Source organism: Rosenbergiella collisarenosi, from assembly GCF_018494085.1.
Lineage (GTDB): Bacteria > Pseudomonadota > Gammaproteobacteria > Enterobacterales > Enterobacteriaceae > Rosenbergiella > Rosenbergiella collisarenosi.
Genome location: NZ_JABBFP010000004.1, coordinates 230,687 through 317,856, shown reverse-complemented (window position 1 = coordinate 317,856; position 87,170 = coordinate 230,687). Strand labels below are relative to the sequence as shown.

At 49.7% G+C, this 87,170-nt stretch carries 75 protein-coding genes, 1 rRNA gene, 2 pseudogenes and 1 riboswitch (1 of these 79 cut by a window edge); of the genes and pseudogenes, 50 read left to right on the top strand and 28 right to left on the bottom strand.

Annotated features, from left to right (window positions below; all coding sequences use genetic code 11):
* From rrf to HGT70_RS09365, 3 genes are all read left to right on the top strand, one after another.
* Positions 1-78, top strand: a 5S ribosomal RNA gene (gene rrf, locus HGT70_RS16860); the annotation flags it as partial.
* Between the two features lie 166 nt (positions 79-244).
* The gene (gene metA, locus HGT70_RS09370) at positions 245-1,174 is read left to right on the top strand and encodes a homoserine O-acetyltransferase MetA (RefSeq protein ID WP_071432428.1); all 930 of its coding nucleotides are present in this window, start codon (positions 245-247) and stop codon (positions 1,172-1,174) included.
* A gap of 89 nt (positions 1,175-1,263) precedes the next feature.
* Positions 1,264-2,883: a Na/Pi cotransporter family protein gene (locus HGT70_RS09365; protein ID WP_071432426.1), complete on the top strand. Its 1,620-nt coding sequence runs from the start codon at positions 1,264-1,266 to the stop codon at positions 2,881-2,883.
* A 42-nt stretch (positions 2,884-2,925) separates the two neighbouring features.
* Here the strand turns inward: HGT70_RS09365 and panS are convergent, their stop codons facing one another.
* Together panS and lysC are read right to left on the bottom strand one after the other, a co-directional pair.
* On the bottom strand, positions 2,926-3,837 hold the full coding sequence (gene panS / locus HGT70_RS09360) for a ketopantoate/pantoate/pantothenate transporter PanS (RefSeq protein WP_214195691.1): 912 nt from the start codon (positions 3,835-3,837) through the stop codon (positions 2,926-2,928).
* Positions 3,838-3,849: 12 nt separating this feature from the next.
* A complete protein-coding gene (gene lysC, locus HGT70_RS09355) occupies positions 3,850-5,205 on the bottom strand; it encodes a lysine-sensitive aspartokinase 3 (protein WP_071432424.1) in 1,356 nt (451 codons plus the stop codon).
* A 79-nt stretch (positions 5,206-5,284) separates the two neighbouring features.
* Positions 5,285-5,461, bottom strand: a riboswitch (Lysine riboswitch).
* Positions 5,462-5,812: 351 nt separating this feature from the next.
* Here lysC and pgi point away from each other — a divergent pair.
* From pgi to ubiA, 4 genes are all read left to right on the top strand, one after another.
* On the top strand, positions 5,813-7,459 hold the full coding sequence (pgi, locus tag HGT70_RS09350; protein WP_071432422.1) for a glucose-6-phosphate isomerase: 1,647 nt from the start codon (positions 5,813-5,815) through the stop codon (positions 7,457-7,459).
* A gap of 168 nt (positions 7,460-7,627) precedes the next feature.
* Complete coding sequence (gene psiE, locus HGT70_RS09345; protein WP_071432420.1) at positions 7,628-8,047, top strand: phosphate-starvation-inducible protein PsiE; 420 nt, start codon at positions 7,628-7,630, stop codon at positions 8,045-8,047.
* 85 nt (positions 8,048-8,132) lie between these two features.
* Complete coding sequence (gene ubiC / locus HGT70_RS09340) at positions 8,133-8,696, top strand: chorismate lyase (RefSeq protein WP_071432418.1); 564 nt, start codon at positions 8,133-8,135, stop codon at positions 8,694-8,696.
* Positions 8,669-9,550, top strand: a complete 882-nt coding sequence (gene ubiA, locus HGT70_RS09335; protein ID WP_198363466.1) for a 4-hydroxybenzoate octaprenyltransferase — start codon at positions 8,669-8,671, stop codon at positions 9,548-9,550. The genes ubiC and ubiA overlap by 28 nt, the downstream gene beginning before the upstream one ends.
* 46 nt (positions 9,551-9,596) lie before the next feature.
* On the opposite strand, the gene plsB is transcribed toward ubiA, so the two are convergent.
* On the bottom strand, positions 9,597-12,041 hold the full coding sequence (gene plsB, locus HGT70_RS09330) for a glycerol-3-phosphate 1-O-acyltransferase PlsB (RefSeq protein ID WP_214195674.1): 2,445 nt from the start codon (positions 12,039-12,041) through the stop codon (positions 9,597-9,599).
* A gap of 124 nt (positions 12,042-12,165) precedes the next feature.
* Between plsB and HGT70_RS09325 the strand changes: the two genes are divergently transcribed.
* From HGT70_RS09325 to dinF, 3 genes are all read left to right on the top strand, one after another.
* Positions 12,166-12,546 (top strand): diacylglycerol kinase, encoded by a 381-nt coding sequence (locus HGT70_RS09325; protein WP_214195673.1) that lies wholly within the window; start codon positions 12,166-12,168, stop codon positions 12,544-12,546.
* Between the two features lie 88 nt (positions 12,547-12,634).
* Positions 12,635-13,249, top strand: coding sequence for a transcriptional repressor LexA (gene lexA, locus HGT70_RS09320; protein ID WP_071432414.1), 615 nt, complete (start codon positions 12,635-12,637; stop codon positions 13,247-13,249).
* The gene (gene dinF / locus HGT70_RS09315; protein ID WP_244968883.1) at positions 13,233-14,591 is read left to right on the top strand and encodes an MATE family efflux transporter DinF; all 1,359 of its coding nucleotides are present in this window, start codon (positions 13,233-13,235) and stop codon (positions 14,589-14,591) included. Before lexA ends, dinF begins: the two co-directional genes overlap by 17 nt.
* Before the next feature lies 1 nt (position 14,592).
* On the opposite strand, the gene zur is transcribed toward dinF, so the two are convergent.
* The gene (gene zur, locus HGT70_RS09310; RefSeq protein WP_071432412.1) at positions 14,593-15,120 is read right to left on the bottom strand and encodes a zinc uptake transcriptional repressor Zur; all 528 of its coding nucleotides are present in this window, start codon (positions 15,118-15,120) and stop codon (positions 14,593-14,595) included.
* 605 nt (positions 15,121-15,725) lie between these two features.
* Between zur and dusA the strand changes: the two genes are divergently transcribed.
* Positions 15,726-16,766 carry a tRNA dihydrouridine(20/20a) synthase DusA gene (gene dusA, locus HGT70_RS09305; protein WP_214195672.1) on the top strand — a complete coding sequence of 347 codons (1,041 nt, stop codon included), beginning with the start codon at positions 15,726-15,728 and terminating at the stop codon, positions 16,764-16,766.
* Positions 16,767-16,880: 114 nt separating this feature from the next.
* Here the strand turns inward: dusA and HGT70_RS09300 are convergent, their stop codons facing one another.
* Entirely contained in the window at positions 16,881-17,864 is a 984-nt protein-coding gene (locus HGT70_RS09300; RefSeq protein WP_214195671.1) for an NADPH:quinone reductase, read from the bottom strand.
* 107 nt (positions 17,865-17,971) lie between these two features.
* On the opposite strand from HGT70_RS09300, the gene dnaB reads away from it, so the two are divergent.
* Positions 17,972-19,375: a replicative DNA helicase gene (gene dnaB, locus HGT70_RS09295; protein ID WP_071432406.1), complete on the top strand. Its 1,404-nt coding sequence runs from the start codon at positions 17,972-17,974 to the stop codon at positions 19,373-19,375.
* Positions 19,376-19,504: 129 nt separating this feature from the next.
* Positions 19,505-20,689 (top strand): amino acid aminotransferase, encoded by a 1,185-nt coding sequence (locus HGT70_RS09290; protein ID WP_071432404.1) that lies wholly within the window; start codon positions 19,505-19,507, stop codon positions 20,687-20,689.
* A 140-nt stretch (positions 20,690-20,829) separates the two neighbouring features.
* Here HGT70_RS09290 and HGT70_RS09285 read toward each other — a convergent pair whose 3' ends face one another.
* Entirely contained in the window at positions 20,830-21,291 is a 462-nt protein-coding gene (locus HGT70_RS09285; RefSeq protein ID WP_214195670.1) for a lysozyme inhibitor LprI family protein, read from the bottom strand.
* Positions 21,288-22,211: a peptidoglycan-binding protein gene (locus tag HGT70_RS09280; RefSeq protein WP_214195669.1), complete on the bottom strand. Its 924-nt coding sequence runs from the start codon at positions 22,209-22,211 to the stop codon at positions 21,288-21,290. The genes HGT70_RS09285 and HGT70_RS09280 overlap by 4 nt, the downstream gene beginning before the upstream one ends.
* Before the next feature lie 65 nt (positions 22,212-22,276).
* Between HGT70_RS09280 and HGT70_RS09275 the strand changes: the two are divergent.
* Positions 22,277-22,450, top strand: a pseudogene (locus HGT70_RS09275) (aminotransferase class I/II-fold pyridoxal phosphate-dependent enzyme); the annotation flags it as partial.
* A gap of 36 nt (positions 22,451-22,486) precedes the next feature.
* Here the strand turns inward: HGT70_RS09275 and HGT70_RS09270 are convergent.
* Positions 22,487-23,593 carry a YncE family protein gene (locus tag HGT70_RS09270; protein WP_214195667.1) on the bottom strand — a complete coding sequence of 369 codons (1,107 nt, stop codon included), beginning with the start codon at positions 23,591-23,593 and terminating at the stop codon, positions 22,487-22,489.
* Between the two features lie 76 nt (positions 23,594-23,669).
* Positions 23,670-25,841 carry a ferric-rhodotorulic acid/ferric-coprogen receptor FhuE gene (gene fhuE / locus HGT70_RS09265; protein ID WP_214195666.1) on the bottom strand — a complete coding sequence of 724 codons (2,172 nt, stop codon included), beginning with the start codon at positions 25,839-25,841 and terminating at the stop codon, positions 23,670-23,672.
* Positions 25,842-26,122: 281 nt separating this feature from the next.
* Between fhuE and HGT70_RS09260 the strand changes: the two genes are divergently transcribed.
* Positions 26,123-26,542, top strand: a complete 420-nt coding sequence (locus tag HGT70_RS09260; RefSeq protein ID WP_071432400.1) for a secondary thiamine-phosphate synthase enzyme YjbQ — start codon at positions 26,123-26,125, stop codon at positions 26,540-26,542.
* 41 nt (positions 26,543-26,583) lie between these two features.
* Here the strand turns inward: HGT70_RS09260 and HGT70_RS09255 are convergent, their stop codons facing one another.
* Together HGT70_RS09255 and uvrA are read right to left on the bottom strand one after the other, a co-directional pair.
* The gene (locus HGT70_RS09255; RefSeq protein ID WP_071432398.1) at positions 26,584-27,636 is read right to left on the bottom strand and encodes an NAD(P)-dependent alcohol dehydrogenase; all 1,053 of its coding nucleotides are present in this window, start codon (positions 27,634-27,636) and stop codon (positions 26,584-26,586) included.
* 52 nt (positions 27,637-27,688) lie between these two features.
* Positions 27,689-30,517, bottom strand: coding sequence for an excinuclease ABC subunit UvrA (uvrA, locus tag HGT70_RS09250; protein ID WP_071432396.1), 2,829 nt, complete (start codon positions 30,515-30,517; stop codon positions 27,689-27,691).
* Positions 30,518-30,741: 224 nt separating this feature from the next.
* On the opposite strand from uvrA, the gene HGT70_RS09245 reads away from it, so the two are divergent.
* The 6 genes from HGT70_RS09245 to HGT70_RS09220 all read left to right on the top strand — a co-directional run bounded on the left by HGT70_RS09245 (position 30,742) and on the right by HGT70_RS09220 (position 39,292).
* A complete protein-coding gene (locus HGT70_RS09245; RefSeq protein WP_071432395.1) occupies positions 30,742-31,275 on the top strand; it encodes a single-stranded DNA-binding protein in 534 nt (177 codons plus the stop codon).
* Between the two features lie 380 nt (positions 31,276-31,655).
* Positions 31,656-34,286: a type VI secretion system ATPase TssH gene (gene tssH / locus HGT70_RS09240; RefSeq protein WP_214195665.1), complete on the top strand. Its 2,631-nt coding sequence runs from the start codon at positions 31,656-31,658 to the stop codon at positions 34,284-34,286.
* Between the two features lie 317 nt (positions 34,287-34,603).
* Positions 34,604-34,876 carry a YtcA family lipoprotein gene (locus HGT70_RS09235; RefSeq protein ID WP_214195664.1) on the top strand — a complete coding sequence of 91 codons (273 nt, stop codon included), beginning with the start codon at positions 34,604-34,606 and terminating at the stop codon, positions 34,874-34,876.
* A gap of 6 nt (positions 34,877-34,882) precedes the next feature.
* Positions 34,883-35,923 (top strand): multidrug transporter subunit MdtN, encoded by a 1,041-nt coding sequence (mdtN, locus tag HGT70_RS09230; RefSeq protein WP_214195663.1) that lies wholly within the window; start codon positions 34,883-34,885, stop codon positions 35,921-35,923.
* A complete protein-coding gene (locus HGT70_RS09225; protein ID WP_214195662.1) occupies positions 35,920-37,845 on the top strand; it encodes an FUSC family protein in 1,926 nt (641 codons plus the stop codon). Before mdtN ends, HGT70_RS09225 begins: the two co-directional genes overlap by 4 nt.
* Positions 37,835-39,292, top strand: a complete 1,458-nt coding sequence (locus tag HGT70_RS09220) for an MdtP family multidrug efflux transporter outer membrane subunit (protein ID WP_214195661.1) — start codon at positions 37,835-37,837, stop codon at positions 39,290-39,292. The genes HGT70_RS09225 and HGT70_RS09220 overlap by 11 nt, the downstream gene beginning before the upstream one ends.
* Before the next feature lie 31 nt (positions 39,293-39,323).
* Here HGT70_RS09220 and HGT70_RS09215 read toward each other — a convergent pair whose 3' ends face one another.
* Positions 39,324-40,784 (bottom strand): peptide MFS transporter, encoded by a 1,461-nt coding sequence (locus tag HGT70_RS09215; protein WP_244968882.1) that lies wholly within the window; start codon positions 40,782-40,784, stop codon positions 39,324-39,326.
* Positions 40,785-40,963: 179 nt separating this feature from the next.
* Here HGT70_RS09215 and HGT70_RS09210 point away from each other — a divergent pair, with 179 nt between their 5' ends.
* Positions 40,964-41,386, top strand: a complete 423-nt coding sequence (locus tag HGT70_RS09210) for a GNAT family N-acetyltransferase (protein WP_214195660.1) — start codon at positions 40,964-40,966, stop codon at positions 41,384-41,386.
* Here the strand turns inward: HGT70_RS09210 and HGT70_RS09205 are convergent.
* On the bottom strand, positions 41,383-42,024 hold the full coding sequence (locus HGT70_RS09205) for a glutathione S-transferase family protein (protein WP_214195659.1): 642 nt from the start codon (positions 42,022-42,024) through the stop codon (positions 41,383-41,385). The two genes, HGT70_RS09210 and HGT70_RS09205, sit on opposite strands and share 4 nt — an antisense overlap.
* Positions 42,025-42,103: 79 nt before the next feature.
* On the opposite strand from HGT70_RS09205, the gene HGT70_RS16615 reads away from it, so the two are divergent.
* From HGT70_RS16615 to HGT70_RS09175, 6 genes are all read left to right on the top strand, one after another.
* A complete protein-coding gene (locus HGT70_RS16615) occupies positions 42,104-42,376 on the top strand; it encodes a putative quinol monooxygenase (RefSeq protein ID WP_071432378.1) in 273 nt (90 codons plus the stop codon).
* 3 nt (positions 42,377-42,379) lie between these two features.
* Entirely contained in the window at positions 42,380-42,934 is a 555-nt protein-coding gene (locus HGT70_RS09195) for an isochorismatase family protein (protein WP_214195658.1), read from the top strand.
* Complete coding sequence (locus HGT70_RS09190) at positions 42,918-43,229, top strand: cupin domain-containing protein (protein WP_214195657.1); 312 nt, start codon at positions 42,918-42,920, stop codon at positions 43,227-43,229. The genes HGT70_RS09195 and HGT70_RS09190 overlap by 17 nt, the downstream gene beginning before the upstream one ends.
* 336 nt (positions 43,230-43,565) lie before the next feature.
* Entirely contained in the window at positions 43,566-43,916 is a 351-nt protein-coding gene (gene mdtJ / locus HGT70_RS09185) for a multidrug/spermidine efflux SMR transporter subunit MdtJ (RefSeq protein ID WP_214195656.1), read from the top strand.
* Positions 43,916-44,251 carry a multidrug/spermidine efflux SMR transporter subunit MdtI gene (gene mdtI / locus HGT70_RS09180; protein WP_071432372.1) on the top strand — a complete coding sequence of 112 codons (336 nt, stop codon included), beginning with the start codon at positions 43,916-43,918 and terminating at the stop codon, positions 44,249-44,251. Before mdtJ ends, mdtI begins: the two co-directional genes overlap by 1 nt.
* 85 nt (positions 44,252-44,336) lie before the next feature.
* Positions 44,337-45,761, top strand: coding sequence for an MFS transporter (locus HGT70_RS09175; protein ID WP_244968881.1), 1,425 nt, complete (start codon positions 44,337-44,339; stop codon positions 45,759-45,761).
* A 37-nt stretch (positions 45,762-45,798) separates the two neighbouring features.
* Here HGT70_RS09175 and HGT70_RS09170 read toward each other — a convergent pair whose 3' ends face one another.
* Both HGT70_RS09170 and HGT70_RS09165 read right to left on the bottom strand, forming a co-directional pair.
* On the bottom strand, positions 45,799-46,083 hold the full coding sequence (locus tag HGT70_RS09170; protein ID WP_071432367.1) for a YdgH/BhsA/McbA family protein: 285 nt from the start codon (positions 46,081-46,083) through the stop codon (positions 45,799-45,801).
* 184 nt (positions 46,084-46,267) lie between these two features.
* Complete coding sequence (locus HGT70_RS09165) at positions 46,268-47,131, bottom strand: helix-turn-helix domain-containing protein (RefSeq protein ID WP_071432365.1); 864 nt, start codon at positions 47,129-47,131, stop codon at positions 46,268-46,270.
* Between the two features lie 178 nt (positions 47,132-47,309).
* On the opposite strand from HGT70_RS09165, the gene HGT70_RS09160 reads away from it, so the two are divergent.
* The 5 genes from HGT70_RS09160 (at position 47,310) to HGT70_RS09140 (ending at position 54,270) form a co-directional block, all read left to right on the top strand.
* A complete protein-coding gene (locus tag HGT70_RS09160; protein WP_214195654.1) occupies positions 47,310-48,224 on the top strand; it encodes a DMT family transporter in 915 nt (304 codons plus the stop codon).
* A gap of 295 nt (positions 48,225-48,519) precedes the next feature.
* Positions 48,520-49,440, top strand: a complete 921-nt coding sequence (locus HGT70_RS09155) for a 2-hydroxyacid dehydrogenase (RefSeq protein ID WP_071432361.1) — start codon at positions 48,520-48,522, stop codon at positions 49,438-49,440.
* A 146-nt stretch (positions 49,441-49,586) separates the two neighbouring features.
* Positions 49,587-51,986: a membrane-bound PQQ-dependent dehydrogenase, glucose/quinate/shikimate family gene (locus HGT70_RS09150; RefSeq protein WP_214195653.1), complete on the top strand. Its 2,400-nt coding sequence runs from the start codon at positions 49,587-49,589 to the stop codon at positions 51,984-51,986.
* A 126-nt stretch (positions 51,987-52,112) separates the two neighbouring features.
* A complete protein-coding gene (locus tag HGT70_RS09145; RefSeq protein WP_071432357.1) occupies positions 52,113-52,988 on the top strand; it encodes an SDR family oxidoreductase in 876 nt (291 codons plus the stop codon).
* A 28-nt stretch (positions 52,989-53,016) separates the two neighbouring features.
* Complete coding sequence (locus HGT70_RS09140; protein WP_071432355.1) at positions 53,017-54,270, top strand: AGE family epimerase/isomerase; 1,254 nt, start codon at positions 53,017-53,019, stop codon at positions 54,268-54,270.
* Positions 54,271-54,311: 41 nt separating this feature from the next.
* Here HGT70_RS09140 and HGT70_RS09135 read toward each other — a convergent pair whose 3' ends face one another.
* The gene (locus HGT70_RS09135; RefSeq protein WP_214195652.1) at positions 54,312-56,564 is read right to left on the bottom strand and encodes a heavy metal translocating P-type ATPase; all 2,253 of its coding nucleotides are present in this window, start codon (positions 56,562-56,564) and stop codon (positions 54,312-54,314) included.
* 139 nt (positions 56,565-56,703) lie between these two features.
* Between HGT70_RS09135 and HGT70_RS09130 the strand changes: the two genes are divergently transcribed.
* Positions 56,704-57,057: an ArsR/SmtB family transcription factor gene (locus HGT70_RS09130; protein WP_071432351.1), complete on the top strand. Its 354-nt coding sequence runs from the start codon at positions 56,704-56,706 to the stop codon at positions 57,055-57,057.
* Here the strand turns inward: HGT70_RS09130 and HGT70_RS09125 are convergent.
* The 4 genes from HGT70_RS09125 to dalD all read right to left on the bottom strand — a co-directional run bounded on the left by HGT70_RS09125 (position 57,054) and on the right by dalD (position 60,828).
* Positions 57,054-58,043 (bottom strand): cation diffusion facilitator family transporter, encoded by a 990-nt coding sequence (locus HGT70_RS09125; RefSeq protein ID WP_071432349.1) that lies wholly within the window; start codon positions 58,041-58,043, stop codon positions 57,054-57,056. The two genes, HGT70_RS09130 and HGT70_RS09125, sit on opposite strands and share 4 nt — an antisense overlap.
* A gap of 80 nt (positions 58,044-58,123) precedes the next feature.
* The gene (locus HGT70_RS09120; RefSeq protein ID WP_071432347.1) at positions 58,124-58,876 is read right to left on the bottom strand and encodes a YoaK family protein; all 753 of its coding nucleotides are present in this window, start codon (positions 58,874-58,876) and stop codon (positions 58,124-58,126) included.
* Between the two features lie 67 nt (positions 58,877-58,943).
* On the bottom strand, positions 58,944-59,417 hold the full coding sequence (locus HGT70_RS09115; protein ID WP_157725386.1) for a SemiSWEET family sugar transporter: 474 nt from the start codon (positions 59,415-59,417) through the stop codon (positions 58,944-58,946).
* A gap of 4 nt (positions 59,418-59,421) precedes the next feature.
* A complete protein-coding gene (dalD, locus tag HGT70_RS09110) occupies positions 59,422-60,828 on the bottom strand; it encodes a D-arabinitol 4-dehydrogenase (protein WP_241576326.1) in 1,407 nt (468 codons plus the stop codon).
* 206 nt (positions 60,829-61,034) lie between these two features.
* On the opposite strand from dalD, the gene HGT70_RS09105 reads away from it, so the two are divergent.
* A complete protein-coding gene (locus tag HGT70_RS09105; protein ID WP_071432345.1) occupies positions 61,035-61,715 on the top strand; it encodes a YjbE family putative metal transport protein in 681 nt (226 codons plus the stop codon).
* 58 nt (positions 61,716-61,773) lie between these two features.
* On the opposite strand, the gene HGT70_RS09100 is transcribed toward HGT70_RS09105, so the two are convergent.
* Entirely contained in the window at positions 61,774-62,649 is an 876-nt protein-coding gene (locus tag HGT70_RS09100) for an SDR family oxidoreductase (RefSeq protein WP_214195651.1), read from the bottom strand.
* Between the two features lie 185 nt (positions 62,650-62,834).
* Here HGT70_RS09100 and HGT70_RS09095 point away from each other — a divergent pair, with 185 nt between their 5' ends.
* Positions 62,835-64,475, top strand: a complete 1,641-nt coding sequence (locus HGT70_RS09095) for a dihydroxyacetone kinase subunit DhaK (RefSeq protein ID WP_214195650.1) — start codon at positions 62,835-62,837, stop codon at positions 64,473-64,475.
* An 89-nt stretch (positions 64,476-64,564) separates the two neighbouring features.
* Here HGT70_RS09095 and HGT70_RS09090 read toward each other — a convergent pair whose 3' ends face one another.
* Positions 64,565-64,702: a hypothetical protein gene (locus tag HGT70_RS09090; protein ID WP_214195649.1), complete on the bottom strand. Its 138-nt coding sequence runs from the start codon at positions 64,700-64,702 to the stop codon at positions 64,565-64,567.
* A gap of 275 nt (positions 64,703-64,977) precedes the next feature.
* Here HGT70_RS09090 and HGT70_RS09085 point away from each other — a divergent pair, with 275 nt between their 5' ends.
* On the top strand, positions 64,978-66,099 hold the full coding sequence (locus HGT70_RS09085; protein ID WP_241576325.1) for an alkene reductase: 1,122 nt from the start codon (positions 64,978-64,980) through the stop codon (positions 66,097-66,099).
* 13 nt (positions 66,100-66,112) lie between these two features.
* Positions 66,113-66,427, top strand: a complete 315-nt coding sequence (locus HGT70_RS09080; RefSeq protein ID WP_071432336.1) for an ArsR/SmtB family transcription factor — start codon at positions 66,113-66,115, stop codon at positions 66,425-66,427.
* A gap of 32 nt (positions 66,428-66,459) precedes the next feature.
* Here the strand turns inward: HGT70_RS09080 and HGT70_RS09075 are convergent, their stop codons facing one another.
* Positions 66,460-67,230, bottom strand: a complete 771-nt coding sequence (locus HGT70_RS09075; RefSeq protein ID WP_071432334.1) for a class I SAM-dependent methyltransferase — start codon at positions 67,228-67,230, stop codon at positions 66,460-66,462.
* A 100-nt stretch (positions 67,231-67,330) separates the two neighbouring features.
* On the opposite strand from HGT70_RS09075, the gene HGT70_RS09070 reads away from it, so the two are divergent.
* Positions 67,331-68,137, top strand: a complete 807-nt coding sequence (locus HGT70_RS09070; RefSeq protein ID WP_071432332.1) for a helix-turn-helix transcriptional regulator — start codon at positions 67,331-67,333, stop codon at positions 68,135-68,137.
* Between the two features lie 19 nt (positions 68,138-68,156).
* On the opposite strand, the gene HGT70_RS09065 is transcribed toward HGT70_RS09070, so the two are convergent.
* On the bottom strand, positions 68,157-70,361 hold the full coding sequence (locus HGT70_RS09065; RefSeq protein WP_214195647.1) for a catecholate siderophore receptor Fiu: 2,205 nt from the start codon (positions 70,359-70,361) through the stop codon (positions 68,157-68,159).
* 346 nt (positions 70,362-70,707) lie between these two features.
* Positions 70,708-71,835, bottom strand: a complete 1,128-nt coding sequence (locus tag HGT70_RS16610; protein WP_214195646.1) for a metallophosphoesterase — start codon at positions 71,833-71,835, stop codon at positions 70,708-70,710.
* Between the two features lie 217 nt (positions 71,836-72,052).
* On the opposite strand from HGT70_RS16610, the gene HGT70_RS09055 reads away from it, so the two are divergent.
* The 5 genes from HGT70_RS09055 to HGT70_RS09035 are packed head-to-tail and all read left to right on the top strand — an operon-like array spanning position 72,053 to position 78,065.
* Positions 72,053-74,407, top strand: a complete 2,355-nt coding sequence (locus HGT70_RS09055) for a TonB-dependent hemoglobin/transferrin/lactoferrin family receptor (RefSeq protein ID WP_214195645.1) — start codon at positions 72,053-72,055, stop codon at positions 74,405-74,407.
* A gap of 45 nt (positions 74,408-74,452) precedes the next feature.
* Positions 74,453-75,475, top strand: a complete 1,023-nt coding sequence (locus HGT70_RS09050; RefSeq protein WP_214195644.1) for a hemin-degrading factor — start codon at positions 74,453-74,455, stop codon at positions 75,473-75,475.
* Positions 75,472-76,305, top strand: a complete 834-nt coding sequence (locus tag HGT70_RS09045; protein ID WP_422047378.1) for a heme/hemin ABC transporter substrate-binding protein — start codon at positions 75,472-75,474, stop codon at positions 76,303-76,305. The genes HGT70_RS09050 and HGT70_RS09045 overlap by 4 nt, the downstream gene beginning before the upstream one ends.
* The gene (locus HGT70_RS09040) at positions 76,289-77,293 is read left to right on the top strand and encodes a FecCD family ABC transporter permease (RefSeq protein ID WP_071432322.1); all 1,005 of its coding nucleotides are present in this window, start codon (positions 76,289-76,291) and stop codon (positions 77,291-77,293) included. The genes HGT70_RS09045 and HGT70_RS09040 overlap by 17 nt, the downstream gene beginning before the upstream one ends.
* Entirely contained in the window at positions 77,286-78,065 is a 780-nt protein-coding gene (locus tag HGT70_RS09035) for a heme ABC transporter ATP-binding protein (RefSeq protein WP_214195643.1), read from the top strand. The genes HGT70_RS09040 and HGT70_RS09035 overlap by 8 nt, the downstream gene beginning before the upstream one ends.
* A 4-nt stretch (positions 78,066-78,069) precedes the next feature.
* Here HGT70_RS09035 and HGT70_RS09030 read toward each other — a convergent pair whose 3' ends face one another.
* Positions 78,070-78,210: a hypothetical protein gene (locus HGT70_RS09030; protein WP_157725384.1), complete on the bottom strand. Its 141-nt coding sequence runs from the start codon at positions 78,208-78,210 to the stop codon at positions 78,070-78,072.
* Between the two features lie 696 nt (positions 78,211-78,906).
* On the opposite strand from HGT70_RS09030, the gene HGT70_RS09025 reads away from it, so the two are divergent.
* On the top strand, positions 78,907-79,221 hold the full coding sequence (locus tag HGT70_RS09025) for a HipA N-terminal domain-containing protein (protein ID WP_214195642.1): 315 nt from the start codon (positions 78,907-78,909) through the stop codon (positions 79,219-79,221).
* Between the two features lie 52 nt (positions 79,222-79,273).
* Complete coding sequence (locus HGT70_RS09020) at positions 79,274-80,233, top strand: type II toxin-antitoxin system HipA family toxin (protein ID WP_232526890.1); 960 nt, start codon at positions 79,274-79,276, stop codon at positions 80,231-80,233.
* A 157-nt stretch (positions 80,234-80,390) separates the two neighbouring features.
* On the opposite strand, the gene HGT70_RS09015 is transcribed toward HGT70_RS09020, so the two are convergent.
* Positions 80,391-82,550 carry a beta-glucosidase family protein gene (locus HGT70_RS09015; protein WP_214195641.1) on the bottom strand — a complete coding sequence of 720 codons (2,160 nt, stop codon included), beginning with the start codon at positions 82,548-82,550 and terminating at the stop codon, positions 80,391-80,393.
* Positions 82,551-82,627: 77 nt separating this feature from the next.
* A complete protein-coding gene (locus HGT70_RS09010) occupies positions 82,628-83,584 on the bottom strand; it encodes a LysR substrate-binding domain-containing protein (RefSeq protein WP_214195640.1) in 957 nt (318 codons plus the stop codon).
* Positions 83,585-83,851: 267 nt separating this feature from the next.
* Between HGT70_RS09010 and HGT70_RS09005 the strand changes: the two genes are divergently transcribed.
* From HGT70_RS09005 to HGT70_RS08990, 4 genes and pseudogenes are all read left to right on the top strand, one after another.
* A complete protein-coding gene (locus tag HGT70_RS09005; protein ID WP_214195639.1) occupies positions 83,852-84,187 on the top strand; it encodes a cupin domain-containing protein in 336 nt (111 codons plus the stop codon).
* A 147-nt stretch (positions 84,188-84,334) separates the two neighbouring features.
* The gene (locus HGT70_RS09000; RefSeq protein ID WP_071432307.1) at positions 84,335-85,351 is read left to right on the top strand and encodes an MsnO8 family LLM class oxidoreductase; all 1,017 of its coding nucleotides are present in this window, start codon (positions 84,335-84,337) and stop codon (positions 85,349-85,351) included.
* A gap of 169 nt (positions 85,352-85,520) precedes the next feature.
* A pseudogene (locus HGT70_RS08995) lies at positions 85,521-86,820 on the top strand (LLM class flavin-dependent oxidoreductase); the annotation flags it as partial.
* A gap of 43 nt (positions 86,821-86,863) precedes the next feature.
* A protein-coding gene (locus HGT70_RS08990) for an ABC transporter substrate-binding protein (RefSeq protein ID WP_425328685.1) crosses the window boundary here: on the top strand, positions 86,864-87,170 show its 5' end (the start). 626 nt of this gene lie beyond the right edge of the window; only the first 307 of its 933 coding nucleotides appear in the window; its start codon is at positions 86,864-86,866; the stop codon falls past the right edge of the window.

Here is an 87,170-nt window from a genome sequence, read left to right as displayed (position 1 = left end):
GCCGAACTCAGAAGTGAAACGCCGTAGCGCCGATGGTAGTGTGGGGTCTCCCCATGCGAGAGTAGGGAACTGCCAGGATCCTTTTAAAAGAGGCCACCTTAACCGGTGGCCTTTTTGCTTTGCAATTTTTAAACTAACTAAAGCTGAAATTATTTCACCTAACCCTTCCATTACTCGACACCCTATCTTCCCCGCGATATATTGGCTATCTGGACGTCTAAAAAGAGATTGAGGAATAAAGGCTATGCCGATTAAAGTACCCGATGAACTACCTGCGGTGAATTTTTTGCGTAATGAAAACGTTTTCGTCATGACCGATACGCGTGCGCATCTCCAAAATATTCGCCCATTGAAGGTACTGATCCTTAACCTGATGCCCAAAAAGATTGAAACGGAAAACCAATTCTTACGCTTATTATCCAATTCTCCTCTGCAACTGGATATCCAGCTTCTACGCATTGATAATCGAGAGTCGCGTAATACGCCAACGGAACATCTCAATGCCTTTTACCGTAATTTCGATGATATCAAAGATGAAAATTACGATGGCTTAATTGTGACCGGTGCTCCGCTCGGTCTCGTCGATTTCGATGATGTCGCCTATTGGCCACAGATCAGTGAAGTCTTAAGCTGGGCAAAAAAGCATGTTACATCAACACTTTGTGTATGTTGGGCGGTACAAGCAGCGTTAAACATTCTTTATGATGTGCCTAAACAAACGTTGGAAGAGAAGATATCTGGGGTTTATGATCATCAGAATTTAGAGCCTCATGCTTTGCTGACTCGCGGTTTCGATGAAACTTTTCTTGCCCCACACTCTCGCTATGCCGCCTTTCCAGTCGAGATGATTGAAGCGCATACTGATTTAGATATCTTAGCCAGCTCTGAGCAAGCAGGGGCTTATCTCATGGCCTCACGGGATAAAAGATTAGTATTAGTTACCGGCCATCCTGAATATGATGCGCATACCTTGGCCGCAGAATTTATTCGTGACACTGAAGCGGGATTATCCCCTATCTTACCTGATAACTATTTCCCAGATAATAACCCGGCGAATAAGCCTAAAGCGACGTGGAGAAGTCATGGACACTTACTCTTCGCTAACTGGCTCAATTATTATGTCTACCAAATCACGCCATTTGACCTACGAGAAATGAATCCCACTTTAGAATAACGGGATGATATGTGTCGTTCTAAAAGGTTGTTTGATTATAATTTTCGTCTAGGCTGTTACGCATAATAGTAACGATAAAGTGGGACGAAATGCTTATATTACTCAATCTATTGGCGGCAATAGCCCTGTTAGTATGGGGCACTCAGATTGTACGCTCGGGAATAATGCGTGTATTTGGTGCAGACTTACGACGTGTACTAAGCCGCAGCGTAGAAAAAAAGCCCTTCGCCTTCTTGGCGGGGATAGGGGTTACCGCTCTAGTACAGAGCAGTAATGCGACAACGTTGTTGGTGACGTCCTTTGTTGCCCAGAATCTGATGACGCTAACGCCCGCGCTAACGGTGATCCTGGGTGCGGATGTTGGTACCGCGCTAATGGCTCGCGTATTAACCTACGACCTCTCCTGGTTATCGCCATTATTTATCTTTATCGGTGTTATGCTGTTTATTAGCCGTAAACAGACTCGAGTGGGGCAAATTGGCCACACGTGTATTGGCCTTGGTTTGATCCTTCTTGCTCTACAGTTGATTGTTGAAGCCTCTCGTCCTATTACTCACGCCGCCGGAGTTCAGGTTCTATTCTCATCACTGACCGGGGATATAGTGTTGGATGCACTGGTTGGTGCATTCTTTGCGATGGTCAGTTACTCCAGCCTAGCTGCGGTCCTGATTACTGCAACGCTTACCGCGACAGATGTTATTGCGCTAAAAGTTGCTCTGTGTTTGGTTGTTGGCGCAAATATTGGTAGTGGCATTCTAGCGCTATTAAATAGTGGCAAGGCAAGTGTTGAAAGTAAGCAAGTTGCGCTGGGAAGCTTACTCTTCAAGCTAATGGGCGCTGCAGTGGTATTGCCTTTTATTGGTGTTTTTGCACATCAACTTGATAAGTTAACCGTGTCGAGCGCGGATTTAGTCATATTATTCCACGTTTTTTATAACCTGGTACGATGCCTGCTATTACTCCCCCTAACAGAGAAAATGGCATATTTATGTCAGCGCTGGATCCCGGCGGCCAATAACGAATCAGAAAAATTCACAACAAGGTATTTGGATCGTGCCGCACTCGATACGCCTTCCTTAGCGCTGGTCAATGCCGCCAGAGAAACCCTGCGTATGGGGGATATCATTGAAAAGATGATGGTAAGCCTGAAACGGGCTTTTCAGGGACAGCAAGGCGAAGAGAAAGTGGTTACCCGCTATGACGACCAAGTCGATGCCTTATATACCGGGATTAAACTCTATCTCGCGCAAATTCCCAGAGAAGAGCTTCAAGAGCAAGAATCTGAACGTTGGGCGGAAATTTTTAATACGGCGGTTAACTTGGAGCAAGCAGGGGATATTCTTGAGACGATGACGGTGGATATCGCAGCAAAATCATTGGCTAAGCAAAAACCCTTTTCCACCGAAGGTTTAGAAGAGCTAAAAACCTTATACGATAATCTACTGGAGAATTTACACCTTAGTCTCTCAGTTTTTATCGCTCGTGATCTGGATGCAGCACGGCGGTTGCGCCGTTCTAAGCATCGTTTCCGTCGGCTAACACAGCGTTATTCATTGACCCATGTTGAGCGATTGTCGCATCAAAATAAACAGAGTCTCGAAACCAGTTCTCTACATTTGGGATTGTTGGGCGAGATGAAAAGACTAAATTCTCTATATTGCTCCGTGGCGTACGGTGTACTGGATCAGCGTGAGGTGGAAGAGGAATAAAGTGCAGGCTCGACAGCAAAAGTGGTCGAGCCTACACAGTACTTAAGACGTTTTCTTGCCTGACCAATAACCGGACAATAATGAGCCGGAAATATTATGCCAGACCGAGAAAAGCGCGCCAGGAAGTGCAGCCAAAGGTGAGAAATAAAGCTTACCTAAGGTTGCGGCGAGTCCAGAGTTTTGCATCCCTACTTCGAGCGCAAGCGTGCGGCAAACCGACTCCTCAAAGCCAAACAGTTTCCCTCCCCAATAGCCCGCCATCAGACCGATTGCATTATGTAGTATTACGGCAACAATTACGGTTACTCCTACACTCGCGATAAAGCTTTGGCTGCCGGCCACTACCGCACCAATAATCAATAAAATAGCGACCATTGAAAGGGTGGGTAAATAAGGCTCAATCCGGTCAACGAATTTTTTACAGCAATGATGCACAATTAATCCGAGGCTGATAGGGATCAGCACGATCTTTACGATACTCCACAACATGCCGACAATATCGACTTGAATCTGGGTGTCGACATAAAACCGTGTTAATAGTGGGGTTGCTACCACCCCGACTAATGCCGAGACAGAAGATATCGTCACCGAAAGGGCCACATCCCCCTTTGCTAGATAAATCATCACATTTGACGCAGTACCGCTGGCTACACTACCGACCAATATCATTCCTGCCGCTAGATCGGCGGGCATATGCATTATTTTAGCGAGCCCGTATGCGGCCGCGGGCATAACAAGGTAGTGTAGAAAGGTTCCAGCCAAAACGGGTGCAGGCCGCGTCAATACCCGACGGAAGTCGTCGAAACTTAACGTTACACCCATCCCAAACATAATCAGCATTAAAAGTTCGCTGACCCAAGGGCCTATTTCGGTAAAACCTGACGGTCGCCAATAGGCGACCGCAGATAATGCGATTGCCCATAACGGAAACAACCGAGTCACCATGGCTAATATCACTGATAATCCTTATTCGAACAGATGTCGATGTAACGTTTGTACAGCGGCTTCGGCGTCTTTACTTGGTAATAAGAAACAAAGATTATGCTCACTCGCCCCGTAGCAGATTAACCGCAGATTAAAGGGTGATAACACGCCAAACACCTCTTTTCCGACCCCTGGTGATTGTGAGAGCTGATTACCAATCAAAGCAACGAGCGATAAATCCTCTTCCACTTCTACCCGACATAACGCTGACAGTTCTGTCAGTAAGGCTTGAGTTAATAATCCTCGAGCCTGACCACTAGTATCTGTCGTATCTAAGGTGAGGGCGATACTGACTTCCGATGTGGTAATCAAGTCTACAGAAATATTATGACGGGCGAGCACAGCAAAAACTTCTGCCAAGAATCCGCGCGCATGTAACATTTTCAGACTGTGAAGCGTTAACAGGGTTTGGCGTCGACGTAAAGTTAAGGCTCTGAATAAGGGTTTCTCGTTAGTTTCTGGATAAACAAAGGTCCCACCATCGTCAGGTGCTTTACTCGACCCCACGAATACCGGAATATTATTGCGTACTGCGGGCAGAAGCGTTGCGGGATGGAGGACTTTAGCGCCGAAAGTCGCCATTTCAGCCGCCTCTTCAAATGAAATTTCAGCAATACGTTTTGCTGTCGCCACGACTCTAGGGTCGGTAGAGAAAATACCCGGGACATCCGTCCAAATATCAATACGGCTCGCCTGCAAGGACTCACCCAATAACGCTGCAGTATAATCACTGCCGCCACGACCGAGTGTCGTCGTTCTTCCCTTACCCTCACAGCCAATGAACCCTTGGGTGATCACTAAGTTATCGTTCAATAGCGGAGCGAGATATTGGGTCGAGAGCTCGCCTAATCGTTGTAAGTCCGGTTCTGCACTCCCGAAACGGTCACTGGTACGCATAACTTTACGTATATCAAACCACTGCACGGCGACGTTTCTTTCACGGATAAGCTCAGTGAACAGAAGTGTCGACATTAGCTCGCCATGGCTCACGAGTTCGTCAGTGAGTGCTAAAGAGGTCGCTAACGAGGCTGCTTCAGATAATGTGGTAATACTTTCGAGGATGCGGTCTATCTCATCGCGGACCACAGCAGCGCTACGTAATTTATCAACGATGGCATACTGAATACGGCGTACTTCGTCGAGCAGATAGGCACGTCGAGCAGTTTCTTGACCTGAAGAAAGCTCAACAAGAAGGTTAGTAATACCGGCAGAGGCTGATAAGACCACGAGTTTGACGTCAGGATGACGAAGAACAATATCGGCACTGCGGGACATTGCGTCGAAATCAGCAACACTCGTACCACCGAACTTTGCCACAATGAATGTGGATTGGGACATACTTAACACCCTCGATTCAAAAAATAATAAAAGATAATTCATTTTTAAGTGAGGGGTGACGATATAGCATGCCTGCTTTCGACTCAGAAGCCCCCCACCTTACGTCATATTGGTGACAGCTCAAGGGATTCAGCCCCTGTAGCCGACAGATAAACATACCGTATGTTTAACGTCTCGGCATCACTCCCCCTGATATGCCGTCGTCGAACACGGATTCTCTGACATACTGCCTGGGTGATGCGCCTCTTCTGATACAGCGTTAATACGCTGTTAAGTAGAAATATCGTGGAATACCGGTACTGTCAACGCTAAATCGTTTATCGGCGAGATTTATTAGTAAAGTTTTAGTATAACCTCGAGGATAAGGTATCCATCCGCAATCAAATAGCATCTCCTAGCAAATCTCATTGCGACGGAAGTTCTAGAGTAGATGATCATTAGCAAGTCTTAACGGGACAAGAGTATGGTCAACCTGTGCATTTTCGGTCAAGATGGGAACAGGTTGCACTAGAGTATTAAATCACAGCCTATTTATCGGTTAAGGACTACTCCTCACAGCTACCCTGTGAGTCTGTCGACAGTTTATTCACTAACTAAGAGTGTTGTTATGAAAAATATTAACCCTACACAAACAGCCGCATGGAAAGCCTTAGAACAGCATTTTCAAACTATTAATGAAACGGATATTGCTACGCTTTTTGCTCAAGACCCGCAACGTTTTTCACGTTTTTCAACTACCTTCGAAGACAAAATCTTAGTCGACTACTCTAAAAACCGTATTACTCAAGAGACTTTAGACAAACTACTGGCCTTAGCGGAAGAGTGCGATCTCTCTGGTGCCATCAACGCTATGTTTGCCGGTGAAAAAATCAACCGTACCGAAGATCGTGCTGTCCTCCACACCGCGCTGCGTAATCGCAGCAATACGCCAATCAAGGTTGATGGCAAAGATGTGATGCCGGAAGTTAATGCAGTATTAGAGAAAATGAAACAGTTCTCTACGCGCATCATCAGTGGAGAATGGAAGGGCTACACCGGTAAGGCGATTACAGATGTCGTTAATATTGGCATCGGTGGTTCAGACTTGGGGCCTTACATGGTTACCGAAGCGCTGAAGCCTTATAAAAACCACCTTGCTATGCACTTTGTTTCCAATGTTGATGGCACCCACATCGCTGAGACACTCAAGCCACTCAACCCTGAGACGACGCTCTTTTTGGTCGCTTCGAAGACATTTACCACCCAGGAGACCATGACCAATGCCCATAGTGCACGTGATTGGTTCCTAGCCACTGCCGGTGATGAGCAACATGTTGCCAAACACTTCGCGGCACTCTCGACTAACGGTTCTGCAGTAAGTGAGTTCGGAATCGATACCGAAAATATGTTCGAATTTTGGGATTGGGTGGGCGGACGTTATTCTTTATGGTCCGCTATCGGTCTTTCAATCGCGCTTTCGATTGGGTTTGAAAACTTCGAACAACTGTTATCTGGCGCTCATGCGATGGATAATTATTTCGTTAAGACGCCAGCCAAAGATAACTTACCGGTGACCTTAGCGTTAATTGGCTTATGGTATAACAACTTTTTTGGTGCAGAAACAGAAGCTATTCTCCCTTACGACCAATATATGCACCGTTTCGCCGCCTATTTCCAACAAGGCAACATGGAATCGAATGGCAAATATGTTGATCGCAACGGGCAGCCAGTTGACTATCAGACGGGTCCCATCATTTGGGGAGAGCCAGGCACTAATGGGCAACACGCCTTTTACCAGCTGATCCACCAAGGGACTAAGATGATCCCGTGCGACTTTATCGCGCCAGCGGTTACCCATAATCCACTTAGCGATCATCACGACAAATTATTATCTAATTTCTTCGCACAGACTGAGGCATTAGCCTTTGGGAAATCGAAAGAGGCGGTGGAGAAAGAATTTACCGAGGCAGGAAAATCAGCTCAAGAGGTCGCTCATATCGTCCCATTCAAAGTATTTGAAGGGAATCGTCCGACTAACTCCATCCTATTGAAGGAAATTACGCCATACAGCCTCGGTGCCCTAATTGCGATGTATGAGCATAAGATTTTCACTCAAGGGGCAATACTTAATATCTTCACCTTCGATCAGTGGGGCGTTGAGTTAGGTAAACAGCTAGCAAATCGAATTTTACCTGAGTTAAAAGCTGACGATAAAATTGCGTCACACGATAGCTCGACCAACGGATTGATCAATCAATATAAATCCTGGCGCTAAGAGTTAAACTCGTAACAAGAATGGCGAGTAATGAAGCGACCCCCGATAGTTGCAAAACCGACTATCGGGGGTTTTTTATGATGATAAAAAAGAGTATTCATTGAGATCTTTGTCACATTAAAGCATTATTATTCTGAGATCCTACCCCTAGTATACTGAGAAAAAATAATGAACGATCAAGCCGTTACCCCTAAGATCCCGCGAATGATTGCTAACATCTTGCAATGGGTACTCAATATCGGGCTAATTGTCCTAGCCGCTATTCTTGCGGTCTTCTTAGGCAAAGAAACCTATAATCTTGTCACGGTACTTTTTCATCGGGGCGAGGAGCAATCTGCTTTTCTATTGATTGAAGGTATTGTGATCTATTTTCTCTACTTTGAATTTATTGCTTTAATTATCAAATATTTCCAATCTGGCTATCACTTCCCACTACGTTATTTTATCTACATTGGTATTACTGCGATTGTGCGACTAATCATTGTTGATCATAAAGACCCTTTAGATACCTTAATCTATTCGGCGGCCATCTTGGTTTTAGTGGTCACGCTCTGGTTAGCCAATAGTCGTCGGTTAAAGCGTGAATAGCACGAAGACCCCATACCCTTGCAGAAGATTGCAAGGCACTCTGTTATGATTGGGCTTATCTCCTAGGTTAATACGGAATCGTATCATGCATCACCCTCTGGTTGAGACATTACTAACCCAACGATTTCGCTCCCTAGCGGCAGTAGACTGCCCGGTGGACGTCTATTCGTGGCTGGTGGATGAGACGTCGATGACGGCGCGATTAGAGGCACATTGTCAGCAATTAAAGGTGACTTTGGTGGATGAAGGATTTGTTACGGCACAACGCCTTTCCATCGATGAGCGCAATGCATTAGGCGATAGCGAAGGGACGCAACGCTTTTGGTTAAGAGAAGTCCAGCTGATCGCTGATGGCGAGCCTTGGTTAGCCGGAAGGACCCTCATTCCCGAGGCAAGTCTACAGGGGCCGGAAGCAGCACTAATGACCCTAGGAACTCGACCTCTTGGGCACTATCTCTTTCAATCGTCATCCTTAAGCCGCGACTATCTATTACCAGGCATCATGGACGGTTTATGGGCAAGGCGGTCTTTACTTCGCTTGGCCGAAAAGCCGTTATTACTTACAGAAATATTTTTACCTGCATCACCACTTTATCCGCCACTGGCAGAAGGATCTTCACCGTGCACCCTGCAAACACATCAAAAATAAACGCTTATCTGCAATTAATGCGCTTAGATAAGCCGATTGGTACACTTCTTTTACTTTGGCCGACTTTTTGGGCTTTGTGGCTGTCAGGTATGGCATTTCCGCCGTTGTCTGTGCTTATCGTCTTCACCTTAGGGGTGATTTTTATGCGTGCGGCGGGCTGCGTCATCAATGACTACGCCGATCGGAATATCGATGGACATGTTGAAAGAACTAAAAATCGCCCGTTAGCCAGTGGCCGAGTCAGTGCGAAAGAGGCGAAAATTCTTTTTCTAGCCTTAGTTATCTGTTCTTTTCTCTTAGTATTAACCATGAATCGTATGACGATTCTACTCTCTGTCGTAGCGGTACTGCTTGCATCAATCTACCCATTTATGAAGCGCTACACGCATCTACCGCAGGTAGTGCTGGGGGCAGCTTTTGGTTGGGCGATACCGATGTCTTGGGCGGCGGTCACTGAAACGCTTCCCGGTGTTTGTTGGTTACTCTTCTTCGCTAATATATGCTGGACCGTGGCCTACGATACCCAATATGCGATGGTGGATCGGAATGATGATCTGAAAATCGGTGTAAAGTCGACGGCAATTCTCTTTGGCCAACACGACCGCACGATCATTGGTTTCTTACAGTTCTTAACCTTATTTCTACTGGTATTAGTCGGCAGAACGCTACACTTAAATACGTTCTATTATGGCAGTTTGGTGGTGGCGGCAATTCTTTTTGTATGGCAACAGAAACTGACCTATCAGCGTGAGCGAGGAGCTTGCTTTCAGGCTTTCCTTAATAATAACTATGTGGGATTGGTTATCTTCGCGGGCGTGATTTTGAATAGCTTGCCGTTTATTAACCTGATGTAACATAACGATAAGAAAAAGGCGACCACAGGGTCGCCTTTTTTATACTCTAGTTTTCGCTTTTATCTGGCAGCAAGTTATCAGCATTTTCGATGGTTTGTCTGACATCTCGATTCATCAAGTTCAGGAGCAGATTACGCATAGTCGACGATTTCTCGCTATTCGCATCATCGCGATCACTGATATAGCCTTCATCACGTAGCGTTAATACTAATCCAGTGAAGACAGCTTTATCGAAGAACTCAGGGGCATTAATCCCGTGTAATACCGATAATCGCTGAGCGAGAGTACGGCTCTCTTTTTCGAGAGTCCCACGGTTAATCGTCGGTTTGGCGCTGAGGATCGTGAAGGTTATGGCATAACGCTGTAAGGTTTCTCGAACACCGGCCGCAAGCAATTGTAGCGTTCGGTACTGCTGGGTAGCGGTTGCCGTGAGTACGCCTTGATTCTCGGTAATAAGCTCTTGGCGACAAAGTTCTTCGAGTAGTAACTTGATCGTTGGCTCAAGCTGGTCTTTATCCCAATGTAGGAATAGCTCACGCTTTAGCATCGGATAAATAAGCTGTACCTGCTTGATAAGCTCACCGTACTCCAGCGATTTATGCTGCAGGATGATGCTTGCCAACAATGAAGGCAGTACCAGCAAGTGATGGATATTATTACGATAATACGTCATCAATACCGCTTGCTCACGCGGCAACACCACGATCTCACCAAGTGTATCTTGCTCTAACGAGAACTTGTTCATATCGATAGCGTGATCCAATAACGCCTGAGGCGTCATATCCGGCAGCGTCGACTCGGTAGAATAAGGAACGTTACGAAGTAGCTCGCTGTAACAGGTGAGCTGAGTCAGTAGCTGCTCACGAGTTAGAGAGCGTTGGCGAGAGGCTAATAAGGCCGTTACGCACAGGTTCATCGCATTCGCAGCCCCCGCATTATTAATACGTGTCATTACCTTCTCTGCAATATCATTGACTGCAGGGGTGAGCCAAGTTGGACGTTGTACTTCAATCGGATCGATATCGTTACGCCACTCAGGGACATGTTGATTAAGATAAGCGTTGAGCGGTAGTGGCTCACCAAAGTTAACGAAGCCTTCACCAAGATTACGCAGTTTACGTAGCCCGCGAATCATCTGTACGAAGCCTTCTTTCTCTTTGGCCGCGCCTCTCAGCTCTTTAGCGTAGGTGGCGACTTCCATCACGTGTTCGTAACCGATGTAGATCGGCACTAAGGTGATTGGACGGTTGGTCCCACGCAACATCGCCTGTAGCGTCATGGTCAAGGTGCCGGTTTTCGGATCAAGCAAGCGGCCTGTCCGCGAACGGCCACCTTCGACAAAATATTCGACCGAATAGCCGCGACTAAATAACTCTCCTAAGTATTCACGGAATACGGTGGAATAGAGTTTATTTCCCTTAAACGTTCGACGAATAAAGAAGGCGCCGAGGTGGCGGAAGATGGGGCCTGCTGGCCAAAAATTAAGGTTAATACCTGCTGCGATATGCGGCGGTACTAAGCCTTGATGATAGAGCACGTAGGACAGGAGCAGGTAATCCATATGACTTCGATGACAAGGGACATACACTAACTCGTGACCATCCTGAGCAAGTTGGCGAACGCGTTCACCACCGTTGACGGTGATCCCTTTGTAGAGGCGACTCCACAGCCAGCTCATTACGCGATCGGTGATACGGATCGCTTCATAAGTAAAGTCGGCAGCGATCTCCTCCATCATCTCAACGGCATTTTTTTGCGCTTCATCATGGGAGATTTTTTTAGCGCGTGCTTCATCTTCGACCGCTTTTGCGATGGCTGGAGACTGTAGAAGCTTAGTAAAGAGTTGCTGGCGAGCGGGCAGACTTGGCCCGACTGCAGCAAGACGTTGCCGAGAAAAATGAATATGGGCAACCCGAGCGAGCTTCTGCGCAATCGACTTATCAGTACCATGTTCGTCGGCCATCTGGCGCATCGACACTTTCGCTGAGAAGCGTACAAAACTATCCCGGCCTAACCACAACACCGCAAATAGTTTTTGTAACCCATTCAATTCGCGCAAAGAAGGCCCTGGCTCTCCATTAATCTCACGCGCAGGCGCACGGCCAAACATGACTGATACTGGGACTAGTTGTACGTCTAGTGCAGGGTTATTTTTGTGTAAATCAAGATAGTCATGAAAGATTTTTACTGATTCTTGATTTGGCGTAAAAGAAGGGAAAACACGTGGCCCATCATGCATAAAAACATAACGCGGCAATACGGCGCCATCAATTTCGACAGGGATCAACGGATCGGGAAGGTCATGCTTCAAACACTGGGTGCGCAGCGCGAGCAGATCCGTTTTGGAATCATAGGGGAAAACGTACATAATAGGACGCGTTGAATCGAGACCCAATTCTGTGACGGGATCTCCAGGAATTACCCGGCTTTTCACAACAAAAGAAAGGGGTAAGTTTAATACTTTATAAAGTAAATCACGCCAACCTGACATAAATAAATTCATAGCCTCTTAAATGAGCAAAGCGCAATCATCATAACAGAAACGGATAGGAAGATCTGTCCAGTAAAAATGTAATATCGGGCAGTCTCGTAGTAATAAAAGGAGAAGAGGATTAATGTCTAACCAAGTTACCGGATGGCGTCGTATCGTGAATGCAGCGGGTTATTCATGGAAGGGATATAAAGCGGCTTGGCTAAATGAGGCGGCTTTTCGACAAGAAACGTTGCTAGCTCTACTGGGTACTATCATTGCGCTATTCCTGCCAGTGTCTCTGCTCGCAAAACTGGTTCTCATCGGGTCGATGATTACGGTCATCGTTGTTGAACTGCTTAATAGTGCCATCGAGGCTGTGGTAGATCGTTTTGGCGGCGAGTGGCATACGCTCTCTGGCCGTGCCAAGGATATGGGCTCGGCAGCGGTGCTGCTCGCACTGTTATGGTCGTTAGTCGTGTGGATAGCGCTATTAGTCGAGAGTTGGCACCACTATTTCCCATAACCTCGAGCAAATTATCGTTATAGTCGGTTTCTATTTATAAAATACCTGTATATACTCACAGAGACTGTATAAACAACCAGGGGGTCGGATGAAAGCGTTAACAACTAGGCAGCAGCAGGTTTATGACCTGATTCGTGATCATATTAATCAGACTGGCATGCCGCCGACCCGCGCCGAAATTGCCGCGCAACTCGGTTTCCGCTCGCCTAATGCGGCAGAAGAGCACTTAAAAGCCTTGGCCCGTAAAGGGGTTATCGAAATTGTCTCGGGGGCTTCCCGGGGGCTACGTTTGTTGCTTGAAGAGCCACAGGTAGAAGGCTTACCATTGATCGGCCGCGTCGCCGCCGGCGAACCGATCCTTGCGCAAGAGCATATCGAAAGTCATTTCCAGGTTGATCCCTCGCTGTTTAAGCCTAATGCCGATTTTTTGTTACGTGTTAGCGGAATGTCGATGAAAGATATCGGTATTATGGATGGCGATCTCCTCGCGGTACATAAAACACAGGAAGTACGCAATGGGCAAGTCGTCGTCGCGCGTATTGATGACGAAGTCACCGTTAAGCGTTGGAAAAAAGATGGCAATACCGTGCAGCTCCTTCCAGAAAATAGCGATTTTGACCCAATCATCGTGGATACACGTCAACAAAGCCTAATGGTTGAAGGCTTGGCCGTCGGGATCATCCGTAATGGCGAGTGGCTATAGCTGGGGAACTATGTGGCAAGTATTGACGGCAACGGATAAAAAACTCTGGCGCCTCGCGGTTCCGATGATCCTCTCGAATATCTCGGTGCCTCTACTTGGACTCGTTGATACCGCGGTTATCGGCCATTTGAGTCACGAAGTTTTTTTGGCCGGTGTGGCGATAGGTAGCAGCGTAACCAGCTTTGTCTTTATGTTGTTCCTATTTTTGCGGATGGGAACGACAGGCCTTACTGCACAGGCGTGGGGTGCAAAGAACGCTAATCAATTAATCGAGGCACTATTCCAGCCGTTACTGCTTTCTCTTGTCATCGGAACACTTTTTGCGTTATTCCACCTTCCCATCACCGAACTGATTCTTAAACTTATGGGTAGCGCCAATGAGGCGCGACAACAGGCCCATCTCTTCCTCTCAATACGTTGGTTAAGTGCACCGGCGACCTTGGCTAATATGGTGCTCCTAGGTTGGCTGTTAGGCATACAGTACGCTAAAGCGCCACTAATCCTGCTTATCGGCGGCAACGTCGTTAATATCGTTTTGGAATTACTGTTCGTATTGCATTGGCACTATGCGGTGAGCGGAGCCGCTTGGGCGACCGTTATTTCAGAATACTTCAGTCTCTGCTTAGGTCTCTATTTGGTATGGCGAGCAGCGCAGCAGCGTAATCTTAGCCTGATGCCGAAGGGTATCCAGTTAGGCCAAGGACTGATGCGGGTTTTCCGACTTAATCGCGATATCCTTTTGCGTTCGTTATTCCTGCAACTCTGTCTAATCAGCTTCACGATTATCGGGGCACGGTTAGGGACACATATCGTTGCCGTTAACGCGCTTCTCCTCATGTTCATGACATTCACCTCGTATGCCTTAGACGGGTTCGCTTATGCGGTCGAATCGGTATCGGGAGAGGCTTTTGGCGCGAGGAATATGGCGTCATTACGCGCTATCTGGTACGCGGCCTGTAAGCAAGCCGCGGTGGTTGCTCTGTTGTTTAGTGGTATTTATGCCTGCTTAGGCAATACTATTATCGATCTTTTGACCTCACTACCTTCTCTACAACAGGAGTCCGGTCACTACCTAATCTGGCAAGTAATTTGTCCGCTCGTCGGGGTGGGGTGTTATCTACTCGATGGCCTATTTGTCGGGGCGACGCGTGGTAGGGAGATGAGGAACAGTATGTTAATTGCAGCCATCGGTTTTGGGCTAACGCTGTTCACCGTACCAGTACTTGGTAACCATGGCCTATGGTTAGCGTTAATGGTTTTCTTAACCTTACGCGGGATAACATTAGGTTATAGATGGTTGATGCACCTGCGTAACGATAGCTGGTTTGATCTAAGCCGCTAAGTTAGGCGCGGCCAGCTTTACGTTTAGGTTCAACAACGTTCTGATGATCGTGATGGCAATGATCTTGATCGTCACACGCTAATATTGCTGTGCATTGCTGACACAAGCCATGAGCTTCGATAATGCTGTGGCGCAGCGTAAATCCAGAAGCCGTCGACTGCTCAACAATCCATTTCTCCATACCTTCCGCAGGTCTTTCTGTCACGGACGCACACTGGTCACAGACTAAAAGCATTGACGTATGTGAGGGGTGGTCAAAGTGAGGGCAAACGACATAACTATTATTCGATTCGACACGATGGATAAAGGCCTGTTCCAGCAGAAAGTCTAGCGCTCGGTAAACGGTCGGGGGCTTGGCTTGAGGTTCGCTGATACGTAACTTATCGAGTAGATCGTAAGCGCTAATGGCGTGTGGATGCTCGATCATGAGTCGTAGGACTTCCGCACGTTGTGCGGTTAAACGAACCCCGCGCTGAATACACAATTTTTCAGCATCAGCGATTATTTTCTTAGCAGAGTCTGGCTGCATAAAACGCCTCAATCATTTAATTTATTGAGTAGATTCTAACACATTTCTCTTACGAAGCGCAGAACATGCACTGTGAACTCGGCTAAGCAATATATTGCGTAGGCAATTTGAGGAGACTTTGTTTGTGACGACAGAGATGACTAAAGTCTTCTCATACAAAATTGTTGCGAATACAAATTGGTCCCCGTTGAGGGGAATCGATAAGACCTGATAGGGCGGGCGTCTATTGTGCATCGAAACATGCTCTGACAGTCGCTAAAGGTAAATCATATCAGTCATGCCGATCTTACCTTCGATCTATTTCAGGTCGAGGCGTAGCAGGATATTACCGGAATGTGCGAGGTGATTATCGATAATGACGCTAAGTTCAGCAATGTATTCCCAGCGGAATTCATCGAAATTATTAAAGCGCAGCAGAACAAAGACTGGAGAAAATAACTCCTCTTACTTGCCGTTCATACCCTACAGGGAAGTGGGGTGTTCGGCTTAACCGGAGTAATTATGTGTTATAGTGATGAGGTTTTCATGTATATCCATATCGCACCTCATCAAGCATCGGCATTGCTGGGGAACTCACCAGTAATACGACGGTTCTAAAGAAAAAAATGTTAGATAATCATAGCCCCCAAGTTCTACCTTCAAGCAAGACTACTGTTCCCCACATCGCCAATCGCTTCTCTGTTGCGCCGATGTTGGATTGGACCGATCGGCACTGTCGCTATTTTTTACGTCAACTTACGCAACATACGTTGCTGTATACAGAGATGGTCACGACGGGCGCCATTATCCATGGAAAAGGCGATTACTTAGCTTATAGCGAACAAGAACATCCCGTCAGCTTACAGCTTGGCGGAAGCGATCCCCACGACCTGGCTCATGCGGCGCGTCTCGCTCAAGCACGTGGATACGACGAAATTAACCTGAACGTAGGTTGTCCTTCTGACCGTGTACAGAATGGACGCTTCGGCGCCTGTTTAATGGCCGATGCGGCACTGGTCGCCGACTGTATAAAAGCAATGAAGGATGTTGTCTCAATCCCCGTCACGGTAAAAACGCGCATCGGTATTGATGAACAAGACAGTTACGAGTTTCTCTGCGATTTTATTGGCACGGTTGCTGAACGGGGAGGGTGCGATACCTTCGTGATCCATGCTCGTAAAGCATGGTTATCCGGATTAAGCCCGAAACAGAACCGCGAAATCCCGCCGCTCGATTATCCGCGAGTCTATCAGTTAAAGCAGGATTTTCCGCAGCTGACGCTAGCGCTAAACGGCGGCATCAAGACTCTTGAACAGGCCGAACAGCATTTGACTCATCTTGACGGCGTAATGATAGGACGTGAAGCCTATCAGAACCCAGGAATGCTGGTGGACGTTGACCGTCAATTATTTGGTAGCACTGCGCCGGCCGTTGATTGTGTTGCGGCAGTTGAGGCCATGTACCCCTATATCGACAGTGAACTCGCCCGGGGCACGTACCTCGGACATATCACGCGCCATATGCTAGGCCTCTTTCAAGGCATCCCAGGCTCGCGGCAATGGCGACGTCATCTTAGCGAGAATGCGCACAAGCCAGGGGCTGATGTGACGGTACTGGAAGCAGCATTAGCAAAAGTTTCGCAACAATACCGAGAAAGTGTGAGCTAAGTTAAGTTTTTCTACACATTCTTCTGCGATTATCTGCACTAAGCGCTTGAGTATTCATGTGCCCTCTGTACCTACATTTTTACAGTAAAATCGCCTCCCTTTCGGGAGGCTTTTTTATGGAATTAATAAGCAAGCCCCGCTAGTTTTACGGTTCTCCAGTGCCCGGTGAGCATGCTCCGCATCACGTAGCGCAAAGCGCTGTGTAGGCGGAACGTCGACGTTAATTTTTCCTGCCGCAATCATCGCGAAAAGAGCCGCGCTAGCGTCGTCAAGCTGCTGCGGGGTAGTGATATATCCGTTGAGTGAAGGGCGAGTCACGAACAGCGAGCCTTTCTGGTTGAGTATCGCTAAATCAATCCCCGTGACTGGGCCGGATGCATTACCAAAGCTCACCATTAGTCCTCGCGGTTGTAAGCTATCCAGTGAAGCTTGCCAAGTGGCTTTACCCACCGAATCGTAAACCACCGGAACTTTCTTTCCGTCCGTAAGCTCGGCGACACGTTGAGCGATGTCGTCTGACTGAGTATTAATCGTGGCCCAAGCCCCGGCTGTACGTGCCCGCTCTGCTTTACTTTCTGACCCGACGCTGGCGATAAGCTTGGCACCTAATGCCTGTGCCCATTGGCAGGCGATTAATCCAACACCGCCTGCGGCGGCATGAAATAACAGGGTCTCATCGCGTTGTACCGGGTGGGTAAGGTGCAGTAAGTAATAAACGGTTAACCCTTTTAGGAAAGAGGCTGCCGCCATTTCATAACTAATCGCCTCTGGCAGCACGACCGCTTTGGTTTGATCGACCTGATGGTATTCGCTGTAAGCGCCGAGACTCGATTGACAATAGACCGCCCGATCACCGACTTTAAAGCGTGTTACTTGCGATCCAACCGCGACCACTTCACCGGCTGCCTCGGTCCCTACTCCCGAAGGGAACTGATTAACTGGGTACAGGCCGCTGCGTACATAAGTATCGATATAGTTGAGGCCAATAGCATGGTGGCGGACGATAATCTCATTATCTTGTGGGGCGGCTTGGGTATAAGGCGTCCAACGTAAGACTTCTGGCCCGCCATGTTGGCGAAATTCGATGCGGTGTGCCATAGAAAGGTTCTCCGAGAGGGTAAGGTTTTTCCCCAAGACTTGGGGCGACAATTAGCGCGAAAACCGTATAATGGGCGCGCCCCTTTTCGACGACTGGTATCAATACTATGGCAGGAAATAAACCCTCTAACAAACCGACCCCTCAAGATAAACAGCTGGCAGGGATTAAAATGCCCCCACACTCAGTGGAAGCAGAACAGTCGGTGTTAGGCGGACTGATGCTCGATAACGAGCGCTGGGATAACGTCTCAGAGCGCGTTGTTGCGGAGGATTTCTATAGCCGTCCCCACCGTCTCATTTTTTCCGAAATGCACCGACTGCTCGAACAGGGACAGCCGATCGACCTGATTACCCTATCGGAATCCCTTGAGCTACGTGGTGAGCTTGAGTTATCGGGGGGCTTTGCCTATCTCGCAGAACTCGCGAAGAACACGCCAAGCGCCGCCAACATTGGGGCCTACGCCGATATCGTTCGTGAGCGGGCCGTAGTGCGCGAAATGATCTCCGTAGCAAACGAGATCGCCGATGCTGGCTTCGATCCGCAAGGCCGCTCAAGCGAAGATCTTCTGGATCTTGCGGAATCTAGCGTGTTTAAGATCGCTGAAAAGCGGGCTAATAAAAATGAAGGCCCACAGAATATCGAACAAATTCTCGAGGCTACGATCAATCGTATTGAAGCGCTCGTCTCGACGCCCCACGATGGGGTGACGGGTGTCGATACCGGTTACCAAGATCTCAATAAAAAAACGGCAGGATTACAGGGTTCCGATCTCATTATTGTCGCGGCACGCCCATCAATGGGTAAGACGACTTTTGCGATGAACCTGTGTGAGAATGCGGCAATGCTACAAGATAAACCGGTGCTTATCTTCAGCTTAGAGATGCCTAGCGAGCAATTGATGATGCGGATGCTTGCCTCGCTATCCCGTGTTGATCAAACGAAAATTAGAACCGGGCAGCTAGACGACGAGGATTGGGCGCGTATCTCGGCAACGATGGGAATTCTACTAGAGAAGAAGAATATCTTTATCGATGATGCCTCTGGGTTAACGCCCACTGAAGTCCGCTCCCGCGCCCGTAGAATCTACCGTGAAAATAACGGGTTGAGCATGATCATGATCGATTACCTGCAGTTAATGCGGGTACCGGCTTTAACCGAAAATCGAACCTTAGAGATCGCGGAGATCTCACGATCGCTCAAGGCGTTAGCAAAAGAGCTTAATGTGCCTGTCGTGGCACTCTCGCAGCTGAACCGCTCCCTAGAGCAACGGGCAGATAAACGGCCCGTTAACTCTGACTTACGTGAATCAGGCTCGATTGAGCAGGATGCCGACTTAATTATGTTTATCTATCGCGATGAGGTCTATCACGAGAATAGCGACCTAAAAGGGATTGCAGAAATCATCATCGGTAAACAGCGAAATGGACCAATCGGCTCGGTACGCTTAACCTTTAATGGTCAATGGTCGCGCTTCGATAATTATGCGGGTCCAGATTACGACGAAGAGTAGTGTTTATTCTTATCGAAAAATCTTTTTTTGCGAGATTACGCCTTCTTTCTCGGCACGATTAATACTATGGTAGTGGGGCGCTGCTAACGGCGCTTATTGCATTTTAGCCCCATGATGGAGATATCTACTGTGTTTCAGAATGTTGATGCTTATGCTGGCGATCCAATCCTCTCGCTAATGGAAAAATTCAAACAAGACCCGCGTGACGAAAAAGTTAACCTGAGTATAGGTCTCTACTATACCGAGCAAGGAATTATCCCGCAGCTCAACGCTGTTGCTGAGGCTGAGACGCGTCTACAATCATCCATCAATGAAGCATCGGTTTATCTACCGATGGAAGGCTTGGCTAACTATCGTAAAGCCGTCGGCCAACTACTGTTCGGGGCGAATATCGAGGCGAGTAAAATCGCGACGATCCAAACCCTAGGCGGCTCTGGCGCGTTAAAAGTCGGTGCTGATTTCCTAAAACGTTATTTTCCAAATTCTGAAGTGTGGGTCAGTGATCCGACTTGGGAAAACCATATTGCCATCTTCAATGGCGCTGGATTCCCGGTACAGACTTACCCTTGGTACGATACCGCCACGCAAGGCGTTAATTTTAGCGGCTTCATCGAAAAACTAAACAGCCTGCCAGAACAGAGCATCGTCTTGCTCCACCCGTGCTGCCATAACCCCACAGGTGCGGATCTTACCGATGCACAATGGGATGAGACTATTGCTCTCCTTAAGGCTCGTAAGCTGATCCCTTTTATGGACATCGCCTATCAAGGCTTTGGCGCAGGCCTCGAAGCGGATTGTTATGCGATCCGTCAAGCTGCCCAGCAAGGTTTACCGGTTATCGTCAGCAACTCATTTTCAAAAATTTTCTCGCTCTATGGCGAACGTGTTGGCGGCTTGTCTGTAGCCTGTGACAGTAGTGAAGAAGCCGATCGTGTATTAGGGCAACTCAAAGCAGCGGTACGTCGTAACTACTCTAGTCCACCCGCTTTCGGTGCGAAAGTTGTCGCCACCATTCTGACCGATGCGCCATTATTCGCAGATTGGAAAGCCGAGCTTGAAGCGATGCGCCTGCGTATTTTAGCGATGCGTGAAGCCTTAGTCAGCGCGCTACAGCAGGAAATACCAGGTAAGGATTTCAGTTACTTGACCCGTCAACGGGGCATGTTCAGCTATACCGGTTTAAGCCCAGATCAAGTCGTTCGCTTACGTGAAGAGTTTGGTGTTTATCTGATCGGTAGTGGAAGAATGTGTATGGCAGGGTTGAACCAGCAAAATATTGAAAAAGTCGCTACGGCGATGGCCGCGGTTATGTAAGAAGTCGGGCGCCTGAGGCGCCCTTTTTTATGGCCGCTAGTGCGCTGAGAGGTCGATACGTACTAGGCTATCGGGACGTTTAGGGAATAGTCCTTATTTAGTTTTTGTTTCCTACTGACGAGTTAGTGTGTCAGCTATAGCTAACCATCGGAGAGATTGGGATGAAGCATTCTGATTTCGTCTATGCGCCTTTTTCCCATATTTATAAGACAACTTAACGCTATTGCACCATAGTCTTTAATACCTTCGGCTCCCGCACTGGCTGATTTGCAGTAGTCTTGACGATATTCCAACCATAACTTTTGGCTTCGAACAAAAGCGTCTTTCATCCCCTCTCTTTGTTTACTTTCTCCCATCCACCACTGGTTATAATCGTAATGTGAGATTTCATTTAATTTTTCCTGATAAACGGTAGTTAATTTTCTTTCTGATATGTCACTCAAAGAAGCCAAACATTCACTGTTGTTATCACCGTATTTTCTTATACAGAGGGTAACGTCCTTATTATCGACGATAGAGGGGAAGGGTGATTTTGCGTAAGCATTAACAGTAAAAACCGAACATAATGAACAGAAGAGATAAATAGGAAAAAAATTACTCATTTATTCAGGCTCCTTATTCTTATTTCATTTCTTCTTTGATCTTTATTTAAAACTGGATCATTTTCTAGATAATTGATGATATCAATTCGGCTACCACCACTTGCTATTAACTTTACCATCTCTGGTGCTGACTTATTACCCTGATAGAGCGTATCGATAAATACATCATGTATCCCTCTATCGATTTGGTACCAAGTCAATGCATTCGTTACATGGCGCGAGTTTCTTGAGTACACTCCTTTTGCGTAGTTTATTTTTTCCCGATATACCATTTCAAAAATTTTGATCTGTTGGGAGTGCGTGATCTCACCTATAAGATTTCCATAAACTCTTACAAACTGTTCTGCCTGCCGACCTTTAAGATAAGATGCTTTAGAACATATAACAGCTTTGTATTCTTCAATACCCGCCTGTCTAAGTGTTGAAAAGATTTCACCACTAGTACGATTTCCCATATCGTAGCCCCGACCGAGAGTAACACCAGACGAGAATTTAGAAGGCCAATGTAATATTCTAGAAAAGCTCGGATAATATCGCTGCCTAAAAGGCGTGATGGCAGTAATATAATCAAGTCCTTCAGCATCAAATGTCATCTGTCCCTCGCTTACTCGCAGAGAACCAGAGATAGGCTGTCCCCTCAATCCTGGAGAATTCGCATTCTCCATCGCACGAATAAAAAAACTATCAGTGGGATGAATTAGCCCGGTTGGAGATAATGTTAAAAGGCGTTGGTACCAAACTATCGCTTCATTGGTTTGTGAACTGCACACACCATTTATATTAAGAGTACGCCCAGTCGATAACTGATACCCGGCACCAATGATCATCTTCTGTATTGCTTTAACGTCAGTAGAATTATTAGCTCCACAGTTTCCAACTGTTGCTTTCAGCCGATATATTCGCGGTTCATTGTATGGCATTTATTACTCCTTTTTAATTGTATTTCAATTCCATTTGCCAGCGCATTAAAAATAGTATTGCTCGCTACCGAGCCCGTCAACGAGTCATGTACAGTTATCGTGGCTGGATCCCAGATCAAGTCGTTCGCTTACGTGAAGAGTTTGGTGTTTATCTGATCGGTAGTGGAAGAATGTGTATGGCAGGATTGAACCAGAAAAATATTGAAAAAGTCGCTACGGCGATGGCCGCGGTTATGTAAGAAGTCGGGCGCCTGAGGCGCCCTTTTTTATGGCCGCTAGTGCGCTGAAAGGTCGATACGTACTAGGCTATCGGGACCTTTAGCGGAATAGTCCTTATTCAATTCTTGTTTCACTGTCACAAATAACGTTTTACCCTCATCAGACAGCAGCAGGCTATTAGGGGCCCCCGCAAAGCGCCACTGCTGTTTTACTGCGTAAGTCGTGGCATCGACGCGCAGTACCTGCTTAGACTCGCGTTGACTGATGTAAAGCTCGTTACGCTGTGCATTAAACTTGATCCCCAGGCTATCACCCGGGATTTTTTTGATCACTTTGCCTGAAAGCTCATCAAACACATAAGTCGCTTTACCTTGCGAATTATCCGTCACGAAGAGTCGATGAGTTACAGGATCTTCAGCAAAGTTTAGGAATAGATTCGTTTTACTCTCGCCCGTTGTCCAACGTTTTTCGATTCGATGGTTTTTAGGATTGATTACTAAGATTTCGCCACTACCGTTGCCCGCGTAAATACGTTGCGTCGTAGGGGAGTACAGTAAGCCAGTGACCCATTTCCCAGCATGCTGAATACGGGTTTTGACGGTGAAGGTATGCGTATCGATAACACTGATATAACCTGGGTTAGCGACGGCGCCAACATAGAGTTCGTTACCCACCCACAGCAACTCACGAGCACCATCCGTTTCGCCTTTACTGTTCTTCTTGCTGAGAGCTAAGCGTTTCACTACTTTGCCGCTCTTCACTTCCACTTTCGATACCGTACCGTCTAGCGAGTTTGTGGTGTAGAAAAAGTCATTATCCGGTTGGCTGGCCACCCCAAAATTTTTTAAATCGGTGTGGGTTAATCCAGTAATCGCGAGGGTTGTAGGATTGACTTTATACAGTACGCCACCGTTATCGTTTTTAAAGCTTTGGGCGCTCGCGACATATAAGGTCGATGAAGAGCTAAATAGCGCCATCTCATATAACCCTTCTCCTATCGCTTTTTCCTGAACTGCCGAAGACGTGGCAACGGTTGGCGGTTTAGGGGCGGGCGGTGGTGTGGTTTTAGTAGCGGAATGAGACTGGCAGCCACTGATCAGCACGGTAGCAATAGTTAAGGCACTGACCAGTAGTGGGGAAGACGAACGTCTAGCAGTAAACATAGTTACTCCTTATTCGCTAGGTTTTTTACCTAGTGATAATGGGAAAGAGGGGGAATCGACTCCCCCTCTAGAAAAATTAGAAATGGTAGTTGAGGTTAACTGAGTAGTTACGTGATTCACCGTACACGACGTAATCGCTCAAATTACTCTCGTAGTCGCGGTTGAAGAGGTTTTTCACGTTAGCCTGTACTGAAAGCTGGCGTGTCAGCTGATAGCGCGCAAAGAGATCTGCAAGCGGGTAGCTACCTCGAACAACACGCACCGTATTGCCGTTTGGCCCAGTAGCCTCTTGGTAGGTGGCATTTTGCCAAGTTATTCCACCACCGATGGTCAGGTCAGGCATTGCGGGAACCAAGTAGCTAGAGAATAGCTTAAACTGCGTCTGCGGTAGCTGTGGGTTGATCCGATCTTTGCTGCTATCTTGTGCGACATAGCGTGAGGCGCTGAATGTCATATTTAAATTATCGGTCACTGCACCATTTACCTCAAATTCGACGCCGCGACTGACAACACCATTAGCCGCTCGGTAAGCCGTCTCACTACTGTTGTTGACATATTGCCCGGTGATCTCTTGACCAAGATTGGTTTGCTCGATACGGAATACCGATAAGGTTGAAGTTAAGCGGCTATCTAACCAATCAGCCTTCAACCCTGTTTCGTAGTTTTTACCGGTCACTGGTTTTAAGTAATGGCCCGTACGGTCACGATAGGTCTGGGGTTGGAAGATCGATGTATAACTGGCATAAGCAGAAAGCCAGTCGTTAAGGTCGTAAACTAACCCACCGTAAGGCGTGAGGTTATTTTTTTGCATAGTCGCGCTAGTGCCATTAGTGGTGTATTCCGTATAACGCATTCCCGCCACCAAAGAGAGCGGATCGGCTAACGAGAAGCGTGCCGCGACATAACCCGAGCGCTGACGGATGGTATCGCTAGACGACAGCGCCCACGCTGGCCAATCGGGTTGTGCAATATTACCGTCCCACTGATTGTAGTTACCCAGCTGCTCAGGCGTATACATCGCAGTAGAATAATCATAGCGGTTACGTTGACGGCTGTAATCGACGCCAGCAACGAGCTGATGTTGGCGACCAAATAGTTTAAAGGGACCTGTCGCAAAAGCATCGACGGCGGTTTGCGTACGGATCCCCTTATACCAGCCAGCATAACCATAGCCGGTAGACTGTAACATACCGGTTGTTTGGTCAGGGAAACCGCTTAAGTAAAATAGCCGGCTATCCATCTGCGTCTCGCCATGCATGGCATTGATATGCGTTTCCCAGCCATTATCAAAGCGGGTAACTAGATTTGCGAATTGTCTACGCGCCAGCGTATTGTAGTGTGTCCAATCGGCGGCGGGGTTGGTGCTGCGACTGTAATGGGTTTTATCACCATTGGTATACCACGTAGGTAAGCCGCCCCACGTAGGGTTACCCGTATTTCGTTCTTGGTAGTCATAACCGATGTCTAACGTCGTGTTATCGGTAAGGTCGGCAGCGATATCGGTATAGAAGAATTTCGACGATTTATGGTAGCGATCTAAATTACTGTCTTGATCCTGATAACCGCTCACGAAGCGGCCACGTAATGTCCCACTTTCGTTGAGAGGGCCCTGCAGATCAGCCACATAGCGTTGATTATTCCAACTGCCATAACTGGCACTCAGATCGCCGGTAAACGTTTTACTCTCTGCTTTCTTTCTGATTAAGTTAATAGTCGCAGAAGGGTTACCCGTGCCTGACATGAGTCCGCTCGCTCCACGAATCACATCGACGCGCTGATACTTCGCCATATCATCGTCGGTTTCACCAAAGTTCCACGGCGCGGTTTGTGTGACGGGAATATCATCGTAGCTATAATTATTGATATAGAACCCGCGAGCAAAATAAGAGTAGCGCTCGCTATCGCTCTGATTTGAAGAGATACCCGGGCTTTGCTTAAGCACATCATTTAATGTACGTAGATCTTGATCCTTCATTCGCTGCTCAGTAATAACGCTTACCGACTGAGGAATATCTCTATTCGTCAGGTTCATCTTGGTACCGCTGCGCGTGATAGGAACGGTATAGCGATGACTATCTTGATCTGTAGCGCTATCATTCCCGTTCTGGTTCTGGCCAGAAACGGTCAGTGTTTGTACGGCAGCATCGTCAGCTCTGGCTAGGCCAGTAGTGAGTGCTAACCCAATTGCTGCGCTCAGCAAAGACAATGCCGAGAGCTTATTCCCCATGGTAAAAAATCGCGATGTCATGTGTCTTACCTAATTGTAATTATAATGGTTAATCTGTGATCACTGCTGTGTCATCACGCTTAGTTATTAAGCGATAGCGAATCATAGTGATAATTATTTTTATTATCAATAGCGAGAATTAGTTCAATTTTCTTTGTACGAAAAAGTTAACGCTAACTCATTATCACGGTTAGTTATTTTTTTTCGAAAATATCCGTAATACTGAATTGAGCGTATCGAATACTAAGGTAAGCCACTGATTTGCTACACTTCGAGGACAGAAAGAGAGGAAGGAGAGAACAATGTGGTATCAACAACTGATTCAACTAACAGAGAAAAAACGTGGTTTTCATCTGATTACCGATGAGATCCTGTCGGCACTCCCTGAAGTGGCCAGCATTAAAGTTGGGCAACTCCATCTTCTGCTTCAACATACTTCCGCGTCACTAACACTCAACGAAAACTGTGATCAGACCGTGCGTGCAGATATGGAACAGCATTTTCTACGAACTGTTCCAGACAATGCCACTTATCAACATGATTATGAGGGGGCGGACGATATGCCGGCGCATATTAAATCCTCATTATTGGGTGTCTCGTTGGTATTGCCGATCTCACGGGGAAAAGTGATGTTGGGGACGTGGCAAGGGATCTGGCTGGGAGAGCATCGCTTTCACGGCGGTGGACGTAGGATTATCGCCACACTACAGGGCGAGGTGTAGAAGAAATACCGTTCCCCTGGTGGGGAACGGTAAGTAATGGCTTACTTTCTTAGTGAGTTATTATCGATCACAAAACGATACTTCACATCGCTTTTAAGCATGCGCTCGTAGGCTTCGTTGATTTGGTCGATAGTGATTAACTCAATATCCGCCGTGATATTATGCTCGCCACAGAAATCGAGCATCTCTTGAGTTTCCGCGATACTCCCGATGAGCGAGCCCCCTACAGTTCGGCGTTTAAAGACTAACTCGGCGACGCTCGGTGCGGGGTGATCATGCTCTGGAACCCCCACTAACGCTAAGTGCCCATCACGTTTCAGCAAACGGATAAACTGCGTTAAGTCGTGCTGTGCGGCAACGGTATTAAGGATTAGATCGAAGCTATTCACTTGCGCTTCCATCTGCTCAGCATCTTTGGAGATCACGACTTCATCAGCCCCTAAGCGCTTCCCATCTTCGATTTTCGAGGCGGAAGTGGTGAAGAGCACGACCTTGGCACCCATCGCATGGGCTAACTTAACCCCCATATGGCCGAGACCGCCTAATCCAACAATCCCGACTTTTTGGCCAGGGCCGACATTCCAATGGCGTAGAGGAGAATAGGTAGTGACCCCTGCACAAAGTAAAGGAGCGACACCGGCCGGATCGAGGTTTTCAGGGACTTTCAGTACAAAGTCTTGGTCGACCACAATATCGGTTGCATAGCCGCCATAAGTAATGGCTTCTGAATGACGATCCTTACTGTTGTAGGTGGCCACGAAACCATTTTCACAATAGTTTTCCTCGCCCTCTTCACAGCTTGAACAGGTACGGCAGGAGTCGACCATACACCCGACCCCGACGAGATCACCCTGTTTGAATTTTTTGGCTGACGCGCCAGCCTCAATAATGCGTCCAACGATTTCATGGCCCGGGACGATAGGGTATTGCGTACTTTTCCACTCGTTACGCGCCATATGCAAATCAGAGTGACAGACGCCGCAGTATAAAATCTCAATTTTGACGTCGTTATCGCGCACATCCCGAGATGAATAATGAAAAGGGGTTAGGGGTGATTTCTCATCCTGTGCTGCATAAGCATTAATATCTGCCATGATGGCTCCTCATCGTTGCGAAAAAAAGCCCAGACACGCTGGGCCGCTAACATTATTTGTTGAGTAAAGGTTTCAAGAAGCGTGCGGTATGAGACTGTTCACATTCCGCGACCGTCTCTGGCGATCCAGCGATCAGGATCTCACCGCCACCACTACCGCCTTCAGGGCCGAGATCGACAATCCAGTCTGCAGTTTTTACCACATCCAGGTTATGTTCGATCACGACAATGGTATTCCCCTGATCTCGCAGCTGGTGGAGGACCACTAACAGCTGTTGGATATCGGCAAAATGTAGCCCAGTCGTCGGTTCGTCGAGAATATACAGCGTCTGGCCAGTGCCACGTTTAGAGAGCTCGCGAGATAACTTAACCCGCTGTGCTTCACCGCCAGATAAGGTCGTCGCCGACTGGCCTAAGCGAATGTAAGAGAGCCCTACACTGATTAAGGTCTGCAATTTACGGGCGAGCGCGGGAACCGCCTCGAAAAAGTCTTTAGCCTCTTCGATAGTCATATCCAGCACTTCGTGAATGTTCTTCCCTTTATACTTTATTTCCAGTGTCTCGCGGTTATAACGCTTACCTTGGCATTGATCACATGGGACATACACGTCTGGTAAGAAGTGCATCTCCACTTTAATGACGCCATCGCCCTGACATGCCTCGCAGCGCCCACCCTTAACATTGAAACTGAAACGACCCGGAGTATAACCCCGCGAGCGTGCTTCAGGAACGCCAGCAAATAGCTCACGTACCGGGGTGAAAATACCGGTATAGGTCGCTGGGTTGGATCGTGGTGTCCTACCGATCGGGCTTTGGTCAATATCGATCACTTTATCGAAATGTTCCAGCCCCTTCACCTCATGGTAAGGAGCCGGCTCGGCGATCGTTGCACCATTGAGCTGACGCTGGGCGATCGGGAAGAGCGTATCGTTGATCAACGTCGATTTACCGGACCCCGATACCCCTGTGACACAAGTGAAGAGCCCGACAGGCAGTGATAGTGTGACATTTTTTAAATTGTTACCGCGTGCGCCAGCGATGCGTAATGTTTTCTCGGGATCAGCCTTCACGCGCTCCTTTGGCACTTCGATAGCCTTCTTACCACTCAGGTATTGACCGGTCAGAGAGGCCTCATTAGCCATAATCTGATGTACATTGCCTTCGGCGACGACAGATCCACCATGCACACCGGCCCCAGGGCCAATATCGATGACATGGTCGGCGGCACGGATCGCATCCTCATCGTGTTCTACCACGATGACCGTATTCCCCAAGTCACGTAGGTGGATAAGGGTGCTCAGTAATCGTTCGTTATCGCGTTGATGTAGGCCGATAGAAGGCTCATCAAGGACGTACATCACGCCGACCAGCCCCGCACCAATTTGGCTGGCTAAGCGGATACGCTGTGCTTCGCCGCCGGACAGCGTCTCTGCCGAACGGGATAACGATAAGTAGTTCAGGCCGACATTGACCAGGAAGCCTAGGCGCTCACGGATCTCTTTTAGGATCTTGTCGGCAATTTGCGCTTTCTGACCGCTTAGCGCTAAGTGTTCAAAGAAGTCGCTCGCGTGGCCGATGCTCATTTCTGATATCTCGGGTAATGTCTTCTCCGTAACGAAGACGTTACGCGCTTCTTCTTTCAACCTCGTACCGTGGCAGCTGCTACACGCACAGTTGCTAATAAACTTCGCTAACTCTTCACGAACCGCGTTCGATTCGGTCTCTTTATAGCGCCGTTCCATATTGTGTAACACGCCTTCGAAAGGGTGGCGTCGAACGGAGGTATCTCCACGATCGTTGACATACTTAAATTCGATATTGGTTTTACCCGAACCATACAGAATCACTTTCTGCGTCTCTGCATCTAGCGATTCAAAAGGGGCTTCGACATCGAATTTATAGTGATCGCTGAGGGAGCGTAGCATCTGGTAATAATAGAAGTTACGACGATCCCAGCCGCGAATAGCACCGTTCGCTAACGAAATTTCACGGTTTTGGATCACGCGTTCAGGATCGAAATATTGTTGCACGCCTAGGCCATCACAAGTCTGGCACGCGCCCGCCGGGTTATTAAACGAGAAGAGACGAGGCTCCAGCTCACGCATGCTATAGCCACACACAGGACAGGCAAAGTTCGCGGAAAAGAGCAGCTCTTCGGCTTTGCTATCGTCCATATCCGCTACAATCGCGGTGCCGCCTGACAAGGTGAGGGTGGTCTCGAAGGATTCCGCCAAGCGCGTACCGATGTCGTCGCGAACCTTAAAACGATCCACGACCACTTCGATGCTATGCTTCTTTTGTAACTCAAGTTTAGGTGGATCGGAAAGATCACAGACTTCGCCATCGATCCGTGCACGAATGTAGCCCTGCGCTGCAAGGCTTTCTAGCGTCTTAACGTGCTCACCCTTACGATCTTTAATGATTGGGGCGAGCAACATTAACCGCTGTCCTTCCGGCTGTTGTAATACTTGGTCAACCATCTGGCTAACCGTTTGGGCCGCAAGAGGCTGATGGTGCGTTGGGCAGCGAGGTTCCCCCACCCGTGCGAAGAGGAGTCGCAGATAGTCATGGATCTCGGTGATGGTCCCCACGGTCGAGCGCGGGTTATGGGATGTCGACTTTTGTTCGATCGAAATAGCGGGGGAGAGCCCCTCGATATGATCGACGTCGGGCTTTTCCATCAATGAAAGAAATTGCCGCGCATAGGCCGAGAGTGATTCGACGTAGCGGCGCTGTCCTTCGGCGTAAAGGGTATCGAAGGCCAGCGAGGATTTACCTGATCCAGAAAGACCAGTGACAACCACTAGCTTGTCACGAGGGATGGTGAGGTTGATATTTTTTAAATTATGGGTTCGTGCACCCCGTACTTCGATCTTATCCATTCACATTTCCCAATTTGATTGCCTATACGCTGAGATGACATCGCTCTGCATCGATTTCAAGCAGACTCTATAGTATGGCACAAAAAATAACCTGAATAAATATCCAGTAGTTTCTGTTATAATGATTGAGTTTGTGCAGTTGCTCTAAACTACCCAATGCAAGCAGTGACGTGCTATCATCCGTTAGATAGTATCTGTATAATTTTTCATCAGGAGAGAGTGCAATGGCCAGTCGCGGCGTAAACAAAGTGATTCTTGTCGGTAACTTGGGTCAAGATCCAGAAGTTCGGTATATGCCAAACGGAGGAGCAGTGACTAACATTACACTGGCCACCTCTGAAAGCTGGCGTGATAAGCAAACCGGTGAAAATAAAGAGATTACAGAATGGCACCGTGTTGTGCTATTTGGAAAATTGGCAGAAGTGGCAGGTGAATACCTGCGTAAAGGCTCTCAAGTTTACATCGAAGGCCAACTGCGTACGCGTAAATGGCAGGACCAAGGTGGCCAAGAGCGTTATACCACCGAAGTCGTGGTGAATGTTGGTGGTACCATGCAAATGCTAGGCGGACGCCAAGGTGGCAATGCGGCGCCTCAAGGCGGCGGTGCGCCGAACAATAATAATGGCTGGGGTCAGCCTCAACAGCCTCAATCTTCCGGCGCGCAATTTAGCGGTGGTGGACAAGCTCCACAGTCTCCTAAGGCACCTGCTGGTGGAAATGAGCCGCCAATGGACTTTGACGACGATATTCCGTTTTAATAAGCATTACAAAAATATCCTCGACAAGCCCCCGTTACTGCGGGGGTTTTTATTATCAGTGCTAATAAGTCTTCCCCTATCCGCGATGTCCAATAAGATTTAATCTATCCGCCTCGTTTCTATCTAATAATTAAATTTATTCTCATTATTTATCTAAAATATATCTTAGTTATTAAGATTGGTGGCCGAGTAAAATAAGGAAGATGTAATAGTCTATTATTCATTGTTACCAGTTTCTATTAAGCTAGTTGGGTTGCACTAAAAAAATCAATTAATCTACAAATATTATCGTTTTATTAATTAAAAAATTATTCTCTACCGTGCTATCTCGATAGGAGCGCGTACCGCTGCTTACTTAATCATTTTCAATGGAACTGAATATGTCTGAAATTAGTCGAGCCGTTCTTTTCGGCAAACTAGAACCTTTACTTTTTTCCTCGTTAGAGAGTGCGACGGCATTTTGTAAGTTGCGAGGCAATCCTTATGTAGAGCTAGTGCATTGGTTGCATCAATTAATGCAGCAGCAAGAAGGCGACCTACAGCTGATCATCCAGCACTTCGCATTAGATGAGGCCGCATTAACCCGCGACATTATTACCGGGTTAGAGGCATTACCGCGTGGCGCGAGTTCTGTCTCCGATTTGTCAGAGCATATCGACAGCGCGGTAGAACGTGCCTGGGTCATAGGGTCGCTCAAATTCGGCGTGAGTCGTCTACGGACCGGGCATTTACTGATCGGGATCCTGAAAACGTGGAATCTCGCCACCGTTCTAAGGGGGATCTCGCCTCAATTCACGCGCATCAATGTGGAACTGTTAAGTGAACAGTTCACTACGCTACTGGCGCCGAGTAAAGAAGCGCAGCAGGTCTCGATCGAGCCTGTGCCAGCGCATGGCGGCCCCACAGCAACCCAGACGCTGGCTCAGTATGGACAAGATATGACTCAGCGTGCGCGCGACGGGAAGATTGATCCGGTTGTCGGACGTGATGAAGAAATTCGTCAACTGATCGATATCTTAATGCGGCGTCGACAAAATAACCCGCTACTGACCGGTGAAGCTGGGGTGGGTAAAACGGCTGTGGTAGAAGGCTTTGCGCGCCGTATCGCAGCAGGCGATGTTCCCGAACCCTTACAAAATGTTCAGCTGTGGTTGATCGATATCGGTCTATTACAAGCCGGCGCGGGGATGAGGGGAGAATTCGAAGCACGTTTGCAATCGTTGATCAATGAAGTGCAATCCAGTGCAACACCGATCATTCTGTTTATTGATGAAATTCACACCCTGGTCGGTGCGGGGGGGCAGCAAGGGACGGGGGATGCGGCCAATTTACTTAAACCTGCGTTGGCACGAGGCCAGTTGCGGACGATTGGCGCAACCACCTGGGCAGAATATAAAAAATATATTGAGAAAGATCCTGCACTGACACGGCGTTTTCAACCACTTCAAGTCCCTGAACCGGATGAAAGCAAAGCGGTTCTTATGCTACGTAGCACGGTCTCGCCGTTAGAAAAACATCATCACGTTCTGCTATTGGATGAAGCAGTCACGGCAGCGGTGAAGCTCTCTCACCGTTATATACCCGCTCGTCAACTCCCCGATAAAGCGATTGCCTTATTGGATACTGCCTGCGCTCGCGTCGCGGTCAGTCAGAGTGCCCCTCCCGCGCAACTCGACGACTGTCGCCAGCAGATTACGGCCCTTGAGGTCGAGATCGAGATTGCCAAACGGGAGGCCTGTGTCGCGCTAGGGGAGGATCGGCGCGTCGAGCAGCTAGAGCGTGTACTAGAGGCTCAGCACGCTGAGTGCGAGGCGTTGGCATCACGTTGCCAGCAAGAGAAAGCGTTAGTGAGTCAGCTTATTGCGCTACGCGCGCAGCTTCACCAAGCGAAGCCTGAGGCGCTAGGCGAGCTTCGCCAGCAATTACTGGCGACACAGCAGCAATTGACCGAGCTACAGGGGGAAGTCCCACTATTATTTGCCGCGGTGGATGAAAACGTCGTGGCTGCCGTCGTGTCAGATTGGACCGGTATTCCCTTAGGGCGCATGGTTAAAAACGATATCGATGCGGTATTAAATCTCGCGGATACCCTTAATCAGCGGGTAATTGGTCAACGCCATGGGCTAGATCTCATTGCTAAGCGTGTGTGTACCTCACGTGCGCGCCTTGATGATCCGAACAAGCCGGTAGGGGTCTTTATGCTGTGCGGGCCATCCGGTGTCGGTAAAACGGAAACCGCCCTAGCCTTGGCTGAATCGTTATATGGGGGGGAGCAAAATGTCATCACTATTAATATGAGTGAGTTCCAAGAAGCCCACACCGTATCAACCTTAAAAGGCGCTCCTCCTGGTTATGTCGGCTACGGAGAAGGCGGCGTCTTAACCGAGGCCGTTCGTCGTCGTCCTTATAGCGTGGTATTACTCGACGAAATTGAAAAGGCGCATCCGGATGTCCATGAAATCTTTTTCCAAGTATTTGATAAAGGTTGGATGGAGGATGGTGAAGGGCGGCATATTGATTTTCGTAATACGCTGATCATTCTCACCTCCAATGTGGGAACTGATCTTGTCACCGAAATGTGTGCAGATCCTGATCGACAGCCTGATGCAGAGGCACTTGCCACCGCCTTACGCGACCCGCTTTTACACGTCTTTCCACCTGCGTTGTTAGGCCGACTCGTAGTGGTGCCTTATTATCCACTGAGCGACCAGATGCTCGGCGAGATCGTGCGCTTACAATTAACCCGCATTCAGCGACGCTTACTGGAGAATCACCACATCGTGACCGACATCGAAGAAAGTGTTGTCACGCAAATCGTCCAACGTTGTACGGAAGTGGAGTCGGGCGGACGGATGGTCGATGCGATCCTCACAAACACCTTATTACCACAAATCAGTCAGAAGTTACTGACCGCAAGCCGCGATGAACAACAATACCGATCATTACACCTTAGTGTTGAACAGGGTGAGTTTAATTGCCAGTTTTCTTTTGGATGCGAGGAGGAATTATAATTAAAATAGAAATCCCTTTCTTATTTTTATATATCGATGAAAGGGCCGTCATTCTATTTCTAGGATAAAATTATTGAGTATATGGAGCTGGGATATATTATTAATTCACGCTTTGGTATGAAAGTTAATAATAAAATATTCACCGTAATGACATAATTTCTAATACCTTATAGAAGTTAAAAAATAATCGTTGTTGCTATCGAGGTAGTCAGGCATAAAAGAACCAATTATCAGTCGATTCCGCCATACTTTTTCTTCCAATCTCATCGAAAAAAGTTAACAATCAATCTCCTTCAAGGACTCAGGGAGTAACCGCTGTGCGGCAGGATTATCGATGGAAAACGGGGCTTACGCTATTACTCACTAGTTCACTGACTGGCTGTACACTGTCGCCGTCTATTCCCGTACTTGGCGCTGCTTTCCCCGCATGGCTCTTCTGTAGTCTGGCGGGCGCGTTTCTATTGATCCCGACACATCTCCTGCTAGCTCGCCAAGGGTGGCTACGCCCATTTTCTCCGCTGGTCATCAGTTATTTGGCCTTAATGTTTATCTACGCCGTCATCGTATGGCTACTTTTCTTTATGGGTTGAGTCATCATGACAACATCGAATACCGCTTTTATTCGACGAAAATGGCCATTATTAGTAGTGGTCTGCGTGGCGATTGTGGCGTTGATTGGCGTTATTGCCTACTTACAAACCTCCCCGCAGACCAATGATGCCTATATCTATGCGGATACCATCGATGTCGTGCCCGAAGTGAGTGGGCAGATAGTCGAGATGCCAATTAGGGATAATCAGCGAGTAAAAAAAGGTCAGCTTCTGTTCAAGATAGATGACCGGCAGTACCGAGCAATGTTAGTCGATGCACAGTCGCGATTAGCCGCCTTGGATGCACAGATACTGTTGACTGGCCGTACGGTTAAGGCACAGGAATATAATGCGCAGTCGGTCACGGCTGCGGTGGCGAGGGCGCGGGCGCTGGTACAGCAAACCACCTCGTCCCGTCAGCGTTTAGAACCGCTCGTCCCACAAGGTTTTGCCTCGCAAGAGGAGCTTGACCAGGCGCGTACGGCAGAAAAAGCGGCGCGCGCAGAGCTTAATGCCACACTGCTGCAAGCGAAGCAAGCAACGGCAGCAGTATCGGGCGTCGATGCCTTGGTCGCCCAGCGTGAGGGCGCGCTTGCACAGATTGCGTTAGCGACTATTAACCTCGAACGTACTGAAGTACGGGCCCCTTTCTCTGGGACAGTGGTGGCATTAAAGACGACAACCGGACAGTTCGCATCGGCGGTAAGGCCAATCTTTACCTTAATCGATAGCGAGCACTGGTATGTAGTGGCGAATTTTAGAGAGACGGATCTCAATAATATAGCGCCCGGCACGCGGGCAACGGTACGGGTGATGACCGACCACCGTCGCACTTTTTCAGGACGCGTCGACTCAGTGGGGGCAGGAGTGCTCGCCAGCGGCGATAGTGTGATTGAAGGCTTACCCGTGATTCAGAAGAGCATCAACTGGGTCCATGTATCGCAGCGTTTCCCTGTAAAGATCGCGATTACGGACGCCGACCCGAATCTCTTTCGCTTAGGTGCCTCCGCAAGCGCCACATTAACAGTTGGCGCTGCTCAACCATGATATTGCGGCAGTGGCTGGATGATGCGTTAAAAGGCTCGGCTGAACGGCAGTCTGCCACGCTGCGGCTTACGCTATCGTGCCTACTGCTGACCTTACTCTTTCTCAGCTTCCAGCTCCCATTCTTAGCGGTGGCGATCATCGTCGTATTTTATGTCACGCAAAAAAATGTCGTGCTTACTGCGGGAATAGGGCTAGGCTTCGTCGTCGTCGCTCTCTTGGCGCTAGGCGGCATGTTACTGATCATTAAGTACACGTATGACACGCCATTAATCCGTCTCGTCGCATCGCTATTTCTCTTCTTCTGGGCGATGTTCTTTATGCGCGTGTTGGGAAAACTCGGTCTCGCCTTTTTCGTCGTGGCGCTAGTATTGATCTATGCGCAGACATTTCCTTCTATGACTGGGGAGAGCGAGATTATCGTCAGGCTAATCCTTTGGTTATGGATGTCGATGGTAGTCGCCATAGTGGTTACAGTGTTAGTGAATGCTTGCTTCATTCAGGCCTATCCCCATTACCAGTACTACCAACGTGTCGCGGCGCTTTGCCAACAGACGGCGGACAGATTGCAGGGTATTAATAGCGGTGAACAACCGGTTGGCATATTTATCGCTGAGCAGCTTAACGAGCTACAATCACTCTACAAGTTCGCCTGCCTTACCAATAGTGACTTTAAAGAAAAAAGTAAAAGTTGGTACTCACTCTCTAATTTAGCTTTGAAAAGCCTAGCATTGGCAGAGCTTTATCACGTCAATCCCGGTAAAGCGGATACACAACAGGTGACCCGGTTGGCCGAGCATTTTCGACAACTCGCGACCCAGGCTCGCCAGCGAGAAATAGGCGGTTCCTCACCCGTAGCGATTGCGACAGCGGATAAGATCTTGGAAGAGCTGAGCCAGCTCTGTGAACAATTTAGGGTGACCCGCTCAATCGCGCCGTTACCCGGACAAACGGAAAAGCCGCCGTTAATGGCCGTCGATGCGTGGCGTAATCCGCTGTATCTGCAGTTTGCGCTAAAAACCCTGCTCGCCAGCCTCCTCTGTTATCTTTTTTATACTGCGACGGCATGGCAGGGCGTCCATACCATCATGCTTAGCTGTGTCATCGTCGCACAACCTGGCTTGGGGGCGACCTACCAGAAGGCCGGATTACGTGTAGTGGGCGCATTGGGGGCCGCGGTGGTCGCCGTGATAGGCATGGTCTTTATACAACCTCATCTCGATACTATCGTTGGGTTACTTCTGATGTGCTTGCCTATCTTTGCGTTCTCTGCGTGGCTAGCGGCAGGGTCGGAGCGTGTCGCTTACGCGGGGATCCAATTTGGCTTTACCTTCGCGTTACTCTTTCTCTCCGGATTCGGACCCATGAGTAATCTTACTGAGCTACGGGATCGGGTTATTGGTATTATATTGGGTGTTATCGTCGCCTCGATTGTCTACCTTTATCTCTGGCCGGATAGTGATGCACCGCGACTGCAAAAGAACATGGCTCGACTGTATCGGCAACTCGGGCGTTACTGTTCGCAGCGCGCTACAGATGGCCCTCCATTACAGATCTACCAACAAATAGAACAAGTTACTGAGCTTGCCAGCCGTCTCGATGCTGAGCCATTGGCGAGTACCACCCATCCCTATCGCTGTGCCGTCCAATGGCCGATTAAAGAGAGCCTGGAAGTCGCACAACGCTTGGCGATACTCGTCAGCGGCTATAGTCGTTATGCGACGAGTGACGACCCGTTCCTTAACCACTTGGCGCATTGGTTGCAGAATTACGCGAACGCTATCGACGGAGAAGTCATCTCACCCTTGCCAGTGCCGCTCTACCACAATCCGTATGGGGATGCGCTACTGGAAAGCTTGCGCCAATTACGCTATTGGCAGCCCATCTCCCCTCAGTTAACACAGGAACACCTCGATGGTGATTAGAAATTGGTGCTATCTGGTCCTCAGTGGGTTGCTCCTTAATGGCTGCGCGCTCATTCATGATGAGCCTGCGCAGGTAAGACAGCTACCGGCTGAACAGGCACAACTTTCACACGTTATTCACTTGGCCAACAGCCAATGGCCGCAAGCACGCTGGTGGGACGCTTATCATGATCCCCAGCTCTCGAGTCTGATAGTCCTCGGCTTAGCCAACTCGCCTACGTTTCAGGCGGCTAAGTTACGGATCCAGCAATCGCAATCGTCGGTTGATCTCGCACAATCGACCTTAGGGGTTCAAGCCACGGCGATAGCGGCGCAGAATGTTATGCGCGTCACTGATCGGCAAACGACGTGGCCGTATTCGATCTCGCTACCGACCAATAAACGTGGCCCTTGGTATACGTTGAATACGGTCGGCGTTGGGGCTGATCTGAATATCGACCTATGGGGAGCGAATCGCGCAGGGGTAGTCGCGGCGATGGGCGAACAGAATGCACAACTCGCCGAAACGGCAGGGATACAGCTCGATCTGGCTTCGAGCATTGCCCAGCTTTACTTCTCGATCCAGGCGAATTACCGGCGTACGGCCTTATTAAATGAGCAGGCGGCGATCGCGGCTTTTTCCTTAAAGGCCCACCAACAGCGCGCGGCGCGCGGTATCGAGGATGATGTGAACATCGCGGCCGCACAATCAGAACTCTATAGTGCACAACAACAGCTGTTAGCCGCGCATACCCGCACTGTCCAAGACCGTGAAACGCTGCGTGCGTTGATTGGGATGAGTGGTCAGCAACCGCTGATTATTGCCGAGCAACCTTGGCCACAGTTACAGCAGAGCCTTCCACAGGCTCTCTCATTCGATTTACTCGCGCGTAGGCCCGATCTCCAAGCATTAAGCCATTATGTCGAAGCATCGTTAAGTCGGGTGGAGGCGGCAAAGGCCGCGTTTTATCCCCATTTCGATATTAAAGCGTTCTGGGGGTATAACGCCTTGAGTGTGGGCGACCTACTCAAACAATCCTTTCAGCAAATTAATTTCTTACCAGGACTGTATTTACCCTTATTCGATGGCGGACGGCTGAATGCCCACCTACGGTCGGTACGTACTGCCAGTAACATTCTCATTAAAAACTATAATCAGGCCGTGTTTGATGCGGTAAGAGACGTCGCCATCACCTCGCAGCAATTGGATGACCTTAACCAACAAGTGGCTCTACAGCAGCAGAAGGTTAGCGCCGCACAGCTAACCACCAACAGTGTTCAAGCTCACTATCAGCGCGGTCTGACCAGTCTCTATCTGGCGCAGGAAGCACGACGTACGACGCTCACACAGCAACTACTGCTGGTGGATCTTCGTGCCCAGCAAGTAAGCAGCGATATAGCCTTAATCAAGGCGTTGGGAGGAGGATACCGGGGGGAACAGCCTGCTATTCTAGGGATAAACCGTTAACCCCCCATTAACCGGTAATGGGGGGAGAACATTACGCCGTAGGGGTTGACCCGATTAAGCGACGTAAGAAGGGGATTAGCAACGCAAGTACCAGTGCTGTGACGACAGAGGCTACCGCTAGCAACATAAATAGATGGCTATAGGCGGGGTTAGTCAGTAACGGGGTCGTGCCTTGCGCCGTTGGCATCGCCTGCGAGAGATAACCCGCCAATATAGAAGCAATCCCGGAAACCATCATCCAAGATCCCATCAATAAGCCTTGATACTGCTGTGGTGCCAGGCGTCCAATCATCGCGTAGCCGATAGGAGAAAGGAGCAACTCGCCGATACTCTGTAGTAGATAGCTCCAAAATATCCATTGGAAATCTACCAACCCATTAGATGCGGCAAGCTTAATACCGATAGGAAGCACTAACATACCTCCTCCCATAAACAGTAGCGCCGCGGCGAACTGACTTGGAATATCGATATTGATCCCACGGCCTCGCAAACGTTTAAACAGCAACGCGAGTAGCGGCCCGCCTAACACGATGACCAGCGTATTGATATCTTGGATCCATTGTGGAGCGATATGCCAACCGAACAGCTGTAAATTAAGGTTATTTTCGGCGAATAGCATCAGACCCATCGGAGCGAGTTGATAAAGCGACCAGAAGACGAGCGATCCCAATGTCAAAATCAAATAGGCGACCATGCGGGCGCGTTCCGCTGATTCGTGGTGCCGGGCGGTGATGGTACAGAGTGCAATAAATACTATCGCACCTAAGCCTAAAACGAAGTAACTACTTACTTCTGAGTGGGTAAGCATCACTTTAACTAGCGGGAGCAGCAGGAGAAGAATTACGCCACCTATTGCAAGGCGCTGTAGCCGCTGTGGTCGTTCGCGATGACTCAGAGGCGTATCGAGATCACGTAGATGCCGCCAGAAGATCGCGGTAAGTACGATGGCGATGATATTACCGAGCGTCGCGAACAGGAATAACGAATGGTAATCAAGGCTTAATTGGAAATAGCCCGCGACCGTAAAGCCCATAAAGAAGCCCAGATTCATCCCGGCATAGTTCCAGAGAAACGCCGATTCACGACGCGGATCGGTAGGGGTAAACCGTTGCGTCAGCATCATATTGATACAAGTAACATTAAGACCGCTACCGGTAAGAAATAGAGCTAATCCCCAATATAAGCCGCCAATATTGGCACTCGATAGTAGATAGCAGCCAATGACTTGTAATACCATCCCAATGACAAATAAATTACGGTTACTTAAGAACCGTCCGCCTAAATAGCCACCAAACAGATGCAGACCATAATTAAAGGCGCCGAAGATCCCCATAATCGCATTTGCTGAGTTTTCGCTGAAACCCAGTTGCTTTGTTGCATAGAGCACTAAAGAGGAATAGAGAACCGCAAAACCCATGGTGGCAAAGATTTGCACGAAGAAAAGAATGTTGGCCCCAGCGACCTTATTCTGTTTTTGAAGTGAAACGTCCAACCTAACCCCTTAACCTTGTAATAGTTATCGCGAAATACTGATAATGAAAACTGCCAGCTTTTGAAGGCGTAAACAACTCCTTGACGATAAAGCGGCGCTATAATTAGTCATTACAGGGGACTTTTACTGTAATTTTTTATTACCGCTGCATAATGTGGCCGAAAAGTGGGAGCTCGACTATGCACTATATCCTTACCCCGACACTCAATTTGACGGACCAACAGGAGTTATTTGTCGGCCTCCGCCGCTATAATTATCAGTTCCTGCCTCCCCAAGAAATCGGGCATTTTGGGAACTATTGTCGAGATGATCAGGGGGCGCTATTGGGCGGCCTCAATGCATCGATTAAGGCCCAATGGTTATGCATTGATTACCTCTGGGTAGACGAAATGCTCCGCGGGCAGGGGATCGGCGGACGCCTACTTGAGCAAGCAGAAGCATACGCCATCACTCAGGGATGCCAGCTGAGCCTCGTGGATACCTTTAGTTTTCAAGCGCCCAATTTCTACCTAAAACTTGGCTATCAGCAAGTGATGACGTTGCAAGACTTTCCTAAGCCGGGGATGCAACGTCATTACTTGCGTAAATCATTATCGCCTTAAGAGACTTGCAACGGTTGATAGCTGACCATTACATGTCGTTGATAGGCGGGGCGCTCGGTTAAGCGCTGATAGTAGGCATGTAGGGTAGGAAAATCACGAACGCCGATATTTAGCTGATAGTAACGATAGAGCAGGTGGCCGAACTGAATATCCGCCAGAGTGAAAACAGGACCAGCTAAAAAGGGATGTTGCGATAATTGCTGTTCGGCGATAGCGAGCTTATCTTCGAACCTCGCTATCGCTTGGTCGATTGCGGCCGGATCGCGTTGTTGGCTCGGAGTACGAACCAACTGCCAGAAAATAGGCTGTGTGAAAAGCGAGGAGACGCTAACCTTCGCCCACTCCGCCCAGCGGTCGACCTCACTACGCGCAAAAATATCTTTTGGCCAAAAACTCTCTTGCCCGTAGCGGCTGGCAAGGTAGCGCAGGATGGCACCGCTTTCCCACAGAGGTGGGTGATTGTCATCTTGCAGCACTGGAATGGTACGATTAGGGTTAAGTTGATAAAATGCCTCGCTATCCAAGCCGCCAAAATGGTGGCCGACATCATAGCGTTGATAGGTTAACCCTAACTCACCCACACACCACATTACCGCTTGTACGTTGGAAGAGGTTTCTCTTCCCCATATTTGCAACATGTTTGCCTCCTGAGCTATAGCCTTTTTGCGCGTTATCTCTTAACGTAGAGGTTCTCATACGCGAGGTAAAGGAAAAACAGTGATCACACTCGAGGGTTTTTTACGCTGTAGTCGCTTAGAAGCGTCGCAGATTGTCGCCGATAACTTACCCGAACATCAGCAGCGCTCGCTAGCTGAAGCTGGCTGTTTACGTTTTTCTGTGACGCGAACTGACGACCCGCTGGTATGGCGTGTCGAGGAATCATTTATTGATCGCAAGGCGTTTACCTTTCACCAACAACGCGTGGCGACATCGGAGTGGGGAAGTAAGACGGCAGGGATTATTCGAGATTATACTATCACTGAGGAATAAACCGTGAACGATGCGCTATTAGTCATTGATATGCAACAATTTGTCCAGCAACGCCTCGACCAAGGCATTGAGGCTTACCCTCAGCAGGCAATCGTGCAGGGCCTTGCGCTACTTGAGGCTTATCGCCGCTGCCAGAGACCAATCATTCATATCTATCATCACGATCACGACTCTGGGGCGACTTTACATCAGGATAAGCCCGCTGCGCTTCCTCTTACCGGCTATCAGCCACTTCCTCACGAGAAATTCTTTATCAAACACGGTTCGTCTGCGTTTACCGATACGGGTCTCCATCAGCATCTCTGCGCAGAGGGCATCGATCATCTTACGGTGATCGGCGCGGTGACCGGTTTTTGCGTCAATTCGACCGTACGGGCGGCCGCCGATTTAGGGTTGGCGGTAACGCTGATCGATGATGCAACCTTAAGCTTTGCCCTCAGCGAGCCGACCTTCGGGGCCGAACTACTATGGTCGAGCACCCTCGCGCTACTGGCAGCGGATTTTGCTCAGGTCACCTCATTTTCTCAATGGCAGGCTCAGCATGAAGATTATCTCTAGCCGTGCTTTTACCGGTAGCCGAGCGTGGGAAGCGCTCGACATCGCCAATTTTGAGGGAACCTCGGTCCGCTTGCACTGGACGGATCGACCTTATCAATGGCATATCAACGACGGACAGGAGGTCTTCGCTGTCATGCATGGGTGCGTTGAGATGTTTTATCGTGTTGCCGGCGAGGAAAAAAGTGTCTTGCTCAATGTTGGAGATATTTTTTATGCCAGTGAAGGCACCGAGCATGTTGCCCACCCACGCGGTGAGGCGCGGATACTGGTAATAGAAAAAGCCGGTTCGGTCTAATTACCCTATGAATGCCTTAAAAGGAGACGTAAAGAATCGCAAAGCACGGCGATTTAAGGCGTTCATTGTGCAAGAATACGATCAACACCATTACTGAGGACAACTTTTTTCCGCATCGATGAGAAGCAACCCCGCGGATAAATTGTAATTTCTATGCGTATGCCGATTCAAAAAGATGGATTCTTTTGCTCGACTCTTCTCCCGCTTTTCCCCAGCTTTGCTATCGACCAGCACTTTCGCTCGGCGCTATAGCCTCCTTCTTCCTGATTATTTTTTCTCTTTCTCTCGCCATGTTCTGGTGCAGAGCGCTTAACGCTATGATTTGGAAGAATCAACATGTTCTATTGGATGCTATTAGTACTCGCAATCGTTTTTGAAGTTACCGGAACACTTTCTATGAAGTGGTCCACCCTCAGCGGATCGGTCAGCGGCTTTTATATCATGCTGGTCATGATTGCCTGCTCTTACCTCTCCCTCTCAATTGCTATCAAAAAAATCGCGCTTGGCGTTGCCTATGCCATGTGGGAAGGCGTTGGTATTGTCCTTATTTCTCTATGCAGCTTATGGTTATTCGATGAGTCGCTCTCAATGATCAAGCTTAGCGGCTTAGCGCTATTGATCCTCGGGATCGTCTTGATCAAGATCGGGACGCTTCCGGCCGTCGCGAAGCGTAAGGGAGCGATATAATGATTAGCTTACTGCTCGAATGGCAACATAGCCTCTGGTTATTATTGGCCGTAATCTTAGAAATCATCGCTAACGTCTTACTCAAACTCTCTAATGGTTTTGAGAAAAAACACTACGGCGTGCTGTCGCTACTCGGCGTACTGGCTGCCTTCAGCGCGCTAGGACAGGCGGTAAAAGGGATCGACCTTGCCGTGGCGTACGCCCTATGGGGCGGGCTGGGGTTACTCGCCACTATAACGTTCGGCTGGATCCTGTTTGGACAACGACTGACGTGGGTCGGTGGAGTAGGGATCCTATTACTGTTGGCGGGTATGGCCGTTATTAAGTTAGCCTGAGGATCACACCTTAAAAATCACTTGCTAATCGTAGCGCGATAAAGGAGTCTAGACGTCTATACATCCATGGATGATGAGTGAATTGATGACAGATTGCGCCGAGCCACGTTCTTATACCGTTCACAATGCGGCAGATGTCAGCCGCTTGATCAACACTTCTGCAAGAGCCAGTAGCAATGCCCGCATAATCGTTGCTATCGCCCTTGGCGGGATTTTTCTCGATGCCTACGACCTTGGTGCGCTTGCCTTTGGCGTAAAAGATATCACCCAGCAATTTGCGCTGAGCGCGACACAAGTCGGTATTGTCGTCTCGGCGATTACCTTTGGTGCTATTATCGGTGCGCTGCTGGGGGGATACCTTACCGATAAAATCGGGCGGTATCGCGTATTCATGGCGGACATGTTCTTTTTTGTCTTTGCAGCGATTCTCGGGGCATTAGCCCCGAATGTGGAAGTCCTGACGATTAGCCGCTTTATTATGGGCTTAGGGATCGGTATTGATTTACCCGTGGCGATGGCGTTTCTTGCCGAGTTTTCGCGACTTAAGGGGCGTGGTAATAAAGCCGCCAAAGTCGCCATGTGGTGTCCGACCTGGTACGCAGCTATCTCCCTTGCCTATCTGCTCGTACTGGCGCTCTATAGCTTCCTACCAGAAAGCCAATCCCCCTATTTATGGCGTTACATCGTCGGTTTTGGCGCACTTCCGGCGTTAGTGATCCTGATGATCCGAAAAAAATATATGACGGAATCGCCGATCTGGGCGGCACAGCAGGGCGATCTGCCCACCGCGGTGACTATCTTAACGACAACCTATGGCATTCCGGCCACTCTAGGTGAGACGCCAGCACAACCCGTTTTACCGACGGCACGACGACCGTGGACGGCTTATCTGGCCTTATTTCAAGGCCGTTACAGGAAGCGAACGCTACTGAGTAGTACCCTTTCCTTTGTCTCTCCCTTCGCTTATGCGGCGATCGCTTTTGGCCTACCGATCATTATCTCAACCTTATTTGCGCAGTCGCTGTTAACCACTATTTTGGTCTCTTTAGCCCTTAATTTCTTTTTTGCGTTGAGCGGCGGACTGTTGGCGGTACGTTGGGTGGCGACGTTTGGCGCTAGGCCGCTGGCAATAGCCGGATACGGTTGCCAGATCGTCGCGTTGGTTGGCCTTGCGTGGTTAGGAAAGCCGCATGACACGCTGCACGCCAGTTACTGCTTTGGTTTATTGGCACTGTTTCTTTTTGGGCAGGGGGTAGGACCTGGTGCACAATCAATGGTCTATGCATCGCTTAGCTATCCTGCATCGATTCGAGGTGTTGGCGTAGGGCTTAATCAAACGGTCACTCGGGTGAGTTCGACCCTCGCCTTGTTTGTTTTTCCAATACTTACCCTTAACTTGGGCACCCAGTTATTCTGGGTTATTGCCTGCGCGCCCATCATCGGCCTCCTCGCGTTAGTCGCAATAGTGTGGGAGCCTGCGGGTTATGATGTCGATGCGGAAGATTATTAACGGCAAGAAAGGTGGGGGAAGCTCCCCCACACCTTACTTATTTGTAGAGATCGACAATGGCATCGAAATTAGGCCCGTGCTCACGAGCGGCGATAACGACGTAATATTTCGCGCCTTTCTCGTCTGCACGCTTGGAGATTTCCTGATGTAAATCGGAAGGAGAAGAAATCGCCCCGCCGGTTTCAGCAACAGAGATCGATCCTACTTTCGTTAATTTAAAATGGCTGACTTCTTCCTTGGAGATATTTTGTGCGGCTTGTGCAGTAAAGCAGCAGGCCAAACCAATCAGACCTGCTAAAAGCGTAGAGCGTTTACTATTCATTTTTCCTTCCTCTGAGTAGAGAAACCTAGGCTAACATCATCAATATCATTCTTAGCGGTCAGCGCCCGCTAAGACGATTCTTTATAATTAAACAACTGCCTTGATAAGCGAGATAAAATTAGCATTTTTCGTAAACTATTTGTGAGTTGAATCACAGCAAGCGTTGATCTCTATCAGTTTATTGTTACCGCTGGTGGCGGTATTGCGTAGGGGTCAACCCCGTCTCTACTTTAAAGCGCTGGCTTAAATGGCTCGCCGAGCTAAACCCACATTGATAGGCGATTTCGGTAAAACTGTGTTCGGAGAGGGCGATTAACTGCTTCGCGACGTCTAGGCGGCGTTGCATCACATACTGATGCGGCGGGACGGACATCGAAAGGCTAAACATCCGTGCAAAGTGGTATTCGCTTAATGCGGCTTCTTTGGCCAGCACGGCTAAGGTAAGCGGCTGCGCGAGATGGGCATCGATATAATCACAGACTGTGCGCAAAGCATAGGGGGAAAGCCCGCCGGTAATAACCGGTAGACGCCAGTTAACTTGGCTGTAATGCTGAATAAGATGAGTGAGTAACAACGTGCTAGCGGAACTTAAAACAAGTTGATTAGCACTATCTTGCCAATCATAGCCGAGTAAAAAATGACGATATAATGCCGTGACTTTATCGTCGCGTTGAAAACTTGTCTCAATCAACGAAAATTCGGCGGGGCTTTTATCCCAAATTTGCTCGCCAATATGGCGCAAATGCTGTTGGGTACAGTAGAGATGAACAAAGGATAAAGGTCCACGGATATCCCAATGGCTTTCCACCGCTTTGGGCATAATGCACAATTTGTCCGGGCCGCCGCCATTATGCCAACCGCCGTGGCATTTCTGAAAGCTCTGGTAACCACCTTGAGTATAAAGACTCAAGGTATGGTGATCGCTATTGACCGTAATGCGATCGCACTGGTTTGACCAAGACGCTAATTGAATACCGGAGTTGAGGGCGACCTTTTGATGTAACGTCGCGCGTTGCTGGCGTAATGTTTCGAACGTTTGATAGCGCATTGGCCGCACTCAGACAGTCTACGGGTCATCCAGTGTATGAAGCCTGGTGGCGAATTACTAGCCTTGCATCAGTCTGTGTTGTAAAAACCGCAAGAATATATAAGTTCCCCACCGCATCATGACAGTTTTTTTCTGGTTCTCGCTGCACAGTAACGGATAACAATACAGGGGGAGAACGATGAACGCATTATTATACTCAGCAGTCGTAGTTATCTGGGGGACCACATGGTTTGCCATTGCGTTACAGCAAGGAGACGTCCCCATTTTAGTCTCAATTTTTTGGCGTTTCACTATTGCTGGCAGCATCCTCTTTCTGATCAATCGCTGGCGATTGGGGCGGGTGCCTCTCACTTGGCGTGACCACGGCTTCTGCGCCTTACAAGGCGTATGCTCGTTTAGTCTTAATTTCTATTGTTTCTATCTTGCGGCCTCCCAGATCACCACCGGAATTGAATCGGTTATTTTTTCTATGGCGATTTTCTTCAATGCCATCAACCAAGCGATCTTCTACCGCATTATCCCGGTCAAACGCTTTTGGCCTGCTGCTACATTGGGGGTGGTAGGCATTATCTTATTGTTTAGTGATCAGTGGGCGGCCCATCGCGTCTCGACGTCCCTAGCTCTGGGTGTCGGATTAAGCGTACTCGGTACTTATGGATTCTCTTTAGGGAATATGTTGAGCCTTAGGCATCAGCGGCGCGGCTTACCGATTCTCACTACAAACAGCTGGGCAATGTGTTACGGCGCAGCGGTAGCCGGGATCCTCTCTTATTACCTTGGGTATCATTTTATTCTTCCCTTTAACCCGCTCTATCTAGGCGCGTTGGGCTATTTGGCCCTCTTTGGGTCAGTGATCGGCTTCGGGGCTTATTATCTACTGGTAGGACGGATGGGCGCAGGACAGGCGGCCTACACGACGGTACTTTTCCCGCTGGTGGCTCTAGCGATATCGACAAAGTTTGAAGGTTATCAGTGGCAGAGCCATGCAGTGATTGGACTCGGGATTATTGTGCTGGGGAACTGCATTATGTTTTTCCCTGTTCATCACTTGCGAAGAAGTCGACTCCGTTTCCTGCCGCGTTATCGTCGCTGAGCGAGAAACGGAGTGACCAATCCTGAGTCTTATCCATTCTAAGCAGCTTGCGCTGTTGCATAAGAAGAGGGGATCTTCTCGCCCTGGTGAGGCCAATAACCCGTGAAGGGCATCTTGCGCAGTAATTTTTAATCAGTGATAAGTACTCAGGCGATAAAGTATAAAGATAGCGCGTTAATCCATCAACTGCGGAACACAGAATAGGATTGATTGAAATCAAGACGCTTCTCTTTTTTTAACAATTAATAAACTGGTATAACATTAAGGATCATTTCACTTTCAAGGGGAAATACCCATGCATTCTATCGCCTTTTATAGCCGGCATGCCGAAACCGATCTCTGGCTAACACCACTGCAACAAGCGCTACCAAAAGCCGCTATCAAGGTCTGGCCGGACTATGACGAAAGTGCGACCCTCGCCCTCGCATGGGCACCGGATCAAGCGTTTATCGATGCACATCCACACCTCAAAGTTATTATCAATATGGGGGCTGGGGTCGATGCAGTATTAGCGCTCCGTTTACCCAAAGATGTTGCGGTCATTCGTGTAAAAGATGGTGGTATGGCAGTGCAACTTGCCGAGTATTGCTGTGAAGCCTCTATTCGTTTTTATCGCGAGTTTCCACAATACGAACAGCAGCGGCAGCAACATCTTTGGCAAAATAATTTACTCAACGATCGGGCGAAATACCCCATCGGGGTGATGGGTCTGGGGGTACTTGGGGAAAAAATTGCTCAAGCGCTGCGTTTCTTCGACTTCCCGGTTAATGGTTGGAGCCATAGTCGCAAAGCGATTGATGGCGTCCAGTGTTACGATGGCGGCGAATTAGAGGCATTCTTAAAAGCCTCTCGCCTACTTATTTGTGTGCTGCCGCTGACCGACGAGACTCGTGGAATACTTAACTATCATCACCTTTCTCTCTTACAGACGGATAGCTACTTAGTGAATGTCGCACGGGGTGGGCACCTCGTTGAGGCAGATTTAATTAAGCTTATTCACGAAGGAAAAATGCGCGGCGCAACGTTGGACGTTACCCAGCATGAACCCCTAGAACATAACGATCCACTATGGGATATGCCACAAATTCGTATTACCCCCCACATCGCGGGTAAGACCCAAATCGACCAAGTACTCGCGCAAGTCGTCCCCCAAATCAACAGGTGGTTTACCGAGCAGCGCGTTGAGGGGATGATTAATACGCATAAGGGTTACTAATCAATATTTAGGCAGAATGGCATTTTTTGAGGGGAAATTTTAATGAGTGAGCTCTATTATCAACAATTCTATGCGAAAGTTTACATTATTTTAACTTTCTACGCATGCTAGATCGCGTTCACTCACATTTTGCACAGGTCATCGCCATGAAGGGTAAATCGATATTACTAAGGATCGTTTCTGTCTTGCTGCTGCTTACCAGTATCATATTAATTGCTGGTGGGGGGTATTTACTCTCGTTATCGGGCTCTGCCTACTACTTGATAACGGGTATCTTCCTCCTGATAAGTGCCGTTCAACTCTTTCGCCGTAAGTCGTCCGGCGCCATTCTTTTCTATGTGGTCTATATCGCTACCATTTTATGGACCATCCATGAAAGTGGTGCAGATTATTGGGGCTGGGTGCCGCGTTTGTCTCTGCTGACTGTCTTTGGCTTCCTATTAGCCCTCAGCTTACCGGCCCTAACTCGTCAATCTTCGAACAAATTGAGCTTCAGTCTCGCGGGTATTTTTGTCGTAATTTTTGCTGTTGCCTTTGGTATGGCTTTTGTTCCGACACATGTTTTCAATAGTAATGAGTCTCTACCGCAGCAACCCCTGGTAAGTACGCCAACGCCATCGCAAGCAGAACAGCCTGATAGCGATTGGACCTATTATGGTCGCGATGCAGACGCTTCGCGCTTCTCACCGCTAAACCAGATTACGCCTGAGAATGTTGGACAGCTAAAACGTGCGTGGACTTACCGTACGGGTGACCTACCGGCTCCGGGGCAGGTCAACAAATGGGCGGCAGAAAATACGCCGATTAAGGTGGGCGATGCCGTCTATGTGTGTTCTGCACGGAATAACATCATTAAGCTTGATGCGAAAACCGGGAAGAAAATTTGGGAGCACGATACTGGGGTTAAGTATGAGAGCATCCCTTATACCGCAGCATGTAAAGGTGTTACTTACTATACGTCGACCCAAACCCCGGTTGGTCAAGCCTGTCATACACGCCTCATTGTCGGCACATTGGATGAGCGCTTGATTGCCGTGGACAGCGAAACTGGACAATCCTGTCAAGCCTTCGGCGATCATGGACAAACCAATCTCCTGACAGGTTTAGGTTATACCGTTCCTGGTTTCGTTGCAGTAACCGCACCCGTACCAATTATCAACGGTACAATCGTGGTTAACCACGAAGTGCTGGATGGTCAACGTCGCTGGGCGCCTTCAGGCGTCATTCGTGGTTACGATGCAGAAACGGGGCAGTTCAAGTGGGCGTGGGATGTTAACAACCCTAACGATCATCGCGAACCCGCACCAGGTAAAGAATACAGCCGTGGTACGCCAAACTCATGGGCAACCATGGTTGGTGATAACCGTTTAGGTCTTGTCTATGTCCCTACCGGTAACTCTGCGGCGGACTATTACAGTAAATTACGCTCTGCCAACGAGAATAAAGTCTCCTCATCTATTGTCGCGCTAGATGTAAAAACTGGTGATGTGCGTTGGGTCTTCCAGACGGTGCACAAAGACGTATGGGATTACGATCTCGGGTCTCAGCCTACGCTGTTCGACTTCCCAGGTCCGAACGGTACGACTATTCCTGCTATCATCGTCCCAACCAAGCGTGGACAAACCTTCGTTCTTAATCGCGAAACAGGTAAACCTTTAACGCCGGTTGAAGAGAAGCCAGCCCCCGCGGCAGTGGTTAAAGAAGACCCCCGCGCGCCAACCCAACCTTGGTCTGTCGGAATGCCGCGCTTAGGCCTACCAGACCTTAGCGAGCGCAAAATGTGGGGGCTGACTATGTTCGATCAGCTTGCTTGTCGGATTAAATTCCGTAAAGCCAACTACATCGGAGAGTTCACGCCACCAAGCTTGGATAAACCGTGGATCGAGTATCCAGGCTATAACGGCGGTAGCGATTGGGGCAGTGTGGCTTATAATCCGCAAAACGGTGTGTTGATCGCTAACTGGAATAATACCCCTATGTACGACCAGCTGATCACACGTAAAAAAGCCGACAAGCTAGGATTAGAATCTATCGATTCGCCTAAATATAAGCCTGGCGGCGGTGGTGCGGAAGGTAACGGAGCAATGGCTGATACGCCTTATGCTATTCAAGTCTCTCCGTTCTACCTTCATAGCACACAGATGCTGTGTAACGAACCGCCATACGGCATGATCACCGCCATCGATATGCATACTCGCAAAGTGCTATGGCAGCACCCACTGGGTAGCGGCGAGAAAAATGGCCCATTCGGCCTACCAACGCATATGCCGATAAATGTGGGGACACCTAATAACGGTGGTCCGATCATTACCGCGGGAGGCCTGACATTTGTTGCGGCGACGACCGATAACAAAATTCGCGCTTTCGATAACCGTACCGGTAAAGAAGTATGGAGCGATACGCTGCCAGCAGGCGGACAAGCAACACCGATGACCTACTCGGCAGGCGGTAAGCAATACTTAGTGATCATGGCCGGTGGCCACCACTTTATGCGTACCAACGTCGGCGATTACGTTATCGCCTACGCTCTTCCTGATAATCGTTAATTGTTACGGCCCTGCGGGGCCGTTTACATATTGATAAAAACTTTTCATCAATTCATTCAACAAGTGTGATCTTCGTCAACTATAGTTAGTTACCTAAGGCCAATTAATTGACAGCGGAGCTAACAAATGGTTAAGAAAGTTGAAATTCACGCGCAATCACAAAAATTACCGGGTTCTGAAGCGAAATTGTCACCAAAAGCCGAGATGATCCGCGATGATTATCGCGGTAGCGGTAAACTGGCAGGAAAAGTAGCATTAGTGACTGGCGGCGATAGCGGTATCGGTCGTTCTGCCGCACTACACTTCGCTCGCGAAGGTGCTGATGTTGCGATTACCTACTTACCTAACAACGAAGACGAAGCTGCCGATGCTCGTTCCATCAAAGCCCTGATCGAGCAAGAAGGTCAGCAATGCGCCATCTACCCGGTCGATTTACGCCATGCAGAAAATTGCCGTAAATTGATTGCCGATGTTGTCGAAGCGTTCGGTAAACTGAATGTCCTCGTTAACAACGCCGGTACACAATACCCTAACGAAGATTTGACAACGCTTAGCGACGAGCAATGGCTAAACACCTTCGATACCAATATCCATAGCATCTTCTTCTTAACGAAAGCAGCACTCCCGCACCTTAAGGAAGACGATAGCATCATCAATACGACGTCAGTCAACGCTTATATCGGGCCACAAATGCTGATCGATTATACGGCCACGAAAGGTGCTATCGTCAGCTTCACCCGCGCGTTATCTAACCAAATCGCGGGCAAAGGTATTCGTGTTAATGCTGTGGCACCGGGCCCAGTATGGACACCGCTGCAACCAGCGACCTTAGGCGACTACAACCCAGAGCTATTAGAAAACTTTGGCCATGAAACCCCGATGGGACGTGCCGGTCAGCCTTCAGAACTCGGCCCGATCTACGTTTTCCTCGCCAGCCTAGATTCTTCTTATATCAGTGGCCAAGTCATCCACCCGAACGGCGGCACCATGGTGGGCGGCTAATTATTCAGGTTTGCTAAGAGGTGTTGTTATGTTATTTACGCAATTTAGTCAGAGTTGGCTAAGCCAGGAATACCATCATCACTGGCTGGAAGATCAAGGCCGACAGTTATTAGCATTCTATAAGCGCTCACGTTGTGAGCGAGGCGGATTTACCGCCCTCGATGACAAAGGGTATCAGGCGGAAAATAGTCAGCCAGATACGATGGAAACCGCGCGCATGACCCACTGCTTCGCATTAGCCTCCTTACAGGGAGAGCCAGGTGCGGCAGAGCTTGCACAATGGGGTGTCGACTCTCTGCTTGGGGTCTTAAAAGATTCGCAACATGGCGGTTGGCTGAGCACAATTCCTGAAAATGTCCCAGACGAACGTAAAGCTTCGTATTTACATGTGTTCGTTACCCTTGCCGGATGTAGCGCGAGCCTAGCGGGGATCCCGCGAGCGGAAGACCTTTACCAGCAAGCGGTACAGACACTCGAAACCTATTTCTGGTTAGCCGATGAAGAGGCGCTGTGCGAGACCTACACCCGTGATTGGCAGGACCGAGAAGCCTATCGTGGCGGAAACAGCAATATGCACTGTACCGAGCTGTTTTTGCAATTGGCGGACTACACGGAGAATCCGATTTGGCGTGCTCGGGCCTTGGCTATCGTCGACAAGGTTATTCATCAACATGCCCCAGCCAATAACTACTTCTTGGCGGAGCATTTTCATGAAGATTGGCAAGAGTGGCACGATTACAACAAAGATAAACCGACCGATAGCTTCCATCCCTATGGCGTCACGCCGGGACATGCCTGTGAATGGGCACGATTGCTGTTGCATCTTGAGGCCGCTTTGCAAGCTGCAGGGGAACCGGTTCCAGAGTGGCTACTTGCCGATGCCAAAGGGTTATTCCATGCGGGAACAGAATTTGGCTGGCATGTGGATGGCTCTCCGGGAATTGTCTATACCCATGATTGGGAAGGTAAACCGGTCACGCATAGCCGTATCCACTGGACGATAGCGGAAAGCTGCGCGACGGCGGCAAGTTTGTTAAAACGTACCGGTGAAACCCAGTACGAACAGTGGTACCGCCGTTTATGGGATTATATCGGCTGCTACCTGATTGATACGCAGAACGGCAGTTGGTGGCATGAGCTAGACGCTAAGCAGCATCCCTCGACGGTGGTGTGGGAGGGGAAACCCGACTTATATCACGCTTGGCAGCTGACGCAGATCTCACGTTTACCCCTGACGCCAATGATAGGCTTGTCCATTAAGCAAGGTCATCATCAGCAATAAGATAAATAGCCCTGAACCGTTTAACGCTTCAGGGCTTTTTTTCAGTGGGAAAACGTCGTCCGTGTTAAGCGTAAGGCATTACCCAGTACAAATACGCTAGAAAGCGCCATCGCTCCCGCGGCAAGTATCGGCGATAGCTGAATACCGAAGTGGGGATAGAGCGCACCGGCCGCGACCGGAATCAACACCAAGTTGTAGATAAAGGCCCAGAATAGATTTTGATGAATATTGGTCATCGTCACCCGCGATAAATGTAAGGCATTCAAAATATTCGTTAGCTCCCCTGACATCAACACCACGTCTGCCGATTCCATGGCGATATCCGTTCCACTCCCCAACGCTACGCCGACCTCGGCCGCCGCCAGCGCAGGCGCATCGTTAATCCCATCGCCAATAAACGCGACGCGCTGAGCATCATGCTGCCATGCCGTGATAGCGGCTACTTTGCCTTGTGGTTTGACCTCCGCGATGACCTCGTCAATCCCAAGTTGTTTCGCTACAGCCTGTGCGGTCAGCCGGTTATCGCCGGTCAGCATAGCGACCCGAATACTCTGGCTCTGTAGATGTTGAACGACCGCCCGACTAGAGGGCTTTATAGGGTCAGCGACGGCGAGAAGCCCGGCCAATCGCTGGTTTATCGCCACATAGAAGGGGCTTTTACCCTGCTCGGCATACTGTGCGGCTTGCGCATCTAAGGCCGAACAATTGACCTTGAGCGCCTCCATATAGCGCCGGGCACCCACATGCACGATACGGTTATCGACAGTTGCCGTAACACCCATCCCGCTTTCGGTCATAAAATCGCTACTCGCTAGCTTTTCGAGGTGTTGCGCCTGTGCGGCCTCAACCACTGCGCGCGCAAGCGGATGCTCCGAATAGCCTTCGACAGCGGCGGCGTAGGTGAGAAGTTGCTGAACGGAAAATCCCTCAGCCGGTTGCAGGTCGGTTAATGTTGGGCGCCCCACGGTAAGAGTACCCGTCTTATCGAAGGCTACCAATGTGCAATCGCGCAGTTGTTGTAAGGCTCGGCCTTGCCGGAACAATATCCCTTTCTCTGCGGCTCGGCCTGTGGCGACCATGATAGATGTGGGGGTGGCAAGCCCCATGGCGCAAGGACAGGCGATAATCAACACCGCAACAGCGTTGACGAGTGCGAGGCTAATCCCGCCTTGCGAAGCGAGAAACCACCCTCCTACGAAGGTCACAACGGCGACGGCTAATACTACCGGTACAAACCAGCGAGTAATTTTATCGACGAGGCCTTGGATCGGTAATTTCGCCGCCTGAGCCTGCTCGACTGCCTGTACAATCTGTGCCAATACAGTCTGTTCGCCGATGGCAGTCACGCTAAAGCGTAAGTAGCCCTGTTGATTAAGCGTCCCTCCCGTCAGCATATCGCCCGGCTGTTTACTTACCGCCAGCGGCTCGCCCGTGATCATCGATTCTTCGACATGGCTATTGCCGACAACGACTTCACCATCGATAGGGATCTTTTCGCCAGGCCTCACCTCGACGATATCGCCAACACGTAAACTCTCGGTGGCAACCTCCTCACTCTGGTCATTCTCCCAACGGCGGGCAACGTTTGGCTGTAGCTGTAATAAACGCTGCATCGCCTGCGAGGTTTTTCCCTTGGCACGCGCTTCAAGCAGGCGTCCAATCAAGACTAAGCAGACGATCGTCGCGGCGGCTTCGAAGTAGACGTGTACACTCTGCGTCGGTAACCAGCGTGGCACGAAGGTCGCGCAGATCGAGTATCCCCATGCCGCGAGAGTCCCTATCGCGACTAACGAGTTCATATCCGGTGCACGATGCCACAGGGCAGGGAGGCCGAGGCGGTAAAATTGGCGGCCGGGGCCAATTAGGACGAGGGTGGCAAGAAGCGCCTCGGTAATCCAACGTATCTGTACGGGGAGCCGTGTATCGATCCATATTTCAAGCGTATGGCTAAGATGCATGGCCATTTCAATACAAAAAATAGGCAGCGTCAGTGCTAGCGCTATCGCAACGTTACGCTTGAGAGTTTGATACTTCTGCAGCTTTTTTTGTTGTTGTTCAGCACGGACATGGGCGGCATCTACCCAGACTTTAGTAGGATAACCGGCGGCGGTGACTGCTTGCGCCAAATTCTCACCGTCGATATCACCTGTCACCGTCGCTCGTTCGGTGGCCAAGTTAACGCTAGCGTGTTCGACGCCGGGCTGGGCCGCTAAAATACGCTCGACGCGTCCGACACAACTTGCGCAGGACATGCCTTCTACAGCAAGCTGGAGGGTAGGGGAAGGGCTAGACATGATAGACTCCTAATATTTTATTAACCCTAGCCTACAGCTTCCCGCAAGGGAAAGGTCAAGCATGAGGAAAGACTGGACGCACTTTATTATCTACGCTGTAATAATAGGTATTCAGTCAGCACCCGGTTGGGAATAAAATATGTGTAGTGATCCTTGTAGCGAGGCGCAGGACGCCAAAAACTCGCCGCTACCCGTCTTAAGTAGCCAAGATATTGCGCAACTGGCAGACACCTTCAAGTTACTGGGCGATCCTTCACGCCTGCGGATCCTCTTGCAATGCTTGACGCACCCTGCGGCGGTGAATGATATCGCGGAAGCTTTACAACTCTCACAATCTCTAGTCAGTCACCACTTACGCTTGCTCAAAGCGGCTCGTTTGGTGATTGGTGAACGACATGCCCGCCATATTTATTACCGAGTGGCTGACAAACATGTCAGCCACGTATTGTTAGATATGGCGGTTCACCTTACCGAAGAGCAGGGTGAAGATTAGTGTGAGTGGGAGTGCGGCGCTGCGTGACAGTCGCTCTCGGCGGCCAACTCATTCAACACACAGCCTGCCGAGGTATCGTTATCGGCCCAATCGATAGCGATCGTACTGTGGGCGATGGAGAACGATGTCTTCAACTCTTGCTCAACCGCCCGCACCACCCGTTTCACTTGTCTATCATCCTCTGCTCGAATGTGTAAGGTCGCTAAGGTTACGCCGCTACTGATCTGCCAAACATGAATGTGAGAGACCTCCTGCAACCCGGTAATATGCTCAAGCAAATGTGCACGGATCTTAGAGGGCACCGCTTCATCGGGCGCACCTTCTAATAAAATATGCGAAGTTTTACGAATTAGCGTCCAAGCACCGCGTAAAATCAAGAGTGCAACTACGACCGAAAGGATGGGGTCGATAGGAGCCCAACCTGTTAAGGCGATAACGACTGCGGCGACAATAGCGGCGACGGAGCCGAGTAAATCCCCCATCACGTGTAAGATCACGCCCTTAATATTGACGTTTTCCGTCTCTCCACGCGTCATAATCCACAACACGATAAAATTAACGAGCAGCCCAGCACTGGCAACGATTAACATCGGCCCTGGCATGACCGTAGCCGGTGCCGACAGACGTTGCCATGCCTCATAAATAATAAAGAGGGCGATCAGAAATAGGGTTAATGCATTAAATAAACTGGCCAAGACCTCGAAGCGAATATAACCAAAGGTTAGGCGGTTATTCGGCTGGCGCGAACTAAAATAGAACGCCGCCCATGCAAGGGCTAAGGCGAAAGCATCGGTTAGCATATGCCCGGCATCCGCCATTAAGGCTAGCGAACCGGCGTAGATGCCCCCCACGAATTCGACGATCATAAAGGTGAAGATCAGTACAAACGAGATCAGTACTTTTTTCTGATTGGCCTGGTTGACCTGAGGAACATGAGAATGGTCGTGATGGTGGTCGTGCTCACCATGATGAGAGTGGGATGACATCACTGCCTCGCTATCGTTAATAAATGAATATATGAACATATATTAATATATAGCGAGGCGTAGAGAAAGATTTATTCACGTTATCTTTGCGCAGGATGACCTTGCAGGACTTTACTACGTTTGCGGAACAGCACACGCAGCAGCGTGAGTAAGGAGACCGCCAGTAGAATAGAGCCGGCTAGGATAAAGGCGTTCATTCCTAACCACTCATAGCCGAGGATACCGATGAGTCCGCCAATGAAAAAAGAAATCAGAGAAGTAAAATAAACGCTTAATAAATAGCGAAATTGCTTTAATTGGGCCGGCGGGTGGCGTAATACCGGATGAAGCAGTAGATTCGCAAGCACGATACCGGCATCGGTGAGGGTACCGGTTATATGCGTCGTGCGGACCTTACCTTGCGACAACTGGGTAGAGGTCGCGTTATGCGCGCCTAGAAGAAAACTGAGCCCAAACAGGTAGTAGCCCTGTTGTAGATTTTGTGGATACCAGAAACCGGCGACCACTGGCGCGATGAGTAGGATACCTTCGATCAACAGAATGTGCGCATAGATAGTACGCAAATTAACCTTTTTCGCTAAGGATACGGCGACCCGCGACGTGAAGGCCCCGCAGAGAAAAGAGGTGAGCAGCAAGATAAGCGGGACCATCTCCAGCTTGTCCCACTGTAAGAGTTCTTGAGAGAGTTGCGTCGCGTTGCCTGTCATGTTGGAGGGGAAAAGCCCAAATGCCCCCAAGGCAAGGACGTTAAGCATCCCTGCACAACCAGCCAGCGCGACTGCAAGCTGACGGTCTTCGTTACCCGTACGGCCTGATTTTCTATCTATAAGCATAAGTTTACCTTCCCCAACAAAGTTGGCACTTCAAAAAGACCGAATTCGTAATAAGGAAGGCACCTATTTATTCAGTAAGTTCAGCGCTGGCCTGCGTTTTCTTACTTTTCTTAGTCGCGCGTGCGTCACGAGTTCGCTGCAACGGTCGTAGGCTACGTATTCGTGGTCTTAATACAACACCAGGCATACGACGAATGCGTCGCCCTCGCTTTAGAAGCCGCGGTCGCTCATGCCACAACTTCAGACCGATTACCGTGATCGCGAGTAAGGCGGTGATACCATTCGCCATCATTACCGGGATATCGTGGACCCGAAATCCATAGCCGGTCCAGCAAGCGACGCCGAAAAATAGCGCTGCCCACATGCCTAAAGAGAGCGCCTTGGTCTCTTTATTTTTTACAATGTGTAGGACTTGTAGACAAAACGATCCGGTCGTGACCCAGGCGGCTAACGTCCCCAGCCAGACAGGCCAGGGGGTGAGTAGGGCGATGGATAGCAACGCTAGGATGATAGTCAGCGCAACAACGATAATATTTTTCATGCGGTTAGTCGGTTCTCGCGAGTATTTTTTTAACGTTATCCACCGCACTACGTAAGTCTTCGGTGAACGTCGGATGTTCGGCCAAGCACCCCATCAGCGCGGGCGATTGTGCAAAAGCCTGTAGGCTATCTTCACTCGCGTAAATGGCGTCGAAAGGTACGCTATCAATCGCTCTATCTTGATACTCAAAAGGGAGACTCCCCGCCGCACGGCGCTGCATAAAGAGATACCACAGGGCGACTAACACGAGCGTCGCCTTGGGTACGTCACCCTGCTGATAACGGGTTTTGAGCGTCGGCAAAATAAACTGCTGTAATTTGGCAATACTGTCAGAGGAAACCCGCTGATTGGTATCACGCACCTTGGCATTACTAAAGCGGTGTAGGGTGGTCGTACAATAAGCATTAAGATCGATTGAACCTGCCGGTAGTGCCGCGACGACATCTTCGGCGACGTAATCTTGGATCCACTGGCGCACCTGTGGGGTGAGGCTCTCATCGATAGATTGCGCCCCAAGCAGAGCGCCCGCCCATGCAATACCGCTATGGCTGGCATTCAGCACGCGGATCTTGGCCTCTTCAAACGGGATCACATCCTCGACGAACTCGACACCGACACGCTCTAGTGCTGGGCGACCGGCAATAAAATCATCTTCAATCACCCACTGCGAGAATGCTTCACAGGCGACAGGAACTTGGTCGTTGACGATCCCTTGCTCTTTTAGGCGCTGTAGTAGGGCATCATCACTCTTTGGCGTGATACGGTCGACCATGCTGTTAGGGGTACTGATCGCCGTTTCACACCATGCCGCCAGGGCTTTATCACCGAGCGCGGCAATATACTCATTCAGGCCTGCACGTAAGCACTCGCCATTATGACGTAGATTATCGCAGTTCAGTAAGGTTACCGGACCCGCTTGTGTCGCAAGCCGTTGGCGCAGTATCGCGACTAAGGCGCCATAAACCGTTACGATATTGCTGGGTTCAGCCAGCTCTTGGGCAACGATTGGATGATCAAGATCGAGATGTCCCTTATCGGTCAAGAAGTAGCCGCCTTCTGTAACGGTAAAAGAGATAATCTTGGTATCTGGGGCCGCGCCGACGGCAATCAGTTGCTTGAGTTCAGCATCCCAAGGGATAACGCGCTTGATAGCGGTGATGGTTTGGTAATCGATATCGCCTTCTGGACTAATCACTTCCAGAGTGTAGACGCCTTGCTGCTGACCCAGCTTATCAAGAGTAGCTTGGCTTGCGCTGTTGCGGATATTACCAAGGGCTAACGACCAGCGGGTATCGCCGAGTTGATGGAGTTGATTGAGATACCAACCCTGGTGGGCGCGATGGAAAGCGCCGGCTCCTAGATGCAGCCATGAAGTATGAGTATCTGGTGTAATTGCTGTTGTGTTTTGCAAAGGGCATCCTCAGTCGTAATCGACATGTGTTACGTTAGAATGTTACTGGTAACCTTAGCACAAATAGTCAAAAAACAAAGTTTAGGCCTATAATAAGTAATCAAATGTGGAACGGGCGATAACTAAGTCTTTACTTTGTAACAAAGTTTGATAAACAGTAGCCCTAACGTACATAGAGTCAGATTAGGCATTACTTCGAGGATATTATGGGTGAAATTTTCCAGCACTGGGATTGGGTCGCTATCCTAGCGCAAATTCTGTTAATCGACCTGCTGTTGGGGGGAGATAATGCCGTTGTTATCGCCATGGCCTGTCGTGGCTTACCCGATAACTTACGGCGTAAAGCCATTATCATCGGCACCGTTGGGGCTATCGTGGCGCGGATTGTGCTATTGGTAGTGGCCGTATACCTATTGACCCTTCCTGGCTTGAAACTTGTTGGGGGTCTATTGCTGCTCTGGATCGGCTATAAATTAGTCTCGGGCGAAGATGAGGGCGATGAGCACGGTAAGACCTCTTCAAGCCTATGGAAAACAGCGCTGACGATCACTATCGCCGATGTCATCATGTCGCTGGATAACGTTCTTGCGGTCGCGGCGGCGGGTCGTGGCCATCTCGTCATCGTTGCAGTAGGCGTGTTATTAAGTATTCCTATTATCGTTGCGGGTAGCCGTCTGGTATTGAGTTTACTCGATCGTTGGCCGGTAATAATTCTGGCTGGTGGGGCGCTAATCGGATGGATTGCGGGAAGTATGCTACTGACCGACCCTCTGCTTCATCCGTATCTGGCAGGTGAAAATCTGGCCTTTTACGAACACTGTGCTGGAGCGATTTGTGCCGTGTTAATTCTTCTTATCGGTTGGATGAAGACCCGTAAAACCAATTAAGGTAGGGTGATCGGTGAATCGTTCTCGATTCACCGATATACTCGAAGTGCGGACTTGCTTACGCGGTGCCCGTACCCCCGTCAGAACACCAAACTTGGCCTGAAGAGAAAGAGCTCTCATCGGAAGCCAACGTCACGTATAACGGTGCGATTTCTACCGGCTGCCCTGGGCGTGCTAACGGAGCCTCTTCACCGAATTGCGCCACCTTATCTTGCGGCTGTCCGCCACAGACTTGTAACGCCGTCCAATAAGGACCCGGTGCGACCGCATTGACGCGGATCCCTTTTGGTCCTAACTGTTTTGCCAATGCCTTGGTAAAGGCAACATTACAGGCTTTAGTTTGTGCGTAGTCCAGTAGGATATCGCTAGGTTTAAACGCTTGTACCGAAGAGGTATTGATGATTACCGCGCCTTCACCCAAATGTGCCACGGCGGCGCGAGTGATCCAGAACGGAGCATAAACGTTAGTTTTGAACGTCGCGTCGAAGGACTCGGTAGTGAGTTCGCTAATGCTTTCGCAGAACTGTTGGCGGCCGGCATTGTTCACTAAGATGCTTAACCCACCGAGTTCACTTACCGCCTTCTCGACAAGTTGCTGACAAAAAGCTTCATCGGTGATATCACCAGGGATAGCAATAGCTTTGCGGCCTTCGGCTTTAATCAGCGTAATGACTTCTTGTGCATCGCTCTCTTCTGCAGGCAGATAGTTAATTGCCACATCAGCACCTTCACGCGCATAGGCAATCGCCACGGCACGGCCGATACCGGAATCACCCCCAGTGATCAACGCTTTTTTCCCGGCCAAGCGACCATGACCTTGATAACTTTTCTCTCCATGGTCCGGCAATGGATGCATTGCAGAGGCTAACCCAGGAAACTGCTGGGGCTGCTTGTCAAACGGCGGGCGTGGAAAACGTGTTTTCTCTGTCGACATCATTGACTCCATTAAATGTGAAAATGAGTTGTGTCACTTAAGGGTAGTCATAATCGAGAATAATGCTGTGCAGCGATCCAAATTAATTTTGTGACTTAGATCACCTTAAGGATCGGGAAAAGCCACGATTCTCCATTTTATGTCCACACTTAATGAGCGCAACCACCACTTTCAAGGAGCCCCCGGTGAGCCACTTTTTCTTTGATAAAAAAGCAACAATCGTTGATCAAGCAATAGAAGGTATCATTCGCACTTCTCCCCATCAAAACCTCGCTCGATTGAAGACGGACAACAGTCTGCGCATCGTGGTGCGGCAAGATTGGGATAAGTCAAAAGTGGCGATTATCTCGGGCGGAGGATCGGGGCATGAGCCGATGCACGTCGGCTTTGTGGGACAAGGAATGCTAACCGCGGCAGTCTGCGGTGATATTTTCGCCTCTCCAGGCGTGGAGGCGATTTTAACGGCGATCATTACCGTTACGGGGGAGGCTGGATGCTTACTCGTTGTGAAAAACTATACGGGTGACCGACTGAATTTTGGTCTGGCTGCAGAAAAAGCGCGAGCACTGGGGTATCGCGTTGAAATGCTTCTCGTTAAAGACGATATTTCGTTGCCCGATAATCCACAGCCGCGTGGCCTCGCGGGCACTATCCTCGCGCACAAAATAGCCGGTTACCACGCAGAACAAGGCGCAGCCTTAGAAGACATCGTCAAGAACACGCAACAGCTGCTCAACAACGTTGCGACCATTGGCGTTGCGCTTTCCGCCTGTCACCTCCCCGACAGCGATGAGTCGGAAGGTATCGCGAAAGGCAAGAGCGAGCTAGGCATGGGGATCCACGGCGAGCATGGCGTCGCCACCCTCGATACGCAAAATAGTCGCGAGATCGCTAAGCAGCTGACTGAGAAATTACTGAGTCATATTGGCGAGGAAGATAACTTACTGCTGATGGTGAACAACCTAGGTGGGCTATCAGTGCTTGAGCTGACGCTTGCTACGCAGGAAATTTTACAGACTCCGCTTGCTGACCGCATCAGTTTTATCCAAGGGCCAGGCACCTTGGTAAGTGCACTAGACATGAAAGGGCTATCTTTAACGGTACTCCCTCTCAACGACCAGCTGCTCTCCGCGCTCAACGCGCCGGTTAGTGTTACAGGCTGGCTACCAATAAGTGCTTACCAATCCATGCAGTGGCAAGCCGCCGAAACGCTACCCGACGTTGAGCTAGCCAAACCCTCTGACAACGACTCCGTTGCCAACATCATAAAGAGCGCCTGCCAAGCGCTTATTGATAACGAAGACGCATTGAATAAACTCGATAGCCAAGTGGGTGACGGCGACACCGGCTCGACGCTTGCCACTGGTGCGCATTACGTCCTGACTGCATTACAAGATAAAAAACTGCCATTGAATGAGCCTGAAGCATTATTACAGTGGTTGGGTGAGAAGATCACGACGCCAATGGGGGGATCCGGCGGTGTTTTACTTTCGTTGCTCTTTAGCGCAGCGGCAGCCTCTTACTCAGAATCGAAGAACTTAGGCGACAGCTTGCTAGCTGGGCTACAAAAAATGAAGGACTACGGCGGAGCCGAGCAGGGCGACCGTACGATGATCGACGCGCTGCAACCGGCTTTCGAAGCCCTTGCCGCAGGCAAAGCGTGGGCAGAGGTGAGTAAAGCTGCGACCGCAGGAGCCGAATCGACGAAGGAGATGGAGCAAGCTAAAGCAGGTCGTTCCTCGTACTTAAACGCGGAAAGCTTGAAGGGCCATATGGATCCAGGCGCGTGTGCAGTCAGTAAAGTGTTCGAGCAGATTACGCTCTAACAATTAAAATAATTGATTGTTATGAGGGGCGATTGTCGGTCTTCGTAACCAATAAGGGGAGAGTGGATTTTACCACTCTCCCCTTATTATTAGACATCAAGGTGTGGGAACTGATCCCCTAGACCTAAGTAAGCATGGACTGCACAATAACCCAAAAAAGCTAAAACGAGGGCAAAAATAGCAATGGAACCGATTTCAAATGCGAGCGTAAAATGGCGTTTAGTCATAATGTCTCTCCTATACCCAACAGTCGTTACCCTTCTACAGTAGCGAAACTCGCGCAGGAAACAAGTCTACTTTACACTCAGTAATACAATAAGAAACTTAGTCATAAAATAAACTAATTTAATTAACATCCGTTACCATTATTTAAAATAATCATTCTACTACAGCCTTCTGTACTCATCGGGTTCAGATAAAAGAGAGGGAAGAGTAAACTATATATTTACATATTTAAATGTATAAATATAATGGCCGGAAATTTACTTGCTATGAGGCAATTATGACCACTACTCTTTTTAGTCCTTTAACGCTGGGTTCTCTTACCTTACGTAACCGTATTGCGCTTCCCCCTCTTACTCGCTGTCGTAGCTCACAACCTGGCAATGTCCCCAACGAGATGATGCGTGACTATTACGTACAGCGCGCGAGCGCGGGCTTTATGGTGACCGAAGGAACGCAGATTGAGCCGCGCGGGCAAGGCTATGCGTGGACGCCAGGGATTCATAGCGCAGAGCAAATCGCAGGTTGGCAAACCATTACGCAAGCCGTTAAGGCGCAAGGTGGCACGATTTTCTGCCAACTATGGCATGTCGGGCGGGTCTCTCATACTGCATTGCAGCCGGATCAGCAAGCGCCGGTCGCGCCCTCCGCCTTAGCCGCGACCAATGTCCGAGTGTTTATCGAAACCGGGCCGGGCGAAGGAGAGTTAGTAGCACCGAGTACACCGCGGGCGTTGACCACACAAGAAGTCCAGCAAGTCGTCGAGTACTATCGACTCGCCGCCATCAATGCGCGGCAGGCAGGGTTCGATGGGATTGAATTACATGCCGCCAATGGGTACCTGATTAACCAGTTTATTTCTGCGCACACGAATCACCGTACCGACCAATATGGCGGTTCGCTAACGAATCGATTACGTTTTTTAAAAGAGGTGGTCGAGGCGGTCTCGACGGTCTTCGATAGCGAGCGTATTGGCGTGCGCTTCTCACCGTTATTTTCTACCACTGAAGAAGATCGCGTCTATTTGGGTATCGTTGAAGCGGATCCGGCCGAAATCTATTTGGCTGCGGCCAAGATGCTCAACGAGCTCAACATTGGCTATCTCTCGATAGCGGAAGCAGACTGGGATAACAGCCCGGCACTACCGGAAAGTTTTCGAGATGCGCTACGCGCAACCTTCAGCGCGGTTATTATGCTGGCGGGCCGTTATGACCAAGCGAAAGCGGAGGAAGCGTTAACTCGAGGCTGGGGAGATCTTGTTGGGTTTGGGCGTACCTTTATCGCCAACCCCGATCTACCGCTTAGGTTTGCCCAGCAGAAAGCGCTCAATGCGGTAGAGCTAACTTCTTTGTATGGTGGCTCAGCGAAAGGGTATACTGACTATCCTACCATCGATAACTAAATGATGAGCGCCGATGCTTGCTGAAAATACGATGAAACTGCTCGCTAATCCACTGCGTATTGCCATTCTGACATGGCTAAAGCAGCCGGATGTGGCTTTTGCTAACTATCACCAACTCTATCCCTACGAACAATATGGGGTCTGTGCCAGCCTGATCCAGGATAAGGCTGAATTATCGCAGCCTGCGATTTCGTTGTGTTTGAAATCGTTGAGTGAGCTGGGAGTCATTGAGGCACAGAAAGTGGGTAAATGGACTTACTATCGGCGTAATGAGGTGAAAATTCAGGAAATTGTCGAGAGTATTACTCAGCAGTTACATCAGCTCTAATGCTCGCCGTCGTGAGACGGCGAGTGGCCAAATTAGTACGGACGCTGTGCCGCGAACATCAGCGTATCGGTTTGGAACGATCCGTCCTCTTGTAATTGGAAATAGTCCTGCACCTGCCCAGAAATCGCCTGCTGTAAGGCGCGAATCGCGGCGACTGTTGATGCTGGGGTTTTCATCCGCGTGACCCATTGCTGGAAATCTAACGCTAACCGACCAGAGATCAGCTGTTCGATACGAAAGCCACTCTCTGTCGCCATTTGCAGCCACTCGCCAGGGGAGTAGTCTCTTACGTGCGAGGGATCGCGTAATACCTCAATGCTCTGTAACCAGATATCGAATAACGGTGATCCCGGTGAGGCGATATCCATGATAATGATGCGACCCCCCGGCTTTACAACGCGGTAAGCCTCACGCAGTGCCTGTGGGACATCTTGCCAGTGATGGGCAGAATAGCGACTTATCACGATATCAAACTGCTGATCGGCGAAGGGAAGTACCTCGGCCACGCCTTGTCGACAATCGATATTTTTTAAGGTTCGTGCCTCTGCCGCCTGCTGGACAACGGCTAACATCTCTTCCGATAAGTCATAAGCAGTGACGTGCTCGACTAATGGTGCCGCCATAAAACTTGCGTGACCGGCACCACAGCCGATATCGAGTATGCTAGCGTTGCGATGAGGCGTTAACCACTCGGCAAGACGCTGCAGGTCTTCTCCTGCGGCATGAACGGTGCTGGTTAAATAAGCATTAGCTTGTGGGCTAAATTGCTCACTAATTTTCTGTGCATGGCGTGTACGAGTCATCGATTACCCTTAGTGATTGTCTGGTTGTTGACACCACGCTACCCTTCAGATTATACCAGTACAATACCTGTAGTTATCCTAGTATAAGAGGTAATGGTCTATGACGACGCCGAGTCTAAGTACAGCCAAAAAAGTGGGCGATTTTTTACGTTGGAAACGCGAACAACTCTCCCCAGAGCAGGCGGGATTAGTCGCCGGATCTCGACGACGCACGCCGGGATTACGCCGCGAAGAGGTGGCGCAACTCAGTTATGTCAGTACAACCTGGTACACCTGGTTGGAGCAGGGGCGAGGGATCTCCGTCTCTGCCCGCACCCTCGGTGGGATTGCGACAGCCCTTCAGCTCGCCAAAGCTGAACGGGAATACCTCTTCAACCTCGCCGAGTTGACGGATCCTCACGGGCAACTCCCGATGGCGAATGCGCCGAATATTGTGGGCGTTGTCGAGTCGGTTAAGGCACCTTGTTATGTGATGGATATTGCTTGGCGTCTGGTGGCATGGAACCGGGCAGCGGAAGATCTGTTCAGCGGCTGGCTATCCGTCGATCCGGCTCCGAATATGCTGGAGTTTATTTTTACTCATCCCTTAGCGCGGCAGCTAGTCGTGGATTGGCCCGGGCGGGCGCAACGTATCGTGGCAGAATTACGCGCAGAATCGATCCACCTCGATAGCCATGCGCCGTTAAAAGCGACGGTCGATGCTCTGCAAGAGAAGAGTGAGGAATTTGCAACCTGGTGGGCGAATTACCATGTCGTTCTGCGAGAAGGGGGGAAGCGAGAGTTTAACCATCCACAACAGGGACGATGTCAATTTCAACAAACGACATGGCAACTCTCGCCTGAGTCAGGGACAAAGATGATTATCTTGATAGCACAGGAAGAGATAGATGACGCCCCAGCTGAGTGAGGCGTCATACAGAGAGTGGTTAGAAATGAACGTTAGCCGTTAACATCCAAGTCCGTGGTGAACCCGGCGTATAGCGATAACCACTGCGGTTGAGCGCGGCGATATACTTCTTATTAGTCAGGTTATAGACATTCAGCTGTAGATCAACCGTAGGGTTAATCCGCCATGCCGCCATGGAGTCCGCAACCCAGTAGTGGCCGACCGAAGACGGTGTACCTGATGCACTGTCTTTAATCTTGTGCATCGTACCCACATAACGAGCGCCGATCCCGACGGTAACGTTATCCACGACATCCCAAGTTGCCCACGAGGTAAACGAGTGTTTCGGGGTAAAGGGGATCGCGGTCGACCCATCGCTGGTACTACTGGTTTTGTCGGTACGCGTGTTTTGTTGGGCGTAACCAGCCATCAGGTGTAGGTTATCGGTGATATCCCCGGCAGCACTTAATTCATAACCTTCGACCCTTTTCGATCCATTCTGCACATACTCATTAGTGGTACTGTCCAGTTCCGCATCGTTCTTAAGATTGGTTCTGAATACGGCCGCACTAAGCAGCATTTTCTTATTAAATAGCGACCACTTCGTGCCGATCTCCGTCGTTTGGGCTTTTTCAGGCGTAAAATTAATATTTTCGCCGCCGCGTGAAGTACGGTCCGTGGTGTCATTCGTCAGTTTAAAATCGACACCACCGGGAGGTTGCTGAGAGACCCCGTAGTTCGCATAGACGTTACCATTATCCGTAAGATGGTAGAGGACACCCGCCTTCCAGTTAACTAAATTATCCGATTGTTTTAAATTACTGTGCCCTGTCGCACTGTCCGCGATGTAGTGGGTTTGGTAGCTATCGACCCGTACACCCCCATTTAGCGACAGGCGGTCAGTTAACGCAAGCGTGTCAAAGGCATAGACCCCTAGGGTATTGGTACGTCCCCGTGCGGCATAAGCGGCGGTCGGCGAGACGGTAATGTCTGTGGACGGGTGCAGGAGATTGACACTGTTCGAGGCAAATGCATAAGGATAACTGTTGTAATTCTCTTGTGTCAGTTCCACACCGGTACTCACCGTATGGGCGACGCCTAAGGTAGAGAATTTTGCCGTCAAGTTAGTCTGGTTGGTCAGGATCTTATTGACGGTATCGCTGGCGTTCATCGACCGGGTGCCGTATACCTCACCGTTCTGCCTGGTCAGTGAGCGTCCCATCACGGCGGATAGAAGATATGACTGGCGAATTTCCGACCAGCGTGTTGTGTTGGTTAGCGTCAGGTTATCGTTAAAATCGTGTTCGAAGCGCGAGGTAAAGGTATCCTGCACATCGTGTTCGTAATCTGAATCGGTGCCGTAAAACGTTTTACGAGAAACGGGTGACGCATTATTTAATAACGCATTGGTGCTGCTATATCCCGGTAAGCCAACGGTATAGACACCGCCATCCGGGGTACTGTCCTGCTGGACATGAAGGTAATCGAGATAAAGGCGGGTCGAGGTGCCTAATCCGAAGGCTAATGAGGGAGCAATACCGTATTTCTCATGGTCGACATCGTTGCGACCTTTAGTATTACCCTTATCTCCCATCACGTTAATACGCATCGCGGTCGTATCGTTGAGCATCTGGTTATAGTCCAGAGTCCCTCGGCGTTCAGAGGCGCTACCATACCCCACTGAAGCATCGACACCGGTATAAAGCTCGGGTTGCTTACTTTCCATGTTGATCGAGCCAGAGGGAGCGGTTCTGCCATAATCGGAACCAGATGGCCCTTTAATGATTTCAATATTTTTGGTGTTAAAGGTATCGCGGGTAATACTCCCAATATCGCGGACGCCGTCGACATAAATACTGTTCGACGTATCGATGCCGCGCATCATGATTGCATCGCCCATATTACTAGAGCCGTTCTCGCCCGAGAAGAATGCGCCGACCCCAGGAGAGTTTTTCAGAGCATCGCTAAGCGTGTTGGCTTGCTGCTCATGGAGTACTTTTTGTGGTACCACCTGCACGGTACGGGTGGTATCGGCGATGGGGGAGGTGAATTTCGTCCCCGAAAGTTTTTCAGGGGCGTACAACGAAGGTAGGGCACTCGCTGACACTACAATGTTGTTACTGTCTTTAACCGGAGTTGCGTTTTCGGCTGCTTGTCCAGTGCCGATCATGCCGTACAAACCTGTGAAAAGCGTCACTTGGCTCAATACTTTTAGCGACGGTACAACATTATTTTTATTTTTCATGTGAATATTTTTATATAAGTCTATTAATAGAAATCATTATCATTACTATTTACATTCATTGTAAGCTTTGATTTACATAAGTTTACATATTAACGCAGTTTGAAAAGATATTATTTTTCAAGTAATTATGTTTATTTTTTATTAAAAAGTGGGGGGGGTAGCGCCACGATAGAGGAGGGAATTGTCAATCACGCTCCGTGCAAGGCGTGACGCTAACAAGTCAAAGGGGTTTAACTATCAAGAGATATTGGAGCTTTGAGAGTTATTCGAACAGAGGGATGAGGAGATACGGTATTTTTGTCTTCGCGTATGACTGTGGCAGAGTAGCCCCTGCCACTTTTCGACGTTATCTCGCCTGAGTATCATCACCTTTTAAAACAAACAGCGTAATCTCTGAAGGATAGCCTAGCCGTAAGGCAAAGCCATTCCATAACCCGGTGCCATTACTGACATAAAGGTGGCGTTGATCAAGGGTATATAGGCCAGATGAAAATCCCTTATTTGCACGTTTCACGATAGAGGCGAGGCCGTAAACCATACCACCATGAGTATGGCCTGAGAGCTGTAAATCGACGCCTGCGGCAAGATTCTCACGGGCATTTTCAGGCCGGTGATCGAGGAGAATAATTGTAGAGTGGCGATCAACCCCGGCAAGCGCCTGCTCTAAATCCGGGCCCTCTTGCTGATAACGTAACGCCGCCTCATCGGTTACTCCGGCAACATACAGGCGATTCCCCGCTTTCTCAATAGCCACCGAGCGATTGATGAGTTCTGTAAACCCGAGCTGCCCCATGCGCTGCATCCACGGCAAATAGCCAGAGTAGTACTCATGGTTACCGGGGATCGCGAAGCGGCCATCTTTTGCCTGTAATGCGGCTAACGGGGCCACATCATTAAACCGTTTTTCGACGCTACCGTCTGCAACATCTCCCGTAAACAGTACAAGGTCGGCATCCAGTTGATTGGTGCGCGTCACGACTTTTTTCATCCAACGACCGGTAAATAAGGTGCTGGCATGCAGGTCAGTGAGCTGGACAACACGATAGCCATCAAAGGCTTTCGGTAGATGTTGTATCGTCAGGTTTACCGTTTTGACCCGCGGGACTTTCACTGCCTGATACGTCGCATAAGCGGCGATAAGCACGGCCACGCCTAACAGCCCGTGGCGTACCAGCCCGTAATCGGGCCAGGTTCCCTGTATGGCGAATTGAACACCACTGATGAGATCGCAGAGAATGAGCAACAGCGTGAAAACGATTAAGGTGCCGAATAAGCCATTAATGGCCACCATCATGCTATGTGGGAACTCTGGCGCGAAACGGTTACCGAATACCAGTTTATAGACTAAGTGGCATTGCGCGACGGCAACGACACCGATAAAGAAGAGTAAGCGTAACGCTAAAGGCAAATGGAGCGGTAAGATATACCGCCCGCCGATATAGAGTGCGGGTAAAAGTGTTATCCAAGCAAACACATAACCTCCAGAATAATGGTATCGATTCCCATACTGTAGCACTGCACCTAGTCAATGTAAGTAAAGGCGAAGGAATAAAAAAAAGTGAACTTTTACTATAATCGCTATTGATAATCATTATCATAATGATATAGATTCGCATTCATTAGAATAACGACTGTCTCCGACAGTTCTTGGTTTTTTTGCGAACGATTTTACTCAGGAACACACAGCCTTTATGCGTAAACTTTCACCGGCGTCAACGCCATTCCCTACCCGCCAGCGACTCACTGCGATAGCGCTAAGCTTAGGAAGTTTTTATTGTAGCGCTGCATCGGCGAGTAATTTGCCGCTCACCCCACCACAGCAAGAAAGTGATAATTTGGTGGTTACGGGGATCGTGCCACACCCAGATGCCACGAATAAAGTCGTCGTCAGCGCGGCACAGATGCAGAAAAATGGGTCGAACGATTTTGGCACGCTAATGCGCTACCAGCCTCTTGTCGGGGCGACCGGTGGCGGAGCAGGCTCAGGAAGCGGTAAGAGTGGTTTTGATCGCGGAGGTTATACGGGCTATAACATTCGCGGCCTGGAGAGTAACCGAGTCGGCATTGATGTCGATGGCGTTGCCATGCCACAAGCGACAGGACGGCCTTATGCGGGGCGAACTGGGGTGAATAGTTTCGGGATAGGGCGTGATTATATCGATCCTTATCTGTTCGGCCAGATGGATATTGAAGCGGGGGCGACCGCAGTGTCCCAGCCTAATACCGCGATAGGTGGATTAGTCGCCTTCCATTCTAAATCCGCCGACGATTATTTATCGTCTTCTCGGCAACACTATTTTGGCTATCAAACCGACTACGACTCCGCCAATCGAGCCTGGCATAACGGAATAACCGCCGCGGCGGGTGATGATACGCTGCGTGGCCTATTTGCCTATAGTCGTCGTGATGGGCAAGAGACGCGTACCCAAGGCAATAACCAAGCTTGGCCGGAGAACTGGCATTCCGATGCGTTCTTGGCCAGTGGAATTTGGCAGCCTAATGATGAGCACAAACTTACCGCCAGTGGTAACTATTATCAAAAAACGAGTCATACCCATTTCGATAGCTGGGACTCAGCGGGAAAAGCGGTGTTAGGCACCAGTAATCAATCTAGCCAATCCCGTCGTTTTGGCGTGATGGTGCAAGATGATTACACGCCGCTCAACCAGTGGGTCGATCAACTCACGAGTCGTGTGTATTGGCAGAAAACGCAAGCCCACGACAATACCGTTGGCCCGAGTGCAACCTTAGTCCCCACCCGTACCCTCTCTGATTTCAATACCAATAAGTTCGGTTTCACGACGGAGCTGGCTAAGACAATCGGCCGCCAAGATCTCCGCGCAGGATTGAACGGTGATTTTACACGTACGGAGCGACCGTTCTCGCAATCGCCTGCACCACTCGTTTATTACCGTGTCATGCAGCCGCAAGCCGATAGCCAGAGTGAAACGTTCGGCGGATTCCTCGAAGATAAAATTAATGGCGACTGGCAAGGACATCACGTGGCAATCACCCCCGGTATCCGGGTGGCCTATATGAAAAATAAACCGCGTAATCTCGGCAGCCTGGCCGCGGGGAGTAGCACTTTAACCGAGGAAAGTGTCTCAAACCTGTATAGCAGCCAGAGTGATACGCAATTTTTACCGTCGTTAAGTCTTGAGTATTCCCTTACACCGCAACTGTTAACCTATATCCGTTATCAACGTGGTGCGCAGTTCCCCGAAGCGAGCCAACTCTATGGTTCGTGGAATCTAGGCTCTAGCTATGCGGGAACGCAGCAGTATGCCTTGATCGGTAATAATTCGTTGAAAACAGAAACCAGCAATAACCTCGAATGGGGGATAAAAGGGCAAGCGGTGTCTGGGATCGACGTCCAAGGTTCAATGTTCTACAACGACTACGATAACTTTATTGCCTACAACCGCTATACGCGCAGTGGTTCGCCAAGTAAGTTTACTCAGGTACCCGCGAATATCTATACCGTTTACCAGGCTGAAAACCGAGATAAAGCCTTCATTTATGGCGGAGAGGTCACCACTAAGATCCATTATGGTCAGTGGTTCCCGGCGGTGAATGGGCTGAGTTCCAGTTTTGCGCTGGGGTATACCAAAGGGATGTCCAAATCTTCACTGCAGGATGATAAATACGTTGATCTAGACAGTGTTGCACCGATGAAAGCCGTCGTCGGCGTAGCATGGGATGATCCGGCGCAACGTTATGGCGCAGCGCTAACGGCAACCTTTGTCAAAGGCAAGCAAGCGAAACAGACCACCCGTGATACGACCAACACGGGCAGCGCTACCGAGAGCGAAAACAGTAAGTATCTACGCATCCCTGGATACGGCATGGTGGATATGACCGCGTACTGGCGCGTGACGCCAAGAGTAAAACTCAGTGGTGGAGTCTATAACCTCACCAACCGTAAATACTGGGACTATTTAAGTAGCAGGGATTTAACGACGGATACGACCCAGCATCAAACGGATATCGCACTGGCGACGATGCCGGGTCGAACCTTCCAACTCGGCCTAAATGTCGATTTCTAATTAGCCTGCCCCAGATGACTGGGGCATTTTCCGGGAGGAAAAATAATGAATAAACACTATCCTGACTACCTCGCACTGAAAACTGCACATCCTCACCTTTACGCCCGTGATCTCGCCGGATTAATGACGATCAGCGAAGCAGAGTTAACCCTGATCCGTTGTGGTCACGATGCGCTATCGTTAAAGACAGACTTCGAAGCCCTACTTAATGGCCTAGGCGCTGTAGGGGAAATAAAAAGCCTGGTACGTAATGACTACGCGGTCCACGAGCAGTTAGGACGCTATACTAACCTGCACTTCGGCGCGCACGCCGGTCTGGTACTTAATCCACGCGCCCTCGATCAACGTTTTTTCCCGCAGCAGTGGTCGAGTGCTTTTGCCTTGACCGAGCTGAGTGCAACCGGCGAACGTCACAGTATACAAATCTTTGATCGGCAGGGGGAGGCGGTAGTCAAAATCTACACCACTACGCAGACGGAGACTCATGCATGGCAGGCGTTAGTCGAGCGCTTTCGCCAAGCAGCTCCCGCATGCCTCGAACTGTCTGAACGTCCTTCTTTGCCAGAAGTCGTGAACAGTGAACCGCAAAAAGTTGAAGAAGAGTGGCGTGCGATGACCGATGTGCACCAGTTCTTCCAGCTACTTCGTCGCCATCAACTGACCCGTCAACAGGCGTTTAAGATGGTGAGCGAAGAGTTGGCTCGTCCGGTGAGTAATGCGAGCATTGCACGCTTATTGGAACGGGTCCAGCAGCAGAACGAGATCATGATCTTCGTCGGAAATCGTGGTTGCACCCAGATCTTCACCGGGCGTGTAGAGAAGGTTATTGAGATGAAAGGGTGGCTAAATATCTTTAATCAAGATTTTACCCTGCACTTACTCGATCAACAGATCGCCGAAAGCTGGATCACACGTAAACCCACGGCGGATGGTCATGTGACGAGCCTCGAACTCTTTGCAGAGGATGGTACGCAAATTGCCCAACTCTACGGTCAGCGCAGCGAGGGTCAGCCCGAGCAAGCGCTCTGGCGCCAACAGCTTGATGAACTCCTTGAGGTACTCTGCTGATGAAGCCTTTGTTCTTTCTTCTCTGTATGGTCGTCCTACCCGTCACTGCCGCGCCACGACTTGTCGCGCTTGGCGGTGATGTCACGGAGATTGTCTACGCCCTCGGGAGTGGTGAGCAGCTGGTGGGACGAGACAGTACTAGCCAGCGGCCCGCTGCGGCGACAAAGCTACCGGACGTCGGATACCTACGACAACTGAATAGCGAGGGGATTTTATCGCTACAGCCCACCTTAGTACTCGCCAATGGGCAAGCTCAGCCGTCACAGGTTCTGCAACAAGTGGAAAAAGTCGGGGTAAAGGTGGTGACCGTTCCTGCCTCGCCACAACTCTCGGTGATCGCGCTAAAGGTTAATACCATCGCGCAAGCCTTAGGTAAGACGGGACAAGCGCAGCCGCTGCTTGCCCAGTTATCCCGACAGGTTGCAGAGCTTGGTCAGCCAGTCCCAACCGGCCATAAAGCGCTCTATATTATGTCAAATCAAGGACGACAGAGCCTGGTTGCGGGTAAGGACACCGCCGCAGACGTTGTCCTACGCAGTGCCGGGCTGGTGAATGTGATGGGGCAGGTTGCTCATTATCAACAGATGTCACAAGAGGGCATCATCTCCGCAGCCCCCGATCTGGTGATCATCGACCGGCAAGCGCTACAACAGATGGGGGGGACGGCCCAGCTCTGGACCTTACCCGGCCTCAGCCTCACCCCGGCGGGTAAGGCGCAGCGGGTGATCACGATCGATCAGATGGCTTTACTCGGCTTTGGGATCGATACGCCACAGGCGATCTTAACTCTTCGTCACGATGTTGCCGAGAGCTATGCGCACAAACCGTAATCGTCGGCGTATGCTGGCAAGCCTGAGCATTCTCCTCGTGCTAAGCGCGATAGGGGTCACACAGTTCGGCGCGATGAAACTCAGCCTCGCAACATTATGGTCGCAACCCTTCGATAGCCTTGGCTGGCAGGTTTGGTCAACGATTCGCGTGCCGCGCGTATTATTCGCACTGTTGATCGGCGCCGCGCTATCAGTCTCCGGAGCGGTGATGCAGGGACTATTCCGTAACCCCTTGGCCGATCCTGGGCTACTCGGGATTAGTAGTGGTGCGGGGTTACTGGTTGCCTGCGCATTGCTTATCCCTCTCCCTCTGCCAGCGGTGACCCGCCTGTGGCTGCCGGTAATCGCCGCCTTTATCGGTAGCTTACTCGTGACGGGACTCATCTTTCAGTTAAATAAGATGAGCCAAGGGCAGCTATCGCGGCTATTACTACTGGGAATCGCGATCAATGCGATCGCCGGTTCACTGGTTGGCGTACTCTCTTGGCTCAGCGATGATCAACAGCTACGTCAGTTATCATTATGGGGGATGGGGTCGTTAGCGCAGGCTCAGTGGCCGGTCGTCGGGATCACCGCGATCATCATTATTCCCACCTGCCTGCTGCTACTGCGTTACGCACGCGCCTTAAACCTGCTACAGCTAGGCGAGGAGGATGCTTTTTATAACGGTATCGACGTATTACGCACGCAGCAATGGCTACTCGTCGGCAATGCGTTATTGGTAGGCACCGCTGTCTCGTTCACGGGGATTATTGGCTTTATCGGATTAGTGATCCCTCATCTGGTACGGATGCTGCTAGGCAGCGACCACCGCTGGGTCTTACCCGGTGCGATAGTCAGTGGCGCGCTATTGCTCCTCCTCTCCGACACCCTAGCTCGAACTCTCGTTCAACCGGCGGAAATGCCCGTCGGGTTGGTGACCAGCTTACTGGGCGCTCCTTGGTTTTTTCTCCTGATCCTAAGACAGTTGAGGACTCGCTATGCATAGCCAACTCAGTGCTCGGCAACTGGGGTTGCAGCGTGGCGCGCTGCGCCTGATCGCCCCTCTCGATCTTGAGCTCTCTCTCGGCGAGTTCGTCACGATTATCGGCCCGAATGGGGCAGGGAAGTCTACGCTTCTCCGGCTACTGACCGGTTTCTTATCCCCTACGCAGGGAACGTGCTTGCTGGCAGGAAAGGCTTATGATCAGTGGGATCGACGGCAGCTCGCCGATCGGCGTGCTGTGATGCGACAACAGAACCCACTCTCTTTCCCAATGATGGCCGAGGAGGTCATCCAGCTCGCGCTGAGCCACCATGCGCCGATCGCACAGCGCACGATCCTCGATCAGGTGGTTGATCTCGTCGGCTGCCATGCATTGCGTGGCCGTGACTACGCTACGCTCTCCGGCGGAGAGCAACAGCAGATTCAGCTAGCAAGAGTCCTCGCGCAACTCTGGAAAGGCGGAGAGCCGCAAGGGTGGCTATTTCTCGATGAGCCGACATCGGCCTTAGATCTTTATCACCAACAGCACAGCTTACGTCTGCTACACCGTTTAACACGAGGCGGAAAACTAATGGTCTGTACGATCCTCCACGATGTTAATCTCGCGGCGACCTGGTCTGATCGTCTCTTAGTGATGGGATCGGGAATGCTACTGGCAGACGGTCCGGTCGCACAGGTATTGACCGAAGCCCATCTTAAGCAATGGTATCAGGCCGACTTACGCGTTATTTACCCTGAACATTCGGCGCATCCTGCGGTATTACTGAATAAGTAGCCGTTTAGTCATTAAATTGCAGCTCTTGATAGTCCCCTTCGTCAGGAGCGCGACGTCGGCGTGGGGGTTGGCTCGGCTCTTCCGGGAAAGGGCGTTGGCGAGTGGCAAACAGCGTTTCATAAAGATCGTTATCATAATCGCTCATAAATAAACCTCTTCAATATACCGATGACTCTCGCTACAGTGCCGGAGAACGATGACAGTTTTATGAACGAAGCGAAAATTTCACCGCCTACATGCCAAACGTGGCATGTAGGCGGTGAAATGGAGGAATGCAGGGTTTATGGTCCCTTCTTGGTTATTCGATATGAGTAGGCTACTGGCATCAACAACCTTGAACGCGGTTTTAACCTGCCCTCCTTTGGTTGTCACGACATGCGATGTTCGCCCGGTATCTGTCTGTGTTTTCTCTATGGAGTTTAAAAGTATGATTAGTTCATCAATACTCTTGGCTCCGGTCAGTTGGTCGGTTTTATTCACAAAAAAAACCAATATTCAATTGAGACTTGAGGCTATGGACTTCGGTATTTACTAAAAAGCCATAACACAAAGAATCATTTTTGATACTTAAAGATATTAATTGGCTATTTTTTGATGTACAAAGTAGTATTAAATATCATATTTGATATTACCGAGAATTCAAAATGAACGATTTTTCTGTTTCTGAGGAAAAGCTGAGTAATCAGATTAAGGACAGGATTAAAAGACTAGAAATTAGCCATGACGAGCTATCCATTCAAACAGAGATCCCCATCGCAACCCTAAAACGCATGATAAAGCGTCCTTATAGCGCGCGGTTCAGCAACATCATTAAACTGTATTCAGAGTTAGGGTTATCAATATGCGTAGGACAGTGAGTGTATATTTTTACAACAAGCTAGTTGGCTATCTGATCCAGGAAGATAGGATGTTTCATTTTAGTTACTTACCTTCCTACAAAGGGCCTTCTATCTCGCTAAGCCTCCCTAATAACGGCACTGTATTTTCATCAGAAAAGCTACCGCCTTTTTTCCATGGTCTAGCACCGGAAGGCTGGTTGAAAAAGCGTTACTCAGAAACGCAGAAAATCGATGAAAATGATACTCTCGGCCTACTCGTTGAGAACGGAAAAGACCTACTCGGCGCGATAAAGCTAAGGCTAACCGATGAATTATAAAAGGTGCTTGATTACCTTAGCTCCCCTAAAGGAGTCCGAACGGCAGTCGGGAATGTCACGTAAAGGCATGAAGGCATTGTTTACCCAACCCAACGCTAAATCAGTACTCCCCTTTACACGCTTAGAATTTGTAGTAAAAAAGCCCTTTGACCAAAAAGGAATGAGTATATCAGGCGCGCAACCTAAACTATCGCTCGCTCTCGATCAGCAGGGCACGCTTAATGTTGTAAAGGATGGCGGCACATACCTCCTAAAACCCTCTCCCGAACAATTTAAGAACCTCGCTGAGAACGAACATGCGATTATGTCTTGCATGAAAGCCCTGGGTTTCAATGTTCCAGAATTCGGGTTAATTCCCTTTATTCCACCAATCGAAACAGGTGAGCAGGAACTCGCTTTTGTCATTGCTCGTTACGATCGCGATGGTGAGTCAAGGATTCACCAGGAACAAATTGATGGGGCGATGGGCATTACAGATAAGTATGGAAAGGAGGGGGAATTTCAGACGGTAAGCTATGAGCAAGTCGGCGACTTCATAACGAGGAATGTAGATAGCTCGCTAGCCACCAGGCGCGATTATTTTAAACGTGTAGTCTGTGCCTACCTTCTTGGTAACAATGACTTTCATCTACGCAATATCGGGGTAATGCACCCTCTTGATGAAAATATATTTATTACCCCTGTTTACGACTTCGTGAGCGTGGCCGCCTACCCTGAACTCCTCGACGAACACTTAGCACTCCCTTTGCTAATACGAGAAGAATATAACCATGAATTAGCCGCTGGTTACGACACGAAACATGGAGAGCTAATTGGGTATGATTTTATTGAATGTGCGGCAGGTTTTGGGATTAAGTCAGAGTTAGCTAGAAGGTACATCAATGATATTTTAGCTAAAAAGGATAAGTTGATAGAGATCATCCATAACAGTTATATGACTGACGAGCATAAAGAAATTGTTATTAAATATATTAAATCGAAAGCACGGCTATTGGCCGTGTTCGACTTGTAAAAATAAAAAGGCCCTCAGTTGAGGGCTCTTGTATCAGGCTATCGTCAATAGGTAGCCGCTCTGTTCGAGACATTGCTGGCTTCTGTCCTTGGCATCCTCGAAGGATAAAAACGTGCCTACGTACTCCTTGATCCCTCGCAATGCGGTGAAATGAAGGTTAGTGCCGTGGATAACCGAAGGATTGTGCTGCGAGGGTCACTGTCGCAGTCAATCCGACCGAACTGGCATCGCTAGCTTGATAAATCTCCACCTCTTCGCCAGTTATCGACCAATGCTGTTGCGTGCAGTCCCATTGTGCGATCACCCGCGGTTCGATACCTAAATCAATTCGTTGTGACTCGCCAGCGTCCAAAGTTACTTTCTTAAATGCGACCAAGCGCGAAGGATAGCGGCCGGAGACGGGTCGCAGATAAATCTGCACCACCTCGCTACCGCTCCGCTCGCCGCTATTGGTGAGCGTAACGCTTGCCGAAATCTTGCCGTAAGTTTGGCTAAGCTGTAGGTTCTCATAGCGAAACTGAGTGTAGGAGAGGCCAAAGCCAAACGGGAATAGTGGTTTATGTTGCTGGCGTGCAAACCAGCGGTAGCCGACATCGGCGCCTTCCACATTATAATCAATCTCAAACACTTCACCGGTGATCTCGACACCAGGCAAAGAGGTGGTGGTGTTAGGGTCTTTCTGGGTAGGATGTGGAAGCTGCTGATCATCGGTAGGGAAGGTAATGGGTAAACGTCCCGCTGGATTGACTCGCCCAAATAATACTCCGGCGATCGCCTCACCGCCACCGGAGCCAGGGTACCAAGCCTCGAGTAGCGCCGGGACGCTCTCTAGCCACGGCAAGGTGACCGCACCACCGGTCTGCAGTACTACGATAACGGTCGAATGTACCGCAGAGAGCCGGGTAATTAATTGATTCTGATGTGCATCTAGGCTAAGTCCCTGTGCATCGAGAGCCTCCGAGCGCCACTCTTCGGCGAAAACAATTACCGCATCGCTGCCCTCGGCAGCGGTTAAGGCCTCGTCGAGCGACTCACCGGAGACGAAATCGACCCGCTTAGCCAGTGAGTTATGGCGAATCGCCGCAAGAGGCGAGCTAGGGTGATAAACTTTCGGCGTTTGGATACCCATGAAGTCAACGCCTTCAAACTGTAAGCTCCCCTGCGGCGTTACCGCAGACGAACCGCCCCCCGCTAGTACGCCCTGATCGGCATGTGCTCCCACCACCAGTATGCGCGATAATTCAGGTGCGAGGGGCAACGTATTGCGATCGTTTTTGAGTAATACAATGCCCTGTTCGGCTTCGCGCTGGGCGATGAGTTGGTGCCAACTATAGTCGATAGGTCGACCGCGTTGTGCCGGGTGCTGGATCGCGCCGCAGGCGAAAAGGCTGCGCAGGATCCGGCGGATCATCTCATCAATCTTGGTCGCCTTGATCTCGCCCCGATCGACGGCCTCTCGTAGTGGACGATCGAACCATACCTGCTGATCGAGATTAGCGCCGGACTGTACATCCAATCCTGCTAAGGCGGCTTTAGTTGCAGAGTGCGTTGCGCCCCAATCTGACATAACCCACCCGGGATAGCGCCAATCGCCCTTTAACACCTGCGATAGGAGGAAGGCGTTCTCCGATGCCCAGTGACCATTTATTAGGTTATAGCCGGGCATCACGGCCCCCGGCTCGCCGATTTCAATGGCTAATTCGAACGCTAACAGATCGGATTCACGTAGCGCCGACTCGTTTAATCTCGAATCGGCAAGCACTCTTCCAGTTTCTTGGGCATTTACGGCGAAGTGTTTTACTGTTGAGACCACATGCTGTGACTGGATCCCACGCACGCTATGACCCGCAATAATACCGGTCAGCAGTGGATCTTCGGAGATATACTCGAAGTTACGGCCTCCCCGTGGCTCGCGAATAAGATTAGCACCACCGGCCAGTTGAACATTAAACCCCTTACTAAAGGCTTCACGCCCTAGCAGCTCTCCGCTTGCTTCTGCGAGCTGTGGATCGAAGGAGGCTCCCAACGCTAGGCTGCTCGGCAGCGCGGTAGCATGGTCTCCTGGGCGTACGCCGCCTAACGCGCTAACACCTAGGCTGGCATCACTTTGCTGCAGCGCTGGAATACCGAGTCGTGGGATCGCAGGATAGTAAGCTGCCGAGCCTATCGCCTCCGGCGGTAGCTTGTCGTCTTTCGTTAAGGGGATCGCCATCGGGCCTGATAGCCAAGCAAATTTCTCGTCAGTGGTCATCGCCGCGACGACCGCTGCAGCTTGTTGGTCGGGCGTTAATCCAGGTTTTTGCCAGGGGTAAGACATCACATAAGCTCCTAAGCGTTGGCGAATTCCTTTTAGCTTAGTCGCCGATGCGATGAAAAAAGGGGGGATCCGTGCGCTTAAATTTGGAAATCGTAACTAAACTCAGGGCTATCGGTAATCCCGCGCGCGATCTGTTTTAATTCGTCTTCAGAAAGATTAGGGTTACACAACGTCATGAATTGCCAGAGATAATCGCGTTGTAATTGCCCCTGTTTTACGCCAAGCCATACGGTATTGCTATTAAACAGATGGCGGGCATCCAACGAGATCAGGTCGGGATCATCCTTATCGGCCGCGGTTTCAGCGATAATCCCGATGCCCATGCCAAGGCGAACGTAGGTCTTAACCACATCCGAATCTTGGGCGCTGAGCACGACATTTGGCAGTAGCGAGACGGTCTGAAATGCTTCATCGATCACCGAGCGTCCAGTCATTCCGGCGCGGTAAGTCACGAGCGGCCAGCTTGCCAGCTGTTCTAGGGTTAATTCCTCTTCCTGCGCTAAGGGGTGATCGTGCGGGACTAAAATTCGGTGATTCCATTTAAACCATGGGAAGGTCGTTAACTTTCCACTGTGCGTTAGCCCCTCGGAGGCGATACCAATATCGGCCTCGCCAGAGATGACCTGATCTCGGATCTCTTCCGGAGTTGCTTGGTTCAATACGACCTGAATATGCGGATAACGGCTACGAAACTGTTTTAAAATAGTCGGCAGAGAGTAACGCGCCTGAGTATGGGTTGTCGCGATAGTTAATACACCCGCCTCTTGAGCGGTAAAGAGTTGACCTAATCGCTTCGCTTTCGCAGACTCGTCCAAAATTCGTTGGGCAATGACCAGCATCTCTTTTCCAGGCCCGGTTAGACCCAGCATCCGCTTGCCGTGACGAATAAAGAGTTCCACCCCTAATTCATCTTCAAGCTCCCGAATATGACGGCTAATCCCCGACTGCGAGGTAAAAAGCGTTTTGGCGACTTCGGTTAAATTACACTGGCAGCGGGCGGCTTCGCGAATAATTTTAAGTTGCTGGAAATTCATAGGACCTACTCTTCAGGCATTCAATAGGTCTCACAGTAGAGAATTAAACGCGGTTAAATAAATAATTAAAATGCAAACGTTATATCACAACGATATAACGGCGATAATTATCGGCCTATTATATATCGAGCAATCTTAATGCATTTTTTTAGATTAAAAACAGCATAAAATTCTATTAAGCCGCTAGGCTGAGGGTTAGTTAATAATTAGATTTATTTAGCGAATTTTGTATTATCACCCTTCCTATCCAGTAGAGAGACGACGAATATGATCGACAAAACGACGGCAGAACATTATCAATGGGGTGACAATTGCGACGGTTGGTATCTGGTTAAACAGCAAGATCTATTAATTATTCATGAAAAGATGCCACCTAACACTGCGGAACAGCGACACTTTCATCATCATGCACGGCAGTTTTTCTTCGTTCTGTCTGGCGAGCTGACGATGGAGCGACAAGGTGAGGTGCAACGAATTACGGCCCAGAAGGGAATAGAAATCCCCCCGCAGGTGGTGCATCAAGCACGCAACGAATCGCAGGCAGCGGTTGAGTTTCTCGTGATCTCCCAGCCGTTGACACGGGGAGATCGGCAGGAGTGTTAATAAAAGACGCGCGGGTTTATTAATAAAAATACTCAGTACGCTTTTTATGTTAGCCAAATAAGTGCTTTATAAGCGCTAATTTGATATTTCCTCACGCGGTTCTTTTCTTTTAAAACTAAGGCATGGTGATTAATTAAGAGAGTCGCAATGTCTTTTCGTCTCAGCGTTCTAGATAAATGCCCGCGTCGTGCGGAGGAGTCCAGCCAGCAAGCGTTACATAATAGCTTGGCACTGGCGCGGCTTGCGGAACAGGCGGGTTATTATCGTTACTGGGTCGCCGAGCACCACAACGCCCCATCGCTGGCGAGCCCTTCCCCTGAGATTGTCCTCGCCTGGCTGGCCGCGCAGACTAAAACGCTACGTCTAGGGTCGGGTGGGGTGATGCTCCAACATTATAGCCCGTATAAAGTGGTAGAGAATTTCCATTTACTCGCCGCTATGGCACCGGGGCGTATCGACCTTGGGGTAGGCAAAGCGCCAGGGGGCTTACCGGCCTCTACCCGTGCACTGCAGGGTGAAGTCGGCGCACAGCGCGGTACATTCGCCCAACAATTGGCGCAGGTCGATCAATTTCTCCTCAACACCGAGGCCTCGCTACAGGCCACGCCCTTACCGCCGAGTACGCCGCCACGCTTCCTACTCGGCGCTAGCTACGATAGCGCGGAGCTTGCTAAATCTCTTGGTTGGAATTTCGTTTTTGCCGCCCATCTCAATGGAGATGACCAACAGCTCGCGACCATTACCCAATTCTGGCAGCAACATACTCAGCAGCCGACGATCGTCGCGGTACAGGTGGTGATTGCCAGCGATAGACAACAGGCGCAGATCCTAGCCGATACGCTCGAGACCTGGCAGCTAATACTGGCGAACGGACAGCGTGTCAACCTTGCCACGCAGCAACAGGCCGCCACCTTTGCGCAGCAGGCGGGCAGTGAAATCGTTAGCCTGGAAAGAAAATACCCGACGCTTCTCGTCGGTAGCGGGGAAGAAGTCTTCGATACGCTCAACGCCTTACACCAGCGCTACGCTATCGACGAATTTATTATCGATCTACCGATCAGTGATCCTATTCATCGGCTGCAAGCCCTGACTCGCTTAGCCGCAAGTCAGCAAGCCTCACGGCGGTTAGCCCGTGTCGCGCACCCTACAGGAGCCACCTTATGAACAATATTCTCCACGCTTTTGCCGCATATTTCGATCATTACTATGCTGATGAGCTCCCCCTGATGGCAAGTTCTAACTCTTGCCTCCTACTGTGTTACTGCGGCTACTACTAACGCTCTTCGCCTTCATTTGTTTCATTGATTAACCGCCTTGTTGCGGAGGACCCCTTATGTCTAGCACTCGACAACTACGCTTAGGTACTATTTTGCATGGCGCATCTGGCAATATGTCGGCTTGGCGTCATCCAGCGGTCACCGCCGATGCCAGTATTAATCTTGAGTTTGTAAAGCAGACGGCGCAGCTCGCCGAGGCCGGGAAGTTTGATTTTATCTTTGTCGCCGACGGCCTCTATATCAACGAAAAATCGATTCCGCATTTCCTTAATCGCTTCGAACCCCTCACGGTACTGTCGACGCTGGCGGCCTTAACCTCGCATATCGGTCTGGTCGGGACGGTCTCTACGTCCTACAGCGATCCTTTCACCGTGGCGCGGCAGTTTGCCAGCCTCGATCACCTGAGTGGCGGACGGGCAGGGTGGAACGTTGTCACCTCTCCGCTTGAAGGGTCTGCCCGTAATTTTTCTCGGGCGAAGCATCCAGAGCACGCGCTGCGCTATCGTATTGCCGACGAATACCTGCAAGTCGTAAAAGGGCTATGGGACTCGTGGGAGGAAGGGGCGTTTGTACGTGATAAAGAAAGTGGGCAGTTTTTCGACCCGGCTAAACTGCATCCTCTTAACCACAATGGTGAATTCTTTCAGGTGGCTGGGCCGCTTAATATCGAGCGTACGCCACAGGGGCGGCCGATTATTTTTCAAGCAGGTGCATCGAGTGACGGTAAACAGTTGGCCGCTCGCCACGCCGATGCGATTTTTACTCATCAGCAGACGCTCGAGCAAGCGCAGCAATTCTATCGAGACGTCAAGCAACAGCTTCCTCGCTACCAACGTAACCCTGACGATCTCCATATCTTCCAAGGGGTCTCTGTGTTAGTCGGCGAAGACGACGCCGATGTCGAGCGGCAATACCAGGACACGGCAGCGTTAGTCTCGATCGACGACGCATTGAACTATCTGGGGCGTTATTTCGAGCATCACGATTTCAGTCAATATCCTCTTGACGAGCCATTTCCAGAGCTGGGAGCGTTAGGGGCTAACAGTTTTCGTAGCACGACCGATGAAATTAAGCGCGAGGCTCGCCAGCGCCACTTAACGTTACGCCAAGTCGCGCTGGAGGCGGCCACCCCGCGGCCTCTGTTCCATGGAACGGCTTCGCAGGTCGCGGATGGCTTACAACGTTGGTTTGAACAACAGGCAGCCGACGGCTTTATCATTCAAGGGGCGACACCTGAGGTCTTAGCAAGGGTAGTCAACGATGTAGTACCTCTGCTCCAGCAGCGAGGGCTCTATCGCCACGACTACCCAGGGAATACCTTACGTTCTTCCCTCAATTTACCGTTACCTGAAAATACCTTTACGACAGCGACCAACGCTCAGGATGTAGCATGAACAATATTAGGACTTTAGCCTTACTGATCTCGACAACACTCTTCGCGCCGCTTATTAGCCATGCTGCCGCCCCGACCGTTAATGGCACGACGATCAACCTGCAGGCTAATCTGACCCCGATTACCACCGCTGCAAATCCGGCGGCTATCGCCAAGCTACCTAATGGGCTTAAGTTAGCCCATCCCGGCGAATTTACAGTCGGTATTGCGGCGGACGGTGCCGCTCCCTTGATGGTCTTCGCCGATGATAATAAGACGCTGGTGGGCAGTGAGCCGGACATTGCCCGGTTAGTCGCCTCGGCGCTAGGGCTAA

What these genes read in the sequence shown, in the direction of transcription:
- HGT70_RS09280 (WP_214195669.1), bottom strand. Translation starts at nt 22,211, where the DNA reads ATGCCATACAATGAACCGCGAATATATCGGCTGAAAGCAACAGTTGGA.
- HGT70_RS09130 (WP_071432351.1), top strand. Translation starts at nt 56,704, where the DNA reads ATGTGTAGTGATCCTTGTAGCGAGGCGCAGGACGCCAAAAACTCGCCG.
- lysC (WP_071432424.1), bottom strand. Translation starts at nt 5,205, where the DNA reads ATGTCCCAATCCACATTCATTGTGGCAAAGTTCGGTGGTACGAGTGTT.
- HGT70_RS09000 (WP_071432307.1), top strand. Translation starts at nt 84,335, where the DNA reads ATGTCTTTTCGTCTCAGCGTTCTAGATAAATGCCCGCGTCGTGCGGAG.
- HGT70_RS09225 (WP_214195662.1), top strand. Translation starts at nt 35,920, where the DNA reads ATGATATTGCGGCAGTGGCTGGATGATGCGTTAAAAGGCTCGGCTGAA.
- HGT70_RS09120 (WP_071432347.1), bottom strand. Translation starts at nt 58,876, where the DNA reads ATGCTTATAGATAGAAAATCAGGCCGTACGGGTAACGAAGACCGTCAG.
- HGT70_RS09160 (WP_214195654.1), top strand. Translation starts at nt 47,310, where the DNA reads ATGAACGCATTATTATACTCAGCAGTCGTAGTTATCTGGGGGACCACA.
- HGT70_RS09210 (WP_214195660.1), top strand. Translation starts at nt 40,964, where the DNA reads ATGCACTATATCCTTACCCCGACACTCAATTTGACGGACCAACAGGAG.
- HGT70_RS09065 (WP_214195647.1), bottom strand. Translation starts at nt 70,361, where the DNA reads ATGAAAAATAAAAATAATGTTGTACCGTCGCTAAAAGTATTGAGCCAA.
- ubiC (WP_071432418.1), top strand. Translation starts at nt 8,133, where the DNA reads ATGCATCACCCTCTGGTTGAGACATTACTAACCCAACGATTTCGCTCC.
- HGT70_RS09325 (WP_214195673.1), top strand. Translation starts at nt 12,166, where the DNA reads ATGTCTAACCAAGTTACCGGATGGCGTCGTATCGTGAATGCAGCGGGT.
- HGT70_RS09245 (WP_071432395.1), top strand. Translation starts at nt 30,742, where the DNA reads ATGGCCAGTCGCGGCGTAAACAAAGTGATTCTTGTCGGTAACTTGGGT.
- HGT70_RS09100 (WP_214195651.1), bottom strand. Translation starts at nt 62,649, where the DNA reads ATGTCGACAGAGAAAACACGTTTTCCACGCCCGCCGTTTGACAAGCAG.
- zur (WP_071432412.1), bottom strand. Translation starts at nt 15,120, where the DNA reads ATGCAGCCAGACTCTGCTAAGAAAATAATCGCTGATGCTGAAAAATTG.
- HGT70_RS09170 (WP_071432367.1), bottom strand. Translation starts at nt 46,083, where the DNA reads ATGAATAGTAAACGCTCTACGCTTTTAGCAGGTCTGATTGGTTTGGCC.
- HGT70_RS09155 (WP_071432361.1), top strand. Translation starts at nt 48,520, where the DNA reads ATGCATTCTATCGCCTTTTATAGCCGGCATGCCGAAACCGATCTCTGG.
- mdtJ (WP_214195656.1), top strand. Translation starts at nt 43,566, where the DNA reads ATGTTCTATTGGATGCTATTAGTACTCGCAATCGTTTTTGAAGTTACC.
- HGT70_RS09035 (WP_214195643.1), top strand. Translation starts at nt 77,286, where the DNA reads ATGCATAGCCAACTCAGTGCTCGGCAACTGGGGTTGCAGCGTGGCGCG.
- HGT70_RS09205 (WP_214195659.1), bottom strand. Translation starts at nt 42,024, where the DNA reads ATGTTGCAAATATGGGGAAGAGAAACCTCTTCCAACGTACAAGCGGTA.
- HGT70_RS09190 (WP_214195657.1), top strand. Translation starts at nt 42,918, where the DNA reads ATGAAGATTATCTCTAGCCGTGCTTTTACCGGTAGCCGAGCGTGGGAA.
- lexA (WP_071432414.1), top strand. Translation starts at nt 12,635, where the DNA reads ATGAAAGCGTTAACAACTAGGCAGCAGCAGGTTTATGACCTGATTCGT.
- HGT70_RS09260 (WP_071432400.1), top strand. Translation starts at nt 26,123, where the DNA reads ATGTGGTATCAACAACTGATTCAACTAACAGAGAAAAAACGTGGTTTT.
- HGT70_RS09125 (WP_071432349.1), bottom strand. Translation starts at nt 58,043, where the DNA reads ATGTCATCCCACTCTCATCATGGTGAGCACGACCACCATCACGACCAT.
- HGT70_RS09300 (WP_214195671.1), bottom strand. Translation starts at nt 17,864, where the DNA reads ATGGCACACCGCATCGAATTTCGCCAACATGGCGGGCCAGAAGTCTTA.
- HGT70_RS09085 (WP_241576325.1), top strand. Translation starts at nt 64,978, where the DNA reads ATGACCACTACTCTTTTTAGTCCTTTAACGCTGGGTTCTCTTACCTTA.
- uvrA (WP_071432396.1), bottom strand. Translation starts at nt 30,517, where the DNA reads ATGGATAAGATCGAAGTACGGGGTGCACGAACCCATAATTTAAAAAAT.
- HGT70_RS09015 (WP_214195641.1), bottom strand. Translation starts at nt 82,550, where the DNA reads ATGTCTTACCCCTGGCAAAAACCTGGATTAACGCCCGACCAACAAGCT.
- plsB (WP_214195674.1), bottom strand. Translation starts at nt 12,041, where the DNA reads ATGTCAGGTTGGCGTGATTTACTTTATAAAGTATTAAACTTACCCCTT.
- mdtN (WP_214195663.1), top strand. Translation starts at nt 34,883, where the DNA reads ATGACAACATCGAATACCGCTTTTATTCGACGAAAATGGCCATTATTA.
- HGT70_RS09080 (WP_071432336.1), top strand. Translation starts at nt 66,113, where the DNA reads ATGCTTGCTGAAAATACGATGAAACTGCTCGCTAATCCACTGCGTATT.
- HGT70_RS09165 (WP_071432365.1), bottom strand. Translation starts at nt 47,131, where the DNA reads ATGCGCTATCAAACGTTCGAAACATTACGCCAGCAACGCGCGACGTTA.
- HGT70_RS09365 (WP_071432426.1), top strand. Translation starts at nt 1,264, where the DNA reads ATGCTTATATTACTCAATCTATTGGCGGCAATAGCCCTGTTAGTATGG.
- HGT70_RS09030 (WP_157725384.1), bottom strand. Translation starts at nt 78,210, where the DNA reads ATGAGCGATTATGATAACGATCTTTATGAAACGCTGTTTGCCACTCGC.
- HGT70_RS09055 (WP_214195645.1), top strand. Translation starts at nt 72,053, where the DNA reads ATGCGTAAACTTTCACCGGCGTCAACGCCATTCCCTACCCGCCAGCGA.
- HGT70_RS09070 (WP_071432332.1), top strand. Translation starts at nt 67,331, where the DNA reads ATGACGACGCCGAGTCTAAGTACAGCCAAAAAAGTGGGCGATTTTTTA.
- mdtI (WP_071432372.1), top strand. Translation starts at nt 43,916, where the DNA reads ATGATTAGCTTACTGCTCGAATGGCAACATAGCCTCTGGTTATTATTG.
- HGT70_RS09020 (WP_232526890.1), top strand. Translation starts at nt 79,274, where the DNA reads ATGTCACGTAAAGGCATGAAGGCATTGTTTACCCAACCCAACGCTAAA.
- HGT70_RS09005 (WP_214195639.1), top strand. Translation starts at nt 83,852, where the DNA reads ATGATCGACAAAACGACGGCAGAACATTATCAATGGGGTGACAATTGC.
- fhuE (WP_214195666.1), bottom strand. Translation starts at nt 25,841, where the DNA reads ATGACATCGCGATTTTTTACCATGGGGAATAAGCTCTCGGCATTGTCT.
- HGT70_RS09075 (WP_071432334.1), bottom strand. Translation starts at nt 67,230, where the DNA reads ATGACTCGTACACGCCATGCACAGAAAATTAGTGAGCAATTTAGCCCA.
- HGT70_RS09270 (WP_214195667.1), bottom strand. Translation starts at nt 23,593, where the DNA reads ATGTTTACTGCTAGACGTTCGTCTTCCCCACTACTGGTCAGTGCCTTA.
- HGT70_RS09010 (WP_214195640.1), bottom strand. Translation starts at nt 83,584, where the DNA reads ATGAATTTCCAGCAACTTAAAATTATTCGCGAAGCCGCCCGCTGCCAG.
- HGT70_RS09220 (WP_214195661.1), top strand. Translation starts at nt 37,835, where the DNA reads ATGGTGATTAGAAATTGGTGCTATCTGGTCCTCAGTGGGTTGCTCCTT.
- HGT70_RS09135 (WP_214195652.1), bottom strand. Translation starts at nt 56,564, where the DNA reads ATGTCTAGCCCTTCCCCTACCCTCCAGCTTGCTGTAGAAGGCATGTCC.
- HGT70_RS09255 (WP_071432398.1), bottom strand. Translation starts at nt 27,636, where the DNA reads ATGGCAGATATTAATGCTTATGCAGCACAGGATGAGAAATCACCCCTA.
- HGT70_RS09150 (WP_214195653.1), top strand. Translation starts at nt 49,587, where the DNA reads ATGAAGGGTAAATCGATATTACTAAGGATCGTTTCTGTCTTGCTGCTG.
- pgi (WP_071432422.1), top strand. Translation starts at nt 5,813, where the DNA reads ATGAAAAATATTAACCCTACACAAACAGCCGCATGGAAAGCCTTAGAA.
- dusA (WP_214195672.1), top strand. Translation starts at nt 15,726, where the DNA reads ATGTTAGATAATCATAGCCCCCAAGTTCTACCTTCAAGCAAGACTACT.
- dinF (WP_244968883.1), top strand. Translation starts at nt 13,233, where the DNA reads ATGGCGAGTGGCTATAGCTGGGGAACTATGTGGCAAGTATTGACGGCA.
- HGT70_RS09115 (WP_157725386.1), bottom strand. Translation starts at nt 59,417, where the DNA reads ATGAAAAATATTATCGTTGTTGCGCTGACTATCATCCTAGCGTTGCTA.
- tssH (WP_214195665.1), top strand. Translation starts at nt 31,656, where the DNA reads ATGTCTGAAATTAGTCGAGCCGTTCTTTTCGGCAAACTAGAACCTTTA.
- HGT70_RS09040 (WP_071432322.1), top strand. Translation starts at nt 76,289, where the DNA reads ATGCGCACAAACCGTAATCGTCGGCGTATGCTGGCAAGCCTGAGCATT.
- HGT70_RS09025 (WP_214195642.1), top strand. Translation starts at nt 78,907, where the DNA reads ATGCGTAGGACAGTGAGTGTATATTTTTACAACAAGCTAGTTGGCTAT.
- psiE (WP_071432420.1), top strand. Translation starts at nt 7,628, where the DNA reads ATGAACGATCAAGCCGTTACCCCTAAGATCCCGCGAATGATTGCTAAC.
- HGT70_RS09050 (WP_214195644.1), top strand. Translation starts at nt 74,453, where the DNA reads ATGAATAAACACTATCCTGACTACCTCGCACTGAAAACTGCACATCCT.
- metA (WP_071432428.1), top strand. Translation starts at nt 245, where the DNA reads ATGCCGATTAAAGTACCCGATGAACTACCTGCGGTGAATTTTTTGCGT.
- HGT70_RS09145 (WP_071432357.1), top strand. Translation starts at nt 52,113, where the DNA reads ATGGTTAAGAAAGTTGAAATTCACGCGCAATCACAAAAATTACCGGGT.
- HGT70_RS09285 (WP_214195670.1), bottom strand. Translation starts at nt 21,291, where the DNA reads ATGAGTAATTTTTTTCCTATTTATCTCTTCTGTTCATTATGTTCGGTT.
- HGT70_RS09140 (WP_071432355.1), top strand. Translation starts at nt 53,017, where the DNA reads ATGTTATTTACGCAATTTAGTCAGAGTTGGCTAAGCCAGGAATACCAT.
- HGT70_RS09090 (WP_214195649.1), bottom strand. Translation starts at nt 64,702, where the DNA reads ATGACTAAACGCCATTTTACGCTCGCATTTGAAATCGGTTCCATTGCT.
- dnaB (WP_071432406.1), top strand. Translation starts at nt 17,972, where the DNA reads ATGGCAGGAAATAAACCCTCTAACAAACCGACCCCTCAAGATAAACAG.
- HGT70_RS09105 (WP_071432345.1), top strand. Translation starts at nt 61,035, where the DNA reads ATGGGTGAAATTTTCCAGCACTGGGATTGGGTCGCTATCCTAGCGCAA.
- HGT70_RS09175 (WP_244968881.1), top strand. Translation starts at nt 44,337, where the DNA reads ATGACAGATTGCGCCGAGCCACGTTCTTATACCGTTCACAATGCGGCA.